Annotated in this window: 81 protein-coding genes, 1 other RNA gene, 1 pseudogene and 1 riboswitch (1 of these 84 running past the window's edge); of the genes and pseudogenes, 46 read left to right on the top strand and 37 right to left on the bottom strand. The window is 66.0% G+C overall.

Annotated elements, in window-relative coordinates; all coding sequences use genetic code 11:
- Positions 1 to 259: 259 nt before the first annotated feature.
- Positions 260 to 508 (bottom strand): helix-turn-helix domain-containing protein, encoded by a 249-nt coding sequence (locus ACM43_RS21700; RefSeq protein ID WP_157281651.1) that lies wholly within the window; start codon positions 506 to 508, stop codon positions 260 to 262.
- Positions 509 to 689: 181 nt separating this feature from the next.
- The gene (locus ACM43_RS21695) at positions 690 to 1,457 is read right to left on the bottom strand and encodes an SDR family NAD(P)-dependent oxidoreductase (protein WP_271542776.1); all 768 of its coding nucleotides are present in this window, start codon (positions 1,455 to 1,457) and stop codon (positions 690 to 692) included.
- Positions 1,458 to 1,568: 111 nt separating this feature from the next.
- On the opposite strand from ACM43_RS21695, the gene ACM43_RS21690 reads away from it, so the two are divergent.
- Positions 1,569 to 2,054 (top strand): J domain-containing protein, encoded by a 486-nt coding sequence (locus tag ACM43_RS21690; protein ID WP_271542774.1) that lies wholly within the window; start codon positions 1,569 to 1,571, stop codon positions 2,052 to 2,054.
- A gap of 79 nt (positions 2,055 to 2,133) precedes the next feature.
- On the opposite strand, the gene ACM43_RS21685 is transcribed toward ACM43_RS21690, so the two are convergent.
- From ACM43_RS21685 to ACM43_RS21675, 3 genes are all read right to left on the bottom strand, one after another.
- On the bottom strand, positions 2,134 to 2,385 hold the full coding sequence (locus ACM43_RS21685) for a hypothetical protein (protein ID WP_271542772.1): 252 nt from the start codon (positions 2,383 to 2,385) through the stop codon (positions 2,134 to 2,136).
- Positions 2,386 to 2,624: 239 nt separating this feature from the next.
- Complete coding sequence (locus ACM43_RS21680) at positions 2,625 to 2,885, bottom strand: hypothetical protein (protein ID WP_057026969.1); 261 nt, start codon at positions 2,883 to 2,885, stop codon at positions 2,625 to 2,627.
- Positions 2,886 to 3,056: 171 nt separating this feature from the next.
- Positions 3,057 to 3,440 carry a RidA family protein gene (locus ACM43_RS21675; RefSeq protein ID WP_157281647.1) on the bottom strand — a complete coding sequence of 128 codons (384 nt, stop codon included), beginning with the start codon at positions 3,438 to 3,440 and terminating at the stop codon, positions 3,057 to 3,059.
- Positions 3,441 to 3,951: 511 nt separating this feature from the next.
- Between ACM43_RS21675 and ACM43_RS21670 the strand changes: the two genes are divergently transcribed.
- Entirely contained in the window at positions 3,952 to 4,386 is a 435-nt protein-coding gene (locus ACM43_RS21670; RefSeq protein ID WP_036013234.1) for a hypothetical protein, read from the top strand.
- Between the two features lie 143 nt (positions 4,387 to 4,529).
- On the opposite strand, the gene ACM43_RS21665 is transcribed toward ACM43_RS21670, so the two are convergent.
- Positions 4,530 to 5,225: a glutathione S-transferase family protein gene (locus ACM43_RS21665; RefSeq protein ID WP_271542769.1), complete on the bottom strand. Its 696-nt coding sequence runs from the start codon at positions 5,223 to 5,225 to the stop codon at positions 4,530 to 4,532.
- A 233-nt stretch (positions 5,226 to 5,458) separates the two neighbouring features.
- Between ACM43_RS21665 and ACM43_RS21660 the strand changes: the two genes are divergently transcribed.
- Positions 5,459 to 6,004: an HD domain-containing protein gene (locus ACM43_RS21660; RefSeq protein WP_271542767.1), complete on the top strand. Its 546-nt coding sequence runs from the start codon at positions 5,459 to 5,461 to the stop codon at positions 6,002 to 6,004.
- A gap of 14 nt (positions 6,005 to 6,018) precedes the next feature.
- Here the strand turns inward: ACM43_RS21660 and ACM43_RS21655 are convergent, their stop codons facing one another.
- Together ACM43_RS21655 and ACM43_RS21650 are read right to left on the bottom strand one after the other, a co-directional pair.
- Positions 6,019 to 6,669 (bottom strand): glutathione S-transferase family protein, encoded by a 651-nt coding sequence (locus ACM43_RS21655; RefSeq protein ID WP_271542765.1) that lies wholly within the window; start codon positions 6,667 to 6,669, stop codon positions 6,019 to 6,021.
- Positions 6,670 to 7,005: 336 nt separating this feature from the next.
- Positions 7,006 to 7,518 (bottom strand): mismatch-specific DNA-glycosylase, encoded by a 513-nt coding sequence (locus ACM43_RS21650; RefSeq protein WP_271542763.1) that lies wholly within the window; start codon positions 7,516 to 7,518, stop codon positions 7,006 to 7,008.
- Between the two features lie 44 nt (positions 7,519 to 7,562).
- Between ACM43_RS21650 and ACM43_RS21645 the strand changes: the two genes are divergently transcribed.
- Positions 7,563 to 8,117, top strand: coding sequence for a DUF4262 domain-containing protein (locus ACM43_RS21645; protein ID WP_271542761.1), 555 nt, complete (start codon positions 7,563 to 7,565; stop codon positions 8,115 to 8,117).
- Between the two features lie 94 nt (positions 8,118 to 8,211).
- Here the strand turns inward: ACM43_RS21645 and thiC are convergent, their stop codons facing one another.
- The 6 genes from thiC to ACM43_RS21615 form a co-directional block, all read right to left on the bottom strand.
- Complete coding sequence (gene thiC, locus ACM43_RS21640) at positions 8,212 to 10,110, bottom strand: phosphomethylpyrimidine synthase ThiC (RefSeq protein ID WP_271542759.1); 1,899 nt, start codon at positions 10,108 to 10,110, stop codon at positions 8,212 to 8,214.
- 180 nt (positions 10,111 to 10,290) lie between these two features.
- Positions 10,291 to 10,896 carry a thiamine phosphate synthase gene (locus tag ACM43_RS21635; protein WP_271542757.1) on the bottom strand — a complete coding sequence of 202 codons (606 nt, stop codon included), beginning with the start codon at positions 10,894 to 10,896 and terminating at the stop codon, positions 10,291 to 10,293.
- Positions 10,883 to 11,665, bottom strand: coding sequence for a thiazole synthase (locus ACM43_RS21630; protein WP_271542756.1), 783 nt, complete (start codon positions 11,663 to 11,665; stop codon positions 10,883 to 10,885). The genes ACM43_RS21635 and ACM43_RS21630 overlap by 14 nt, the downstream gene beginning before the upstream one ends.
- Before the next feature lie 174 nt (positions 11,666 to 11,839).
- A complete protein-coding gene (gene thiS / locus ACM43_RS21625; RefSeq protein ID WP_271542754.1) occupies positions 11,840 to 12,037 on the bottom strand; it encodes a sulfur carrier protein ThiS in 198 nt (65 codons plus the stop codon).
- Positions 12,028 to 13,038, bottom strand: coding sequence for an FAD-dependent oxidoreductase (locus ACM43_RS21620; RefSeq protein ID WP_271542752.1), 1,011 nt, complete (start codon positions 13,036 to 13,038; stop codon positions 12,028 to 12,030). The genes thiS and ACM43_RS21620 overlap by 10 nt, the downstream gene beginning before the upstream one ends.
- Positions 13,026 to 13,154: riboswitch (TPP riboswitch) on the bottom strand. (Overlaps the previous gene by 13 nt.)
- 180 nt (positions 13,155 to 13,334) lie before the next feature.
- Positions 13,335 to 13,895, bottom strand: coding sequence for a lytic transglycosylase domain-containing protein (locus tag ACM43_RS21615; RefSeq protein WP_271542750.1), 561 nt, complete (start codon positions 13,893 to 13,895; stop codon positions 13,335 to 13,337).
- A gap of 229 nt (positions 13,896 to 14,124) precedes the next feature.
- On the opposite strand from ACM43_RS21615, the gene ACM43_RS21610 reads away from it, so the two are divergent.
- A complete protein-coding gene (locus tag ACM43_RS21610) occupies positions 14,125 to 14,325 on the top strand; it encodes a hypothetical protein (protein WP_157281619.1) in 201 nt (66 codons plus the stop codon).
- On the opposite strand, the gene ACM43_RS38990 is transcribed toward ACM43_RS21610, so the two are convergent.
- The gene (locus tag ACM43_RS38990) at positions 14,326 to 14,877 is read right to left on the bottom strand and encodes a histidine kinase dimerization/phospho-acceptor domain-containing protein (RefSeq protein WP_442869334.1); all 552 of its coding nucleotides are present in this window, start codon (positions 14,875 to 14,877) and stop codon (positions 14,326 to 14,328) included. It abuts the gene before it with no gap.
- On the opposite strand from ACM43_RS38990, the pseudogene ACM43_RS38985 reads away from it, so the two are divergent.
- Together ACM43_RS38985 and ACM43_RS21600 are read left to right on the top strand one after the other, a co-directional pair.
- Positions 14,758 to 15,027 (top strand): annotated as a pseudogene (locus ACM43_RS38985) (hypothetical protein); the annotation flags it as partial. The gene ACM43_RS38990 and the pseudogene ACM43_RS38985 overlap by 120 nt on opposite strands.
- A 391-nt stretch (positions 15,028 to 15,418) precedes the next feature.
- A complete protein-coding gene (locus ACM43_RS21600; RefSeq protein WP_036013268.1) occupies positions 15,419 to 15,946 on the top strand; it encodes a PRC-barrel domain-containing protein in 528 nt (175 codons plus the stop codon).
- 79 nt (positions 15,947 to 16,025) lie between these two features.
- On the opposite strand, the gene ACM43_RS21595 is transcribed toward ACM43_RS21600, so the two are convergent.
- The 7 genes from ACM43_RS21595 to ACM43_RS21565 form a co-directional block, all read right to left on the bottom strand.
- Positions 16,026 to 16,856: an ABC transporter permease gene (locus ACM43_RS21595; protein WP_271542747.1), complete on the bottom strand. Its 831-nt coding sequence runs from the start codon at positions 16,854 to 16,856 to the stop codon at positions 16,026 to 16,028.
- Positions 16,853 to 18,115 (bottom strand): ABC transporter permease, encoded by a 1,263-nt coding sequence (locus ACM43_RS21590; RefSeq protein WP_271542745.1) that lies wholly within the window; start codon positions 18,113 to 18,115, stop codon positions 16,853 to 16,855. The genes ACM43_RS21595 and ACM43_RS21590 overlap by 4 nt, the downstream gene beginning before the upstream one ends.
- Before the next feature lie 6 nt (positions 18,116 to 18,121).
- Positions 18,122 to 19,171: an ABC transporter substrate-binding protein gene (locus ACM43_RS21585; protein WP_271542743.1), complete on the bottom strand. Its 1,050-nt coding sequence runs from the start codon at positions 19,169 to 19,171 to the stop codon at positions 18,122 to 18,124.
- A 64-nt stretch (positions 19,172 to 19,235) separates the two neighbouring features.
- Positions 19,236 to 20,345, bottom strand: coding sequence for an ABC transporter ATP-binding protein (locus tag ACM43_RS21580; RefSeq protein WP_271542742.1), 1,110 nt, complete (start codon positions 20,343 to 20,345; stop codon positions 19,236 to 19,238).
- Positions 20,346 to 20,635: 290 nt separating this feature from the next.
- Positions 20,636 to 22,204: a DUF4403 family protein gene (locus tag ACM43_RS21575; RefSeq protein ID WP_271542740.1), complete on the bottom strand. Its 1,569-nt coding sequence runs from the start codon at positions 22,202 to 22,204 to the stop codon at positions 20,636 to 20,638.
- Between the two features lie 272 nt (positions 22,205 to 22,476).
- Complete coding sequence (locus ACM43_RS21570) at positions 22,477 to 23,115, bottom strand: Vgb family protein (protein ID WP_057026952.1); 639 nt, start codon at positions 23,113 to 23,115, stop codon at positions 22,477 to 22,479.
- A gap of 29 nt (positions 23,116 to 23,144) precedes the next feature.
- On the bottom strand, positions 23,145 to 24,365 hold the full coding sequence (locus ACM43_RS21565; protein WP_271542738.1) for a helix-turn-helix domain-containing protein: 1,221 nt from the start codon (positions 24,363 to 24,365) through the stop codon (positions 23,145 to 23,147).
- Between the two features lie 90 nt (positions 24,366 to 24,455).
- Between ACM43_RS21565 and ACM43_RS21560 the strand changes: the two genes are divergently transcribed.
- Both ACM43_RS21560 and ACM43_RS21555 read left to right on the top strand, forming a co-directional pair.
- The gene (locus ACM43_RS21560; protein WP_271542736.1) at positions 24,456 to 25,250 is read left to right on the top strand and encodes a DUF899 domain-containing protein; all 795 of its coding nucleotides are present in this window, start codon (positions 24,456 to 24,458) and stop codon (positions 25,248 to 25,250) included.
- Positions 25,247 to 25,513, top strand: coding sequence for a hypothetical protein (locus ACM43_RS21555; protein WP_271542734.1), 267 nt, complete (start codon positions 25,247 to 25,249; stop codon positions 25,511 to 25,513). The genes ACM43_RS21560 and ACM43_RS21555 overlap by 4 nt, the downstream gene beginning before the upstream one ends.
- Positions 25,514 to 25,643: 130 nt before the next feature.
- Here the strand turns inward: ACM43_RS21555 and ACM43_RS21550 are convergent, their stop codons facing one another.
- From ACM43_RS21550 to ACM43_RS21540, 3 genes are all read right to left on the bottom strand, one after another.
- Positions 25,644 to 25,982, bottom strand: coding sequence for a GIY-YIG nuclease family protein (locus tag ACM43_RS21550; protein ID WP_271542732.1), 339 nt, complete (start codon positions 25,980 to 25,982; stop codon positions 25,644 to 25,646).
- Between the two features lie 197 nt (positions 25,983 to 26,179).
- The gene (locus ACM43_RS21545; protein ID WP_404543115.1) at positions 26,180 to 26,596 is read right to left on the bottom strand and encodes a c-type cytochrome; all 417 of its coding nucleotides are present in this window, start codon (positions 26,594 to 26,596) and stop codon (positions 26,180 to 26,182) included.
- 111 nt (positions 26,597 to 26,707) lie between these two features.
- Complete coding sequence (locus ACM43_RS21540; protein WP_157281595.1) at positions 26,708 to 27,430, bottom strand: L,D-transpeptidase; 723 nt, start codon at positions 27,428 to 27,430, stop codon at positions 26,708 to 26,710.
- A 273-nt stretch (positions 27,431 to 27,703) separates the two neighbouring features.
- Between ACM43_RS21540 and ACM43_RS21535 the strand changes: the two genes are divergently transcribed.
- The 3 genes from ACM43_RS21535 (at position 27,704) to ACM43_RS21525 (ending at position 30,264) form a co-directional block, all read left to right on the top strand.
- On the top strand, positions 27,704 to 28,756 hold the full coding sequence (locus ACM43_RS21535) for a glycosyltransferase family 4 protein (protein ID WP_271542728.1): 1,053 nt from the start codon (positions 27,704 to 27,706) through the stop codon (positions 28,754 to 28,756).
- 33 nt (positions 28,757 to 28,789) lie between these two features.
- Positions 28,790 to 29,479, top strand: coding sequence for a class I SAM-dependent methyltransferase (locus ACM43_RS21530; protein WP_271542726.1), 690 nt, complete (start codon positions 28,790 to 28,792; stop codon positions 29,477 to 29,479).
- Positions 29,480 to 29,604: 125 nt separating this feature from the next.
- Complete coding sequence (locus tag ACM43_RS21525; RefSeq protein WP_025034507.1) at positions 29,605 to 30,264, top strand: membrane protein; 660 nt, start codon at positions 29,605 to 29,607, stop codon at positions 30,262 to 30,264.
- 303 nt (positions 30,265 to 30,567) lie between these two features.
- On the opposite strand, the gene ACM43_RS21520 is transcribed toward ACM43_RS21525, so the two are convergent.
- Positions 30,568 to 32,232: an aminotransferase class III-fold pyridoxal phosphate-dependent enzyme gene (locus tag ACM43_RS21520; RefSeq protein ID WP_271542724.1), complete on the bottom strand. Its 1,665-nt coding sequence runs from the start codon at positions 32,230 to 32,232 to the stop codon at positions 30,568 to 30,570.
- Between the two features lie 35 nt (positions 32,233 to 32,267).
- Here ACM43_RS21520 and asd point away from each other — a divergent pair, with 35 nt between their 5' ends.
- Both asd and ACM43_RS21510 read left to right on the top strand, forming a co-directional pair.
- Complete coding sequence (asd, locus tag ACM43_RS21515; protein WP_128263736.1) at positions 32,268 to 33,131, top strand: archaetidylserine decarboxylase; 864 nt, start codon at positions 32,268 to 32,270, stop codon at positions 33,129 to 33,131.
- Positions 33,132 to 33,199: 68 nt separating this feature from the next.
- Complete coding sequence (locus ACM43_RS21510; protein WP_271542719.1) at positions 33,200 to 33,781, top strand: NUDIX hydrolase; 582 nt, start codon at positions 33,200 to 33,202, stop codon at positions 33,779 to 33,781.
- A gap of 207 nt (positions 33,782 to 33,988) precedes the next feature.
- On the opposite strand, the gene ACM43_RS21505 is transcribed toward ACM43_RS21510, so the two are convergent.
- The gene (locus ACM43_RS21505; protein WP_271542717.1) at positions 33,989 to 34,753 is read right to left on the bottom strand and encodes a DUF2147 domain-containing protein; all 765 of its coding nucleotides are present in this window, start codon (positions 34,751 to 34,753) and stop codon (positions 33,989 to 33,991) included.
- A 194-nt stretch (positions 34,754 to 34,947) separates the two neighbouring features.
- On the opposite strand from ACM43_RS21505, the gene ACM43_RS21500 reads away from it, so the two are divergent.
- Entirely contained in the window at positions 34,948 to 35,847 is a 900-nt protein-coding gene (locus tag ACM43_RS21500; protein ID WP_271542715.1) for a DUF2147 domain-containing protein, read from the top strand.
- Between the two features lie 196 nt (positions 35,848 to 36,043).
- On the opposite strand, the gene ACM43_RS21495 is transcribed toward ACM43_RS21500, so the two are convergent.
- Entirely contained in the window at positions 36,044 to 36,223 is a 180-nt protein-coding gene (locus tag ACM43_RS21495; RefSeq protein ID WP_271542713.1) for a hypothetical protein, read from the bottom strand.
- 95 nt (positions 36,224 to 36,318) lie between these two features.
- Here ACM43_RS21495 and ACM43_RS21490 point away from each other — a divergent pair, with 95 nt between their 5' ends.
- Together ACM43_RS21490 and ACM43_RS21485 are read left to right on the top strand one after the other, a co-directional pair.
- Positions 36,319 to 37,521: an extensin family protein gene (locus ACM43_RS21490; RefSeq protein ID WP_271542711.1), complete on the top strand. Its 1,203-nt coding sequence runs from the start codon at positions 36,319 to 36,321 to the stop codon at positions 37,519 to 37,521.
- A gap of 134 nt (positions 37,522 to 37,655) precedes the next feature.
- Positions 37,656 to 38,243: a histidine phosphatase family protein gene (locus ACM43_RS21485; protein WP_271542709.1), complete on the top strand. Its 588-nt coding sequence runs from the start codon at positions 37,656 to 37,658 to the stop codon at positions 38,241 to 38,243.
- A gap of 18 nt (positions 38,244 to 38,261) precedes the next feature.
- Here the strand turns inward: ACM43_RS21485 and ACM43_RS21480 are convergent, their stop codons facing one another.
- Positions 38,262 to 38,603 (bottom strand): DUF6665 family protein, encoded by a 342-nt coding sequence (locus tag ACM43_RS21480; RefSeq protein WP_271542707.1) that lies wholly within the window; start codon positions 38,601 to 38,603, stop codon positions 38,262 to 38,264.
- A gap of 41 nt (positions 38,604 to 38,644) precedes the next feature.
- The gene (locus tag ACM43_RS21475; RefSeq protein WP_271542705.1) at positions 38,645 to 39,280 is read right to left on the bottom strand and encodes a TetR/AcrR family transcriptional regulator; all 636 of its coding nucleotides are present in this window, start codon (positions 39,278 to 39,280) and stop codon (positions 38,645 to 38,647) included.
- 191 nt (positions 39,281 to 39,471) lie between these two features.
- On the opposite strand from ACM43_RS21475, the gene ACM43_RS21470 reads away from it, so the two are divergent.
- From ACM43_RS21470 to ACM43_RS21455, 4 genes are all read left to right on the top strand, one after another.
- Complete coding sequence (locus tag ACM43_RS21470; protein WP_271542703.1) at positions 39,472 to 40,785, top strand: HlyD family secretion protein; 1,314 nt, start codon at positions 39,472 to 39,474, stop codon at positions 40,783 to 40,785.
- 202 nt (positions 40,786 to 40,987) lie between these two features.
- On the top strand, positions 40,988 to 42,574 hold the full coding sequence (locus ACM43_RS21465) for a DHA2 family efflux MFS transporter permease subunit (RefSeq protein WP_157287782.1): 1,587 nt from the start codon (positions 40,988 to 40,990) through the stop codon (positions 42,572 to 42,574).
- A gap of 349 nt (positions 42,575 to 42,923) precedes the next feature.
- Positions 42,924 to 44,723, top strand: a complete 1,800-nt coding sequence (locus ACM43_RS21460; protein WP_271542701.1) for an ABC transporter ATP-binding protein — start codon at positions 42,924 to 42,926, stop codon at positions 44,721 to 44,723.
- A 51-nt stretch (positions 44,724 to 44,774) separates the two neighbouring features.
- The gene (locus ACM43_RS21455) at positions 44,775 to 46,181 is read left to right on the top strand and encodes an MATE family efflux transporter (RefSeq protein WP_271542699.1); all 1,407 of its coding nucleotides are present in this window, start codon (positions 44,775 to 44,777) and stop codon (positions 46,179 to 46,181) included.
- Between the two features lie 65 nt (positions 46,182 to 46,246).
- Here ACM43_RS21455 and ACM43_RS21450 read toward each other — a convergent pair whose 3' ends face one another.
- On the bottom strand, positions 46,247 to 46,990 hold the full coding sequence (locus ACM43_RS21450; RefSeq protein WP_271542697.1) for a sulfite exporter TauE/SafE family protein: 744 nt from the start codon (positions 46,988 to 46,990) through the stop codon (positions 46,247 to 46,249).
- Between the two features lie 313 nt (positions 46,991 to 47,303).
- Positions 47,304 to 48,674, bottom strand: coding sequence for an aminotransferase-like domain-containing protein (locus tag ACM43_RS21445; protein ID WP_271542696.1), 1,371 nt, complete (start codon positions 48,672 to 48,674; stop codon positions 47,304 to 47,306).
- Positions 48,675 to 48,719: 45 nt separating this feature from the next.
- Between ACM43_RS21445 and ACM43_RS21440 the strand changes: the two genes are divergently transcribed.
- A complete protein-coding gene (locus ACM43_RS21440) occupies positions 48,720 to 49,136 on the top strand; it encodes a DUF983 domain-containing protein (RefSeq protein WP_271542694.1) in 417 nt (138 codons plus the stop codon).
- A gap of 68 nt (positions 49,137 to 49,204) precedes the next feature.
- Positions 49,205 to 49,918, top strand: a complete 714-nt coding sequence (locus tag ACM43_RS21435) for an alpha/beta fold hydrolase (protein WP_271542692.1) — start codon at positions 49,205 to 49,207, stop codon at positions 49,916 to 49,918.
- Between the two features lie 177 nt (positions 49,919 to 50,095).
- On the opposite strand, the gene rnpB is transcribed toward ACM43_RS21435, so the two are convergent.
- Positions 50,096 to 50,526: RNase P RNA component class A (gene rnpB / locus ACM43_RS21430), an RNA gene on the bottom strand.
- 149 nt (positions 50,527 to 50,675) lie between these two features.
- Here rnpB and ACM43_RS21425 point away from each other — a divergent pair.
- Positions 50,676 to 51,029 carry a YciI family protein gene (locus ACM43_RS21425; protein ID WP_157286942.1) on the top strand — a complete coding sequence of 118 codons (354 nt, stop codon included), beginning with the start codon at positions 50,676 to 50,678 and terminating at the stop codon, positions 51,027 to 51,029.
- A 138-nt stretch (positions 51,030 to 51,167) separates the two neighbouring features.
- The gene (locus tag ACM43_RS21420; protein WP_271542690.1) at positions 51,168 to 52,397 is read left to right on the top strand and encodes an RNA polymerase sigma factor; all 1,230 of its coding nucleotides are present in this window, start codon (positions 51,168 to 51,170) and stop codon (positions 52,395 to 52,397) included.
- Between the two features lie 122 nt (positions 52,398 to 52,519).
- On the opposite strand, the gene ACM43_RS21415 is transcribed toward ACM43_RS21420, so the two are convergent.
- Positions 52,520 to 53,380, bottom strand: coding sequence for an N-acetylmuramoyl-L-alanine amidase (locus ACM43_RS21415; RefSeq protein WP_225136852.1), 861 nt, complete (start codon positions 53,378 to 53,380; stop codon positions 52,520 to 52,522).
- Between the two features lie 440 nt (positions 53,381 to 53,820).
- Between ACM43_RS21415 and rsmH the strand changes: the two genes are divergently transcribed.
- The 20 genes from rsmH (at position 53,821) to ACM43_RS21315 (ending at position 81,610) form a co-directional block, all read left to right on the top strand.
- Positions 53,821 to 54,810: a 16S rRNA (cytosine(1402)-N(4))-methyltransferase RsmH gene (gene rsmH, locus ACM43_RS21410; protein WP_271542687.1), complete on the top strand. Its 990-nt coding sequence runs from the start codon at positions 53,821 to 53,823 to the stop codon at positions 54,808 to 54,810.
- 3 nt (positions 54,811 to 54,813) lie between these two features.
- Entirely contained in the window at positions 54,814 to 55,206 is a 393-nt protein-coding gene (gene ftsL / locus ACM43_RS21405) for a cell division protein FtsL (protein ID WP_128263717.1), read from the top strand.
- On the top strand, positions 55,203 to 56,969 hold the full coding sequence (locus tag ACM43_RS21400) for a peptidoglycan D,D-transpeptidase FtsI family protein (protein ID WP_271542685.1): 1,767 nt from the start codon (positions 55,203 to 55,205) through the stop codon (positions 56,967 to 56,969). Before ftsL ends, ACM43_RS21400 begins: the two co-directional genes overlap by 4 nt.
- A gap of 86 nt (positions 56,970 to 57,055) precedes the next feature.
- Positions 57,056 to 58,528 carry a UDP-N-acetylmuramoyl-L-alanyl-D-glutamate--2,6-diaminopimelate ligase gene (locus ACM43_RS21395; RefSeq protein WP_271542683.1) on the top strand — a complete coding sequence of 491 codons (1,473 nt, stop codon included), beginning with the start codon at positions 57,056 to 57,058 and terminating at the stop codon, positions 58,526 to 58,528.
- Positions 58,525 to 59,907 (top strand): UDP-N-acetylmuramoyl-tripeptide--D-alanyl-D-alanine ligase, encoded by a 1,383-nt coding sequence (locus ACM43_RS21390; protein ID WP_271542681.1) that lies wholly within the window; start codon positions 58,525 to 58,527, stop codon positions 59,905 to 59,907. The genes ACM43_RS21395 and ACM43_RS21390 overlap by 4 nt, the downstream gene beginning before the upstream one ends.
- Before the next feature lie 138 nt (positions 59,908 to 60,045).
- Complete coding sequence (gene mraY, locus ACM43_RS21385; RefSeq protein WP_157286936.1) at positions 60,046 to 61,149, top strand: phospho-N-acetylmuramoyl-pentapeptide-transferase; 1,104 nt, start codon at positions 60,046 to 60,048, stop codon at positions 61,147 to 61,149.
- Positions 61,150 to 61,156: 7 nt separating this feature from the next.
- A complete protein-coding gene (gene murD, locus ACM43_RS21380; RefSeq protein WP_271542679.1) occupies positions 61,157 to 62,554 on the top strand; it encodes a UDP-N-acetylmuramoyl-L-alanine--D-glutamate ligase in 1,398 nt (465 codons plus the stop codon).
- A gap of 227 nt (positions 62,555 to 62,781) precedes the next feature.
- Positions 62,782 to 63,933: a putative lipid II flippase FtsW gene (ftsW, locus tag ACM43_RS21375; protein WP_271542677.1), complete on the top strand. Its 1,152-nt coding sequence runs from the start codon at positions 62,782 to 62,784 to the stop codon at positions 63,931 to 63,933.
- Between the two features lie 205 nt (positions 63,934 to 64,138).
- On the top strand, positions 64,139 to 65,239 hold the full coding sequence (gene murG / locus ACM43_RS21370; RefSeq protein WP_404543088.1) for an undecaprenyldiphospho-muramoylpentapeptide beta-N-acetylglucosaminyltransferase: 1,101 nt from the start codon (positions 64,139 to 64,141) through the stop codon (positions 65,237 to 65,239).
- Between the two features lie 149 nt (positions 65,240 to 65,388).
- Positions 65,389 to 66,792, top strand: a complete 1,404-nt coding sequence (gene murC, locus ACM43_RS21365; protein WP_271542675.1) for a UDP-N-acetylmuramate--L-alanine ligase — start codon at positions 65,389 to 65,391, stop codon at positions 66,790 to 66,792.
- 5 nt (positions 66,793 to 66,797) lie between these two features.
- Entirely contained in the window at positions 66,798 to 67,715 is a 918-nt protein-coding gene (murB, locus tag ACM43_RS21360) for a UDP-N-acetylmuramate dehydrogenase (protein ID WP_271542673.1), read from the top strand.
- A 132-nt stretch (positions 67,716 to 67,847) separates the two neighbouring features.
- A complete protein-coding gene (locus ACM43_RS21355) occupies positions 67,848 to 68,834 on the top strand; it encodes a D-alanine--D-alanine ligase family protein (RefSeq protein ID WP_271542672.1) in 987 nt (328 codons plus the stop codon).
- Between the two features lie 350 nt (positions 68,835 to 69,184).
- Positions 69,185 to 70,201, top strand: coding sequence for a cell division protein FtsQ/DivIB (locus ACM43_RS21350; RefSeq protein ID WP_271542670.1), 1,017 nt, complete (start codon positions 69,185 to 69,187; stop codon positions 70,199 to 70,201).
- Positions 70,198 to 71,520 carry a cell division protein FtsA gene (gene ftsA, locus ACM43_RS21345; RefSeq protein WP_036003557.1) on the top strand — a complete coding sequence of 441 codons (1,323 nt, stop codon included), beginning with the start codon at positions 70,198 to 70,200 and terminating at the stop codon, positions 71,518 to 71,520. Before ACM43_RS21350 ends, ftsA begins: the two co-directional genes overlap by 4 nt.
- Before the next feature lie 87 nt (positions 71,521 to 71,607).
- Positions 71,608 to 73,392: a cell division protein FtsZ gene (gene ftsZ, locus ACM43_RS21340; protein WP_271542667.1), complete on the top strand. Its 1,785-nt coding sequence runs from the start codon at positions 71,608 to 71,610 to the stop codon at positions 73,390 to 73,392.
- Between the two features lie 364 nt (positions 73,393 to 73,756).
- Positions 73,757 to 74,719: a UDP-3-O-acyl-N-acetylglucosamine deacetylase gene (gene lpxC / locus ACM43_RS21335; protein WP_271542665.1), complete on the top strand. Its 963-nt coding sequence runs from the start codon at positions 73,757 to 73,759 to the stop codon at positions 74,717 to 74,719.
- Between the two features lie 242 nt (positions 74,720 to 74,961).
- Positions 74,962 to 75,852 carry an outer membrane protein assembly factor BamD gene (locus tag ACM43_RS21330; protein ID WP_157286926.1) on the top strand — a complete coding sequence of 297 codons (891 nt, stop codon included), beginning with the start codon at positions 74,962 to 74,964 and terminating at the stop codon, positions 75,850 to 75,852.
- Between the two features lie 13 nt (positions 75,853 to 75,865).
- Entirely contained in the window at positions 75,866 to 77,539 is a 1,674-nt protein-coding gene (recN, locus tag ACM43_RS21325) for a DNA repair protein RecN (protein WP_271542663.1), read from the top strand.
- A gap of 160 nt (positions 77,540 to 77,699) precedes the next feature.
- Positions 77,700 to 79,853 (top strand): NAD-dependent DNA ligase LigA, encoded by a 2,154-nt coding sequence (gene ligA, locus ACM43_RS21320; protein ID WP_271542661.1) that lies wholly within the window; start codon positions 77,700 to 77,702, stop codon positions 79,851 to 79,853.
- 308 nt (positions 79,854 to 80,161) lie between these two features.
- Positions 80,162 to 81,610 carry a cell wall hydrolase gene (locus ACM43_RS21315; protein ID WP_271542659.1) on the top strand — a complete coding sequence of 483 codons (1,449 nt, stop codon included), beginning with the start codon at positions 80,162 to 80,164 and terminating at the stop codon, positions 81,608 to 81,610.
- Positions 81,611 to 81,768: 158 nt separating this feature from the next.
- Here ACM43_RS21315 and nadC read toward each other — a convergent pair whose 3' ends face one another.
- From nadC to nadA, 3 genes are read right to left on the bottom strand one after another with little or no spacing between them, the layout of a single operon-like run.
- Positions 81,769 to 82,647: a carboxylating nicotinate-nucleotide diphosphorylase gene (gene nadC / locus ACM43_RS21310; protein ID WP_271542657.1), complete on the bottom strand. Its 879-nt coding sequence runs from the start codon at positions 82,645 to 82,647 to the stop codon at positions 81,769 to 81,771.
- 10 nt (positions 82,648 to 82,657) lie between these two features.
- Complete coding sequence (locus ACM43_RS21305) at positions 82,658 to 84,262, bottom strand: L-aspartate oxidase (protein ID WP_271542655.1); 1,605 nt, start codon at positions 84,260 to 84,262, stop codon at positions 82,658 to 82,660.
- Between the two features lie 11 nt (positions 84,263 to 84,273).
- Positions 84,274 to 85,374 carry a quinolinate synthase NadA gene (gene nadA / locus ACM43_RS21300; protein ID WP_271542653.1) on the bottom strand — a complete coding sequence of 367 codons (1,101 nt, stop codon included), beginning with the start codon at positions 85,372 to 85,374 and terminating at the stop codon, positions 84,274 to 84,276.
- A 338-nt stretch (positions 85,375 to 85,712) separates the two neighbouring features.
- Between nadA and ACM43_RS21295 the strand changes: the two genes are divergently transcribed.
- On the top strand, positions 85,713 to 86,458 hold the 5' portion of the coding sequence (locus tag ACM43_RS21295) for an MFS transporter (protein WP_036028320.1). The gene runs 508 nt beyond the window's last position; 746 of the gene's 1,254 nt are visible here — the first part of the coding sequence; it begins with the start codon at positions 85,713 to 85,715; the stop codon falls past the right edge of the window.

Here is an 86,458-nt window from a genome sequence, read left to right as displayed (position 1 = left end):
CCGGATGGCCCTGTGGCCCCGGCCGTCCCGGCTCGCCTTGCCGCCCGCGAGGCCCCTGAGGCCCCGGCCGTCGTCCCTGGTCGTCTGCCACGCCACCGCTCCCTTCACCTGGAGCAAGCTACTTAGCGGCGTTTGACGACAGCAGCAATTCTGCCCGCGCATCGTGCCAGGCTTGATCAACATCAATCGGCGGCGCGAGCGGCCGCCTCATCGCGCGTGGCTGCGCAGCGCGTCGTCGCTGTCCGACTGATGTCGTGCGCTAATCCTGACAGGCGGGCACGTCGATGCCGGAGGCGGCATAGAGCCTGATCTTGTTGCGCAGCGTGCGCACGGAAAGGCCGAGCACGCGCGAGGCGCGCGTGCGGTTGCCGTCGCAGCGCGCCAGCGTCTGGAGCACGAGCTCACGCTCGACCTCGTCGACGGTGGCGCCGATCAGAAGCGGAACGATCTGATTCGGGGCAAGGAATTGTGCGTCCGGCCCGGACGCGGCGACATGAACAGTGGTCATCAACACACCTCCCGATCAACGCCCGCTTCCATCGTCGGAAGCGGATCGAGAACCAACGACCCCCAAGCCGTGAATCTACGGTGGTCGCGTTTGGTTAATGAAAGGTTAATTGGAGGGGCTGCACCGAATTGATCTTGAGAATGCCCAGATGCCGCCGCGATTGGTGCGAGCCTCGCATCCCTCACACCGTGCGATAGCCGCCGTCCACCATCACGATGGTTCCGGTGACATAGGCCGACAGGTCGGAGGCGAGGAACACCGCGGGACCGACGATGTCCTCGGGCTTGCCGGTGCGCGCCAGCGGGGTGTGATCGATGAAGGCCTGCACCAGCGCCGGATTGGTCGCGCGCGCATTGGCGTTGAGGTTGGTCTCGATGAAGCCGGGGCCGATCGCGTTGACGCGCACGCCTTCCTTGCCGAGCTCGACCGCGAGCGCCTTGGTGAAGCCGAGCACGCCGTGTTTCGAGGTGGTGTAGGCCGCCGAGCTCGGCGTGCGCAGATGCACGAAGGACTGGATCGAGCCGATGTTGACGATGCGGCCTTTGCTGGCGCGCAAGGGCGCGAGGAACGCCTGCGTCACGTTGAAGACGCCGTTCAGATTGAGCGAGATGATGTCGTTCCAGTCCTTCGCCACCGTCTCGGTCTCCGCGGTGAAGGCGTTGCGGCGGGTGATGCCGGCATTGTTGACGAGGATCGAGACCTGCCCGATCTTGTCCGCGATCTGCCTGGCGAGCGCGAAGCAATCCTCGCGCCTGACAACGTCGAGCGCAAAGCTCTCGGCCTTGCCGCCCGCTGTCCGGATCTCCTGCGCCGTCTCCGCCACCGTCTCGGCGTTGACGTCGAGCAGCACGACCTGCGCCCCCTCCCGCGCATAGCCGGCGGCGATCGCCCGGCCGATTCCGGAACCGGCGCCGGTGACGACGGCGATGTGGTTTGCGAGCAGCGCCATGGCAGTTTCCTCCCGTTTTCGTTTCGAAGTTTCTCGAAACGCTAACGCGAAATTAAGGGGTCGGAAACGGCGGCCTTGGCATACTGATCCTGATTGCTAAACGTTGCGCGCATGATGGAACGGCTCGAAACCTGGAAACTCGCTCTGGAACGCGTGCGGTCCGCGCAAGCGCCGGATTGGGCCGAGGCCGGCCGGCTGGTGGCCGAGATCGCGCGGATGAGCAGCGACGTCACGCTGCGCCAGGCTGCCGAGCAGGCGCTGCCGGTGCTGCGCCAGGCCGTCGACAATGACGATCATAGCGTGACGCTGGCGGCGCAGCGCCGTCTCGGCGTGGTGCTCGAGGTCGTGCACGATCTGACCGCGCCGCGCTTCGGCCGCCGCAACGCCGCGCCGAAGAAGCTTTCCAGCGAGGATCGCGCCCGCAAGGTGCTCGGCCTGCCGCTCGCGGTGCAGCTCACTTGCGAGGACATCAACCAGGCCTATCGCCGTGCCGCCAAGGGCTTGCATCCCGACCAGGGCGGCAGCGCCGAAGCCTTCATCGACCTCGCCGCCGCGCGCGACATCCTGATCCATCCCGGCGCGCACAAGGACGCGTGAGCGTCACGGGCCTTCGAAAAGCAAACCGGGCAAGGACGCTCGCGTCCTTGCCCGGTTCTTCGTCCGCCGATCGATTACCTTACCACTTGCAGCTACCGCTCTTGAGCGCGGCGTCCTTCACCGCGAGCGCATCGACGAAGGTCGGCACGCTGGCGCTGGCGCGGTGATAGCCGGCCGGCCACGGCGTGGTCGGGATGCTCTCGTCCCAGATCTGGCAGAAGCCGGTGTCCTGCCAGCGGATCAGATGATAGCTGGCTTCGGCCGGGCTCGCGGCGACGAACGCGGTGACGGCAAGACCGGCGGCAGCGCACAGCATGGAAATACGACGCATGATCAGCTCCTCAAATGAATGATGTGATGCGCCTCCCGACAATGACGGGGAGGGGTGGTGCGGGACGCGCTTGGCATGCGCCCCGGACAAGATGTGAGTAGTTCCACCCGCCGAAGAGGTTCAAAGAATGTGCGCGGGACAGGTCTGATGGCGGCCGGGGAAACGCGTCAGGCCACCGCAAAGCAAAAGGGCGGATCGCCCGCGCGACCCGCCCTTCAAACGCTATTCTCGCGTCCGGCTCAGAGCGTGCACTTCCGCTCGGCGCGCATCTTGATCTGCAAGTCCGAGGCTTGCTGGAAGGTCGGGAACGGCTTGCTGACGACCTTGTAGGTCGAGACACCGAACTGGAACGGCTTGTACTGCAGGTCCTCGTTCCAGACCTGGCAGATGCCGGTGTTGTCCCAGCGGATCACGTAATAGCCGACCTTCGCGGAGGCGGGCACGGCGAACACGGAACTAGCGATGCCGGCAACGGCACTGAGCGCGAGAAGGCGACGCATGAAGTATCTCCTGGTGGGACATGGGTGGTGGGACATGGGACCGAAAAAATTCGTGCGGTAAAAGCAGGTTCTTTGCAAGCCGGGGAGCCGCCATTCACGGACATGTCAGCCGTGCCCAACGTATTTGGTTTGGACGCGTGCCCGATAGGTCACACGCAGCTGACTCGGCGCCTACTTGGCCAGCGAAGCGACCGCCTCGATTTCGATCAGCATCTTCGGATCGGGCAGCGCCTGCACCACGCATGTGGTGCGCGCCGGGTAGGGCGGCGGGCCGAAGGCGCCGGCATAGAGCGCGTTCATCGCGGCGACGTCCGAGGCGCGGGTCAGGAGCACGTTGACCTTGACGAGATCATGCATGCCGGCGCCGGCCTCGCCCAGCACGCGCTTGATGTTGACGACGACATTGGCGAACTGCGCCTCGAAGCCGTCGGGCAGCGCGCCATTGGCATCGAAGCCGGGAATGCCGGAGACGAACAGGAGGTCGCCAACCCGCGTCGCAAAGGACAGCGGCGGCGCCTTGACGTGCGGCGGGGGCGCGAAATGCTGGATCGGCATGGGATCACCTCGGGACGGGGCTGAGGCAGGAGCGTAGCGGCTGGCGCGGGCTTCTCAAAACACAAAGTGCGAAAACAACCCCATGCACAGTAGGGATAGTGCGGAGATCGTTGGGGTTTTCGGAAATTCGGGATTGCGGAAGTGCGCGTTTGCTCCGTCGGGCAAAACAGGGGTAGTATGGCATGCTGGCGATGGTGGTCTTCGCCTCTCCCCGCGTGCGGCCTGCGCGTGGTGAGAGAGCAGGCCATTCACCCCGTCATTGCGAGGAGTCCTTGCGACGAAGCAATCCAGACTGCCGCCGCGGAGCGATTCTGGATTGCTTCCGCCTTCGCCAAGGCTTCGGCGGACAAGTCGCTGCGCTCGCAATGACGGAGCATGAGGACCTTCCGCAAGTCTCGCCGCCGCCTTGTTTGCGGAAGCGCCCGCCGATCATGTTGCCGCCCCGATCGATCAGGTACATTCGCTCGGTCTGATTCGAATCCTCCTTTAAAAACAGCTCCCGGAGACCCCCATGAAGCTCGCATCCACCCTCCGCGCCGCGTGCGTCGCCATCGTCGCCCTGGCTGGCCTCTCGACGACGGCGCAGGCCGACAGCGGCTTCGTGACGCTGACGATCTACAAGGCGGGCTGGATCATCGGCGGCTCCGGCGGCTCGGGCGTGCTGAACTTCCGCGGCCGCTCGTACGGGCTTTCCACCGGTGGCCTCGACTACGGCCTCGTGTTCGGGGGATCCAAGACCGTGCTGCGCGGCCGCGTCTCCAACATCAACCGTCCCTCCGATGTTGCCGGCGTCTACGGCGCCGCCGGTGCCGGCATCGCCGTCGGCTCCGGCGCCCGCGCCATCGTCCTGACCAACCAGAAGGGCGCGGTGCTGGAGCTGTCGGGCACGCAGGTCGGCCTGATGGCGAATGCGGATCTCAGCGGGCTTGCGATCACGATGCGGTAAAAGACGGTGCCGTAGGGTGGGTTAGCCCTGCGGATGCGCGAAGCGAATTCGCAGGGCGTAACCCACCATTTCTGCCGCCTTGGAAAGAGAGGAGGCGGGTTACGCTTCGGACAGCGCTTCGCGCCGCCCGAGGCTAACCCACCCTACGATTTCCCGACCATCGCATGCACCCGCTCGCAATGCGCGACGATGTTGGCGTGCGCATCGACGAAGGCCTTCAGCGGCGTCGGGATCGGAAAGTAATAGATGTTGGCGATGAAGCCGTAGATGCCGGCATCAACGCTCGTCGGCGCCGCGCCGTGCACGAAGCCTTGCGCCGGCACGATGTCCGCCAGCACCTGCAAGTCAGCGAGCCCCCGCGCGAAGGCCTGCTCGGGCGTGTAGCGGCCGATGCCCTGGAAGTGATAGCGCTGCGCGTTGTAGGCCTTCGCCTTCTCGAAGCCGGCAGCCTCGATCTGCGGATGCTGCGCGATGAAGGCGTCGCGGAACGCCGGATAAAAGCGCTCGTCCTTCCAGCGCGAATAGGACATCACCCAGTAGAGATCGTCCAGCATGCGCGTGACGAGATGGTTGGTGCGGCGCTGCTCCGCTGACAGGCCGGCGTCGATCGTGAGGCGATATTTCGCGATCGCATGCGCGATGATGGTCTCGCTGTCGCCGATGATCTCGCCGTCGTCGACGATGTAAGGCAGCTGCCCGCGCGGCGCGGCCGAGGCATCGAAGACGTGCTCATGCACGAACGGCACGCCCGCGAGCTTGAGAAACGCATAGACCTTGAGGCCGTAGCCGTTGTTGTCGGCGACGCCGAAGAGTTCTGGGTAGGAGTAGAGGGTCAGCATGGGCGAGCGCCTCCGGGGTGGCGGAGGCCAGCATGCTAGGGAGTGGAAACGGATGCAATCCTCGTGGCCCGCATGAGCGTAGCGACATGCGGGAATGGGCTCCCCGGATATCGCTTACGTCAGAGCGCCATTTGCGAATTGCCTTTTGCGCAATAGGATGACAGCAATCCTCTGGTCCGGGAGATCACGATGGCCATCAACAAGGACAAGATCGACGACGTGAGACCTCGCCCGTGACCCGCGACGAATTGGCCGCTGCCTATGCCGCGCCCGGCCGCCACTACCACAATCTCGCGCATATCGAGGATTGCCTGGCGGCGCTCGCGCGGATCGAGGGTCTTTCGGCCGCCGAGCGCGAGACGCTGTCGGAAGCGATCTGGTGGCACGACGCCGTCTACGATCCGACGCGGACGGACAACGAGGAGCGCAGCGCGGAGCTTGCCGAGCAGCACGTCCGCACCGAGCTTCGCCAGGAGGTCGGCCGCCTGATCCGCCTGACCAAAACGCACGACGTTCCCCCCGGCGATCGTCTCGGGGCGATCCTGATCTCGATCGACCTCAGCATTCTCGGCGCCGATCCCGCCCGCTACGAGGCCTATGCCGCCGCCATCCGCCGGGAGTTCAGCCATGTCGCCGAGGACGACTATCGCGCCGGCCGCGCCCGCGTGCTGCGCCGTTTCGCGGCACGCGAGGTCATCTTTCCCGACCCGGTGTTCGCCGCGACTTTCGATCGGCAAGCCCGCGCGAACCTCGCCCGCGAACTGGCCCAGCTGAGCTGAAGCGGCTAACCCGCTTACGAACGCGACGCCGCCGTGAACACCGCAAGCTGCGCCTCGAACGCGCGCCGGAACGCCGGCCGCGCCTCGCCGCGTGCGACATAGGCGGCGATATCGGGGAATTCCTCGAGCAGGCCTGATTTGTTCAGCCGCCGCAGCACCGTCACCATCATGAGATCGCCGGTGCTGAAGGCGCCGTCGAGCCAGTCGGCCTTGCCGAGGTGGCGGGACAATTCGCCGAGCCTGGTGCGCACGCGCTCCTGCAAGCCGGGCAGGCGCTCGGCGTACCAGCTCCTGTCGCGCTCGAACAGCATCGCCATGGTGAGCTCGACGATCGGCGGCTCCACCGTGTTCAGCGCAGCGAACATCCACGCGATCGCGCGGCTCCTCGCGTTCGCATCCTTCGGCAGCAAGCCGTCATGGCGCTCGGCGATGTGCAGCACGATCGCCCCGGACTCGAACAGGGTGAGATCGCCATCCTCATAGGTCGGGATCTGCCCGAACGGATGCAGCGCACGATGCGCCGGCTGCTTCATCGCGGCGAAGGAGAGAAGGCGGACGTCGTAGGTCTGGCCGACCTCTTCCAGCGCCCAGCGCACCCGCATGTCGCGCGCGTGGCCCTTGCCGCGGTCGGGGGAGGATTCGAAGGCGGTGATGGTGGGAGGCATCTGGGGCTCCGGGGTGATCGTTTCCAGAGGACGAACGACGATGCGGTTTTCCGACAGACACTGTGCGAAATATCGGTGGTGGCGTGCCCCGGACGCAGCGCAGCGCGCCCCTGGCGATGCGAAGCATCGTCCAGTGCGGCGTGATGCGCTGCAGAGCCGGGGCCCATGGCGAACGCGCGCCGGGGCTTCTGGGTCCCGGGTCTGCGCTACGCTTGCCCGGGACACGAGAGCAAGGTCCCGTAGGGTGGGCAAAGGCGCTCTTCGCGCGCCGTGCCCACCGTCCTGCCGGACCCATGGAAAGATCGTGGGCACGGCGCAAGAGCGCCTTTGCCCACCCTACGCGGCGATCCACGCCGCCAGCTCGCGCCACGGCTCAATCGTCCAATGCCCGGACGCCGCACCCGACGGCGACGGCAGCACAAAAATTCCCGGTAGGTTTTCATCCCGCGCCTGCCGTCCCAACGCAATCGCAGCTGACGGTCTGCCGTAAAACAAGCTCGCCGCCTTCTTGCTCGTGAACGCAATCGTCCGCGGTCGGTACTTGTCCATCTTCGCCCGAAAGCCCGGCACGTCGATCGTCTCCGCCGCGATCTGGTGATCCATCCCGGCGCCCGTCTTGCAGAGATCAGTGAAGCCGATCCCGAGCTCGATCAGCGAAGCAAACTCGCCCGGCTGATAGCGCCGCGGCGTGATCCCGGCCTCATGGATCGCGCGCCAGAAGCGGTTGCCGGGATGGGCGTAGTAGTGCCCGAGCTCCGCCGAGCGCGTCGAGGCGGCGGTGCCGACGAAGACGAGGCGGAGGTTGGGGCGGAGGAGGTCGGGGAGGCGGTGGAGCTTGCTATCGGACAAAATCACTTATCCGTGGAGTTGTAGCCGGCAGGAGCGTCAGCGATATGCTAGCGACAAAGACCCCGGATGTCGCTACGCTCGTCCTGGCTGCGCTTGTTTCATCTGGGTTGAAAATGCAAGATCAGTTCGAATGGCCCGAGCCCGAGCACGAAGCCGATAAAGTCATTTTGCGCAACGTCCGCAATCACGGCTGCCATATCACGGGCATACCAGATGCAAATCCACCGTTTGCATTTTCAATTGGTCTGCATCTGAACTATGGTCATCCCGAACTCATCATTTTCGGCCAGAGAGCCGAAAGGGCGCAGGCCATCATCAACCTTGTCCGTGACCGAGTGCAATCCGGCCATAAATTCGTCGATGGCGATATCTCCGATGATTTGCTGGAGAACGGCTACAAGCTCGGCTTCTGGGAAGTGCCGTTCGCGGCCTATCCCGAATATCTCGGCACGGCGATCTGGTTCTACTGGAAATCGCGGCGTGCATTCCCCTGTCTGCAGGTCATCTGGCAGGACGTCAATCGGCGCTTCCCTTGGGAAGTGGAATGTTTGCCCGCGGTCAAAGAGGACCAGCCGTTATTGAAGAAGAGGATTTCTTAAAGCGAGTTTCGAAGAAAAAGCCGGGCTGTCTGCCCGGCTCCTCTTTTTCGGATGGATGCCCGGGTCAAGCCCGGGCATGACGAGGAGAACTCTCTCACAACACCCGATTGCTCTCCTTCACCTTCTCCGCATCCAGATACAGGCTCTCGCCCATCTCCTTGAACTTCGCGCTCATCCTGGCCATGCCGTCCTCGGCGGTGCCGCTCATCGACATGCCCACGCTGTTCGGATCGTTCAGCGTCGCCGCATAATCCCGCACGTCCTGCGTGATCTTCATCGAGCAGAACTTTGGGCCGCACATCGAGCAGAAATGGGCGACCTTGTGGGCTTCCTTCGGGAGGGTCTCGTCGTGGAAGTTTTTCGCGGTGTCCGGGTCGAGGCCGAGGTTGAACTGGTCGGTCCAGCGGAATTCGAACCTCGCGCGGGAGAGGGCGTCGTCGCGCAGTTGCGCGGCGGGGTGGCCCTTGGCGAGGTCGGCGGCGTGGGCGGCGATCTTGTAGGTGATGACGCCGGTCTTGACGTCGTTGCGATCAGGGAGGCCGAGATGCTCCTTCGGCGTGACGTAGCAGAGCATGGCGCAGCCGAACCAGCCGATCATGGCGGCGCCGATGCCCGACGTAATGTGGTCGTAGCCCGGCGCGATGTCGGTCGTCAGCGGTCCCAGCGTGTAGAACGGCGCCTCGCCGCACTCCTTCAGCTGCTTGTCCATGTTGATCTTGATCTTGTGCATCGGCACGTGGCCGGGGCCTTCGATCATGACCTGGCAGCCCTTGTCCCACGCGATTTTTGTTAGTTCGCCGAGCGTCTCGAGCTCGGCAAACTGCGCGCGGTCGTTGGCATCGGCGATCGAGCCGGGACGCAGGCCGTCGCCGAGCGAGAACGAGACGTCATACTTGCGCATGAGGTCGCAGATCTCGTCGAAATGCGTGTAGAGGAAGCTCTCCTTGTGATGCGCCAGGCACCACTTCGCCATGATCGAGCCGCCGCGCGAGACGATGCCGGTGACACGGCTGGCGGTGAGGTGGATGTATTGCAGGCGCACGCCGGCGTGGATGGTGAAATAGTCGACGCCCTGCTCGCACTGCTCGATCAAGGTGTCCTTGTAGAGCTCCCAGGTCAGCTTGACCGGATCGCCGTTGCACTTCTCCAGCGCCTGGTAGATCGGCACGGTGCCGATCGGCACCGGCGAGTTGCGCAAAATCCACTCACGCGTGGTGTGGATGTTGCGGCCCGTGGAGAGGTCCATCACGGTGTCGGCGCCCCAGCGGATCGCCCACACCATCTTCTCGACCTCTTCCTCGACCGACGAGGTCACCGCCGAGTTGCCGATATTGGCGTTGATCTTGGTCAGGAAGTTGCGGCCGATGATCATCGGCTCGAGCTCGGAATGATTGATGTTGCAGGGGATGATGGCGCGGCCGCGCGCGATCTCGCTGCGGACGAACTCCGGGGTGATGAAAGCGGGCACCGCGGCGCCAAAACTCTCGCCGTCGGCGAGCGCGGCTTCGGCGCGCTCGAGCTGTTGCTTGCGGCCGAGGTTTTCGCGCTCGGCGACGTAGATCATCTCCTTGGTGATGATGCCGGCGCGGGCGAATTCGAGCTGGGTCACCTTGTGGCCGTCGAGGCCGCGCAGCGGCTTGTGATAGGCCGAGAAGGCGCGCGCTGCCTTGTCGGTGGAGACGCTGCCATTGTCCTCCGGCTTGATCTGGCGGCCCTCATATTCCTCGACGCCGCCGCGCTCCAACACCCATTGCTTGCGGTCGCGCGCCAAGCCGGCGTTGACGTCGATGGTGACGGAGGGATCGGTGTAGGGGCCGGAGGTGTCGTAGACCGGCAGGTTCGGCTCGCCGGCGCCTTCGGAGAGAATGATCTCGCGCAAGGGCACGCGGATATCAGGCGCGGCGTCGGGCGTCGCGAAGATTTTTCGCGAGGAGGGCAGCGGGCCGGTGGTGACGGCGGGAACGGTTTTTTCGGGATTGGAGCGGATGTTCATGGGATCCTCCGGTTTAATTCGTTTGTTTCGCTACGCGAGAGGCAAATTCCGGTGTCATCCCCGCGAAGGCGGGGATCCAGTACTCCGAGGCGGTGCGGCTGGAGCCGAGAGGCCGCGGCGTACTGGATCGCCCGGTCAAGCCGGGCGATGACAGTTGAGGGTGTGGGGAAAGCGTGCGCATCACGCCGCCTCCTTCAGACCAAGCCATTGCCGCACGCGGGCATCGGGGTCGGGGTTTTGGGTGACGTCGGAAACAACAGCGATGGAATCCGCGCCGGCGGCAAAAATCTCCGCGGCGTGCTCGAACTTGATGCCGCCGATGGCAACCAGCGGGATGGTGCCGATGCGCTGCTTCCATTCGGTGATCTTGGGTATGCCCTGTGGCTCGAAGCGCATTGATTTCAAGGTGGTGAAGAAGATCGGGCCGAGCGCGACGTAGTCCGGCTTGGCTTTGAGCGCCGTCTCCAGCTCCGCGTCGTCATGGGTGGAGATGCCGAGCTTGAGGCCGGCCTCGCGGATCGCGCCGAGGTCGGCCTCGGCCAGGTCCTCCTGGCCGAGATGCAGATACTCTGCGCCGGCGACGATCGCGGCCCTCCAATAGTCGTTCACCACCAGCTTGGCCTGCGTGCCCTTGGTGATTGCCAGCGCGTCGCTGACGATCTGGAGCGCCTGGGAATCGTCGAGCTCCTTGGCGCGCAGCTGGATGGTGCCGACGCCGAGCTTGGTCAGGCGCTCGACCCAGGCCAGGCTATCAACCACGGGATAGAAGCGATCAGGATACGGCATGCCAGAACGGGGTCCCAACGACAGGGGTGGAGGGCGAGGCGAAGTCGCGGGCGTTCATCAGCCCGGCCTCGTAAGCGGTGCGGCCGGCCTCACAGCCGAGGCGGAAGGCGTCCGCCATTGCGACGGGATCGGCGGCTTTGGCAATCGCGGTGTTGAGTAGCACGGCGTCATAGCCGAGCTCGAACGCCTGCGCGGCGTGGGAGGGCGCCCCTAAGCCAGCGTCGACCACCAGCGTGATGTCGGGCAGCCGCTCGCGCAGCAGCCTCAAGGCGTCGCGATTGGTGATGCCCTTGGCGCTGCCGATCGGCGCGGCCCACGGCATCACCACCTTGCAGCCCGTTTCGACCAGGCGGCTCGCGACCGAGAGGTCTTCCGTGCAATAGGGGAACACTTCAAAACCGTCCTTGATCAGGATGCCGGCGGCTTCGACGAGACCGACGACGTCGGGCTGCAGCGTGTCGTTGTCGGCGATGACCTCGAGCTTGATCCAGCTCGTGCCGAACAATTCGCGGGCGAGCTTGGCCGTCGTCACCGCCTCGCGTACGGTGCGGCATCCCGCGGTGTTCGGCAGCACGGTGACGTCGAGCTCGCGGATCAGCTTCCAGAACGCATCCCCGGTCTTGCCGCCGGCGGATTCGCGCCGCAGCGACACCGTGACGATGTTGGCGCCGGAGGCGCGGATCGCGCCTTGCATGATCGCAGGCGAGGGATAGAGCGCGCTGCCGATCAGGAGGCGGGAGGCGAAAGTTTTGCCGTAGAAGGTCACCATGTGGCAGGTGTCTCCGCAAGTGCAGGAGTCATCCCCGCGAAGGCGGGGATCCAGTACGCCGCAGCAGCGCGGCTGGAACCGTGAAGCCGCGGGGTACTGGATCGCCCGGTCAAGCCGGGCGATGACAGTGGGGTGTAGGGAATGCGCCGGTGGGACAAATAGACAGCCATCACCTCACCCTCCCTGCCGCGGCGTGATGATCTCGATCTCGTCGCCGGCTTTCAGGCGCGTCTCGGCCCAGCGGCTCTTCGGCACGACGTCGTAATTCAGCGCGATGGCGAAATGGCTGCCTTCGTAGTCGAGCTCGGCGAGCAGCGCGTCGACGCTGGCTGCGCTGACCTCGCGCGGCTCACCGTTGACGATCAGGCGCATTGCATTACCTCGTTGTCGATCTGGCCGCGCTCGACATAGCCGAGCGTCAGCTCGGCGAGCGCCGGCGCGATCAGGAAGCCGTGGCGGTAGAGGCCGTTGACGCTGATCTTGCGATCGCGAATGCCGATGCGCGGCAAATTGTCGGGAAAGGCGGGCCGAAGCCCCGAGCCGAACTCGACGATACGGGCCTCGCCGAACGCCGGGTGCACGGTGTAGGCGGCGCCCAAGAGCTCCAGCGCGGAGCGCACGCTGACGCCGGTGTCTTCCGCCTCGATCGAGGTCGCGCCCAGCATGAACAGGCCGTTCTCGCGCGGGATCACGTAGAGCGGCCAGCGCGGGTGGATCAGCCGCACCGGGCGCGCCAGCTGTACCTCGTCCGTCTCGATCAGGATCATCTCGCCCTTGACGCCGCGAAGCTCGCTCTGCTCGTCGCGGGCACCAAGGCCGCGGCAGTCGATGACGATGCCGTCAAGCTCGTTCGCGGTGACGTCGCTGCAGAACTTGATGGTGCCGCCGGCAGCCTTGATGCGCTCGTGCAGCTGCGGCAGCACGCGGCGCGGCTCGACATGGCCCTCGGCGGGGAAGAACAGCGCGTCGCGGAAGCGGCCCTCCAGCGACGGCTCGAGCGCGGCTAGGCCGGCGGCATCGAGCCGGCGGTGATGCTCGGTCATGCGCGCAAAGCGCTCGAAGTCGTTGCGCTCGCGCGGATGGGCGACGACCAGCGAGCCGTTGAACGGCGTGTCCGGCAGCTCGCGCCGCCAGAGATCGAGCGAGCGCAGCCCCAGACGGCTGATGATGGGCTCGGCGACTTCGGCCTCGCAATAGGGCGCGAGCATGCCGCCGGCCCAATGGCTGGTGGCATCCGTCATCGCCTCGTCACCACGCTCGTGCAAGGTGACGGCGTGACCGGCCTGCGCGAACAGCAGCGCCTGCCAGGCGCCCGCGATGCCTGCGCCGATGATGGATACCGGTGAATCCGGTCGCTTGGTGGTCTGCAACATCCCTGTCCCTTCGCCGGCATGACCCGGATCAGGTTCAAAGGGTCACCGCGGTCCTGGGCGGTATTGCCCATTTAGCGGTATCTCAGCTCCTCCTCGGAGCACCCCTCGGAACGGTGGTAATGTATGCCAGCGGGACGGGGTGGTCAACGCGTGTTGGCGCGGAACCCGACCGTGCCCCGGACGCAGCGCATCACGCAGTGGTGCGCTGCTGAGCCGGGGCCCATTGTTGTGTAGGGGCTGGGTCCCGGCTCTGAGACGCAACGCTCGCGCGTTGCGTCTCGTCCGGGACACGAAGGCTACTTTAATGCCTGCGCCCGCGCGTTGCGGACGCGCTGGGCGAGCTTCCTCTGCGCCGGCGCGGCGAACATCGGCTGCGGATTGCCGTTCGGCTCGAGCCAGGGTTGGGCCATAGTGCCCTGGCCCATGGTGTCGCCCATACTCGCGACCTGGACGGCCTCCTGCCGCTGGCGCTTTGCAGCGTAGTAATAGCCGCCCGCGAAATAACGCACGGCTCGCGCGTGATCGCCATTGGCGGCGCGGTAGGCGCCGGCGAGGTACTTCACCGCATAAGTGAGGTTGGTGTTGGGATCGCGCAGGCCGGCGGCATCGCCGGTGTAGCCGACCCCGCGGGCGGTCGCGAGCTTGATCTGCATCAGCCCGATGGTGCCGCCGCGGCCGACGACGTGCGGCTGATAGCGGCTTTCACGCATGATGACGCGATGCACCAGCGCTTCCGGCACGCCGTTGGCGCGGGCATGGGCGGCGACCATCTCGGCATATTCGGCTTGCCCGGCGAAAGCTGCCTGCGGCAACGTCAATCCGGCCGCGAGCAGCGCGACAATTCGTAAGATTTTCATCGAAGTATTCCTCGGCAGAACGGACCCGCACCCAGCGCGTTAGGCCGTGGGAACACGGCGATGATGTGGCGAAATGTCACCAGCGGCGATTTTTGCCGGCTCGTCGCTTTTGCGACTCAAACCTGGGTTAAACTTGGGACTGGTGAAGCGCTTACGCGACAGCGGGTCTGTCCATTTCGCGCATTCGCCCAACAATCGCTATTCAAAGCCAGCACTCGGGAGGACGTCCATGAATCCTGCAGACATCGACGACATTCCCAAGCAGAACCCTTGCGCACAATGTGGCACACCGATCCCGTTTCCTGACTGGATCGAGCCGGGCGAAGGCCGCGTCTCCTATCTCTGGACCTGCCACGCCTGCAATTACCGCTTCGAGGCGGTGGCGATCTTCCCGCACGAGGCGATCGAGCACCCGCCGCTCGCGGCTTGATCAGGCGGCAAGGCGCGCCGCCTGCGAGACCGGCAATCGCATCCGCACGACCAGGTTGGTGACGCCGCGATGCAGATCGTCGGGGCGCGCGGCGGCGGTCGCGGACGCCGGCCCGACATAATGCACGAGGTGGCCCATATCGCCGAACTGATCGGCGACGAGCTGCAGCGTGCTGGCGATGTCGACCAGCGTCACCGCCTCGACCTTGCGGTCGTCGCGCAAGAGCGACAGCACCGATTCCAGCATCGCACGCATCTGGTCGAGATCCATCAGCATGCGCTTGCGGTTGCTCTCGTCCTCGATGAACTCGGCGCGCAGGCGCAGCCGCGTGATCGGCGTGCGCAAATCGTGGCTGATCGCGGCCAGCATCCGCGTGCGGTCCGACATCAGCCGCACGATCAGCTCGTGCATGCGGTTGAGCGCGCGCGCCACCGCGCGGATCTCCTCCGGGCCGCGCTCGGGCAGCGGCTCGGCGGCGCCGTCGAGGCTGAAATTCTCCGCCGCCGCGGCGAAGGACGACAGCGGCCTCGTCAGCGCGCGCGCCGCCCACAGGCCGAGCACGGTGACGCAGATGAAGGCGCTCATCAGCGCCATCAGCCAGGGCGCGCCAGAGAACAACGGCCGCGGGGCGCCATCGACATGGCCCGCGATCACGGTGCCGTCGGGCAATTGCACGCCGATACGGGGCTCGATGCTGCCTGAACCCAGCCGTCCGGTCTTGTAGGCGCGGCCGAGATGGCGGCGCATCCAGCGCAGATGCAGGCTGTCGCTCTCCGCGAGATCGGCCGTGCTGGGCGCCAGCATCTCGATGCCGAGCCCGGGGAAGGCGCGCGCGAGATCGGTGACGAGCCTCGCCGCGCTTCTGATCGACTACAAGAGCTGACCTCGGCGACGCCGGGTCGGCGCGGTCCTCGCCGCGGTCCTGCCTTGCCCCAATGCGCACGATCGTCGGCGGGAACCGTGCATCGCAAAATGTTCCTGAGTGACGCAGGAACAGTTCGCGCATGGCGCGACGAAATTGCGGCACGCACGGAACTGCGCCCGATCAGAGCGGTTTTCTCCGCACGAGTTTTCTGTGAAGGAGAGGACAACCATGTTGATGAAATCGATCGTCACCGGCCTCGCCGGTACCGCGCTACTTGCGACCGTCGCAATCGCGCAAACGCCGCCCGCCGCCACCACCGACAAGGCGGCCCCTGCGGCCACCGCAACGACCACGACGGCTTCCGGCCAGTGGCGCACCTCGAAGATGGATGGCCTGAAGGTCTACAACGAGGCCAACGAGAACATCGGCACGATCAATGACCTGCTGATGGACAAGAACGGTGACATCAAGATCGCCGTGATCGGCGTCGGCGGCTTCCTCGGCATGGGCGAGCATCTGGTCGCCGTGCCCTACGAGAAGCTGAAGTTCGTCAACGAGCCCGTCGCCTATACCGGCACCGGCGCGAACACTGGCGCCCGGCCCGCTGGCACGACGACCGGCGCTGCGACCGGTACCGACAGGCCCGCCGCGACCGCATCGACGTCGTCCGCGTCAAAATGGTACCCGGACCACGCCGTGTTCAATGCCAGCAAGGACGAGCTGAAGAACATGCCGCAGTTCAAGTACGCGGAGTAATGCGGCTCGCGTAACTGCCTGAACGAAGCGCGCCTGGTTTTCACCGGGCGCGCTGTCGTGTCTTCGACCTCCTGCGTCCTCAACCCCCGCTGCCCTTGAGCCGTTCATTGCGTCGGCGCAGGGCTTCCAGGGTGGCGAGCAAGATGACCGAGACGGTCGTCAAGATCACGGCAGCTGCCGTGATGGTCGGGCTGATGTTCTCGCGGATGCCGCTGAACATCTCGCGCGGCAGGGTCCGCTGCTCGGGACCCGCCATGAACAGCACGATCACCACCTCGTCGAAGCTGGTTGCGAACGCGAACAGCGCGCCTGATGCCAGACCCGGCAGGATCAGCGGCAGGATCACGCGACGGAACGCGTAGATTGGCGAGGCGCCGAGCGAGGCGGCGGCGCGTGCCAGGTTGGTGTCGAAGCTCTGCAGAGTCGCCCCGACCGTGATCACCACGAAGGGCGTCGCCAGCGCGGTGTGGGCCAGGATCAGACCGAGATAGCTGCCGGTCAGCCCGATCGGCGCGAAGAAGAAGTACAGGCCGACCGCGGTGATGACCCCGGGCACCACCACCGGCGACAGCACGAAGGCCAGCACGAGCGGCTTGAACCGGCTCTTCCACTGCGCCAGCCCCAGCGCGGCCAGCGTGCCCAGGACCATGGACAACAGCGTCGAGGCGACGCCGATGATCATGCTGTTCTTGAGCGAGTTCATCCAGCGCGGCGAATTGACGAAGTCGTCGTACCAGCGCAAGGAAAGACCCGGCAGCGGATAGGTGAGGTACGAGCTTGAACTGAAGGACAGCGGCATGATCGCGAGGATCGGCGCGATCAGGAAGATGAAAACCAGCGTGGAGACAACGATAGTCGCGGTCCACGCGATGCGCTGGCTGGGGGTGCGCAAGGAGGAATTGTCGCTCAATTCTTCATCCCTCCCGTGACCTGCTGGCCCTGCACCAGCTTGCCGTAGACGAGAGCGAGCAGAACGGTGGCGAGCAGCAGCACCGCGCCCAGCGCCGAAGCAAGGCCCCAATTGGCCGTCTCGGTCGTGTAGAGGGCGATGAAGTAGCTGATCATCTGGTCGGCGGCGCCGCCGACGAGGGCCGGCGTGATGTAGTAGCCGAGCGCCAGGATGAAGACGAGCAGGCTTCCCGCGCCGATGCCAGGCAGGGTCTGCGGCAGGTAGATCCGCAGGAAGGCGGTGAGGGGCGGTGCTCCGAGCGAAGCGGCGGCCCGCATGTAAGCGGGCGAGATCGCCTTCATGCTGCTGTACAGCGGCAGGATCATGAACGGCAGCAGGACGTGGGTCATGGCGACGCAGACGCCGAAGCGGTTGTAGATCAGGCGCAAGGGTGCGTCGATGATGCCGAGCCAGAGCAGACTGTCGTTCACGACGCCCTTGCTCTGCAACAGGACGATCCAGGCGCAGGTGCGAACCAGGAGCGAGGTCCAGAACGGCAGCAGCACGAAGATCATCAAGAGGTTCGACCGGCCGGGCGGCAGCGTCGCCAGGAGGTAGGCGACCGGAAAGCCGAGGATCAGGCAGAGCGCCGTGACACCGAGGCTGATGAGGAAGGTGCGGAGGAAAATGTCGCGGTAGATGGCCTGATCCGGTGGTGCGGCGACGATCGCGCCGTCCGCGTTTCGCGTCAGGTCGAGCGCGGCAAGCAGGTAGAAGCCGGTGATCGGGCCGCTCGCGTCCTTGATCGTGGTCCAGGTGGCGCGTTCGCGCCAGGCGGGGTTGATCTTGCCCAGCGTCTCCCTGGCCGTACCGGGCTCAGGCACCGCCTTCAGATTGCGTCCCGTGCTGGTCAGGATCGTGCGGAAGCCGTTCAGCGCGTAGTTGAGCCGTTTGGCCGCAATCGCAAGGGTGCCGGCGGCGCGCGCCGCCAGGATGTCGCTTGCAAGCGCCGCATAGGCGTTTTCATCCGGCAGGTCCTTGCCGTCCCAGCTGGTAAGAGCAGCGACCGTCTGCGGCAGGACCTGACGCACCTCCCAGTCCTCGACCGAGCGCCACAGCATGCCGGCGATGGGACCTGCGAAGGTGAAGAGCAGAAACAGCAGAAGCGGCAGGACCAGCGCCAATGCCTTGACCTGGCGTGTCCGCTCCGCGCGCCGCAATCGGCGTTTGAGCGGCACCTCGGTCGACGCATTGGCGCCAGTTAGAAGCGCTTTGGTCATTGATCGCTATTTCGCGGCCCATTTGTTGAAGCGCTCGGTCAGGCGGTCGATGTTCTCGAGCCAGAAGCCGACGTTGATCTCGACCGCGTTCTTGATGTTGTCAGGCGCCGTCGGCAGGTCCTTCAGGACGGCGGGCGCGAGCCGGCCGGCGGCGTCCTTGTTGGAGGTGCCGTAAGCAATGTTCTCCGACAGCTTGGACTGGTTCTCCGCCTTGCCGACGAAGTCCAGGAACTTGTAGGCCGCGTCCTTGTTCGGGCTCCCCTTCAGGATGACCCAGCTGTCGAGTGTGAACAGCGCGCCGTCCCACACCATGCCAAAGTTCTTCTTCTCGTTCTTGTTCGCGGTGTCGATGCGGCCATTGTAGACCGAGGTCATCGCCACCTCGCCGGAGGCGAGCAATTGCGGCGGCTGCGCGCCGGCCTTCCACCAGACGAGGTCGCCCTTGATAGTGTCGAGCTTCTTGAAGGCGCGCTCGATGCCTTCGTCGGTCGCCAGCACCTTGTAGACGTCCTTCGGTGCGACGCCGTCGGCCATGAGGGCGATCTCCAGCGTGGTCTTCGGACCCTGACGCAGGGCACGCTTGCCGGGAATCTTCTTGGTGTCGAAGAAGTCGGCCCAGCCTTTCGGGGCCTCCTTCAGCTTGTCCTTGTCGTAGCCGAGCACGAAATCGTAGAGGATGGCGCCGACGCCGCAAGGATTGACCGACGGCGGGATATAGGCGGCCTCGCCGCCGATCTTGGAATAGTCCAGCTTCTCGAACAGGCCCTCTTCACAGCCGACCGCGAGCTCATCGCTCTCGACCTGGACGACGTCCCAGGTGGCGGCACCTCCCTGCACCTTGGCGCGCAGCACGCCGACGCCGCCGTCCCAGGATTCATCGTTCATCGCGATGCCGGACGCTTTCTTGAACGGCTCGAAATAGACCTTCTTCTGGGCCTCCTGATACGCACCGCCCCACGAGACGACAGTGAGGTCACGCGCCTGCGCGACATTGGCCAGCGCAGCACTGGCGCCCAGTGCCGCGGCGAAACCCAGAGCAATCTTGCGCTTCAGCATGGTCTTCGTTCCTTCTTCATGTGAGTTGCGTTGACATCGAGTGTTCAGCTTTGCCGCCGGCAGATCAGACGGGATCGAGGGCGAGGCAGTCCTCCGGGCGGAAGGTGATGAACACGCTTTCGCCAGGTCTTAGGCCGTGATGCGCTCCCGGCTGAAGCTTGACCATGAACTCGGCGTTGCCGGCCACATCCAGCACGGCCAGCGCGTGGTCACCGAGATAGATGGTGTTCTGCACTTTTGCCGGCAGCCGGTTCGGTCCCTCACTGGAATTGCCATTGGGAATTATTGCGACACGCTCCGGCCGCACCGACAGGGAGGTCGATGCGCCTGCGCCTGACACGTTGACCGCCCGTGCGGCGACTGTGCCGCCACCGGCCAGCGCGACGCGGCAATAATCCCTTTCGACGGTTTCCACGGTGCCGGCGAGCACATTGTTCTCGCCGATGAAATGGGCGACGAAGCTGTTCACGGGATGCTCATACAGCGCGTCGGGGCGGTCGATCTGCTGCACGATGCCGTCGTTGAATACGGCGATGCGGTCCGACATCGTGAGCGCTTCGCTCTGGTCGTGGGTGACATAGACGACCGTGATGCCCATCGTCTCGTGCAACTGCTTGATCTCCAGCTGCATCTGCTCCCGCAGCCGCTTGTCCAGCGCGCCCAGGGGCTCGTCCATCAGCACGAGCTGCGGATTGAACACCAGCGCGCGGGCCAGCGCCACCCGCTGCTGCTGACCGCCGGACAATTGCCCGGGCCGCCGGTGCGCAAAAGTTTCCATCTTGATCATGCGCAGCGCCGCGCTGACGCGCTCTTGCGTTTCCGCCTTGCTCGACTTGCGCACCGACAGCGGGAAGGCGATGTTTTCAGCGATCGTCAGGTGCGGAAACAGCGCGTAGTTCTGGAACACCATGCCGATGTCGCGCTTGTGCGGCGGCACGTTCTTGATCGGCCGCTCGCTGAGGTAAATCTCGCCATGGGTCGGCACCTCGAAGCCGGCCAGCATCATCAGCGTGGTCGTCTTGCCCGATCCCGACGGGCCGAGCAGGGTGATGAATTCGCCCTTCCTGATGTCGAGGTCGAGGTTCTTCACCACGAGATGCTCGCCATCATAGGTTTTTTGAATGCCGGAAAAACGCACCAGCGCCGGCGCAGGCGTGACCATGCCGGCTTCCATGTTGTCCTCGCGTTGTCCCCTACAATGCGCGTGCGAGATTAGCATCCTGCAGCGAGAATGCCAGCGGCGCAAGCGACGAGGAATTGTGCGGGTCCGGCGAGTGGCGGGGCTATCGCATATGAACAGTGCACGTCTGGCACGATAGTCCCCACATCGTCATGGCCGGGCTTGTCCCGGCCATCCACGCCTTGCCGCGCAGCACAAAGAACGTGGATGCCCGGGACAAGCCCGGGCATGACGACCTCGGTGAAGGTTCAAATGCAAATAGCCCTGCGATTCGCAGGGAAGCGCTACATCCCCGACAGCTTCGTCACGAATACGTTCAGCGAGCCGCCGGCTTCCGCAACCACGCGCAGAGTCTTGGAATCGAAGGCGATGTCGGCGAGAGTGAGGCTCTCGATCCTGGCCTCGACCTTGAGGCCGTCCTCGCTCTTCTGGTAGTCGGCGATTGCGGCGGCGATCTTCTCGCGGGCGTTGGCGGCGATCGGCTTCAGATCGAGCGTTGCCCTCTGCAGCAGCGCCTGCTGCATCTGCGGGACGACGGCGCGGGCGGCGGCACCCAACAGGCCGAAGGCCGCCTCGGATTCCACCGCGAGCTGGATGTCGGTGAGCCGCAGCGTCTGCTGCGCCTGGTCGAGCACCGGCCGGCCCCAGATGTGCACATTCGCCTCGGCGCCGAGGCCGAACCAGCTCTTCTTCTCCTTGGCGCGCACCAGAAGCGAGATCAGCAGTTGGTCGCCCGAGGGCACGACGTTGGCGCTCTTGACGGTGACGTCGACCGGGCCGGAGCCGTCCTCCGGATAGGTGCGGCCGACCATCTGCGCGGCGATCAGCTTGTTGATCTCCGTGAAAGGCACGTCGATCGGCACGCCGATGTTCACGCCGGTGCCGGTCGGCGGTACGATCGAGATCTTGTCGGGGAACGGACAGTCCGGCTTGGTCGGCGTCGAGGTCACGCGTGTCTCGGCTTCGAGGCCGAGCAGCAAGGTCACGGCCTGCGCATCGACGCGCGGCTGCGCCGCGATCGCGCGCACCGGCTTCATCTCGAGCCAGAGCGGCGGCAGCGCCGCCGAGGCGCTAGATCCTTGCAGCGGGATCGAGCGGCAGGCCTTGATCCATTGCGCTTTGGCATTCTCGCGCAGCGAGGGATCGTTGCGGATGCGCTCGGAGACGGCGTTGATCTGCTCGCCGACGGTCTTGTCAATCAGCGGCTTGACCTGCGCGGGCACGTTGACCTTGGCGCCGGCGACGTTGAGGTTGGTGTCGCCGAGATTGACCTGGGCGCCGAGATTAGGCTCCAGATACCAGGCGGCGGCGAGCTTCGGGCGCGAGGTAACGACGACGTTGCCCTTGATCTCCGCGCTCGCGTTCAGGTTCTTGATGTTGACCGCGCCGATCCGCTTCGCGGCGTCGCCGCCGAGCACGCTGCCGAGCGCATCGCCAAGCGCGCCTGTGGCCTTCGACGACAGCGAGCCGGTCACGTTGAGCTTGCCGGTGAGCGGGGTCGAGATCGTCAGCACGTCCTTGTCGCCGGCTGCCGCCATCGGGCCCCGGACGGCGGACCAGCCGATATCGGCATTCTCCAGGATCTGCGAGATCGGGTTGTCGGCCTTGCCGGCGAAATTGCGCGGCGCGGCCCTCTCGGCCTGCTCGCGGATCGCCGACAGCGCGATGGCGACCGGCGCGATCACGATGGAGCTCTTCGAGGCCGGCGGCAGCGGCGGCAACTGAGCGACCGGCGGCGCCGAATCTGTCGCGCGCGGCGCCAGTAATTCCATCGCCTTCAGGCTGATGAAGAACGACGCCGCGAGCACCGCGACACCGATCAGGATAGTCTTCACATTCCACGTCAGACGCATCAATCCCCCAAGTCGCCCCGACGGGGATTCTACAGGGCGGGCGAGGAGGGCGCTAGAGCGCACCCGTTGGGTGGAATTGGGGCGAAACCGCAGCGTGAGATCTGCGACTGCGGCCATCCTTCGAGACGCCCGCCGTTGGCGGGCCCTCAGGATGAGGACCGTGTGTGTGCGGCGCTGGTTTCAGCGAGCGCCGATGTTGCTTAGCCTCATCCTGAGGAGACCGCGAAGCGGTCGTCTCGAAGGACGAGGCTAAGCGCTCAGCTCACCGTGAACTAGCTTTGCCGCGGGCGCCGGACCGCTCTCACCTTGCCGCGATTGCCGCCGCCGCAGAAGAAACGGTCACCGCCGTCCGATTCCAGGCCTGACACGATCGTACCGGCGGGCATGTCGATCTGCTCGATCACTTGTCCCGTTTCCGGGTCGATCCGACGCAAATCGCTCTGTTCGTTCTCCCAGGTGCCGTGCCAGAGCTCGCCGTCCACCCAGGTCACCCCGGTCACGAAGCGCTTGCTCTCGATGGTGCGGAGGATCTTCCCCGTTTCGGGGTCAATTTGATGGATCTTGCGCTCGCGATATTGCCCGACCCAGAGCGAGCCCTCGGCCCAGGCGAGGCCGGAATCGCCGCCGCCGCCGGGCGCCGGAATGGTGCCGAGCACCTTGCCCGAGGCCGCATCGATCTTCTGGATGCGGTCCTCGGCGATCTGGAATAGGTGCCGTCCGTCGAACGCCGTTCCCGCATGCGCGGCGACGTCGATGGAGCGCGCGATCCTGCCGTCGGCCGGATCGAGCGCGTTCAGCTTGTCGCCGGAGGCGAACCAGACTCGCGTGCCGTCATAGGTGACGCCATGCACGGCTTCGACGCCTGGAAAGGGGCCATATTCCGTGACGATCTCGGCGGCTGAACGTTTCATGTGCTTGCTCCCTGTGCTTAACGCGCATCCTACGTCTTCAGGAGCGGCGTGGGGAGTAACAAGCCTGTCGGGAAACCCGGAACGGGCGGCGTCATCCAGCGGCGCGCCCGTCCGTGTCCGTACGACTGCACCTTGCCCGACCGCGCCAGCTCCTCGAGCGCGCGCTGCACGGTGCGCGGACTGATGCGAAGCGCAAGCGCGAGCGCCGAGCTCGACCATGGCTCGCCGTCGGTAAGAAAGGCGAGGACGGCGGCGTGCCTCTCCTCAACGGGCCGCGCCAGCACGAGGACGTCGCGCGTCTTCCGCGGCGCCAGCACGAAGCCTTGCTTCGTCGCGCTGATATCGGCCAGCGGCGCGAGCTTGGTGCGGAGCCGTCCGATCTCGACGCGCAGGCGCGCGCGGTGCGATTCGTCGGCGTGCCCGGCTCGAAAGGCGCCGGATATCAGCGTCTCGCGCGAGACATCCGCAGGCCATGCTTGGGCCAGGAGACGCGCGAGCGCGAACAGCACGGGGCGCGTTCCGAGCGACACCGCGACGCCTTGCCTGCGCACGACGTGATGAAAGGTATCCACGACCAGCGCCGTCGAGGTCGCCAGACGTTCGACCTCTCCCAGCAACAGCGGATGTTCGCTGCCGCGGGCGATCAGGCGTGCTGCCGGCGTGTCGAGGATCAGGCTCGCGCTGTCGACCTCGGCCACGAGCGCCGGAATGGCTGCAAGGCGCGCTGCGTGAGCCGCGCGGCCGAGCGCCGTGCGCGCGTCGTTCGTTCTGAGCCGCCTGATGGCGATGCCGGCGAGCACGAGCTCGCGGACGACCTGCGACGCGGGCGGGAGCATGGCGGGACGGACTTCGGCGAGCGTGCGCTCGGCCTCGTCGAGGCGCCCGACCAGAAGCAGGCGGCGGGCCTCGACATGGCCTGCATGGGCGGCATTGACGAGATCGCCGTGCTGTTCGAGCGTCGCGCGTGCCGCCGCGAGCGTCTTCACCGGCCAGTTCAGATCGCGTGAGACCAGCGCGATCTCGGCTTCGGCCACCAGGCATCTTGCGCGTGCCACCGCCTCGCGCGGACCGAAGGCGCGCGCGGCGGTGCGCAGCAGCAACTTGGCCTTGGCGAGATCGCCGAGCTGCGCCATCGCGATGCCGCGCAGCGCCAGCGACGGCGCATCGTTGCGCAGCGCGACGCGGTTCAGGGCGCCGAGCGGATCGCCGGCCTCTAACGCGCGCGCAGCGGCAGTGATCAGCGATTCCATGTCAATCCCGCCACACTTGTTACTCCCGCACCGTGGCCGCTTGGTGCCAGAAATCGTTGGCAGGACGTCGAGCAAAAGCTTTGGAGAGTCATGATGACATCAGCAGAAAAAGCAGGAACCAACGGAAAGACCGCCATGCAGACACCGCCGGTGGTGTCGCCGCAGGACTGGGAGGCGGCCCGTCTGCAGCTGCTCGTGAAGGAGAAGGCGCATACCCGTGCCCGCGACGCCTTGGCCGCCGAGCGGCGCCGCATGCCATGGATGGCGGTCGACAAAACCTATGCGTTCGAGGGCCCCGGCGGCAAGCTCAGTCTGCACGAGCTGTTCCAGGGCCGGCGGCAACTGATCGTCTATCGCGCCTTCTTCGAGCCCGGTGTGTTCGGCTGGCCCGATCACGCCTGCCGCGGCTGCTCCATGGTGGCCGACCAGGTCGCCCATGTCTCGCACTTGAATGCCCGCGACACCACGCTGGTGTTCGCGTCGCGCGCGCCGTACGCCGACATCGTCAGGTTGAAGCAGCGGATGGGCTGGACCATGCCCTGGGTCACCATCACCGACAGCTTCGATGCCGATTTCGGCGTCGACGAATGGCACGGCACCAACGTGTTCTACCGCGACGGAACGCGCATCTTCCGCACCTATTTCGTCAAGAGCCGCGGCGACGAGCAGATGGGCGGGACCTGGAACTATCTCGACATCACCCCGCTCGGCCGCCAGGAGGTGTGGGAGGACTCGCCTCCGGGCTATCCACAGACCCCGACCTACAAATGGTGGAACTGGCACGACAGCTACGAGGAGGGCGCCGCGCCCGACAAGCGATGGGTGGAGATCTCGGACGCCGGCGAGAAAGCCTTCCGCGAGGAGGCCGCGGGAGAACGGAAATGACCGGCCCGGTCAGCGCGGTCCCCGGCGCCAGCCCCGACGCTGTGGCGGCCGCGCGCCACCTCGCCAGATGGCTGGCGCTGGCGGCCACGCCGACCTTCGCGATCATGGCCGTGATGACGGCTTTGGCCGAGGGTGGGTCCGCGGAGATGCTGTGCGGCGCCGGGCAGGGCTCTCTGCTCGGCGGGATGGTGCCGATGTATCTCTTGATGAGCGCGTTTCATGCCGCGGCGTGGCTGAGGCTGATGGCGGAGCGGCGGCGGTAGCGGCCGGTGAAGCGATCCGCCGGTGCGAACGCCTCGTCCTTCGAGACGCGCGCAAGGGCGCGCTCCTCAGGATGAGGCTATCTGGCATTTGGCGAGTGGCGCAAGTACTGGATGACTGCGAGCCACACACTCAGTCCTCATCCTGAGGGCCCGCCGTAGGCGGGCGTCTCGAAGGATGATGTGATCCTCGCTTTGCCAGCTCATGCAGCTCGGCGAAGCCGCCGCGCATGAACGCCTCCTTCTTCGCGCGGCTCCATTTCTTGAGCTTGCGCTCGCATTCGATCGCGTCGGTGATGTGGTCGAACCATTGGGAGAAGATCAGCGTGACGGGGCGACGAGACATCGTGTAGCCCTCGAACGTGCCGGCGTTGTGTTGAGCGACCCTAATCTCGAGCTCGGTGCGCGTCGTGCCGATGTAGTAGCTGCCGTCCGCGCATTGGAGAATGTAGAGCCACGCGCCGTCGGTCATCGTGAACGCCTCGTCCTTCGAGACGCGCGCAACGGCGCGCTCCTCAGGATGAGGCTAATCTGGCAGTCCTGCCTTGGCGCAAGAGGATTGATCATGACCGGGAAACGTCTCGGCAGCCAATCGAAGCAGCAGACTCAGTCGTCATCCTGAGGGCCCGCCGCAGGCGGGCGTCTCGAAGGATGCGCCGCAATCACCGGTCACTGCGACATTGCCTTCAGATGCGTTACCACTTTCGCCGCCTCCTCCGCCGAGATGCCGCCATAGGGCTGCATCTTGTGGCCGGACACGACTTCGTCCGGCTTGACCATGAAGCGGGTGAGCTTGTCCTGGTCCCAGGCGAAGCCGGCTTCTTTCATGGACGAGGAGTAATTGTAGTCCGGCAGCGAGCCGGCCTTGCGTCCGACGATCTTGTTGAGATTGGGACCGAGGCGATTGTCGCCTTCCTTCATGGAATGGCAGGTGCGGCAGGAATTGTTGAAAGCCTGCTTGCCGGCGTCGTCATTCGCGGGTTGCTGCGCGCGCGAGGCGTGCGCGGACACGAGCAGCGTCAGTGCTCCGGCGCAGGCGAGGGCGTGCAGCCATGGGCTTGGCGAGGGTTGCCTTCGTGGTCGCATTTGCGCCTCCATCGGGGATTGCGCCGCAACAGGCGCAACGGGGATGTCGAGGGCAAACGAAAACGGCCCCGGTGGGTTCCGGGGCCGTTCGCGTTACGTTGTCCTGTCGCTTCAGCGGCTCGCGGCGCCGAGGTCTGCGCGGCGCTCGGTCATCGGCAGCACGATCACCTTGGTGCCGACGTTGACGCGGGAATAGAGGTCGGTGACGTCCTCGTTGGTCATGCGGATGCAGCCGGAGGACACGCGCTTGCCGATGGTTTCAGGGGCGTTGGTGCCGTGGATGCGGTAGATGGTGCCGCCGAGATACATGGCGCGCGCGCCGAGCGGATTGCCGGGGCCGCCGGCCATGTGGCGCGGCAGATAGGGCTGGCGGGCGATCATCTCCGGCGGCGGCGTCCAGGCCGGCCACTCGGCCTTGCGGCTCACTGACTGGATTCCGGACCAGGTGAAGCCGTCGCGGCCGACGCCGATGCCGTAGCGCAGTGCCTGGCCATTGCCGAGCACGTAATAGAGATAGGTATTGGGCGTATCGATGATGATTGTGCCCGGCGCTTCGCGCGTCGCGTAGGAGACGGTCTGGCGGCGGAAGCGGGCCGGCAGCTCGACCGCGTCCTGATCCTCAGGCTCGGTCTGGTAGGTCGGCGCCTGATAGGGCTGATACGGCTGATAGGGCTGCAGCGGCTGCGGCGCGGTCATCGGCGGCAGCGGCTGGAAGAACGGGAAGATCTGCACCGGCGCGGCCTTGGCTGCACCAGCGAACGCGATTGCGGAAACCGCGACGGCACTGAGTGCAACGGCGCGCGAAAACGTCTTGAACGTGTCCAGATTGAACATGTGATCGCCCCTGTTTGCTCGGTGTTTTGCTCACCGCGGCACCGTTGCGGTGCTCCGTTGCCTAAAGTCCTAACGGCAAAACGTTTCGGGACATTTGCGCGGAAAACCGAAAACGGTTTCACGGCGGCAAGAATTGTTTCATGACAGTTTCGTGGCTCCGCCGGCTCGTTAACGAACAAAACAGCACGCCGACACTTCTGTGACGTCACACGCCTGAAATAACCTTCGTTGATGGTCGATGCCTGAGAATCATCAAACTCTCGGGATCTTCCCATGCGGGTATTAATCGCGACGGACGCCTGGCATCCGCAGGTCAACGGTGTGGTCCGCACCCTGACCTCCCTAGCGAATGCGGCCAAGGCCCTCGACGTCGAGATCGACTTCCTCACCCCCGACGGCTTTCCGTCCTGGCCGCTGCCGACCTATCCGGGCCTGCGCTTCGCGCTGCCTTCGGCGAAGGAGATCGCGCGGCGGATCGAGAAGGCCGCGCCAGAGGCGCTGCATATCGCGACCGAGGGCCCGATCGGCTGGGCGGCGCGCGCTTATTGTCGCCGCAACCGGCTCGCCTTCACCACCTCCTACACGACCCGCTTTCCGGAATACGTCTCGGTGCGGACCGGCATCCCGGCGGGCGTCGGCTACGCGGTGCTGCGCCACTTCCACGATGCCGCTGCCATGACCATGGTGGCGACGCCCTCGCTGCGGCAGGAGCTGTCCGAGCGCGGCTTCAAGCGGCTCGGCTTCTGGACGCGCGGTGTCGACACCGGGCTGTTTCATCCCGACGCTCCGGCACAGCTCGACCTGCCGCGCCCGATCTTCATGACAATGGGGCGCGTGGCGGTGGAGAAGAATCTCGAAGCGTTCCTGTCGCTCGACCTGCCCGGCACCAAGGTCGTCGTCGGCGACGGCCCGCAGAAGGCGGCGCTGGAGAAGAAATATCCGGACGCAGTCTTCCTCGGCGAGAAGAAGGGGGCGGATCTCACGGCCCATCTCGCCGCGGCCGACGTATTCGTGTTTCCGAGCCTGACCGACACCTTTGGCGTGGTGCAGCTCGAGGCGCTCGCCTGCGGCACGCCGGTTGCGGCGTTTCCGGTGACGGGACCGAAAGACGTCATTGCCGATCACCCGATCGGCGCGATCGACCACGATCTGGGCTCCGCCTGCCTGCGCGCGCTCACGATGTCGCGCGAGACCTGCCGCAATTTCGCGCTGGAGCGCTCCTGGGAGAACAGCGCGCGCCAGTTCGTCGGCAACCTCACCTCACTGCAGCCCAGCCGCGTCCTGCGCGCCTCGCCTCGCATGGCGCGGCGGCCGGTGCGCGGCTGACCGTTTATTCGAACCACAGCGAGAACCTCATCGATGGCTAAGATCATGAACTTTGACGGCACCCAGCAGCTCGACCTCACGCGCGGCACGGTCGAGCAGGCCTATGACCGCTGGGCACCGGTCTACGATCTCGTGTTCGGCGGCGTGTTCGCCAAGGGCCGGCAGGCGGCGATCGCGGCCACCAACAAGATCGGCGGCCGCGTGCTCGAGGTCGGCGTCGGCACCGGCATCTCGCTGCCGCTCTACGCGCCGAACCTGCGCATCTTCGGCACCGACATTTCGGAAGCGATGCTGGACAAGGCGCGCCGCCGCGTGACGGAGCAGAAGCTGAAGAACGTCGAGGGCCTCGCGGTGATGGACGCCGAGAAGCTCGAATTCCCCGATAATTCCTTCGACGTCGTGATGGCGCAATACGTCGTCACCGCCGTGCCGAACCCGGAGAAGGCGCTCGACGAATTCGCCCGCGTGCTGCGTCCGGGCGGCGAATTGATCATCCTCACCCGCGTCAGCGCCGACACCGGGATGCGCCGCTTCATCGAGCAGAAGCTGCAGCCGGTGGTGCGTCCGCTCGGCTTTCGCACCGCCGAATTCGCCTGGTCGCGCTATGCCAAATGGCTCGCCGGCGCGCACGGCATCGAGCTTGCCGAGCGCCGCTTGATTCCGCCGCTGGGACACTTCTCGCTGGTGCGCTTCCGCAAGGTCGACGTCGCCAAAGCGGCTTGATCTGAGGCTCACGCGTCGCGTGCGTCATCGCGCCGCTGCACATCGTCACATGACAAAATGATGATGTCACACGGCCTACATCGAATCCCTGTAATCCTGAACCCGAAAGCATTTTGGGGAAGAGCATGATCAAGAATTATCTCGAGCAGCTGCGGATCCAGCGCTGGGACGACCATCGCTACTATCACCACAGCCGCATCAATCAGAGCCTGCACTTCGTCAGCGCGCTGAGCTTCCTGTTCGCCTATGTCTGGCTGTTCATCGATCCCGTCGTCTCCGCGCTGGTCGGCTGGTTGGTGTCGATGACCTCGCGCCAGGCCGGCCACTTCTTCTTCGAGCCGCACACCTACGATCACATCAATCAGGCGACGCACGAGTACAAGGAAGAGATCAAGGTCGGCTACAATTTGCAGCGCAAAGTGGTGCTGATGGCGATCTGGGCGCTGTCGCCGCTGGTGCTGGTCGTCGATCCCACCCTGTTCGGCATCTTCACGCCCTGGCAGAGCGCGACCGACTTCATGCGGCAGGTGGCGAAGATCTGGCTCGTGGTCGGCGGTGGCGGCCTGCTGTTCCGCACGGTGCACCTGTTCTTCATCCGCGACGTCGAGACCGGCCTCGTCTGGATGACCAAGATCCTGACCGATCCCTTCCACGATCTGATGCTCTATCGCGGTGCTCCGCTCGCCCTGATGCGCGGCGAGCTGATGGATCCCGGCCTGCACCTCAATCCCGAGCACACGCTGGGCTTCATCGACGAGCCCGTGCTCGAAGAGCAGCACGCTTGAAGCGCGCGGCGCACGCGACAGGCTCCGATGTCTGATGGCTACGTCATGCCCGGGCTTGTCCCGGGCATCCACGTGTTCGGGGCTGCGAACGCGGTGCTTCCTTCACCTCTCCCCGCGTGCGGGGAGAGGTCGAATTTGCGCGGAGCGCAAATTCGGGTGAGGGGGGCTATCCGCGGGGACGCTGCCAGAGAGGTCTGCGCCAACTCTCACCGGGCCCGCGGAGACTCCCCCTCACCCCGACCCTCTCCCCGCAGGCGGGGAGAGGGAGACGAGAGAGCGGTGTTTGGGGCGAGGAGAAAGGCCTCAGCGCCCGAAGCGCTTGGCCAGCATCTCTTTCAGGATCTGGCGCTTGATCTGCTTGTTGGTGAGCACGCCATCGTGCCACCAGAAGCCGTCGGCCTTCATCTTCTGGGCGGCGCGTACGAAGCGGTCGGCGACTTCGGTGAAGTCGGCGTCGGTGTAGTTGAGGCTGAAGATCAGCCGTCCCGTGCCGACCCAGCTCAACGCCAGGCCTTCGGCGCGCAGGTAATATTGCAGCATCCAATTGTAGCGGGACGGCGTGGTGTATTTCACCGTCCAGATCGAGGAGAAGTTGGCGAAGCGCACCGGCAGGTCGGCATCCTGCATCATCTGGTTGAGCTTCTTCACGCGCCCGTTCCAGGTCTCTTCCAGCCCGTCATAAGCGGCGCGGAAGTTCGGGCTGGCGAGGCGGCTCAGGAACTCGTCCATCGCCGTCATGACGTAGGGATGCGAGTTGAAGGTGCCGCGGGCGAAGCAGATGTCGGCGGGACGGTCGTCGCGGAAGCGCCGCATCAATTCGCGCTTGCCGCAGACCACGCCGACCGGCAGGCCGCCGGCGAGGCTCTTGCCATAGGTCACCATGTCGGCCTTGACGCCGAAATATTCCTGGGCGCCGCCGGCGGCGAGGCGGAAGCCGACGAAGACCTCGTCGAAGATCAGGACAATACCGCGCTCGCTGCAAACCTCGCGCAGCTTCTTCAGCCATTCGGTGTAGGCCGCGCGATCGAAATTGCCGCCGCGCGAGGAATCGACCAGCGAGGAATCCCCGGGCGCGTTGGCGTTGGGATGCAGCCCCTGCAGCGGGTTGACCAGAACGCAGGCGATGTCCTTGCGCGTGCGCAGGACATGCAGCGTCTTCTCCGACATCTCGGCGAGGGTGTAGGTCTCGTGCGCAGGAATGGGATTGCCGACGCCCGGCTGCACGTCGCCCCACCAGCCGTGATAGGCGCCGGCGAAACGAACCAGGTGCGTGCGCTTGGTGTGGTAGCGCGCCAGCCGCACAGCCTGCATCACGGCTTCGGTGCCGGACATGTGGAACGAGACCTCGTCGAGGCCGGAGATTTGGCAGAGCCGCTGCACATTCTCGAGGATGACGGGATGGTACGGCCCGAGCACGGGTCCAAGCGCGTGCGCGCGCTTCTCGGCGCCCTCGATGCACTCCTTGTAGAAGTCGTTGCCGAAGATGTTGACGCCGTAGGAGCCCGTGAGGTCGTAAGCGGTGTTGCCGTCGACGTCGGTGACGGTGACGCCGCGCGAGGATTCCATGAAGGTCGACGTGCCCAGATGCTCGCGGACGAGGCGCGAGAACTGGAACGGCACGCGATAGCTTTCGGTGAAGTTGAGATCGGAGATCGTCTCGGCCGCTTCCTTGGTCATCGCGCGGCCCTTGGGGTAGCGCTCGGCGTAGAGCCTGGCGAGACGGAAGAAGGCGTCCTTGCGTTGCGCTGCGATGTTCGCCGGCGCACCGTCGCAGGCGAAGTATTGATCGCCCTCGAACTCGTAGAACGGCAGCAGCCGCGCCACCCGGCGCGACATCTTGGAGTGCCCGGCGAGCGAGCGGTGCTTGGCGCGGGAGAGTTCGACCCGCGCCTTGATCTTCGGGAGGACGGCGGCAGCGGACGCTGCGGCGGCCACGGACATCGAGAGAATCGGGAGTGTCGTTTCCATGACAACAAGCGCTAAACCTGCGAGCTGACAGATTCATGACAGTCAAAGCCCTCATCGCCTCTTTCACTCAGCAGGAAGACCTCAACTTCCTGTTGACCAATCGCATCCCCCGCGCGGCCCTGACCCGCTTCATGGGCTGGTTCTCCAAGATCGAGAATCCCCTGGTGCGGGACTTCTCGATCGCGCTGTGGAAGCTGTTCTCCGACCTCGATCTGTCGGAGGCAAGCAAGACGCAGTTCAGGAGTCTGCACGACTGCTTCACCCGGGAGCTGAAGCCGGGCCTGCGGCCCTTCGATCCTGATCCTGCGGTGGTGGCGAGCCCCTCCGACGGCATCGTCGGCGCTCACGGGAAAATCGCGGACACCGAGCTGTTCCAGGTCAAGGGCGCGCCCTATTCGCTGCTCGATCTCGTCGGCGATTCCGCGCTGGTCGAGCAGCACCGCAACGGCTCCTTCGTCACGCTGCGGCTGACGTCGAGCATGTATCACCGCTTCCATGCGCCCTATGACGCGCACATCGAGCGGGTCACGCTGATCCATGGCGACGTCTGGAACGTCAACCCGATTGCGCTCAAGCGCGTCGAGCGTCTGTTCTGCAAGAACGAGCGCGCGGTGATCCGCACGCATTTGTCGACCGGCGAAGCCGTGACGCTGGTGCCGGTGGCGGCGATCCTGGTCGCGAGCATCCGCCTGCACTTCCTCGACATGGTGCTGAACGCGCAGACGCGCGGCCCGGTCAATTTTCCCTGCGACGTCAACGTGAGCAAAGGCGAGGAGCTCGGCTGGTTCGAGCACGGCTCGACCATCATCATCCTCGCGCCCGGCGATTTCTCCTTCTGCGACGGCATTGCCGAGGGCACGCGCATTCGCGCGGGGCAAGCGTTGCTCAGGAGAAAGTAGCCTTCAATCCGCCGCCCCCGCCGCCTATATCGTCGGGCGGGGACGATTCGATCGATACGGATGTGACGATGGCGCGGGCGCCGGTCATGGCGGCGGGTGGTATTGTGTTGCGGCGCGCGCCGGTGCCGCTGGTTGCAGTCGTGCGCCAGCGCAAGCGCAACGAATGGGTCCTGCCCAAGGGCAAGCTCGACGACGGCGAGACGCCGAGGGAAGCCGCGCACCGCGAGGTGCTGGAGGAGACCGGCCACGACGTCGCCGTGCACGAATTTCTGGGCACGCTGGTCTATCAGTCCGGCGGGCGCTCCAAGGTCGTGCATTACTGGCGGATGGAGGCCGACGGCGGGCCGGTCCGCAAGCTGATGAACGACATCAAGGCGGTCGACTGGTTGACGCTGGACGACGCGATCGCCCGTCTGTCGCGCGAATACGAACGCGTCTTCCTGACTCAGATCGGACCGATCGCGCTCGCGGCGGCAGGGCTGGCGCCTCTGTCCGTCCCGGAGCAGGTTTCCGAGCCGGTGTCGCCGTTGGCGAAGGACGACATCCATGCATCTTTGCAGACGCTGACACAAGCGGAAGCAGCTTCTGTCGATGAGTTGCGGCATGGCCTGTTGCAGAAGGTGAAGGCTTGGCTGCGCGGCGAGGCGTGAGTTCTCTCGACCTCGCCCCGCTTGCGGGGAAAGGTCGGATTGCATCGTAGGTGCAATCCGGGTGAGGGGGACTCTCCGCGAGTCTCACTGTCACTATTTCTGCCGAAGCAGCCCCTCACCCCAACCCTCTCCCCGTAAGAATGGGGCGAGGGAGCGCACCGAGCGCGCTCACGTGCGTCGAACGTGTTTGAGCCGACCCTCCGCGCGTCAGCTGACGCGCTTCCAGGTCTGACCGCCGCAGAACATGCCGCCGAAGGCGCAGCCCTGCACGCGCATCACGTTCGGACCTTTCATCGAGATCGTGGAGTCGTAATTGCGTCCGGAGTTGGGATCGCGAATGCGGCCGCTCCACTTCGATCCTTCGGGCTTCATGTTGATCAGGATGCGCTCATTGGTCTTCTCGGCATAGCCGCAGAGATTGGCGCCACACTGCTCGACGCGGACATTGCCCTTGTTCTCTTCGGTCGCCCAGATGCCGATCGGCGAGTTCGCTGCGGCCACGGGCGCGGCAGCCACCGGAGCCGCGGCGACGGGAGCGGTGGCAGCAACGGGCGCGGGCGCCGCAACCGGAGCAGGCTGCGAATTGTCGAAGCCAATAGAGGGAGCGGCGGCAGCGGTCGCGGCTGGGGCAGCGGGCGCGGCTGGCGCTGCCGGCGCAGTCGCTTGCGGCACCGGCTGCTGCTGCACGGGAGCCGGCGCGGGCTGCGCCGTCGTGGGCGCCGGAGCCGGCGTGGTGTCCTCGTCATCGTCCTTGGAGCCGCCAAGGCCCTTGAGGTTGATGTTGTTCAGCTTGATCGGCTTGTCCGACAGGCCCGGCGCGACGATGGTCACGCAGTTGAGCGAAGCGCAGTTGCGCGGCGTCTCGATGCGGATGTGCTGGCCCTCGATCTGGAACGAGATCGAATTGCCGGCATGCGCGGCGGCGGTCGAAGCCAGGAAGAGGGCGGTGGCGGCGATGGAGAGCTTGTTCATGACAACCTCCGAAAATAGCGCGGTCCCGATATGGACTGGTGTCGCTGGTGGATGAAGCGTGGTTCGACCCTACGCCGCGGCGGTCGGGCGTTCTGTGATGGGCGTCACAACGAGCGAACAACGCCTGGGTGATGCAGCGCACATTCAGCCTCGCCTGCGCTGCGTAACGTCGTCGCGACCTGAGGGAAACGCAGATGCAGCGGCTTGCAACCTGGCTTGCCACTTGTCTTGCCACATCGATCGCGCTGCTGGCGGTCGCGCCGACGGCGCAGGCCGGCTCCTACACGTTCTCGATCGGCGGCAGCCGGTTCCATGTCGAGGCGCCGCGCAATTGCCGAGCCGCGTCCTGTATTACGGTGGCTCCCAAGCGCAGCCTCAGGCCGACGGGGGATGTCGGCCCGGCACGAACTGTGCAGCCGGCGCCCGCGCCGATGGTCCAGGCGCCGCAGCCGGCTTGTCCGGCGGCAGCGGTCAAGCCGCCACAAGCGGCTGTGGTGGTGCCGCCACCGGCGCCTCCCGTTCTTGCCGCGGCGACGTCGCAGCCCGTTGCACCGCCGCCGGCGCCAAGCTTGGAGATTTCGAGAATGGAGACGCTGAGCCCCGGTCCGCCGCGGGTTGACCTGGAGCGCACCGATCAGCCGAAGACCGCCGCGCTCGAACCGCCGCGCATCGAGCCGCCGGTTATCGTTCCGAGCACCGAGATCAATCAGACCGTAGCGGTGGCGCAGATCAGCACTGACCCGGGCCACGCGCTGCTCGGCGAATGGGAGAGCCTAGGTGCCAAGGGCACGGTCCGCATCGAGCGCTGTGGAGCTGCGTTGTGCGGTTACGCGCTCAGTGAAGCGTCGAGCCGCGGCGAGAGCGTGCTCGTCAACATGAAGCCGAAGAAGCACGATGTCTGGGCCGGCAGCATCTACAGCCGCTCCAGCGGCAACACCTATTACGCGAGGATGACGCTGAAGGGTTCGGGCAAGCTGCACGTCGAAGCCTGCGCGCTCGGCCGCTTCTGGTGCTCCGGCAACGACTGGACGCGAGTCGATGCGCCACGGGAGGAGATCACCGCCTCGTCGCAATCCTCGCGCACGCGGTCGTAGTGTTTCTTACCCTCTCCTGGAGGGGCAGGGTCGATCGCGCGCAGCGCGAGCGGGGTGGGGTGATCTCTCCTCTCGGACACTGTGGATGGGGAGAGACTGTCACCCCACCCCGCTACGCATTCCGCTTCGCTACATGCGCAGCGACCCTCCCCCTCCAGGGGAGGGTAAGCAGCCGCGTTGTGTCGATCGATGCCGTCTAAATCATCCCGAGCACGATGGCGCCGACGAAGGCCATGGCGAGGTAGGCGGTGATAACGCTCAATCTGCCGGCGAACGTCATGAGGTCGCTCCCTCCGTGCGCGTTGCTTGGCGCGCAGCTCTTATGGTTAACAGAAAGTCTCTTTCTGAAAAAGTCAGGCTCGCTGTCGCTCGTCATCGGCAGCAACCGGCGCCGCCGCGCCTGGTATGGTTAAAGAACACTGAAATCAACACGTTGAAGAGTCTTTAAGTAAATTCACCGAACGTGCGTTCATGACGCGCGGAGTTCGTTTGTATCTCGTCGGCTCCATCGTCCTTGTTTCGCTAGCGGGTTGCGGTCGCGGCTTCTTCCAGGCCGAACGCGAACCGTGGCGGGCCGAGGCAGAAGCCGCATGCCTGAAATCGGGCGCAGTCAAGGAAAGTGCGGACATCGTCCGCATCGACCCGATCTCCGGCCCTGGCAGCTGCGGCGCCGAGTTTCCGCTCAAGGTCGCCGCCCTCGGCGAAGCCTCCGGCACCTATGGCTTTGCCGACGAGGCGCTGCGCCCGCCCGGCAGCATCGGCAACCAGCCACGTTGGCCGGTGCGGCCGCAGTCGAATGATCCGCAGAGCCGGGGATATCCGGCATCGTCCTATCCGCAGCGCTCGAACTATCCCGAGAGCGCGGTGCGCCAGCCCGCCGGCTACGGCACCTCGTCCGGGCCGATGTCGCTCAACGCTCCCGGCGTGGCCGCGCAGGAGGACGAGATCGATCTGCCGCCGGAGGGTACCGATGCCTCGGGGGCGGCGCGCTACATGAACGCACCGAGCTATCCGGCTCGTCCGGCGCCTTACTCGCAGGCGCCGGCCCAGCAGCCGCTGCCGCGTCTTGGTCCTGCGCAGGGCAATCCCGTCACGACTATCGGTCCGGTCGCGATCAAGCCGACAGCGACGCTCGCCTGTCCGATCGTGTCCGAGCTCGACCGCTGGCTCGCCGACACGGTGCAGCCTTCGGCGATGCGCTGGTTCGGCGTGCGCGTCGCCGAGATCAAGCAGATCTCCGCCTATTCCTGCCGGGGCATGAACGGCAATCCGCACTCCCGTATCTCCGAGCACGCCTTCGGCAATGCGCTCGACATTTCGGCCTTCGTGCTCGCCGACGGCCGCCGCATCACCATCAAGGACGGCTGGCGCGGCATGCCGGAAGAGCAGGGCTTCCTGCGCGACGTGCAGGCTGGGGCCTGCGCGCACTTCACGACCGTGCTGGCGCCGGGCTCCAACGTCTTTCATTACGATCACATCCATGTCGATCTGATGCGCCGCGCCAGCCGCCGCCTGATCTGTCAGCCCGCCGCGGTGTCGGGCGAAGAGGTCGCCTCGCGCGCGCAATCGCGCAGACCCTATGCGAGCGGGCGTGAGCCGTCGGTGACCGGTTCGCTCGGTGCTCGCAAGAGCACGATGCACAAGCGGGAAGACGACGAGTACATCGACGAATAGGCATGACCTTGCGGAAGTCATCTCCCGCCGTCATTGCGAGCGGAGCGAAGCAATCCAGACTATCACCGCAGCGGCAGTCTGGATTGCTTCGTCGCAAGGGCTCCTCGCAATGACGAGGAGAGACCGGATTCACTATGACCGCTGGCATCGTCCGCTATCTCACCCACCCGCAGGTGCAAATCGATCCCGATGTGCCGGTGCCGCAATGGGGCCTGAGCCCGGTGGGTCGCGCGCGCACCGAAGCTTTGGCGAATGCAGGCTGGCTCGCAAGCACGACGCAGATCGTCTCCAGCGGCGAGCGGAAGGCGATCGAGACCGCCGAGATCATTGCCGCTCGGCTCGGACTCATGATTGAGATCCGCGAGGCCATGCACGAGAACGACCGTTCGGCGACCGGCTTCCTGAAGCCGGCCGAGTTCGAGCAAGTCGCCGACCAGTTCTTCGCCGCGCCTCATCTCAACGTGCGCGGCTGGGAGCGCGCTGCGGATGCACAGGCGCGGATCGTGCGCGAGGCCGAGGCGGTGCTGGCGCGACATCGTCCCGGCGACGTCCTGTTCGTCGGCCACGGCGCAGTCGGCACGCTGCTGTTCTGCCACATTGCGGGCCACCCCATCGCCCGCATCCACGATCAGCCCGCCGGCGGCGGCAACTGCTTTGCGTTCGCGCGGGAGGGGCGGCGCGTCCTGCACGGGTGGCGCGCAATGGAAGACATCGGAATTTGATCCCAGCGGAGCCGGAGTTCATCCGGCGGCCGGCTTCCGCGGCGCGGGTGCCAATCCCATGCAGCGCTGCACCTCACCCGGGACGTTGTAGGTGCGCATGATGTGGCGGCTGTCGCGCAAGCCGGACGCCTCGCGTTGCACCACGAACATCCAAAGCGCCTGGCCAGCTTCCAGCACCAGCTTGCGCCTGGCCGGTTGCATCGCTTCCCGCACATCGGTCGCTGCGTGGGCGGCGTCGAACTCGCGCAAGCGCGACAGGCTCTGTTCGAGGGCACGGCCCATCCGTCCAAGCGCGGAAGCCTGTTCATGGACGATCTCGTAGTGGAGGATGTCGACCGGCGGGCGAAGATCGCGAGACATGGCCGCAATATAACCGCCCGGCCCACAGGCGCAACGCGCGGCTACTTCGCCTTATACGCCGTCAGGAACATCCGCGTTGCGCTCTCGACCACCGCACTCATGCGCTGTTCCGACGGCGCGGGCGCCGCCTGGAACACGAAGGGCAGGAACAGCGAGGCCTTGCTGAGCTCCATGAACTGCGAGGCGGCGAGATCGCAATCGTCGATCGCGAGATCGCCCGAGGCGACGCGGGCCTTCAGATAAGCGGAGAGGCTTTTGATGCTCTTGTCCAGCACGCGCGCATAGTAACGGCGGCCGACATCCGGCATGCGCTCGGCGATCGCCATCACGGTGCGGATCGCCGATCCGCCACCGGGGCGGCAGACCAGGTGAAGATAGGCGAGGCCGAACTCCTTCAGCGTCGTCTCGGCCTCGCGCTCGGGATCGAAACTGAACACGACCTGGCCATGCTGGAGCGCCTCCTGTTCGACGATGGCTTCGAACAGCGCGAATTTGTCGGCGAAATAGACGTAGAGCGTGCCCTTGGAGACCTGCGCGGCGCGGGCGATCTCGCCCATGCTGGCGCCGTCGAAGCCAAGATCCATGAACACCTTGCGGGCACCGTCCAGAATCTGGCGGCGCTTGGAATTGTCCTCGTCCGGGACGACGTGCAATTGTTCGCCGGCAGCTACAACCATTGGTTTAGGGTCTCGGAAGCTTTTTGGTTCGGATCAGGGCCATGAAACGCCAACGAAGGCTTCGCGGCAGTAAGGTCTGCAGGACACGATCTCTATATTGACCGAACCGTTCGGTCAATGGTATTTGAGATCCAGCGAGGAGACCGCCCGCAGCAGCGGGCGCCCTCGGTTGCGTTTTTGGGGAGGCCTGGATGGCCGCATCGAGAGACCAGACGGCTCGCGTCCTTCGCCAGGAAGCGGTGGAGGACCAGGCGGGTGGTGATGCTCTCTCCGAGGCATCCGCACTCCCTGCCGAGCAGCTGCGCCCTCATGTCGCCGAGGAAGCGAAGCGTCCGACCCGCGAGGCGCCGGAGGGCCCGGTGACCGACAAGCCGCCGGCACCCGCGACGGAGGTGCCTGCCGCCGCTGCGCCCAAATCCGGCAAGCGCAAATTCGTCCTGACCGGCGTCGGCCTCGCGCTCGCGCTCGCCGTTGCGGGCTATGCCGGCTATTACACGCTGGTCGGCCGCTTCTACATCTCGACCGACGATGCCTATGTCCGCGCCAACAACACCATGCTCGGCGCGCGCGTTGCCGGCCATATCTCCGCGATCCTCGCCGGCGACAACACGCCCGTCCAGGCCGGCGACATCATCTTCCGCATCGACGACGGCGATTACAGAATTGCGGTCGAAGCCGCCGCGACCAAGATCGCGACCCAGCAGACCACCATCGATCGCATCGGCCGCCAGGTCGCCGCACTCGACAGCCAGGTCGCTCAGGCCAGGGCGCAGCTCGTCTCCGCGGAAGCGGGCCTCAAGCGCGCCGACCTCGATTACGAGCGCCAGCAGGCGCTGAGCAGCAAGGGCTTTGCCTCGCGCGCCACCTTCGAAAGCTCGGAGGCCGGACGCGACCAGGGCGCCGCCGCGGTCAAGGCCGCACGCGCCGCCTATGAGGTTGCCGTCAGCAATGTCGACGTCGCCAAGGCGCAGCAAGCCGAAGCGCAAGCGCAGCTCGCCGAGCTCAAGACCACGCTCGCCAAGGCCGAGCGCGACCTCAGCTTCACCGCGGTGCGTGCGCCGGTCAACGGCACGTTCTCGAACCGCCTGGTCAACACCGGCGACTTCGTCACGGTCGGCCAGCGCCTCGGCAACATCGTGCCGCTGGATGAGGTCTATATCGACGCGAATTTCAAGGAGACGCAGCTCAAGCGCATCCGTCCCGGCCAGCCGGTGACGATCAAGGTCGATGCCTATGGCATGCGCAAGTTCTCCGGCGTGGTCGACAGCATCGCGGCGGGCGCGGGCTCGGTGTTCACGCTGCTGCCGCCCGACAATGCCACCGGCAATTTCACCAAGATCGTGCAGCGCGTGCCGGTTCGCATCCGCGTGCCCAAATCAGTGGCGAAGCAGAACCTGCTCCGCGCCGGCATGTCGGTCTACGCCACCGTCGACACCAACAAGGGCGCCGCCGACGCCGACACCGAGGTCGACCTCGACCATCCCACCGCGGTCCATCCGCAGTAGGGACGATGACATGAGCCGCGCCGCTGCCCCGAATGCAGGTGCGCTCCCTCTCCCGCTTGCGGGAGAGGGCTGGGGAGAGGGTGTCTCCTCCAGGGAGACTCCCCAAGAGGAGAAAGCCCTCACCCGCCGCGCTCTTCGAGCGCGTCGACCTCTCCCGCAAGCGGGAGAGGTAAGAGCCCGCCGCTCCAGTCCGAACTGACACATGGCCACCGCCACCACCGCTTCACCTGCCATGATGGCGGATCCCGCTTCGGAGCGCATTGCGCCGAAGCGGCTGTTCGCGTTCATCATCATGGTGTTCGGGATGTTCATGTCGATCCTGGACATCCAGATCGTCTCGGCCTCCTTGAGCGAAATCCAGGCCGGGCTGTCGGCGAGCTCGAGCGAGGTGTCCTGGGTTCAGACCGCCTATCTCATCGCCGAGGTGATCGCGATCCCGCTGTCGGGCTTCCTGTCGCGCGCCTTCGGCACGCGGCTGCTGTTCGCGATCTCGGCGGCGGGCTTCACCGCCGCAAGCCTGCTTTGCGGCTTCGCCACGACGATCGAGGAGATGATCCTCTGGCGTGCGCTGCAGGGCTTTCTCGGCGCCGGCATGATCCCGACCGTGTTCGCTTCGGCCTACACCGTCTTTCCGCGCACGAAATTCCACATCGTCGGACCCATCATCGGCCTCGTCGCGACGCTGGCCCCGACCATCGGGCCGACGGTCGGCGGCTACATCACCGACCTGATGTCGTGGAACTGGCTGTTCTTCATCAACGTCGTGCCCGGCATCGGCATCACGTTGGGCGTGCTGGCGCTGGTCGATTTCGACGAGCCGCATTTCGAGCTGCTCGAGCGCTTCGACTGGTGGGGCCTATTGTTCATGGCCAGCTTCCTCGGCACGCTGGAATACGTGCTGGAGGAAGGATCGCAACATCAATGGATGCAGGACACGTCGGTCGCGATCTGCGCCTGGATCAGCGGTCTCTCGGCCATCGCCTTCTTCTGGCGCGTGTTCACGGCGGCCGAGCCGATCGTCAATCTGCGCACCTTCTCCGACCGCAATTTCGCCGTCGGATGTACGCTGCAATTCTGCATCGGCATCGGCCTCTACGGCCTGACATACATCTACCCGCGCTATCTCGCCGAAGTGCGCGGCTACAGCGCGCTGATGATCGGCGAGACCATGTTCGTCTCCGGCATCACCATGTTCCTGGTCGCGCCGCTGGTCGGCCGGCTCATGGCGAAGGTCGACATGCGCTACATGATCGCATTCGGCCTCATCGTGTTCGCGATCGGCTCCTACCAGATGACCTTTATCACGCGCGAATACGATTTCTACGAGCTGCTGGTGCCGCAGATCCTGCGCGGCATCGGCATGATGTTCGCGATGGTGCCGACCAACAACATCGCGCTCGGCACGCTCGCGCCCGAGAAGGTGAAGAACGCGAGCGGCCTGTTCAACCTGATGCGCAATCTCGGCGGTGCGGTCGGCCTCGCCGTCATCAACACCGTGCTCAACGAACGCACCGACCTGCACATCGTCCGCCTGCAGGAGCGGGTGACCTGGGGCAACGCGACTGCGACCGAAACCCTGACCATGTTGATGCAGAAGTTCCAGGGGCTCGGCGATTCCGCGCTGATGGCGATGAAGCAGCTCAGCCAGATCGTGCATCGCCAGGCCGTGGTGATGAGTTTCGGCGACGTCTTCCTCATGCTGGCGCTGTTCTATCTCGGTCTCAGCCTGCTGGTCGCGCTGCTGAACAAGCCGGCTTCGCCGTTCGGCGCCGGCGGCGACGCGCACTAATTTGCAACACTCGTGCGTGATCTCGCGCGAGGCCCGTTGCAATCGGCTGGCGACACATCTATAAAGCGCACCCATTCATTCGAACCGGGGAGAGATTTGCATGATTTCGTCGCAATCGCAGATCGTACGCCCGCGCTCGATGATGACCTCGATCACGTTCTGGCTCGGTATGTACGCGGCCTGTTAGAGGCCTCTTCCGCCAGCTTCGATTGGGCCAAGGTTTTGGCCAAGCGTCCCGATCGCTTCGTTTCCCAAGTCAAAATCAGTCTTACGTGACGCCGTCTCGGCCCTCGCGGCCGGCCTGCGTCCACCGATGGAGCCGGCCCGCGCGAAGCGGCCGGATGATGCCATGACCGCTCTGTCCAAGAAGCCTGCGGCGATTCGCGTCGTGCTTCCCTTCGTGTTCAAGCATTGGCTGAAGCAGCCGGGGCGCGGCCTCGTCGTGGCCGGCGGCCTGCTCGGCGCAACCGCCGCCGATTTGTTCATGCCGGTCTTCTCCGGCCACCTGATCGACGCGCTGACCCGAGGTCCGTCCGACCCCGATGCCCGGCACGCGGCGCTGGTCGCGTTCGGCACCATCGTGGCGCTGGGTGCGGCCTCGATGGTGCTGCGGCTCGCGGGATTGCAGGCGATCGTGCCGTTCACGCTGCAGATCATGTCCGAGGTCGCGCAGGAGGCGTTCACGCGCGTGCAGCGTCTCTCGACCGACTGGCACGCGAACTCCTTCGCCGGCTCCACGGTCCGCAAGATCACCCGCGGCATGTGGGCGCTCGACCTGCTCAACGACACGCTGCTGTTGGCGCTGCTGCCCTCGTTCGTCGTTCTGATCGGCTCGATGATTCTGCTCGGCCTGCACTGGACCTCGCTCGGCGCGGTGATCGCGCTCGGCGCGCTGGCCTATGTCACGATGACGGTGCTGTTCTCGACCCGCTACATCGCGCCGGCCGCGCGCGTCTCCAATGCCTGGGACACCAAGGTCGGCGGCACGCTGGCGGATGCGCTGACCTGCAACGCCGTGGTGAAATCCTTCGGTGCGGAGCTGCGCGAGGATGCGCGGCTCGCGCGCGTCATCAACCGCTGGCGCGTGCGGGTGCGGCGGACCTGGTTTCGCTACAACTACACCGCCATGGCGCAGCTGACGCTGCTGCTGGCCTTGCGCGCTTCGGTGATCGGCGGATCCGTGTGGCTGTGGGTCTCCGGCTACGCCTCTCCCGGCGACGTCACTTACGTGCTGACGAGTTACTACGTGATCCACGCCTATTTGCGCGACGTCGGCATGCACATCAACAACCTCCAGCGCTCGGTCAACGACATGGAGGAGCTGGTGGCGATCCACGACGAGCCGATCGGCATCGCCGATGCGGCCGATGCGCAGCCGATCGCGATCGAGGGCGGCGAGATCGTGTTCGACGACGTCACGTTCCAGTACGGCGGCCATCGCACGCCGCTCTACGACGGGTTGTCGCTGACGATCCGCGCCGGCGAACGGGTCGGCCTCGTCGGCCGCTCCGGCTCCGGCAAGACCACCTTCGTCAAGCTGGTGCAGCGGCTCTACGACGTCACCGGCGGCCGCGTGCTGATCGACGGTCAGGACATCGCGCTGGCCACGCAGCAATCGCTGCGCAGCCAGATCGCGATCGTGCAGCAGGAGCCGATCCTGTTTCACCGCACGCTCGCCGAGAACATCGCCTATGGCCGGCCCGGCGCCAGCTTGGAAGCGATCGAGCAAGCGGCGCGGCTTGCCAATGCGCACGACTTCATCCTGCGCCTGCCGAAGGGCTACGGCACCCTGGTCGGCGAGCGCGGCGTGAAATTGTCGGGCGGCGAGCGGCAGCGCGTGGCGCTGGCACGCGCCTTCCTGGCGGATGCGCCGGTGCTGATTCTGGACGAGGCGACCTCGAGCCTGGATTCGGAATCCGAGGCGCTGATCCAGGAGGCGATGGAGCGGTTGATGCAGGGCCGCACCTCGATCGTGATCGCGCACCGGCTGTCGACGGTGAAGAGCCTCGATCGCATCCTGGTGTTCGATCGCGGCGAGATCGTCGAGCAGGGCACGCACGCGGTGCTCGCGCGCAAGCCGGACGGCATCTATCGCAGCCTGTTCGAGCGCCAGGTGGTGGAGCTCGGACAGATCGCAGCAGCGGAATGACGCGCGTGGCCGGCGGACGAATGCCGGCGCGCCGCGTGAGGATCGAATGACATGAAAGACCTGACGCACGGCTCCATCGCAAGTCACATCCTGAGCATGGCGCCTCCGATCATGGCCGGCATGATCTCGATCATGATCTGCCAGCTGGTCGATTTGTATTTCGTGTCTAGCCTCGGCGATGCCGCGGTTGCCGGCGTCGCCGCGGCCGGCAATGCCGGCTTTCTCGTCAACGCTTTGATGCAGGTGCTCGGCGTCGGGACAGTGGCGCTGATTGCGCATGCGGTGGGACGCAAGGACCGGCGGGACGCCAATCTGATCTTCAACCAGGCGGTCGTGCTGTCGGTGCTGGCGGGCGTCTCGACCCTCGTGATTGGTGCGGCGCTGTCGCGCCCCTACATGCGCTCGGTCGCGGCCGACCAGGCCACGGTCGAGGCGGGGAGCACCTATCTGTTGTGGTTCATGCCGGCGCTCGCGCTGGAATTCGCCATGCAGGTGCTGGCTTCGGCGCTGCGCGCGACCGGCATCGTGCGCCCCGCAATGGTCGTGCGCGCGCTCGCGGTCGCGATCAACATCGCGCTGGCGCCGGTGTTGATCTCGGGCTGGGGCACGGGCCATGCGCTCGGCGTCGCCGGCGCGGGGCTGGCGAGCTCGATCGCGGTCGCCGTCGGCGTGCTGATGCTGCTGGCCCACTTCCTCAAGCGAGAGCGTTATGTCGCCTTTCATCCCGCGCAGTGGCGGCCGCGGCTTTCGCAGTGGAAGCGGATCCTCGGTGTCGGTCTGCCCGCAGGCGGCGAGTTCGTGATGGTCTTCATCATCATGGGGGTCGGCTTTTACGTGCTGGGCGTATTCGGCCCGGCGGCGCAGGCAGGATTTGGCATCGGAACGCGCCTTCTCGGCCTGATCCAGATGCCAGCGCTTGCCATCGCCCTTGCTGCAGGACCTATCGCCGGCCAGAATTTCGGTGCGGGCAACGGCGCGCGCGTGCGGGAGACCTTCGTCAAGGCGGCGCTGATCGCGACCGCCGTAATGATTGTTTTCCTGGTACTCGTGCAACTCATGCCGGGTCTGTTGCTTGCGGGCTTCTCGCAGGACCAGGAGACGATGGCGGTTGCATCGCTTTTTCTGCGCATCGTCTCGCTCAATATGGTGGTGCAGGGGCTGATCTTCACCTGCTCGAGCATGTTTCAGGGGCTTGGCAACACCAAGCCGGTGCTGTGGACCTCGGCAGTGCGGGTGATTACCTACTCGCTGCCGTCGATCTGGCTCTCGACCTGGCCGGGCTTCCGGATGGAGCATGTCTGGTATTTGTCGCTTGCGACGGTCGCACTCCAGGCCGTCCTGAGCGTGTGGCTGTTGCGACGCGAGTTCGAAAAGCGCCTTACATTGCCACCTCAGGGGAGGGCCCCGGAGCAAGAGCGCCCCGAACCCGCTGCACCTCTCGTCCGCGAGCCTGCATAGAGACAGCTTGGTTATCCCCCCGGCGCCGGCCGGGGGCATGACGCACGCCGCGAAGAGGCGCGGAGCTAAAGCGCGCCGATGCTGTTCCAGACGAGCGTCAGGCCCGACAGGAACAACAGGCCGAGCACGACATCGCCGAAATGCTTGTCGTTCAGCGCATGGTAGACGCGCGCGCCGGCCCAGGCGCCGACCAGCGTGCCCGGAAACGCGACGGCCGCGAGCCAGACCACCTTGAGGGCGACGAGACCTGATGCCGTTTGCAACACCAGCGCGGTGGCGAGCACTGTGAAGTTAAAGAGTTGGAAGATGCCGCGCCGCTCGTGCTTGTTCCAGCCGCGGATGTTGGCCCAAAGGATCGGCAGCGGGCCGGACAATCCGGCAAGTCCGCCCAGAATGCCGCCGGCAAAGCCGATCGCACCGTCTGCGACCCGGCCGCCGATTTTGATCGCGAACGGCCTCTTGTTCAGATACAGCGCGCTCGAAAAGATCAGGATCAGCACGCCGACGCTCAGCCTGAACACCTCCGGGTCCGCGGAGGCGACCATCATGGTCCCGAGCGGCACGCCAATCAGTCCACCGATCAGGAACGGCCAGACCAGCGAGAGATCGAAATTCTTCCACATCGAGGGCAGCGTCGAGGTCTGCGCGATGACCGAGCAGATCAGCACCAGGGGCACCGCGAGCGAGGGCGGCAGCACGTAGAGCCAGATGCCGAGCGCCATCAGCGCCGTGCCGAAACCGGCCAGTCCCGAGACGAAGCCGCCGGCGAGCGCGCCGAGCAGCAGCAGGACGTAGGTGAGCGTTTCCAACAGATTGTCCTTGTCGCAAGGGGCGACCCTGAACGGTTGATCGCACGGCTCGCATAACATGCCTGCCGGCATCGAGGTCAATCCATGCCGCATGCAAGCGTGATCTGCGGGCGCTTCACCGTCGGTGATCTAAAGTGCGATGAATGTAGCCCGATTGCTACGAGGGAGGTGCGCTCCCTCGCCCGCTTGCGGGAGAGGGTTGGGGAGAGGGTGTCTCCACAACGGGACAATCCCCCAGAGGAGAAAGCCCTCACCCGCGCCTTCGGCGCGACCTCTCCCGCAAGCGGGAGAGGTGAAGGAAGCCATTTCCGCACTAGACGATCTGCCTCGTGTCGGCAGGCTTCTGCAGCGCGCCGACCAGGATACGCAGCGCGTCCGTCAATTCCGATCTGTTCCGGGCCGCGCCGAGCGAGACGCGTGCCGCATGCGGCGGCGCCCCGTCGACGGTGAAGGCATCGCCGGCGACGACGGCAAGCCCGTTCCGCAGCAGATGTGCCGCGACGTCGGGGCGTCCTTCCGGCAGCCGCAACCAGAGATGATGCGCAGCGGGCCTGGCGAGGAACTGAAAGCCTTTCAGTGCGCGTTGCGCGAGCTGCTGGCGTCCGACCGCCTCGTTGCGGATGGCGCTGACGATGCGGTCGGCGATGCCGTTTTCGATCCAATGCGTTACCAGCGCGACCATCAGAGGCGCCGGCATTTGCACGGTTGCCTGCAGGGAGGTGCGCATGTCCCGCTGCGCGCCGCCGTCGGGTGTCACCAGATAGGCAACGCGCAGCGCCGGCGCGATGCATTTTGACAGCGTGGTCGCAAGATAAGTCCGCTCCGGAATGAGGTTCGCGACGGGCGAGGCCGAGCGGTCGAGCAGCCCGTAGGCATCGTCCTCGATCAGGATGGTGCCGGCATCGCGGATGATCTTCGCAATAGTGCCGCGCCGCTCGGCGGAAAGCGTCGCCGTGGTCGGATTGTGCAGCGTCGGAATGAGATAGACGGCTTTCGGAGTATGCGCGCGGCACGCCTTTGCCAGCGCATCCGGCAGGATGCCGTCCTCATCCATGGGGACACCGACGAGCGTGACGCCGAGCAGTGCCGCGGCGGCCTTGATGCCGGGGAAGGTGAGCGCTTCGGTCAGCACGGTGTCGCCGGGGCGCGCAAGATGGCCGAGCAGGTTGAAGAGGATCGTCTGGGCGCCGGGAAAGATCACCAGCCTGTCGGCCTGCGCATGCGGAACGCGGGCGCGCATCCAGCGCGCCGCGACCTCGCGCTCATGCGCGCTGCCGCCGGGCGGCTGATAGTTCAGATACGCCGTCAGGCCCGATTGCGCGCGCAGGGCCTCCAGTCCGGCAATGATGCGCTCGTCGAGCTGCGCCTCCAGCGGGTGCGGCGGCACGTTCATCGACAGGTCGATCGCGACCGGGTGCGGCAGGTCGACCGCGCGCCGCGCGCTGGTCTCCGACACGAACGAGCCCTGTCCGACCCGGGCTTCCATGATGCCGCGGCGCCGCGCCTCGGTGTAGGCGCGCGTCACCGTGGTGAGGTCGATGCCGAGGGCCTTTGCTAGGGCGCGCTGCGTCGGCAGCTGTTGACCGCGCACCAGCCTGCCGGCGGCAATGTCCGCCTCCATGGCCTCGACGATGCGCTGGTAGCGCGGGCCCGAAAGCTCCGAGATTGTAGGGATCCATTCCATGCAATTTAGGCCCATAACCTTTGAATGTATGGATACAAGATAGTATTGTATGGATCATCGAAAAGGAAGAGGTGTGGTCATGTCTATCTCTCCGGCGACGGTCTCTCTGGCCAAGGCCGCTTCCTGAAAGTGGCGGAGGCTTGCGACCATTGCGGCGAGGAGCTGTTCCACCAGCGCGCCGACGACTTTCCCGCCTATCTCGTGATGGTGGTGGTCGGCCATCTCGTGGTCCCGGCGATCCTCGCGGTCGAGACCGCCTACGCCCCGCCGGAATGGCTGCAACTCGCGGTGTGGCTGCCGGTGACGCTGTTGGCCTCGCTCGCGCTGCTGCAACCGACCAAGGGCGCCATCGTCGGCCTGCAATGGCAGCTCGGCATGCATGGTTTCGAGGCGGGCAAGTTGCGGCGTAACGCCGGCGAGCTTGCGCCGGTGCTGGTGAAGGCAGACACGCGCGCCGCCTGAGGCGGCGTTTACATCGCGCGGCATGCCGCTACACTCCATCATATCAAGCAAGAATGATGGAAACCCCGATGGCCCCGCGCGCGAAGACCTTCCTGCTCTGTCACGGCGCGTGGTCCGGCGGATGGGCGTGGAAGAAGATGCACCCGCTGATGGCGCAGGCCGGCCACCGCCTGGTGGCGCCGACCTACACCGGGCTCGGCGACCGCGCGCATCTGGCCAATCCGTCGCTCGATCTCGACACGCACATCCAGGACATCCTCAACGTCATCGCCTTCGAGGACCTCAGCGACATCGTGCTGCTCGGGCACAGCTATGGCGGCATGGTTGCGACCGGCGTCGCCGACCGCGCGCGCGAGCGCGTAACGCAGCTGATCTATCTCGACGCCTTCGTGCCGCGTGACGGCCAGTCGCTGTTCGACCTCAACGAGGGCGGGCGCGTGCCGATGCGCAAGGCAGTCAGCTCGGGCGACGGCTATCGCATCCCGCCGAACCCGCCGCCGCCGGACACCTCGCCGGCCGATCTCGACTGGCTCAACGCGCGCCGCGTCCCGATGCCGATCAAGTGCTTCGAGACGCGCCTGAGGCTCGAACACGGCGAGCCGGAGATGCCGCGCAGCTACATCTACTGCACACGCCTTCCGCCCGGCGATGTGTTCGGGCAGTTTGCCCAGCGCACGAAGAGCGAGGAGGGCTGGCGCTATGTCGAACTCGACGCCAGCCACGCGCCGAATGTGACGGCGCCGGAGGTGTTGATGAAAGTGTTGAGCGAGATCGTGGCGTAGTTCGTCATTCCGGGGCTCGCGAAGCGAGAACCCGGAATCCATTCATCCACCGACACTGCCGCGCGATGGATTCCGGGTTCGTGCTGCGCACGCCCCGGAATGACACTGGTTGAATGTTTGCGCGCTCGTACAATTGGTGAGGGGTCCGATGCGCTAGCATCGAACCCCTCGTTGCAAGATATCAGCCGGCCTGTAAGCCGGGTTCTGTAGGGCACCGTCCGCTTGCGCGAACGATACGTGACGGCCATTCCTCTGGGACCATGTTTGCACACGGCCTCGAGCAACCTACCCGGACGGCGGGCCTGACATCGCCCCGCGGCGTTATCGCTTTCGCGAACAGCCCGCTTAAGCCGTCCCTATTCGGTTTTGCTCCCGGTGGGGTTTGCCATGCCGGCTCCGTTGCCGGACCCGCGGTGCGCTCTTACCGCACCTTTTCACCCTTGCCGCGCCGAAGCCCCGGAGGGCGAAGGCGGGCGGTTCGTTCTCTGTGGCACTTTCCCTGGGGTCACCCCCGCCGGACGTTATCCGGCACCGCATGTCAAGGGAGCCCGGACTTTCCTCCCCGGCGGCCTTTCGGCACCTGCCGGAGCGGCCGTCCGGCCGACTGACGGCTTTAGGCATGGGCATTTGTGACGGTTTCGTCAAGCCGATATCGCGAGGCACGCTCGCCCAGAAATAATTTATCCTGAAGATGTCGTTTGGCGCGTGCCCCGTTCGACTGGATGTCGGCGATGGAGCCGAACACAGGAGTGAAGCAATGCAATATCTGCTGATGATCTACCAGAACGAGGTCGAGTACGCGAAGATCGACGCGGCGACCAGCCAGAAGATCCTGGCCGAGTATCAATCCTTCACGCAAGACATCATCCAGAACGGCAATTTCAAGGCCGGCGACCGCTTGCAGCCGACCACGACCGCGACAACGGTGCGCGTGCGCGACGGAAAGACGCTGACGACCGATGGTCCGTTCGCGGAAACGCGCGAGCAGCTCGGCGGCTATTACCTGATCGAAGCCAAGGATCTCAACGCCGCCATCGAGATCGCGGCGCGGATTCCGAGCGCACGCATCGGCTCGATCGAGGTGCGGCCGATCTGGGTCTACGACAAGTGACGGCTCTCACCTTCGTCATTTCCGGGATGCGCCGCAAAGGCGCAGGCCCGGAATCCATATCCCCGAATCGTGGTTATGGATTCCGGGCCTGCGGCTTTGCCGCGCCCGGGAATGACGAGAGGGGAGTGATCGCGTGACATGACCCCGAGCGAGATCGGCAAAATCTTCCGCGACGAGGCGGGGCGGGCGCTGGCCACGCTGATCCGTCTCGTCGGCGATTTCGATCTCGCCGAGGACGCGCTTCAGGATGCTTTTGCGGTCGCGCTGGAACGCTGGGCGTGTGAGGTCCCCGACAATCCGCGCGCCTGGCTCGTCAACGTCGCCAAGCATAAGACGATCGATCGCATCCGCCGTCAGGCTGTGTTCCGCGGCAAGCAGCAGGCGCTGGTGCACGAGCTCGAGCTTAACGCGCTGGGCCCGGACGAGCCGACCGCAACGCTTGACGACGACATGCTGCGGCTGATCTTCACCTGCTGCCATCCCGCGTTCGCGCCCGAGGTGCAGGTCGCGCTGACGCTGCGCACCGTGTGCGGACTGTCGACGGCGCAGGTGGCACGCGCCTTCCTCGTCGGCGAGGAAGCGATGGCGCAGCGGCTCGTCCGTGCCAAGCAGAAGATCAGGCTTGCCGGCATCCCCTATGAGGTGCCGGAGCGCGAGATGCTGGCGCCGCGGCTCGATGGCGTGCTCGCCGTGATCTATCTCGTCTTCACCGAAGGCTATGTCGCGACCGAGGGCGCGGACCTGATGCGGCCCGATCTGGCGAGCGAGGCGATCCGGCTTGGCCGCCTGCTGAACCGGTTGATGCCCGACCGCGCCGGCATCAAGGGCCTGCTGGCCCTGATGCTGCTGCACGACGCGCGCCGCGCCGGGCGACAGACGCCGGCCGGCGACATCGTCCTGCTCGAAGAGCAGGACCGCTCGTTGTGGGATCGCGCGCAGATCGACGAGGGGCTACGGCTGGTGGAGCACGCGCTGCGCGTGCCGGGCCGGCCACAACCCTATGCGGTGCAGGCCGCGATCGCAGCGCTGCATGCGCGTGCGCCGAGCTTCGAGGAGACCGATTGGCCGCAGATTGCGGGGCTGTACGAGGTGCTGCTGCGCATCAATTCGTCGCCGGTGATCGAGCTCAATCACGCCGCGGCGCTGTCGATGGTCGATGGGCCGGCACGAGCGCTCGATCTCGTCGATGCGATCGCCGCGCGCGGCGGGCTTCGCGGCTATGAGCTGTTGCCCGCCGTGCGCGCGGATCTGTTGCGGCGGCTCGGCAGGACGGAGGAGGCGCGCGAGGCCTATCGTGCAGCGACGGCGGCGACACAGCTCGCGCCGTTGCGAAGGCTCTATGCGCGAAGAATGAGGGAGATGGATTGAGTTTCCGTCATGGCCGGGCTTGTCCCGGCCATCCACGTTCGCATGCGCGGAGGCAAGACGTGGATGCCCGGGACAAGCCCGGGCATGACGGAGCAAGAGGTCACATTCTCGGAAGACCTTTGCTATGTCGACGCCACCGGCGTTCCTTCCGCCGGCAGGCTCGCCAGCAGCGCTTGCAAGGTCGACAGCGTCGAATGATCGGCGACGCCGTCCAGCCGCGCCGGGCGGAAATGGCGCTGGAAGGCGGTGACGACTTCCATCGTCGCAGCGTCGTACTTGCCGTTCAGGGGCACGCCATAGCCGTACCTTGCCAGCGCCTGCTGCATGCTCAGCACCGCGTCACTGATGGTGCCGAGCATGAGAGTCTCGCCGCGGACGATCGGCGCAGGCGTCACCCAGTGGCCGACGCCGGAATTGGCCAGCGAATGCCACGGAAATTTCTCGCCGGGATCCTTCTTGCGGGCGGGCGCGACGTCGGAATGGCCGAGCACCCGGTGCGCCGGCACCTTGCGGCGGAGCATGATGCCGCGACACAGCGCGATCACGGCAGCGATCTGGCGCAGCGGATACTCCGGATAGCCCCAATCATGGCCGCGATTGATGATCTCGATGCCGATCGAGCAGGAGTTGATGTCGTCCTCGCCGGCCCAGGAGGAGACGCCGGCGTGCCAGGCACGCTTGGCCTCAGGCACGCATTGCACGATGCGGCCGTCCTCCAGCACGACATAATGCGCCGACACTTCGGTGCCGGCGGTGCAGAGGCGCGCCAGCGCGCCTTCGACATCGGGCATGCCGGTGTAGTGCAGCACGATCATGTCCGGCTGCCGTCCCTTGTTGCGCTCGCCATGGTTCGGGGAGGGGATGATGTCGGAGACGATCGAGGAATCGGGCTCGAAGGTGCGCAGGCCCGCCACGGTCTTGGGAACCGGGAGAACGCGGTGACGCTTCGAATCAGATCCAGGCGTGGACGAACCCGAGGGCATGAGCAGCTCAAATCGACGGAGAGTGGGGCAAGCCCTTCTCTTTACTATTCCTTTACCCTCCATCGCGCGCAATCGCGCGGCGCGGTTAACGGATTCATTTTGGCAATGTGTGTGGATGACGCATCACCCCATCGTCACCTTTTCCACTTGTCTCGAACCGAGCAACGCTTTCTTAACGCTAAGGGCCGTTACTGAGGGATGAAGAGCCGACCCGCGTCCGGAGGCGGCCAAAGCGTATTTTGGCTCGAAATCCCATGGCTGCCCGACAAATTCCGCTGGGAACACTGGGTTTGTGGCCAGGGACGATCGGGCTCGGTAACCATGCTGGACGGGGGCTTTGTCGTGGAACCGCCGCGACGCGCAATGATTCGAGGCGTTATGGGCTTGTTCGGCCTCGATTCCGCTCGGGTATTTCGGCCGGCGGCCGGCAGGCGTCGCCCATGAGCTCGACTCCGCATATCCCCGTTCTGGGCCGTGAGGCCATCGCGCATCTCGCTCCGCGCGAGGGCGGCGTCTATGTCGATGCCACCTTTGGGGCCGGCGGCTATAGCCGCGCGATCCTGGACGTGCCGGGAACCCGACTGATTGCCATCGATCGCGATCGCACCGCCATTGCCGGCGGTGCCGAGCTGGTCGAACGCGCCGCCGGCCGGCTGACGCTGGTCGAGGACCGCTTCTCCAATCTCGCCGAGGTCTGCGCCGCGCATGGCGTCGATGGCGTCGACGGTGTCGTGATGGATGTCGGGGTATCCTCGATGCAGCTCGACCAGGCCGGCCGCGGCTTCTCCTTCCGCCTCGACGGTCCGCTCGACATGCGGATGGGCCAGACAGGCCCGACCGCGGCCGACGTCGTCGCGCGCGCCTCGGAAGGCGATCTCGCCGACATCATCTATCTCTTCGGCGAGGAGCGGCATTCGCGCCGCATCGCCCGTGCCATCGTGGCGGACCGGGAGGAGACCCCGTTCACGACCACGCGCGCGCTCGCCGATCTCGTCGGCAGGGTGGTGCGATCGAAGCCCGGCGACATTCATCCGGCGACGCGGACGTTCCAGGCGCTGCGCATCTTCGTCAACGAAGAGCTCGAGGAACTCCAGACCGCGCTCGCTGCGGCCGAGCGCGTGCTCAAGCCCGGCGGCCGCCTCGTCGTCGTCTCTTTCCATTCGCTGGAAGACCGTATCGTCAAGAATTTCCTCGCCGAGCGTTCCAAGACCGGCGGCGGCTCGCGGCATCTGCCGGAAGTCGCCCAGGTTGCGCCGAGCTTCCAGCTGCTGACGCGGCGGCCGGTCGTCGCCGGCGAGGACGAAGTTGCGCACAATCCGCGCGCGCGCTCGGCAAAGCTGCGCGCCGCCGAGCGCACCTCGGCGCCGGCGCATGAGACCGACGAGGCATCGTCCTGGCCGAAGCTCGCCGACGTGATGAGGGGCGGCTAGCGCATGCGCATCATCCACCTCCTCGTCATCGGTGCGCTGATCTTCGCAGCCGCCCATGTCTACCGGATCAAGATGGACTCCACGGCGCGCACCGAGAAGGTGCTGCGGCTGCGTGCGGAGATCCGCGAGCAGCGCGATGCGATCGCGGCGCTGCGCGCCGAATGGGCCAAGCTCGATGCGCCCCACCGCCTCCAAGGCCTGTCCGACCGGCATCTGCACCTCAAGCCCGTCAATGGCACGCAATATGATTTGCTGAAGAACCTGCCGGAGCGTCCGCCCCGGATGTTCAGGCCGGGCGAGCCCGATCCGATCGGGGCCATGCTCAAGACCATTGAAGCTGCGAGCGATCCCGACACGGTGACGGGCTCCGTGCCTCAGCCCGAGGACAAGCAATGAGCCCGGCAACGCCTGCAAAACCCATCGAAAAGCTGGCCGAAAAGTCGACTGAGCCTTGGCGGCGGCGGCTGATCCGAAGCCTGCTCTACGGGCGCAACGTCGATCGCGCCGCGAAGGCGCGCGCGCGTGTCGGCCTCGCCATGCTCGCCTTCGCTTCGGTCTATGCCCTGATCGGCGGGCGGCTCGTGATGTTCGCCATCGGCGCCGACGCCCACAGCGCGCGCCGCGCCGCAGCGCAAGAGGTGGTTGCGACCGCGCGGCCGGACATCGTCGATCGCAACGGCGCCATCCTTGCGACCGACGTCAAGGCGGCGAGCCTGTTCGGCGAGCCGCGCCGCATCATCGACAAGGACGAGGCGATCGAGCTCCTCACCGCGACCATTCCCGACCTCGACGAGGCCGAGGTACGCGAGCGCCTGAGGACACGCAAGGGCTTCGTCTGGCTCAAGCGCGAGGTCACGCCGGCGCAGCAGCAGGCCGTCCACAAGCTCGGCATTCCCGGCATCGGCTTCCTGCGCGAGAACAAGCGCGTCTATCCGACCGGCAACGAGGTCGCTCACCTCATCGGTCTCGTCAATATCGACAACCAGGGCATCGCCGGCCTCGAGAAGTGGCTCGACAATCAAGGGCTCGCCGACCTGCACCGCGCCGGCTTTGCCACCGACCGGTTGCAGAAGCCGATCGAGCTCGCGGTCGATCTGCGCGTCGAGCACGCGCTGCGCGACGAGCTGTTGAAGGCCAAGGACAAGTTCCGCGCCAAGGCCGCCTCCGGCATCGTCTCAAACGTCAAGACCGGCGAGATCGTGGCGATGGTCTCGCTGCCGGACTTCGATCCCAACAATCCGAAGGAAGCGCACGACCCCGACCGCATCAACCGCCTCACCACCGGCGTCTATGAGATGGGCTCGACCTTCAAGGCGTTCACGCTGGCGATGGGGCTCGATTCCGGCAAGATCAGTCTGAACTCGATGTGGGACGCGCGCGGAAACCTGCATTACGGCAAGTTCACGATCCACGACAGCCATCCGGTCGGGCGCTTCATCAACACCAAGGAAGTGTTCACCTATTCCTCCAACATCGGCGCGGCGCGGATTGCGCTCAACCAGGGGGTCGAGGCGCACAAGGCATTCCTCGCCAAGCTAGGCCAGACGACGCGGCTGCGCACCGAATTGCCGGAGAGCGCGGCGCCGCTGCTGCCGCGGCGCTGGAGCGAACTGAACACGGTCACCGCCGCGTTCGGCCAGGGCCTGTCGGTGGCGCCGCTGCAGGCGGTGATGGGCATCAACGCGCTGGTGAACGGCGGCTATCTGATTCCGCCGACATTCCTGAAGCGCAGCGAATCCGAAGCCCAGGCGATGGCCAAGCGCGTCATCAAGCCGGAGACCAGCGACAAGATGCGGTTCCTGATGCGGCTCAATGCCGAAGTCGGCTCGGCGAGAAAGGCGGACGTCAAGGGCTATTACGTCGGCGGCAAGACCGGCACGTCCGAGAAGGTCGTCAACGGCCGCTACGCCAAGAAGCGCGTGCTCAATTCCTTCACCGCCATCCTGCCCTGCGATGATCCCAAATATCACGTCCTGATCATGCTGGACGAGCCGCAGGCACTGCCCGAAACGCATGGTTTCATCACCTCGGGCTGGAACGCGGTGCCGACCGGCGGCAAGGTGATCGAGCGTATCGCGCCGCTTCTGGGGGTCGAGCCGCGGTTCGAGCTGCCGCCTGCAGAGCGCCTTATTCTTGCAGCATCCAGGACAACCCAGTAATCAACCGGGTGGGCCATCGCCGCTGCTGAGTCGGGATTTTCCCCGGAGGATTCGGCTTTCCGGCAGGGCATGTCGACTGGAACACCATGAAGCTGTGCGACCTCTTGGGTCAGGATGTCAAGGGCAATGACGCCGCAATCGAGCCCGCTGCTGCGGCGCTCGAGGTGAGCGGCGTTGCACTCGACAGCCGCGTGGTCAAGCCGGGCGATCTCTTCTTCGCGCTCGCAGGCAGCAAGACCGACGGCGCCCGTTTCGTCGATGCCGCGATTGCGGCGGGCGCGGTGGCCGTCGTCGGAGACCATGCACCGGCCGCGTGCAAGGTGCCGTTCATCACGAGCGCCAATCCGCGCCGCGCGTTGGCGTTGGCCGCTGCGAGGTTTTTCCCGGCACAGCCTGCGACGATCGCCGCGGTGACCGGAACCAGCGGCAAGACCTCGGTCGCCGCGTTCACGCGCCAGACCTGGGAGCGGCTCGGGCACGCCTCCGCCAGCATCGGCACCATCGGTCTGGTATCGCAAAAGCGCACCGTTTATGGCTCGCTGACCACGCCGGATCCGATCGCGCTGCACCGGCAGTTGGACGAGATCGCGCGCGAGGGCGTCACGCATCTCGCCTTCGAGGCATCTTCGCACGGGCTCGACCAATTTCGCCTCGACGGCGTGCGCATCTCGGCCGGCGGCTTCACGAATCTCTCCCGCGACCACATGGATTACCATCCGACCGTCGCGCATTACCTCGCGGCTAAGCTCCGCCTGTTCCGCGAGCTGGTGCCGCCTGATGGCGCCGCGGTGATCTCGGCCGATCATGATTGCTCGGCGGAAGCGATTGATGCGGCGAAATCGCGTGGCCTGCGCGTCATGGCGGTCGGCCGCAACGGCGATGGGGCGGGCGAGGGCATCCGCCTCACCGAGGCCGTGGTCGAAGGTTTCTCGCAAAAGCTCACCGTCGAACATCGCGGCAGGGCCTACGCGATCCGGCTGCCGCTGGTCGGCGAATTCCAGATCGAGAATGCGCTGGTGTCGGCCGGCCTTGCCATCGGCACGGGCAGCGATGCTGAAAACGTGTTTGCGAGCCTCGAACATCTCGAAGGCGCCAAGGGCCGGCTCGAGCGCGTCGGCGAGCGCAACGGCGCGCCGATCTTCGTCGACTATGCGCACAAGCCCGATGCGCTCGCGAAGGCACTGCAGGCGCTGCGGCCTTATGCGAAGCGCAGGCTGGTCGTCGTGTTCGGCGCCGGCGGCGACCGCGATGCCGGCAAGCGCCCGATCATGGGCGAGATCGCGGCGGAGAACGCCGACGCCGTCATCGTCACCGACGACAATCCGCGCAGCGAGAAGCCGGAAGCGATCCGCGCCGCGATCCTCGCCGCCGCCAAGGGCGCCCGCGAGATCGGCGACCGCGCCGAGGCGATCCGCGCCGCGATCGAGGACTTGCAGGACGGCGATGCGCTGCTCATCGCCGGCAAAGGCCACGAGACCGGGCAGATCGTCGGCGGCGAGGTGCTGCCTTTCAGTGATCACGAGGCGGTCGCTGCCGCACTAGCATCGAGGGTCGCATGAGCGGGCCAATATGGACGGTTGCCGAGGTCGCGCGCGCGCTGGGCGTCGCCGGATCGTTCCCGGAGACGCCGATCGATTTCGTCACCCAGGACAGCCGGCTGGTGAAGCCGGGCAGCCTGTTCGTTGCGCTGAGCGGCACGCCGAGCGGCGGCTTCGTCTCGGCTTTCGCCAGTGCGCGCGACGGCTGGGAGTTCGCCGACAAGGCGGAAGCCGCAGGCGCAGTGGCGATGATCGTGCCGCACGAGATCGCGGGCATCCGCATCCCCCAGATCGTCGTCAAGGACACGCTGATCGACGGCCTCTGGGGCCTCGCGCGCGCCGCACGCGCACGCTTCAATGGCCCGGTGATCGGGCTCACCGGCAGCGCCGGCAAGACCAGCACCAAGGAATTTCTCGCCGCCTATCCGAACGCCTATGCCAGCCCCTCGAGCTTCAACAATTTCTGGGGCGTGCCGCTGACGCTGTGCAATGCCAGACGGGACGCCAGCCTCTGGGTCGTCGAGATGGGCATGAACCAGAAGGGCGAGATCGCGCGATTGAGCGAGCTCACGCAGCCGACCGTCGCGCTCGTCGTCAACGTCCAGCCGGTGCATTTGGAAAAGCTCGGCTCGCTCGAAGCCATCCGGCGCGAGAAGGTATCGATCGCGCTCGGACTGCCCGAGAACGGCGTGCTGGTGCTGCCCGCCGGAATCAAGGCTTCCGAGTGGAAGGGCAAGGTCGTGCGCTTCGGCGGCGAGCATGCCGAGGTGCACGAGGTCGCGCACGCGCCGCACGGCGAGAGCTGGCAGGTCGTGGCCGCGATCGGCAGGAAGGAGATCGCCTTCAGCCTCACCCCTGGCGCGCCGCACCGGGTGCACAATGCGCTGGCCGCGCTCGCCTCGGTTCATGCCGCGCATCTCGACGTCGCGACCCTCGCGGTCAAGCTCGACCGCGTCGGCATCATGACCGGCCGCGGCGTCGAGCAGGCGGTCGGCGACGTCACCGTGATCGACGACAGCTTCAATGGCAATCCGGCCAGCGTGGCCGCGGCGCTGCAAAGCCTGCAGGCGCGCAACATGAGCGGCGGCCGCCGCATCGCGATTCTCGGCGACATGCTCGAGCTCGGCGCGGACGCAACGAGCTATCACACCGGCCTTGCCAGCCACCTCGACGGCATCGACGGCGTCTATTGCGTCGGGCCGCTGATGCGCCACCTGTTCGACGCATTGCCCTCGGGCAAGGGTCTTGGCTGGCACGACGATCCCGCCACGCTGAAACCGGCGGAGGTCGCAAACCTGCTGAAGGCAGGCGACGTCGTGGTTGTCAAGGGCAGCAAGAAGATGTTCTGGGTCAACAAGTTTGTGCCGGGGCTGGTGGCCGCCTTGCAGGCAAAGGCGTAAACTGCTTGGAAGGCGCCGTTCCCGAATCCCACCCCTTGCGGCGAAAGCCGTCCGTTTCCCGAACGCGCGGCCCATGACGAAGACCAGCGAATGCGCGTGAAGCACCTGGACGTGCAAAGGCGCCATAGGACCGTCTGAATGTTTTACTGGCTGATCGAGCTTTCCAACACATTTCCGGGCTTCGGTGCCTTTCGCACCTTCCTGAACGTCTTCCGCTACATCACCTTCCGCACCGGTGGCGCCATCGTGACCGGCGCGCTGTTCGTGTTCCTGTTCGGCCCCTGGATCATCGATCACTTGCGCATCCGTCAGGGCAAGGGCCAGCCGATCCGCACCGACGGTCCGCAATCGCATCTTTCCAAGAAGGGCACGCCCACCATGGGCGGGCTGATGATCCTGTCCGGGCTCACGGTCGGCACCGTGCTGTGGGCGAATCCGCTCAACCCCTATGTCTGGATCGTGCTCGCGGTGACGCTCGGCTTCGGCTTCGTCGGCTTCTATGACGATTACCTCAAGGTGACCAAGCAAACCACGACCGGGTTCGGCGGCAAGCTGCGCCTCTTGATCGAAGCCGTGATCGCGCTGGTCGCCTGCTATGCGCTGGTGCGGCTCAACCGCGATCCCGCCTCGACCGCGCTGACGATTCCCTTCTTGAAGGATACCGTGCTGCATTTCGGCTGGTTCTTCGTCGTCTTCGGCGCGTTCGTGATCGTCGGTGCCGGCAATGCGGTGAACCTCACCGACGGGCTCGACGGCCTCGCCATCGTGCCGGTGATGATCGCCACCGCGAGCTTCGCGATGATCGCCTATCTCACCGGCAACTTGGTGTTCGCCGACTACCTCCAGATCAAATATGTCGCAGGCACCGGCGAGCTCGCGGTGCTCTGCGGTGCGCTGCTCGGCGCCGGTCTCGGCTTCCTCTGGTTCAACGCGCCGCCGGCCTCGATCTTCATGGGCGACACCGGCTCGCTCGCGCTCGGCGGCATGCTCGGCGCGATCGCCGTCGCGGTGAAGCACGAGATCGTGCTCGCCGTGATCGGCGGATTGTTCGTGCTCGAGGCGGTTTCGGTCATCGTCCAGGTCGTGTCCTTTAAGCTCACCGGCAAGCGCGTGTTCCGGATGGCGCCGATCCACCATCATTTCGAGCAGAAGGGCTGGACCGAGCCGCAGATCGTGATCCGATTCTGGATCATCTCGGTGATGCTGGCGCTCGCCGGCCTCTCGACGCTGAAGCTGCGGTGACCGATCGATGATCCCCGTCACGTCCTTCGCCGGCAAGACGGTCGCGGCGTTCGGCCTCGGCGGCTCGGGGCTCGCCTCCTGCCATGCGTTGAAGGCCGGCGGCGCCGACGTGATCGCCGCCGACGACAATGCCGAGAACGTCGCCAAGGCCGCGCAGGCCGGCTTCATCACCGCGGACTTGCGCAACGTCTCCTGGGCGAAGTTCGCCGCGTTGGTGCTCGCGCCCGGCGTGCCGCTGACGCATCCGGTGCCGCACTGGAGCGTGTTGAAGGCGCGCGAAGCTGGCGTCGAGGCAATCGGCGACATCGAGCTGTTCTGTCGGGAGCGGCGCCGCCACGCGCCGGACGCCCCGTTCGTCGCCATCACCGGCACCAACGGCAAGTCGACCACGACGGCGCTGATCGCGCATCTCACGAAAGTCGCGGGCTACGACACCCAGATGGGCGGCAACATCGGCACCGCGATCCTGTCGCTGGAGCCGCCGCGCACGGGCCGCGTCCACGTCATCGAGATGTCGTCCTACCAGATCGACCTGACGCCCTCGCTCGATCCCTCCGTCGGCATCCTGCTCAATGTCAGCGAGGACCACATCGACCGCCACGGCACGATCGAGCACTACGCCGCGGTGAAGGAGCGCCTCGTTGCCGGCGTGCAGGTCGGCGGCACCTCGATTGTCGGTGTCGATGACGGCTTTTGCCGCGACATCGCCGACCGGCTCGACCGCGCCGGCAAGAACGTGGTGCGCATCTCGGTCAAGAACCCGCTCGCGTCGGGCATTTACGTCGAGCACGGCACCATCGTGCGCGCCGCGGGCGGCGCCCGCAGCGAGGTCGCCGCGCTCGGTGGCATCGGCTCGCTGCGCGGCCAGCACAACGCGCAAAACGCGGCCTGCGCGGCTGCTGCCGCGCTCGCGATGGGCATCAGCCAGGACGTGCTGCAGAACGGCCTGCGCAGCTTTCCGGGCCTGGCGCATCGCATGGAGCAGGTCGGGCGCCGCGGCAACGTGTTGTTCGTCAACGATTCCAAGGGCACCAACGCCGACGCCACGGCGCATGCGCTGTCGTCCTTCGCTGACATCTTCTGGATCGCCGGCGGCAAGCCCAAGGCGGGTGGCATCACTGGCCTCACGGGCTTCTTCCCGCGCATTCGAAAAGCCTATCTGATCGGCGAAGCCGCGCAGGAGTTTTCGGGCACGCTCGGAACGGTCCCGCACGAGATCAGCCAGACCCTCGACGTCGCCGTCGAGCACGCCGCGCGCGATGCCGAGGCTTCGGGCCTCACTGATGCGGTCGTGCTGCTGTCGCCCGCCTGCGCCTCCTTCGACCAGTACCGCAATTTCGAGATCCGTGGCACCAAGTTCCGCGAGCTGGTGCAAGTCCTGCCGGGCGTGAAGCCGGTGGTGTGAGGGCGCTCTCGTGTCCCGGACGCGCGGAGCGCGAGCCCCCCCCCCCCCCCGATACGGTATACTGTTGAGAGTTGGGCCCCGGCTCTGCAGCGCAGCGCGCCGCAAAGGGCGGCGCGCTGCGCTGCGTCCGGGGCACGAGACTCTCCACAACTTGAACCATCATGTTAACCCCCCGGTAACCAACCTCGGCGACCAATGAACGGACCTCTGTCCGAAAGCGGCCGCCCATGCTCTCCCGTGAAGAACGCACCCCCTTTTCCGAGTGGTGGTGGACCGTCGACAAGCCGCTGATGGGCGCCATCCTGGGGCTGATGCTGACCGGGGTGATCCTGTCACTGGCGGCGAGCCCGCCGGTTGCGACCCGCATCGGGCTCGATGCCTTCCATTTCTTCAGCCGCCACGTGCTGTTCCTGGTGCCCTCCTGCATCGTGCTGCTCGGGGTGTCCTTCCTGTCACCGCGCGCGATCCGCCGCTCGGCGCTGATCATCTTCGCGGCGAGCATCGTCCTGATCGTGCTCACGCTCGCCTTCGGCCCGGAGGTGAAGGGCTCGCGCCGCTGGATCACGCTGCTGGGCGTCAACATCCAGGCCTCCGAGATCGCAAAGCCGTCCTTTGTCGTGATCGCTGCCTGGCTGTTCGCGGAATCGACCAGGCGCCCGGAGATGCCGGCGACCTCGATGGCAGTGGTGCTGCTCCTGATGCTGGTCGCGCTATTGGTGATGGAGCCGGATTTCGGCCAGACCATGCTGGTGCTGATGGTGTGGGGCTCGCTGTTCTTCATCGCGGGCATGCGGATGATCTGGGTGTTCGGCCTCGCAGGGCTCGGCGCGGCCGGCCTGTTCAGCGCCTATCTGTTCGTCCCGCACGTCGCAGGACGTATCAGGCGCTTCATGAACCCGGCCTCCGGCGACACCTTTCAGGTCGATACCGCCATGGAGGCGTTCTACAACGGCGGCTGGTTCGGGCTCGGACCGGGCGAGGGCATCGCCAAGCGCAGCCTGCCGGACAGCCACACCGACTTCGTGTTTGCGGTCGCTGGCGAAGAGTTCGGCATCATCCTGTGCCTTGCGATGCTTGCGCTGTTCGCCTTCGTCGTGATCCGCACGCTGTCGCGCGCCTATGCCAACGAGGACATGTTCGCGCGCTTTGCGGCCTCCGGGCTCGCGATCCTGTTCGGCGTGCAGGCGGCGATCAACATGTCGGTGAACCTGCAGCTCATCCCCGCCAAGGGCATGACGCTGCCCTTCATCTCCTATGGCGGCTCCTCGATGGTCTCGCTCGCCTATGGCGTCGGCATGATGCTGGCGCTGACGCGGCTGCGCCCGCGCACCGAGGTCGAGGCGAGCGGCCACGCCGAGGCGATGCGCAGTTACGCGTGAAGCTCTCGTGTCCCGGACAAGCGCAGCGAAGCGGAGCGCAGAGCCGGGACCCAGGATGCCGCAGCCATATCGCAGAAGGAATGGGCCCCGGTTCAGCAGCGCACCACGCTGCGAAGGGCAGCGCGCTGCGCTGCGCCCGGGGCACGAACACTCATTGTTGCCTTCGCTCGCAATGACGAGAAAGACCCTGTAAAACTCTCTCATTATGGACACGTCCCCCCTGATTCTTCTCGCCGCGGGCGGCACCGGCGGCCATCTGTTTCCGGCCGAGGCGCTCGGCGTCGAATTGATCCGGCGCGGCTATCGCGTCCGCCTCGTCACCGACGAGCGCGCGCTGCGCTATAGCGGGCTGTTCAGCAAGGACATGATCGACGTCGTCAGAAGCGAGACCGCGCGCGGCCGCAATCCGTTCCAGCTCGCCTATGCCGGCCTCACGCTTGCCGCCGGAACGCTGTCGGCCTATGCGCTGATCAAGCGATTGAAGCCCGTCGCTGTCGTCGGCTTCGGCGGCTATCCGACGCTGCCGCCGCTGGTCGCGGCGAAATTCGCCGGCGTGCCCGGCATCATCCACGACGCCAACGCCGTGCTCGGCCGCGCCAACCGGTTCCTGTCGCGCCACGTGCGCGCCATCGCGACGTCCTTGCCCGGTGTGCTCGATCGCGACCCGGCGCTGGCAGGCAAGACCACGACCGTCGGCACGCCGATGCGTCCGGCGATCCTCGCGGCCGCTGCGGTGAAATATGCAGCGCCCGAGCCAAACGGTCCGCTGCGTCTGCTCGTCGTCGGCGGCAGCCAGGGCGCGCGCATCATGGCCGACATCGTGCCGGGCGCGATCGAAAGGCTCGAGCCTGCGCTGTGGAGCCGTCTCGTCCTCACCCAGCAGGTGCGCGAAGAGGACATGAGCCGCGTGCGCGCCGTCTACGACAAGCTCAAGATCAAGGCCGAGCTCGCGCCGTTCTTCACGGATCTGCCGGCGCGGCTCGCCTCCAATCATCTCGTGGTATCGCGCTCCGGCGCGGGTACCGTGGCCGAGCTCGCCGCGATCGGCCGCCCCTCCATCCTGGTGCCGCTGCCCGGCTCGATCGACCAGGACCAGTTCGCCAATGCCGGCGTGCTGGTCAAGGTCGACGGCGCAATCCGCATCCCGCAGACCGAGTTCACCTCCGACCGGCTGGCGTCGGAAATTTCTGGCTTCGCCGCCGAGCCGGCGCGGCTTGCCGCGATGGCTGAAGCCGCCCGCGGCGCTGGCCGGCTCGATGCGGCCGAGCGGCTGGCGGATCTCGTGGTCAAGGTCGCGGGAATCTGACGCCTGTTCCGGCCCGAATGGCCAAAAAAGTCACTTGTCATGCCCCGCGAAAGCGGGGCATCCAGTATCCGACGCAGTTGATTTGAATCTCAGGCGTCGCGGAGTACTGGATCGTCCGCCTTCGCGGACGATGACCCCAAGGAAACCACATGAGACTGCCGCGCGAGATCGGACCCATCCACTTCGTCGGGATCGGCGGGATCGGCATGAGCGGCATCGCCGAGGTGCTGGTCAATCTCGGCTATGCCGTGCAGGGCTCGGATGCCTCCGACAATTACAATCTCGACCGTCTGCGCAAGAAGGGCGCGAAAGTCTCGGTCGGCCACAAGGCCGAGAACATCGACGGCGCCGAGGTCGTGGTCGTGTCCTCCGCGATCAAGCGCGACAACCCGGAACTGATGGCCGCGCGCGAGAAACGCATTCCCGTGGTGCGCCGCGCCGAGATGCTGGCCGAGTTGATGCGGCTGAAGAGCTGCGTCGCCATCGCCGGCACGCACGGCAAGACCACCACGACGACGATGGTCGCCACGCTGCTCGACGCCGGCGGGCTCGACCCGACCGTGATCAACGGCGGCATCATCAACGCCTATGGTTCGAACGCACGTCTCGGCGCGGGGGACTGGATGGTGGTGGAAGCCGACGAGAGCGACGGCACCTTCCTGAAGCTGCCGACCGATGTCGCGATCGTCACCAATGTCGACCCCGAGCATCTCGATCACTTCAAGACCTTCGAGGCCGTGCAGGACGCGTTTCGTCACTTCGTCGAGAACCTGCCGTTCTACGGCTTTGCCGTGATGTGCATCGATCATCCCGTGGTGCAGAGCCTCGTCGGCAAGATCGAGGACCGCCGCATCATCACCTATGGCGAGAATCCGCAGGCCGATGCGCGGCTGGTCGATCTCACCGCGGGCGGCGGCGGCTCGAAGTTCAAGGTCGTGATCCGCGACCGCAAGAACGGCACCACGCACGAGATCGCCGATCTCGCGCTGCCGATGCCGGGCCGGCACAATGCCTCGAACGCGACGGCGGCGATCGCGGTCGCGCACGAGCTCGGCGTGTCGGACGAGGTGATCCGCAAGGCGCTGGCCGGCTTCGGCGGCGTCAAGCGCCGCTTCACCAAGACCGGCGAGTGGAACGGCGTCACCGTGATCGATGATTACGGCCATCACCCCGTGGAGATCGCAGCCGTGCTGAAGGCCGCGCGCGATTCCTACACCGGCAAGGTGATCGCGGTGGTGCAGCCGCATCGCTATACCCGCCTGCAATCCCTGTTCGAGGAGTTCTGCACCTGCTTCAACGATGCCGACGCGGTCGTCGTCGCCGATGTCTATGCCGCCGGCGAAGCGCCGATCGAAGGCATCGACCGCGATCATTTCGTCGCCGGCCTGCGCGCCCACGGCCATCGCGAGGTGATCCCGCTGCCCAATGCCGGCGAACTAGCCAAAATCGTCCATGGCATCGCCAAGAGCGGCGATCTCGTTGTGTGTCTCGGCGCCGGCAACATCACGCAATGGGCGTATGCGCTGCCGGACCAGTTGAAGGCGTTGGGGTAAGGACGGTGGGTTTCCCCGACATCACGCCCGCTCTCAAAGCCGCGATGCCGGATCTGCGCGGCCGGCTGCTCGCCAACCAGTCGCTCGCCGAACTCACCTGGTTTCGCGTCGGCGGTCCAGCGCAGGTGCTGTTCACGCCAGCGGACGAGGCCGATCTCGCTTACTTCCTGGCGCATCTCGCCTCCGACATTCCCGTCTACGTCATCGGGGTCGGCTCCAACCTGATCGTGCGCGACGGCGGCATTGCCGGCGTCGTGATCCGCCTTGCGCCGCGCGCTTTCGGCGAGGCGAGCGCGAGCGGCGACATCGTCACAGCGGGCGCCGCCGCGCTGGACAAGCGGGTGGCCGAAGTCGCCGCCGCCGCCAATATCGGCGGGCTCGAATTCTACTTCGGCATTCCCGGCACGATCGGCGGCGCGCTGCGCATGAATGCCGGCGCCAATGGCGGCGAGACCAAGGACGTGATGATCGAGGCGAGGGGTGTCGGGCGCGACGGCACCAAGCACGTCTTCTCCAAGGCCGAGATGAAGTTCGTCTACCGCAGCAGCGGCGTCGATCCCTCCATCATCTTCACCTCCGCGCGCTTTCGCGGCGAGATCAGGGACGCGGAGGCGATCCGCGCGCGCATGGCGGAGGTGCAGAGCCATCGCGAGACCGCGCAGCCGATCCGCGAGAAAACCGGCGGCTCGACCTTCAAGAATCCGCCCGGCCATTCCGCCTGGAAGCTAATTGACGCCGCCGGCTGCCGCGGTCTGCGCGTCGGCGGCGCACAGGTTTCGGAGATGCACTGCAACTTCCTGATCAACACGGGCGATGCCACCGCGCACGACATCGAGACGCTCGGCGAGACCGTGCGCGAACGGGTGAAGGCGAATTCCGGAATTGAGCTACACTGGGAAATCAAGCGGATCGGGGTTTCATGATCACCGTCATTCCGGGATGCGCCGCAGGCGCAGGCCCGGAATCCATAACCCCGACTGGTGGTTATGGATTCCGGGCTCGCGCTTTCAGCGCGCCCCGGAATGACGATGCAGATAGGTAACGGACCAAAAAACATGCGCATCACCATCCTCTTCGGCGGCTCCAACCGCGAGCGTCTCGTCTCGGTTGCCACAGCCCAGGCGCTGCATCAGGCGCTGCCCGAGGCTGACCTCTGGTGGTGGGACGTCGAGGACAAGGTGCACGTCGTGCAGTCGAAGCAGCTGCTCGAGCATGCCCGCCCGTTCGAGGACGAATTCAAGCCGGGCACGCGCGGCGTCCCGCTCGCGCAGGCGCTCGACCGGGCCAAGGCTGAGGATCGCGTGCTGGTGCTCGGCCTGCACGGCGGGCGTGCCGAGAACGGCGAATTGCAGGTGATGTGCGAGGCGCGCGGCGTGCCCTTCACCGGCTCGGGCTCGGCGTCGTCGCATCTGGCCTTCGACAAGATCGCAGCCAAGCACTTCGCCGCGCTCGGCGGCGTGACGCCGCCGGAAAATCTTGCGCTCGATGATATCGACGAGGCTTTCGCCGAGTATGGAAGGCTGATCGCAAAGCCCGCGCGCGACGGATCGAGCTACGGCCTGATCTTCGTCAACGCCAAGCAGGATCTCGTCGCTGTCCGCAACGCAGCGAAGCATGAAGAGTACGTCATCGAGCCCTACATCGCCGGCGTGGAGGCGACCTGCGGCGTGCTGGAGCGCACCGACGGCTCGATCATCTCGCTGCCGCCGATCGAGATCATTCCGGGCGAGGGCAATTTCGACTACGCGGCGAAGTATCTTTTGAAGTCGACCCAGGAGATCTGCCCCGGCCGCTTCGCACCCGAGATCACCGCCGCGCTTAAGGAGCAGGCGATGCTGGCCCACCGCGCAATGTCCTGCACCGGCTATTCCCGCTCTGACTTCATCGTCTCGGACAAGGGCCTCGTCTATCTCGAAACCAACACGCTGCCCGGGCTGACCAAGTCCTCGCTCTACCCCAAGGCGCTGAAAGCCGAAGGCATCGAGTTCGTCGACTTCCTGCGCGGCCTGGTCGAGCTCGCCTGCCAGCGCGTGCGGAAATAGTCAGGACTGGTTAACGGCCAGACCGGCGAAACGGGGCGGTTTGGTGGCCAAAACCGGTAAAATGCCGGACATCGCGGCGCAAATGCCAGACATCGCGAGGCAAAATGCGCGAGTCGTTAACGAACTTTACCTTTTGTTTACCAGGACGTCCGAAGGTTAACGCTGGCGGCGCATATGGCGCTTTGGCTGCCGGCGCGTGAGCTGTCGCGGGTGATGTCACCCCCAGCGAACGCTTTGAAGGGGAGAGGTTTTCTTCTGCTGAAGACCAGCACCCGGCCCGGCAGGTCCGAGACGTCATGTTCGCCAGGATCCGCGCGATGTCGCGGGCAAACTGTTGACGAGCTCGTGCAATGGATGGTGCAGGACGCCTCACCCGATCGCTTTTAAGATCGCTGAGGCCCCAAGCTGACCTGAAGGCGGCCGCTATCGGAGCGGTCGTGCTTCTGCGCGAGTGGATGCAGGACAAGCACGAAGCGGCGCGCGCTGCCGCCAGGGACAAAGCCAAGGCCAAGGCCGTCATCGAGCGCGAGCCACCGCCGCGCCTGGTCGCGCTGGTCGAGCGCTATCTGCCGCGCCGGGTCGGCCTGACCATGACCGTGCTGCTGTTGATCGGCAGCTGCGGCTTCGGCATCGTCAAGGGCGGCCACCTCCAGGATTTCGTCACCGCGGTCAGCGATGCCCGCAATGCGCTGGCCAATTCCGCCGGCTTCCGGATCACCTCCGTCGTCATCAACGGCCGCAAGCAGCTGACCCAGGACGAGATCCTCGCGATCGGCGGCGTCAGCGGCCGCTCCTCGCTGCTGTTCCTCGATGCCGAGGCGGTGCGCGACAAGCTCAAGGCCAATCCCTGGATCGCTGATGCGACCGTGCTGAAGCTTTATCCGGGCCAGCTCATGATCGAGCTCACCGAGCGCAAGGCGTTCGCGCTGTGGCAGGAGGCCGGCCGGCTCTCCGTCATCGCCGACGACGGCGCCGTGCTCGAGCCCTATGTCTCGCGCCGCTTCCTGTCGCTGCCGCTCGTAGTCGGCAAGGGCGCCGAAACCCAGGCGCGCGATTTCCTGGCGCTGCTGGCGCGCTATCCGCAGGTCCATTCGGTCACCAAGGCCGCGATCTACGTCGGCGAGCGGCGCTGGAACCTGCGGCTCAAGGACGGTCTCGACATCCGCCTGCCCGAGCAGGACGTCGGCAACGCGCTTGCGATGCTGTCGAAGCTCGACAAGGAGGACAGGCTCTTTTCGCGCGACATCGTCGCCGTCGACATGCGCCTGCCGGACCGGCTGGTGGTGCAGCTCTCCGAGGACGCCGCCAAGGCGCGCGAGGAGCTGTTCAAGGACAAGAAGAAAAAGAAGGCCGGGGATTCCGCATGACCGGTCTCGATCGCACCCAGACGCCGAAGACGCGCCCGATGCCGCACAAGCGCGGCGGCATCGTCGCCTGCCTCGACATCGGCACCAGCAAGATCGCCTGCATGATCGCGCGGCTGAAGCCCTCGCCGCCGAGCGATGCGCTGCGCGGCCGCACCCATGCGGTGGAATTGATCGGCTATAGCCAGATCCAGGCGCGCGGCATGAAGGCCGGCGCTGTGATCGATCTCGGCGAATGCGAGCAGGCGGTGCGCCAGGCGGTCGGGCTTGCGGAGAAGATGGCCAAGGTGCGGGTCGAGTCCGTGCTGTTGTCGGTCTCCGGCGGCCGGCTCGCCGGCCAGCTGGTCGAGGCTGCCGCCGACATTCGTGGCGGCGCCGTGACGCCGGCCGATGTCAGCCGCGTCACCTCCACCGGCATGCGCCACGCCACCGGCGAAGGCCGCACCGTGCTGCACGCCCTGCCGGTCGGCTACACGCTCGATGGTGTCAAAGGCATCCGCGATCCCCGCGGCATGGTCGCGCACCAGTTCGGCGTCGACATGAACGTCGTCACCTGCGACGCCACCGTGGCGCGGAACCTGATGCTGGCGGTGGAGCGCTGCCACATCAATGTCGAAGCCATGGCAGCCAGCCCCTATGTGGCCGGATTGTCGGTGCTGACCGACGACGAGGCCGATCTCGGCGCCGCTGTCGTCGAGATGGGCGCCGGCACCACCACGATTGCCGTTTATTCGGGCGGCCGCTTCGTGCACGCGGCGGGTTTTGCGGTCGGCGGGCAACACATCACGATGGATCTTGCGCGCGGACTCTCGGCGACCATTGCCGATGCCGAGCGAATCAAGACCTTATACGGCACCGTCATCACCGGCGGATCGGACTCGCGTGAGCTGATGTCTGTGCCGACAGCCGGTGACGAGCAGGATCTGCCGCAGATCGTCTCCCGCGCCACCATCGCGAACATCGTCAAGCACCGTGCCGAGGAAGTCTTCGAAATGGTTCGGGACAAGCTGAAGGATTCGCCCTTCGCCGCAGAGCCGAACGGCCGTGTCGTGCTCTCGGGCGGGGCCTCGCAGCTGACCGGCCTCGTCGATCTCGGCACCCGGATTCTCGGCCGGCCCGTGCGGGTCGGTCGTCCGCTCGGTTTCGGCCGGCTGCCCAACGAGGCGAAGAACGCCGCGTTCGCGGTGCCGGCCGGACTTCTGGTCTACCCGCAATATGTTCACCTCGAACATGTCGAACCGCGGCATACGCGGCAGCAGATCAAGACAGGGACCGGCGGATATTTCGGAAAGGTCGGACGATGGCTACGCGAGGGCTTCTGATGACCGCTTTCCGCAATCTTCGATTTTCACCAACTCCCGCGGCCACCGGCCGGGGCGAACCCACGCGCGCGTGATCGAGAGGCAACCATGACCATCAGCATCAATGTTCCTGATATTCACGAACTGAAGCCCCGGATCACCGTGTTCGGCGTCGGCGGCGCCGGCGGCAACGCCGTCAACAACATGATCACGGCGGGCCTGCAGGGCGTCGACTTCGTGGTCGCCAACACCGACGCGCAGGCGCTGACGATGTCGAAGGCGCAGCGCATCGTGCAGATGGGCACGGCCGTCACGCAAGGCCTCGGCGCCGGCTCGCAGCCGAACGTCGGCGCCGCGGCCGCGGAAGAGGTGATCGACGAGCTGCGCGACCATCTCTCGGGCGCCAACATGGTGTTCGTCACCGCCGGCATGGGCGGCGGCACCGGCACGGGTGCAGCTCCCGTCATCGCCAAGACCGCGCGCGACATGGGCATCCTCACCGTCGGTGTGGTGACCAAGCCGTTCCACTTCGAGGGCCAGCGCCGCATGCGCACGGCCGAAGCCGGCATCTCCGAGCTGCACAAGGTCGTGGATACGCTCCTGATCATCCCGAACCAGAACCTGTTCCGGGTCGCCAACGAGAAGACCACCTTCGCCGACGCCTTCGCGATGGCCGACCAGGTGCTCTATTCGGGCGTTGCCTGCATCACCGACCTGATGGTCAAGGAAGGCCTGATCAACCTCGACTTCGCCGACGTCCGCGCCGTCATGCGCGAGATGGGCAAGGCGATGATGGGCACCGGCGAAGCCTCCGGCGACAAGCGCGCGCTGACCGCCGCGGAAGCCGCGATCGCCAACCCGCTGATCGACGACTCGTCGATGAAGGGCGCCAAGGGCCTCCTCATCTCCATCACCGGCGGCAAGGACCTCACTTTGTTCGAGGTCGACGAGGCCGCGACCCGCATCCGCGAGGAAGTCGACCAGGACGCCAATATCATCGTCGGCGCCACTTTCGACGAAGCGCTCGACGGTCTGATCCGCGTCTCGGTGGTCGCCACCGGCATCGAGCAGGCCGCGATCGCCCGCAACAGCCAGGCCACCTCTGCGCCCGTCGCCAACCCGGCACCACAGATGCAGCAGGCTGCCGCCCCGGCCGCCGCCGAGAGCCGTCTGGCCGACCTGACCGCCCGGCTGCGTGCCGACAACCAGCGCCTGGCCGAGCGCGCCCAGAAACTGGAAGCCCAGACCCCGGCCGCCGCGCCGGCTCCGATTGCCGCCGCGCCCCGTCCGAACGTCGAGCGTGCTGCGCTCGCCGCGATCGCCGCTGCCGTTTCCGAGGTGCCGCAGCCGCAGGCGCCGCAGACCTATGGCGACGTCACCGTGCGCCCGATCGCGCAGAAGCCGACCCTATTCCCGGAGGCCGACATGGCCCCGGTCGCGGTGCAGGAGCCGATGACGCCGGATACCTTCATCCCGCCGCAGGCCGAGCGTCCGGCCCGCGCGCCGCGCATGCCGCGAATCGAGGAGCTGCCGATGCCGGCGCAGGCCGAGATTCGGCAGGCCCGCGGCGAGGCGGAGGAGGAGACCCCGCAGAAGACCCGCCTGTCGCTGCTGCAGCGCCTCGCCAATGTCGGCCTCGGCCGTCGCGACGAGGAAAGCGAGCCGCCGGTCGCGGCCCGCACTGCCGGTCCCGCCATGCCGCCGCTGCCCGAGCGGCGGCCGCAGAAGACCGTGGCACAGCAGATCGCGTCCAACGAGCCGGTATCGGAGTATGCCCGCCGTCCCGCGCCGCAGGGTCTGGACGTCCATGGCCGCCCCGCGCCTGTTGCGCCGGCGCCACAGGGCGACGACCATCTTGATATCCCGGCCTTCCTGCGGCGGCAGGCGACCTGAGGATTGTTACAATAAGGCAGACGAAAAAAGGTCCTGGCGAGGAGCTCGCCGGGACCTTTCCTTTTGTCCCGGGCATGTCCGGATTGCGCGGCCAAACAACTGATTTTAAATCATTAATTACGGCTTCGGTGGTTCAGTAAAACTGCCGATAGCGGTCCCGAAACCCGGCGCAATTTGGTTAAGCCTTGGCGCGAATACGGCAGGTTTGGGGTAACAATCGGTAAAAAAGCGTGAGTTGGCGCTGTTTGAGGCTGCAACTATGGTTTGCCGTGACTTGGGGATACGGAGATTCGGTAGCGTCGGCTCTGGCCGGCCAAGCGGGTCTCGTATAAGTCGCAGTGGGTCTTAGTGGGGCGGGTTCCTGATGAAATTTAGCCGGCAAACAACGCTTCGTGCGCAAGCCTCTGTGGCAGGCGTGGGCGTTCATTCCGGTCTTCCCGTCACTCTCACGCTTGGGCCTGCGCCTGTCGACGCGGGTTTTATTTTTGTCCGGACCGGACTCGAGGGAAGTGACCGCGAAGTTCAGGCCACCGCCGAGCAGGTGATTGCGACTGACTTTGCCACCGTCCTCGGCGACCGCAACGGTCCGCTGGTGTCCACTGCCGAGCATGTGCTTGCTGCACTGCGGGGAATGGGTGTCGACAACGCCACCATCGAGATCGACGGTCCCGAAGTCCCGATCATGGACGGCAGTGCCGCCGCCTTCATCGCGGCAATCGACCAGGCCGGCATCGTCACCCAGCCGGCGCCGCGCCGTTTCATCCAGGTTCTGAAGCCGATCTCGGTCAAGATCGGCGACTCCTTCGGCGAGATCAGGCCCCACACCAACGGGTTCCGCGTCGAGGTCGAGATCGATTTCACCAATCCGGTCATCGGCCAGCAGGCTTACGCCTTCGACCTCAATCCTGAAGGTTTCCGCCGTGAAGTCGGCCGGGCCCGGACCTTCGGCCTGATGTGCGATGTCGCGCGGCTCTGGAGCGCCGGCTATGCCCTCGGCGCCTCCTTCGACAACACCGTCGTGTTCGACGACGAGCGGCTGCTGAACACCGAGGGCTTGCGCTACGCCGATGAATGCGCCCGTCACAAGGTGCTGGACGTGATCGGCGACCTCTCGCTGGCCGGCCTGCCGCTGCTTGGCGCCTACCGCTCGGTGCGTGGCGGCCACAAGCTCAACCACGCCGTTCTGACGGCGCTGCTCGCCGACCGGACCGCCTGGCGGGTGGTCGAGGGCGAGGCTGCCCGCCGCACCACGCGTGCCGTGGGCGAGGTCGGCCGTGGCATCGTCGGCGGCCGGGTCGCTGCGGCCTTCGGACCGGATGTGTCCTGACGCGGCCTGCCGCCTTCGGAACGTGGTTGGCGGCCCCCGGGAAACTCCTGGTAACCATGATCGGCTAGCATTGCGGCAGGTTCGCCTTAATCCGGGCGAAATGCCTCCCTATCCGGTTCGTTAACAATCGTTTTCGGATACATCGGCGTGGTCGCGTGGCAGGCACCACGGTTACATTTCGCGCCCATGAGGGGTTCGTGGGCTGGCGGACACCGCATCACAGGGCGTCAGGGCTTAAACTCATGTCGGCACAGCGTATGACGCGCGGATATTTCTCGGTCTCGTCGCGAGCCCGCGGGCTGATTCAGGCCGTCACCTTCATCGTTCTTGCGTTGCCGCTCGCCGGATGCGGCACGGGCGCACTCTGGGACAAGTTCACCGCCAAGGACGACACCTTCGTCGAGGAGCCCGCCGACAAGATCTACAATGAGGGCCTGTACCTCATGAACGAGAAGAAGGACATGAAGGCGGCGAACAAGAAGTTCGAAGAGGTCGACCGCCAGCATCCTTATTCCGACTGGGCCCGCAAATCGCTGCTGATGTCGGCCTATGCGTCCTATCAGGGCGGCGATTATGACGGCTGCATCGGTGCTGCCACCCGCTACGTCACGCTTCATCCCGGCAGCCCGGATGCGGCCTATGCGCAATATCTGATCGCCGCCTCCCATTACGACCAGATCCCGGACATCAGCCGCGACCAGACCCGCACCGAAAAGGCGATCGCCGCGCTGGAAGAGGTGGTGCGCAAATATCCGAACTCGGAATATGCGACCTCGGCCAAGGCCAAGATCGAGGGCGCGCGCGACCAGCTCGCCGGCAAGGAAATGAGTGTCGGCCGCTACTACGCCCAGAAGCGCGACTACACGGCTGCGATCAATCGGTACAAGACCGTCGTCACGCAGTACCAGACCACCCGCCATGTCGAGGAGGCGCTGTTCCGGCTGACCGAGGCCTACATGACGATCGGCATCGTCGGCGAAGCGCAGACCGCGGCGGCCGTGCTTGGGCACAATTTTCCTGACAGCCGCTGGTACAAGGACGCCTATAATCTTGTAAAATCCGGCGGTCTCGAGCCGAGCGAGAATCAGGGGTCCTGGATCAGCCGGACCTTCAAGAAGATGGGTCTCGGCTAGGAAATTTGGTTCCATGCTGGCGCGTCTGTCGATCCGTGACATCGTCCTGATCGAACGGCTCGATATCGAATTCGCCTCCGGCCTCGCGGTTTTGACCGGCGAGACCGGTGCGGGCAAATCCATCCTGCTCGATGCCTTTGCGCTGGCGCTCGGCGGCCGCGGCGACGCCGGCCTCGTGCGTCACGGCGCGGAGCAGGGGCAGGTCACGGCCGTGTTCGATGTCCCGAAGAATCACCCTGCCGCGAAGATCCTGGCCGAGAACGGTCTGGACGATACCGGTGAGATGATTCTCCGGCGCGTGCAGCTCGCCGACGGCCGCACCCGAGCCTTCATCAACGACCAATCGATCAGCGTGCAGACGCTGAAGGCGGTCGGCACCGCCCTGGTCGAGATCCACGGCCAGCACGACGAGCGCGCGCTGGTCGATGCCGCAACCCACCGCCGCCTGCTCGACGCTTTTGCCGGCCTCGAGAAGGACGTCGCGGCCGTCGAAGCGCTCTGGGACGCGCGCCGCACCGCCAACACCGCGCTGGAGGAGCATCGCGCCGCCATGGAGCGCGCTGCGCGCGAGGCCGATTATCTGCGCCACGCCTCGGACGAGCTGAAGCAGCTCGCGCCCAAGGACGGCGAGGAAACCGCGCTGGCCTCCCGCCGCACCACCATGATGCAAGGCGAGAAGATCGCCTCCGACCTGCGCGAGGCGCAGGAAGCGGTCGGCGGCAATCATTCGCCGGTTGCCGCGCTCTCGGCGGCGGTGCGCCGGCTGGAGCGGCGCGGCGTCAACTCGCCGGCGCTGGTCGAGCCGGCGGTGAAGGCGATCGACGCCGCGATCAACGCGCTGGAGGAGGCCGATCAGCACCTCCAGGCGGCGCTGGCCGCAACCGATTTCGATCCGGCCGAGCTCGAACGCATCGAGGAACGGCTTTTTGCTTTGCGTGCGGCGTCTCGCAAATATTCGACCCCGGTTGACGGCCTCGCCGCGTTGGCCGCCAAATATGCCGCTGACGTCGTGCTGATCGATGCCGGCGCCTCGCGCCTGAAGAAGCTGGAGCAGGCCGCGATCGAGGCGGACAGCCGCTATGCGGCGGCCGCCAAGAAGCTGTCGCTGGCGCGGCAGAAATCGGCCGAGAAGCTCAACAAGGCGGTCAATGCCGAGCTCGCCCCTCTCAAGCTCGAGCGCGCCAGGTTCATGACCCAGGTCGAGACCGACGAGGCCGCGCCCGGGCCGCAAGGTTTCGATCGCGTCGAGTTCTGGGTGCAGACCAATCCGGGCACCAGACCGGGGCCGTTGATGAAGGTCGCCTCCGGCGGCGAGCTGTCGCGCTTCCTGCTCGCGCTCAAGGTCGTGCTGTCCGACCGCGGCTCGGCGCCGACGCTCGTCTTCGACGAGATCGACACCGGCGTCGGCGGTGCGGTTGCGGACGCCATCGGCGGGCGCCTGGCGCGGCTTGCCGGCAAGGTCCAGGTCATGGCCGTGACCCACGCCCCGCAGGTCGCCGCCCGTGCCGACCAGCACCTGCTGATCTCCAAGGACGCCCTCGACAAGGGCAAGCGCGTCGCCACCCGCGTCAATGCGCTCGCCGCCGACCACCGCCGTGAGGAAATCGCCCGCATGCTCGCCGGTGCCGAGATCACGGCCGAGGCGAGGGCGGCGGCGGAGAGGCTGCTGAAGGCAGCGACGGCTTGAGGTTCGTGTCCCGGACGCGCGGAGCGCGAGCCGGGACCCAGAATGCCGGCCGCGACATGGGCCCCGGCTCTGCAGCGCACCGCTGAAGGAGCGCTGCGTCCGGGGCACGAGATTTCCACAAGCCTTTACCCTCCCGCCCGCTCCGTCGTATCCAAGCGCCATGGCCAGAGCAGCAAAATCCAAAGCAACACCGCTACGCGACGTCGCCGAGCTCACCAAGGCGCAGGCCAAGGTCGAGCATAAGCGGCTCGCGCTCGATATCGAGGGGCACAACGAGCGCTACTATCAGGAGGACGCGCCCACCGTCTCCGACGCCGAATACGACGCGCTGCGCCAGCGCCTCAACGCGATCGAGGCGCGTTTTCCCGAGTTCGTCACCGCGGACTCGCCCTCGCAGAAGGTCGGCGCCGCGCCGTCAGGGCGCTTCAGGAAAGTCCCGCATGCCGTGCCCATGCTGTCGCTCGACAACGCCTTTGCGGAGGAGGACGTGCGCGACTTCGTCGGCCGCATCGTGCGTTTCCTGAAGCTCGACGACGACAAGATCGACTTCTCCGCCGAGCCGAAGATCGACGGTCTCTCGATGTCGCTGCGCTATGAGGGCGGCGAGCTCGTCACCGCCGCGACGCGCGGCGACGGCGCTGTCGGCGAGGACGTCACCGCCAACATCCGCACGCTCGAAGACGTGCCGCAGAAGCTGAAGGGCCGCAACATCCCCGACATCTGCGAGGTGCGCGGCGAAGTCTACATGACCAAGAAGGCGTTCCTGGCGCTCAACGAACGGCAGAAGGCGGCAGGCGATACCATCTTCGCCAATCCGCGCAATTCGGCCGCCGGCTCGCTCCGCCAGAAGGACCCGACCATCACCGCCTCCCGTCCCCTCGGCTTCTTCGCCTATGCCTGGGGGCAGATGAGCGCGATGCCGGAAGACACGCAGAGCGGCATGATCGGCTGGTTCGAGCGCTGCGGCTTCAAGACCAATCCGCTCACCAAGCTCTGTCACTCGGTCGAGGAACTGCTCGCCTTTCATCATGCGATCGAGGAGCAGCGCGCGCGGCTCGACTACGACATCGACGGCGTCGTCTACAAGATCGACCGCATCGACTGGCAGGAGCGGCTCGGCTTCGTCTCGCGCACGCCGCGCTGGGGTATCGCGCACAAATTCCCGGCCGAGCGCGCCATGACGGTGCTGCGCGACATCGAGATCCAGGTCGGCCGCACCGGCTCGTTCACGCCGGTCGGCAAGCTCGAGCCGGTCGGCGTCGGCGGCGTGATCGTGCAGAACGTCACGCTGCACAATGAGGACTACATCAGGGGCATCGGCAACAAGGGCGAGGTGCTTCGCGAGGGGCGCGACATCAGGATCGGCGACACAGTGGTGATCCAGCGTGCCGGCGACGTCATCCCCCAGGTGGTCGACGTCGTCCTCGACAAGCGGCCGAAGACCGCCAGGGAATTCCACTTCCCGAAGAAGTGTCCGTGTCCGCTGCACACCGACGTCGTGCGCGAGGAGACGGCGACGGGCGAGGAGGGCTCGCGTGCCCGCTGCACCGGCGAGTTCGCCTGTCCCTATCAGAAGATCGAGCATCTGAAGCTGTTCGTGTCGCGGCGGGCCTTCGACATCGACGGTCTCGGCGAAAAGCAGCTCCAGTATTTCTTCGACGAGGGCTGGGTGAAGGAGCCCGCCGACATCTTCACGCTGGAGAAGCGCAACGCGAAACTCAAGCTCGAGGAGATCGAAGGCTACGGCGCGACCTCGGTGCGCAACCTGTTCGGCGCCATCGAGAGCCGCCGCAAGATCGCGCTGGAGCGCTTCATCTTCGCGCTCGGCATGCGCCATGTCGGTGAGACCACGGCGCTGGCGCTGGCGCGCGGCTACGGCTCGTGGGACGCCTTCCATGATGCCTGCCTCAAGGTTGCCAAGGGCGACGAGGAGGCGATCGCGGACATGGACGCGCTCGACCAGATCGGCGACACCGTGATCAAGAGCATCGCCGATTATTTCGGCGAGAGCCACAACCGCGGCATCGTCGAACGCCTGACCAGGGAAGTCGAGATCGTCGACGCCGAGAAGCCGAAGAGCAATTCGGCCGTCGCCGGCAAGACCGTGGTGTTCACGGGCTCGCTGGAGAAGATGACACGGGATGAAGCCAAGGCGACGGCCGAGCGGCTCGGGGCCAAGGTGTCGGGCTCGGTTTCGAAAAAGACCGATCTCGTCGTCGCGGGCCCCGGCGCCGGCTCGAAGCTCGCGGACGCCAACAAGCACGGCGTCAAGGTGCTGACTGAAGACGAGTGGTTGAAGCTGATCGCCGAGTGAGGGGCGCGTTGGCCCCTCGCAACCCTCGTCATCGCACAGGCGCTCCCCCAACAGCTTCCCGTGATCGTACGCGGACGCAAGAGTTCCTTCACCATTCGCGTTGACCCGATGTTTACCGCTTCACGTGAGGCCGCATTTACCAATGCGCGACGTCGCCCCGTGAAAACACCTGCATTCGCTTGAGTGTGCCGCCTGCGCAACGCCGATTAACGCCCCGGCAACCTAAATTGGATACTCACAATAAAGGTCGAATTGCACGGATGTACTGAGTTCGATCAAACGAGCGTAAGCGTAGCGTGAGCGTATCGATGTCTGTGTTGCGTAACCATCCGAAGGGCGCGCGGTTCGCGTCCTTCGGCATCGGTCTCTGCATCTTCGCATTGATGCCGAGAGAGACCGGCTATCAGGACATTGCCTCGCTGCTGGCGCGCCAACCCGGCGTCGCCGAGCGGTGGCAGAAGCAGGTGTTCTCCGCTGCGTCCTCGATCCAGCTCGCCACCTACAGTTTTTCCCGGCCCATCGGCACCTCGGTTCCGCAGAGCGCGATGGTTCGGCTCGCGAGCCTCGACGGCGGCGACGTCACCGGCGCAATCCGCCGCAATCCGGCGCTTCAGGCATCGCCGCGCTACCACGCATCCGACTTTCCCAAGGTCGATCGCGCCCTGAAGGGCGATCGCCTCGCAATCGTCGCGCCGACGCAGTCGCCTGAGACGGCCGCGCCGGCTGCAGCACCGGCCAAGGAAGATCCCGCGACCTCGAACAGCTCGGTGTTCGGCGCCAAGACCGCCGCATTGCCGCCGGCGATGTCGCCGGAATCCGCGGCCCCGCTCGATCCCGAGCTGCAGGAGGCGATGCGCGCGCCGCCGCTGCCGCAATATTCCAATCCGCCGCAGGCGAGCGAGGCTGCGCGCGCGTTCGCGGTGCAGCCGCTGGAAGCGCTGAAGCGCGCCACGGCGCCGGCTGCTCCCGCGCGCGATCCTTTCAGCGTCAAGACATCGAGCCTGTTCTTCGGCAGCTCCTCGCTGGGCGGCAATCTCGAGACCATCGAGAGCTGGCAGCCCGGCGCCGAGCCGCTGATCGTGATGCCCGACCCCGACATGAAGGTGACGGCCTCGCTGACCCCGCCGACGGCGGAGATCGCCAAGGACATCGAGAGCGGCGAGAGCGTCGCGCCGAAGGGCGAGGTCAACGCCGACAACCAGCGCGGCAAGTCGCCGGCGGAGCGGCTCGCGCTCGACGACAAGTCGCGCGCCAAGTCCGAGAAGTGTCTTGCCGAAGCCGTCTATTTCGAAGCACGCGGCGAAGCCGTGCGCGGCCAGATTGCGGTGGCGCAAGTTGTGATGAACCGCGTCTTCTCCGGCAAATATCCCGACACCGTGTGCGGCGCGGTCTACCAGAACAAGCACCGGCATCTGGCCTGCCAGTTCACCTTCGCCTGCGACAACAATCCGGACGTGATCCGCGAGCCCGAAATGTGGGAGCGCGCCAAGAAGATCTCCAAGGCGATGCTCGACGGCCAGATCTGGCTGCCCGAGGTCGGCAAGTCCACGCACTACCATGCCTACTGGGTCCGCCCGTCCTGGGTCGCCGAGATGAAGAAGCTGTACAAGACCGGCGTGCACACCTTCTATCGGCCGCGCAACTGGGGCGACGGCAGCGAGCTGCCGAGCTGGGGCACGCCGGCGCAGACCGCTGCGCTGTCGGCCGAGCTCGCGCAGGAAGCCAAGAGCTCCGCGGAGTTGGGCGAGCGGCGGTAGCTTTCTCAACCTCGCCCCGCTTGCGGGGAGAGGTCGAATTCGAGCGAAGCTCGAATTCGGGTGAGGGGGTACAGGACTCTCGACTGGTCGCATGTGCGGAGAGAGGCCCCTCACCCCAACCCTCTCCCCGTAAGAACGGGGAGAGGGAGAAGAGCTCCCTACGCCTCGATATCCAGTGCACAGTCGAAATTCGGCGCAGAATGCGTCAGGGCGCCGGCCGACGCATAGTCGACGCCGGTGGCCGCAATGGCGGCGATCGAGTCCAGTGTGACGCCGCCGGACGCCTCCAGCGCGAGGCGGCCCGCGTTGAGCCTCACCGCCTCGCGCAGCGTCGCAAGATCCATATTATCGAGCAGCACCGCATCGGCCATTCCGCTCTCGAGCACCTCGCGTAGCTGCGCCAGCGTGTCGACCTCGATCTCGATCTTGACGAGATGGCCGGCATGGGCGCGGGCGCGCTCCAGCACCGGGCGGATGCCGCCGGCGACCGCGATGTGGTTGTCCTTGATCAGGATCGCATCGTCGAGCCCGAAGCGATGGTTGAAGCCGCCGCCGCAGCGCACGGCGTATTTCTCCAGCGCGCGCAGTCCCGGCGTGGTTTTTCGCGTGCAGCAGATGCGCATCCTGGTGCCTTCGGCGCGGGCGACATAGTCCGCCGTGAGCGTGGCGATGCCCGACAGCCGGCCGACGAAGTTCAGCGCGGTGCGCTCCGCCGTGAGGATGGCGCGCCCAGGACCCGAGATCGTGAGCACGTGCTGGCCTCGCGCAACCCGAGCGGCATCGCGAACATGTGCGCGCACCTCGATCTCGGGCGACAGCTTCTGCAAGGTCGCGAGCGCCAGCGGCAATCCGGCGATCACGCCGGACTGGCGCGCGACAAGGATGGCTTGCGCGCGCGTCGCCTCCGGGATCGTCGCCAGCGAGGTGACGTCGCCGGCGCGCCCCAGGTCCTCGTCGAGCGCGCGACTGGCGGCCGCCTCGATCGCGAGCGGCGAGAGGAAGGCATCGGGATAGAGCAGTGAGGTCGGGGTGATCATGGGGCCTCCTTCAGGCGATCATGGATTGCGCAAGGCGTGGCCGCGGGTGCTCGTCGAGGCTTTCCGCGACCTCGCGCGCCGCCGCGAGCGTGGTCATCGTTCTCTGCGCCAGCGCTGGGTTTTCGGCCGGGTGATCGGAACGGTAATGCGCACCGCGGCTCTCGCGCCGGGTCCAGGCCGCAGCGGCGACGAGCAGGGCCGAAATCGCCATGTTGCCGAGGACGCCGCGTCCGGCCTCGCGCTCGAGCCTTGCGAAATGGCGCATGGCTTGTGCAAGCCCGCCATCGTCGCGGATCACGCCGACATGTGCGCTCATCGTCGCGCGCAGCCGCTTCACTTCTGCGGCGTCCGGCGTGCCAGCGCGCGACCTCACCAAAGAGTCGGGAAGGCGTGCCGGCGGGGGCACGGTGCGGCCGGCGATGTCGTCGGCAATGCGGGCGGCATAGACGACGGCTTCGAGCAGGGAATTCGAGGCAAGCCGGTTGGCGCCGTGCGCGCCCGTGGAGGAGACTTCTCCGGCGGCCCAGAGACCGTCGATCGAGCTGCGACCGCGCGCGTCCACCGCGATGCCGCCCATGTGGTAATGCGCGGCCGGCGCGATCGGAATCGGCTGCGCCGCGGGATCGATGCCGGCGGCGATGCAGCTCGCATGCACGGTCGGAAACCTCGTCGCAAAGCGCGCGCCCAGCGCCTGGCGCGCATCGAGGAAGGCGCCGCGCCCGGCCGCGATCTCGGCGAACACGCCGCGGGCCACGATGTCGCGGGGCGCGAGCTCGGCGAGCGGGTGGCGGGCGCTCATGAAGCGCTCGCCGTTGCCATTGATCAGCGTTGCCCCTTCGCCGCGCAGCGCTTCGGTGGCGAGCGGCGCCGGGTCGCGGCCGACCATGATGGCGGTCGGGTGGAACTGCACGAATTCAGGATCGGCAATCACGGCACCGGCGCGGGCGGCGATCGCAAGGCCCGAGCCGCTCGCTTCCGACGGATTGGTGGTGACGGCGTAGAGATGGCCGAGCCCACCGGTCGCAAGCACGACCGCACGCGAGGCGAGCACGAGCGGCCGTGCCGCGGGATTGCCGGCCTCGCGCAATTGAAGCCCGGTGACCGCGCCGTCCTCGGTCAGCAGTGCTTCGGCGACGAAGCCTTCCATCAGCCGGATCGAGGGCGTGCGGCGCACGGCCTCGCTCAAGGCCGCGATGATCGCGGCACCGGCGCCGTCGCCGCGCACATGCACGATGCGTCGCGCCGAATGCGCAGCTTCGCGTCCGACGGCAAGCCTGCCGTCGAGATCGCGGTCGAACGGAACGCCAAGGGCGAGAAGATCGTGAATGCGCGGCGCCGCTTCGCGCGCGATCCCGAGCGCGACGGCTGCATCGACGAGGCCGCCGCCGACCGCGACGGTATCGGCAGCATGTGTCTCCGGCGTATCGCCTTCGGCAACTGCCGCGGCGATGCCGCCTTGCGCCCACGCGGAGGATGCGCCGTGCCCAAGCGGTGCCGCCGAGATCAAGGTCACCGTCCGCGGTGCAAGCTTCAGCGCGCAGAACAGTCCGGCAAGACCGCCGCCAACGATGACGACGTCGTCGGTGCGGGCGGGGTCGTGGATGTCGTGTTGCATGTTGCTCGCTCTCAATTGCTCAGATTGATCATGCGCTGGACCGAGCGCCGCGCACGTTCCGCAAGCGCGGGATCGATCGTCACTTCCTCACCAAGCGTCAGCAGGCTCTCCAGGATGTTCGCGAGCGTGATGCGCTTCATGTGCGGGCAGAGATTGCAGGGGCGAAGCATCTCCACTTCGGGCAGCTCGGCCCGGACATTGTCGGCCATCGAGCATTCCGTGATCATGACGAGCCGCCGCGGCCGCTTCGCGCGTACCCAGTTGATCATGTGCGCGGTCGAACCGGTGAAGTCGGCTTCCGCCAGCACGTCCGGCGGGCATTCTGGGTGCGCGATGATCTGCACGGACGGATCGGCCTCGCGAAAGCTCCGCAGCTCTTCGCCCGTGAAGCGCTCATGCACCTCGCAGGCGCCATTCCAGGCGATGATCTTCACGTCGGTCTTCGACGCCACGTAAGTGGCGAGGTATCGGTCGGGCAGGAAGATCACGGTCGGGGCGTTCAGGCTCTCGACCACCTGCACCGCGTTCGAGGACGTGCAGCAGATGTCGACCTCGGCCTTCACCTCGGCCGAGGTGTTGACGTAGGCGACAACAGGCACGCCGGGGAACTTCTCCCGCAGCAGCCGCACGTCCGCACCGGTGATGCTGGCGGCGAGCGAGCAGCCCGCACGCGAATCCGGGATCAAGACGGTCTTGTCCGGATTGAGCAGCTTCGAGGTCTCCGCCATGAAGTGCACGCCGCATTGGACGATGATGCCGGACTTCAGCTTGGTGGCTTCGACCGCGAGCTGGAGCGAGTCGCCGCCGATATCGGCGACGCAGTGGAAGATCTCCGGGGTCTGGTAGTTGTGGGCGAGGATGACCGCGCCCCGCGCGCGCTTGAGCTCGTTGATCGCATGAATCGTCGGCGCCATCAGCGGCCATTCGATCGACGGGATCACGTGCTTGACGCGGTCATAGAGCGGCGCAGTGGCGCGTTCGACCGCCGGCGTCCATTCCAGGGAGGGCATCGGCCATGTCGGTCCCGGAGGCGCGGCGCGGGGGAAGGTGATCGGCTGGCCTTGCGGCCGATTGGCAAAGTCGTCGGGACCGTACATTCCAGTGATCGGCATTGAAGCCTCCCAAGTGTGGCCATTAGGTGTGCTATTATGCTCAGTTTGAGAATATATAGGGCCCGAGAAAGCTGGCCGAGCAGGCCGGACAGAAGCCATATATGCTCAATATGAGCAAATCAAACGTAGCACGCACGGGCGAGTATCGCTAGGGCCTGCCGTACACATTCCCGTCACCGCGCACCTGTCAGGCGAGGTCGGATTGAAACGCAATGCTCCCGCTTCAGCTCTTCGTGGAATGCAATCGTTTTTGCCTTGGGATTTTCATGCATATGCATTAAACGGGCTGTCCCGCGGCTGCTGATTTGCGGCTCCGCCAAGGACAGACGAGGACAACCATGTCGACACAGATCGGCGAGCTCGCACCGGCCTCGCGTTCCTCCAACTGGCGTACCCCGGCCGTCATCATCCTCTGCGGTTGTGCCATCGGCATGCTCGGCTTCGGTCCGCGCTCGGCGCTCGGCTTCTTCGTGCAGCCAATGAGTCACGAATTCAGCTGGGGCCGTGACGTGTTCGGCCTCGCCATCGCCGTGCAGAATCTGTTGTGGGGACTGGGCCAGCCGTTCGCCGGTGCGGTCGCGGATCGCTTCGGCCTGTTCCGGGTGATGTGCGTCGGCGCGCTGCTCTATGCCGGCGGGCTGCTGTTGATGCGCTATTCCTCGACGCCGCTGTCGCTCAACATCGGCGCCGGGGTGATGATCGGCTTTGGCCTCGCCGGCTGTTCGTTCAATCTGGTTCTGTCGGCCTTCACCAAGCTCTTGCCCGCGGAGAAGCGCGGCATCGCGCTCGGCGCCGGCACGGCGGCGGGTTCGTTCGGACAGTTCCTGTTCGCACCGATCGGTGTCGCCTTGATCGACAATTTCGGCTGGCAGCAGGCGCTCTCCGTATTCGGCTTCCTGATGCTGCTGATCATCCCGCTGTCGCTGGCGCTCTCGACGCCGCCGGTGACAAGCGTGAACAGCGCAACGCCCGCGGATGACCAGACCATCACCAAGGCGCTTGCCGAAGCCTTCGGTCATCGCTCCTACGTGCTCCTGGTGCTCGGCTTCTTCACGTGCGGCTTCCAGCTCGCCTTCATCACCGT

Source organism: Bradyrhizobium sp. CCBAU 45321 (genome assembly GCF_028128975.1).
GTDB lineage: Bacteria > Pseudomonadota > Alphaproteobacteria > Rhizobiales > Xanthobacteraceae > Bradyrhizobium > Bradyrhizobium yuanmingense.
Note: the sequence above shows the minus strand (reverse complement) of the source record. Positions and strands in the feature narration are given on the sequence as shown.

What these genes read in the sequence shown, in the direction of transcription:
- ACM43_RS21460 (WP_271542701.1), top strand. Translation starts at nt 42,924, where the DNA reads ATGACCGCTCTGTCCAAGAAGCCTGCGGCGATTCGCGTCGTGCTTCCC.
- murD (WP_271542679.1), top strand. Translation starts at nt 61,157, where the DNA reads ATGATCCCCGTCACGTCCTTCGCCGGCAAGACGGTCGCGGCGTTCGGC.
- ftsZ (WP_271542667.1), top strand. Translation starts at nt 71,608, where the DNA reads ATGACCATCAGCATCAATGTTCCTGATATTCACGAACTGAAGCCCCGG.
- ACM43_RS21670 (WP_036013234.1), top strand. Translation starts at nt 3,952, where the DNA reads ATGAAGCTCGCATCCACCCTCCGCGCCGCGTGCGTCGCCATCGTCGCC.
- ACM43_RS21635 (WP_271542757.1), bottom strand. Translation starts at nt 10,896, where the DNA reads ATGCCGTATCCTGATCGCTTCTATCCCGTGGTTGATAGCCTGGCCTGG.
- ACM43_RS21645 (WP_271542761.1), top strand. Translation starts at nt 7,563, where the DNA reads ATGCTAGCGACAAAGACCCCGGATGTCGCTACGCTCGTCCTGGCTGCG.
- ACM43_RS21600 (WP_036013268.1), top strand. Translation starts at nt 15,419, where the DNA reads ATGTTGATGAAATCGATCGTCACCGGCCTCGCCGGTACCGCGCTACTT.
- ACM43_RS21495 (WP_271542713.1), bottom strand. Translation starts at nt 36,223, where the DNA reads ATGACGAGCGACAGCGAGCCTGACTTTTTCAGAAAGAGACTTTCTGTT.
- ACM43_RS21500 (WP_271542715.1), top strand. Translation starts at nt 34,948, where the DNA reads ATGCAGCGGCTTGCAACCTGGCTTGCCACTTGTCTTGCCACATCGATC.
- ACM43_RS21675 (WP_157281647.1), bottom strand. Translation starts at nt 3,440, where the DNA reads ATGCCGATCCAGCATTTCGCGCCCCCGCCGCACGTCAAGGCGCCGCCG.
- ACM43_RS21355 (WP_271542672.1), top strand. Translation starts at nt 67,848, where the DNA reads ATGCGCATCACCATCCTCTTCGGCGGCTCCAACCGCGAGCGTCTCGTC.
- ACM43_RS21475 (WP_271542705.1), bottom strand. Translation starts at nt 39,280, where the DNA reads ATGGTTGTAGCTGCCGGCGAACAATTGCACGTCGTCCCGGACGAGGAC.
- thiS (WP_271542754.1), bottom strand. Translation starts at nt 12,037, where the DNA reads ATGCGCCTGATCGTCAACGGTGAGCCGCGCGAGGTCAGCGCAGCCAGC.
- ACM43_RS21680 (WP_057026969.1), bottom strand. Translation starts at nt 2,885, where the DNA reads ATGCGTCGCCTTCTCGCGCTCAGTGCCGTTGCCGGCATCGCTAGTTCC.
- ACM43_RS21700 (WP_157281651.1), bottom strand. Translation starts at nt 508, where the DNA reads ATGACCACTGTTCATGTCGCCGCGTCCGGGCCGGACGCACAATTCCTT.
- ACM43_RS21315 (WP_271542659.1), top strand. Translation starts at nt 80,162, where the DNA reads ATGTCTGTGTTGCGTAACCATCCGAAGGGCGCGCGGTTCGCGTCCTTC.
- ACM43_RS21445 (WP_271542696.1), bottom strand. Translation starts at nt 48,674, where the DNA reads ATGGAATGGATCCCTACAATCTCGGAGCTTTCGGGCCCGCGCTACCAG.
- ACM43_RS21390 (WP_271542681.1), top strand. Translation starts at nt 58,525, where the DNA reads ATGAGCGGGCCAATATGGACGGTTGCCGAGGTCGCGCGCGCGCTGGGC.
- ACM43_RS21400 (WP_271542685.1), top strand. Translation starts at nt 55,203, where the DNA reads ATGAGCCCGGCAACGCCTGCAAAACCCATCGAAAAGCTGGCCGAAAAG.
- ACM43_RS21545 (WP_404543115.1), bottom strand. Translation starts at nt 26,596, where the DNA reads ATGCGACCACGAAGGCAACCCTCGCCAAGCCCATGGCTGCACGCCCTC.
- ACM43_RS21575 (WP_271542740.1), bottom strand. Translation starts at nt 22,204, where the DNA reads ATGCGTCTGACGTGGAATGTGAAGACTATCCTGATCGGTGTCGCGGTG.
- lpxC (WP_271542665.1), top strand. Translation starts at nt 73,757, where the DNA reads ATGAAATTTAGCCGGCAAACAACGCTTCGTGCGCAAGCCTCTGTGGCA.
- ACM43_RS21455 (WP_271542699.1), top strand. Translation starts at nt 44,775, where the DNA reads ATGAAAGACCTGACGCACGGCTCCATCGCAAGTCACATCCTGAGCATG.
- ACM43_RS21490 (WP_271542711.1), top strand. Translation starts at nt 36,319, where the DNA reads ATGACGCGCGGAGTTCGTTTGTATCTCGTCGGCTCCATCGTCCTTGTT.
- ACM43_RS21590 (WP_271542745.1), bottom strand. Translation starts at nt 18,115, where the DNA reads ATGACCAAAGCGCTTCTAACTGGCGCCAATGCGTCGACCGAGGTGCCG.
- ACM43_RS21585 (WP_271542743.1), bottom strand. Translation starts at nt 19,171, where the DNA reads ATGCTGAAGCGCAAGATTGCTCTGGGTTTCGCCGCGGCACTGGGCGCC.
- ACM43_RS21305 (WP_271542655.1), bottom strand. Translation starts at nt 84,262, where the DNA reads ATGCAACACGACATCCACGACCCCGCCCGCACCGACGACGTCGTCATC.
- ACM43_RS21540 (WP_157281595.1), bottom strand. Translation starts at nt 27,430, where the DNA reads ATGTTCAATCTGGACACGTTCAAGACGTTTTCGCGCGCCGTTGCACTC.
- ACM43_RS21570 (WP_057026952.1), bottom strand. Translation starts at nt 23,115, where the DNA reads ATGAAACGTTCAGCCGCCGAGATCGTCACGGAATATGGCCCCTTTCCA.
- ACM43_RS21560 (WP_271542736.1), top strand. Translation starts at nt 24,456, where the DNA reads ATGATGACATCAGCAGAAAAAGCAGGAACCAACGGAAAGACCGCCATG.
- rsmH (WP_271542687.1), top strand. Translation starts at nt 53,821, where the DNA reads ATGAGCTCGACTCCGCATATCCCCGTTCTGGGCCGTGAGGCCATCGCG.
- ftsL (WP_128263717.1), top strand. Translation starts at nt 54,814, where the DNA reads ATGCGCATCATCCACCTCCTCGTCATCGGTGCGCTGATCTTCGCAGCC.
- murC (WP_271542675.1), top strand. Translation starts at nt 65,389, where the DNA reads ATGAGACTGCCGCGCGAGATCGGACCCATCCACTTCGTCGGGATCGGC.
- ACM43_RS21465 (WP_157287782.1), top strand. Translation starts at nt 40,988, where the DNA reads ATGGCCACCGCCACCACCGCTTCACCTGCCATGATGGCGGATCCCGCT.
- ACM43_RS21420 (WP_271542690.1), top strand. Translation starts at nt 51,168, where the DNA reads ATGACCCCGAGCGAGATCGGCAAAATCTTCCGCGACGAGGCGGGGCGG.
- ACM43_RS21615 (WP_271542750.1), bottom strand. Translation starts at nt 13,895, where the DNA reads ATGAAAATCTTACGAATTGTCGCGCTGCTCGCGGCCGGATTGACGTTG.
- ACM43_RS21425 (WP_157286942.1), top strand. Translation starts at nt 50,676, where the DNA reads ATGCAATATCTGCTGATGATCTACCAGAACGAGGTCGAGTACGCGAAG.
- thiC (WP_271542759.1), bottom strand. Translation starts at nt 10,110, where the DNA reads ATGAACATCCGCTCCAATCCCGAAAAAACCGTTCCCGCCGTCACCACC.
- asd (WP_128263736.1), top strand. Translation starts at nt 32,268, where the DNA reads ATGACAGTCAAAGCCCTCATCGCCTCTTTCACTCAGCAGGAAGACCTC.
- recN (WP_271542663.1), top strand. Translation starts at nt 75,866, where the DNA reads ATGCTGGCGCGTCTGTCGATCCGTGACATCGTCCTGATCGAACGGCTC.
- ACM43_RS21555 (WP_271542734.1), top strand. Translation starts at nt 25,247, where the DNA reads ATGACCGGCCCGGTCAGCGCGGTCCCCGGCGCCAGCCCCGACGCTGTG.
- nadA (WP_271542653.1), bottom strand. Translation starts at nt 85,374, where the DNA reads ATGCCGATCACTGGAATGTACGGTCCCGACGACTTTGCCAATCGGCCG.
- ligA (WP_271542661.1), top strand. Translation starts at nt 77,700, where the DNA reads ATGGCCAGAGCAGCAAAATCCAAAGCAACACCGCTACGCGACGTCGCC.
- ftsA (WP_036003557.1), top strand. Translation starts at nt 70,198, where the DNA reads ATGACCGGTCTCGATCGCACCCAGACGCCGAAGACGCGCCCGATGCCG.
- ACM43_RS21530 (WP_271542726.1), top strand. Translation starts at nt 28,790, where the DNA reads ATGGCTAAGATCATGAACTTTGACGGCACCCAGCAGCTCGACCTCACG.
- ACM43_RS21330 (WP_157286926.1), top strand. Translation starts at nt 74,962, where the DNA reads ATGTCGGCACAGCGTATGACGCGCGGATATTTCTCGGTCTCGTCGCGA.
- ACM43_RS21685 (WP_271542772.1), bottom strand. Translation starts at nt 2,385, where the DNA reads ATGCGTCGTATTTCCATGCTGTGCGCTGCCGCCGGTCTTGCCGTCACC.
- ACM43_RS21550 (WP_271542732.1), bottom strand. Translation starts at nt 25,982, where the DNA reads ATGACCGACGGCGCGTGGCTCTACATTCTCCAATGCGCGGACGGCAGC.
- ACM43_RS21510 (WP_271542719.1), top strand. Translation starts at nt 33,200, where the DNA reads ATGGCGCGGGCGCCGGTCATGGCGGCGGGTGGTATTGTGTTGCGGCGC.
- ACM43_RS21525 (WP_025034507.1), top strand. Translation starts at nt 29,605, where the DNA reads ATGATCAAGAATTATCTCGAGCAGCTGCGGATCCAGCGCTGGGACGAC.
- ACM43_RS21470 (WP_271542703.1), top strand. Translation starts at nt 39,472, where the DNA reads ATGGCCGCATCGAGAGACCAGACGGCTCGCGTCCTTCGCCAGGAAGCG.
- ftsW (WP_271542677.1), top strand. Translation starts at nt 62,782, where the DNA reads ATGCTCTCCCGTGAAGAACGCACCCCCTTTTCCGAGTGGTGGTGGACC.
- ACM43_RS21350 (WP_271542670.1), top strand. Translation starts at nt 69,185, where the DNA reads ATGGATGGTGCAGGACGCCTCACCCGATCGCTTTTAAGATCGCTGAGG.
- ACM43_RS21665 (WP_271542769.1), bottom strand. Translation starts at nt 5,225, where the DNA reads ATGCTGACCCTCTACTCCTACCCAGAACTCTTCGGCGTCGCCGACAAC.
- ACM43_RS21630 (WP_271542756.1), bottom strand. Translation starts at nt 11,665, where the DNA reads ATGGTGACCTTCTACGGCAAAACTTTCGCCTCCCGCCTCCTGATCGGC.
- ACM43_RS21505 (WP_271542717.1), bottom strand. Translation starts at nt 34,753, where the DNA reads ATGAACAAGCTCTCCATCGCCGCCACCGCCCTCTTCCTGGCTTCGACC.
- mraY (WP_157286936.1), top strand. Translation starts at nt 60,046, where the DNA reads ATGTTTTACTGGCTGATCGAGCTTTCCAACACATTTCCGGGCTTCGGT.
- ACM43_RS21620 (WP_271542752.1), bottom strand. Translation starts at nt 13,038, where the DNA reads ATGTTGCAGACCACCAAGCGACCGGATTCACCGGTATCCATCATCGGC.
- ACM43_RS21520 (WP_271542724.1), bottom strand. Translation starts at nt 32,232, where the DNA reads ATGGAAACGACACTCCCGATTCTCTCGATGTCCGTGGCCGCCGCAGCG.
- ACM43_RS21690 (WP_271542774.1), top strand. Translation starts at nt 1,569, where the DNA reads ATGATGGAACGGCTCGAAACCTGGAAACTCGCTCTGGAACGCGTGCGG.
- ACM43_RS21580 (WP_271542742.1), bottom strand. Translation starts at nt 20,345, where the DNA reads ATGGAAGCCGGCATGGTCACGCCTGCGCCGGCGCTGGTGCGTTTTTCC.
- murG (WP_404543088.1), top strand. Translation starts at nt 64,139, where the DNA reads ATGGACACGTCCCCCCTGATTCTTCTCGCCGCGGGCGGCACCGGCGGC.
- ACM43_RS21610 (WP_157281619.1), top strand. Translation starts at nt 14,125, where the DNA reads ATGAATCCTGCAGACATCGACGACATTCCCAAGCAGAACCCTTGCGCA.
- ACM43_RS21655 (WP_271542765.1), bottom strand. Translation starts at nt 6,669, where the DNA reads ATGCCTCCCACCATCACCGCCTTCGAATCCTCCCCCGACCGCGGCAAG.
- ACM43_RS21535 (WP_271542728.1), top strand. Translation starts at nt 27,704, where the DNA reads ATGCGGGTATTAATCGCGACGGACGCCTGGCATCCGCAGGTCAACGGT.
- ACM43_RS21415 (WP_225136852.1), bottom strand. Translation starts at nt 53,380, where the DNA reads ATGCCCTCGGGTTCGTCCACGCCTGGATCTGATTCGAAGCGTCACCGC.
- nadC (WP_271542657.1), bottom strand. Translation starts at nt 82,647, where the DNA reads ATGATCACCCCGACCTCACTGCTCTATCCCGATGCCTTCCTCTCGCCG.
- ACM43_RS21485 (WP_271542709.1), top strand. Translation starts at nt 37,656, where the DNA reads ATGACCGCTGGCATCGTCCGCTATCTCACCCACCCGCAGGTGCAAATC.
- ACM43_RS21695 (WP_271542776.1), bottom strand. Translation starts at nt 1,457, where the DNA reads ATGGCGCTGCTCGCAAACCACATCGCCGTCGTCACCGGCGCCGGTTCC.
- ACM43_RS21480 (WP_271542707.1), bottom strand. Translation starts at nt 38,603, where the DNA reads ATGTCTCGCGATCTTCGCCCGCCGGTCGACATCCTCCACTACGAGATC.
- ACM43_RS21565 (WP_271542738.1), bottom strand. Translation starts at nt 24,365, where the DNA reads ATGGAATCGCTGATCACTGCCGCTGCGCGCGCGTTAGAGGCCGGCGAT.
- ACM43_RS21395 (WP_271542683.1), top strand. Translation starts at nt 57,056, where the DNA reads ATGAAGCTGTGCGACCTCTTGGGTCAGGATGTCAAGGGCAATGACGCC.
- ACM43_RS21435 (WP_271542692.1), top strand. Translation starts at nt 49,205, where the DNA reads ATGGCCCCGCGCGCGAAGACCTTCCTGCTCTGTCACGGCGCGTGGTCC.